Below are 111576 nucleotides of genomic sequence, written 5' to 3' on the forward strand. Positions count from 1 at the left end.
GATCGCCCAGCGCGCTCACCGTGACCAGCAGCCCCGCCAGCACGAGCCCGTACGCGTCCACGATCCACAACAGCTCGATGGAACTGGGCCGCAGGTCCTCGGAGATGGCCGGAAGCGCGACGTTGAGCACGGTCATGTCCATGACCACGAGCAGCACGGCGGCCGACAACACGGCCAGGCCGGCCCACCGCCGCTTCGCCGAGACCGGCGACGTGGTGATCGTCATGCTGGCCTCCGGGGCGCGGCGCCGTGCAGGAACATCTCGAGGAGCAGCCGGGGGGCGTCCCGGCGGGCGATGTCGCCGCGGCGCAGGCCGTCTCGCACGGCCACGAGCAGGCCGTAGACGGCGTCGCTGATCCAGCGGACGGGCAGTTGGGCGCTCAGCAGGCCCGCGCGCTGGGCGGCGGTGTAGAACGCGATCTCGCGTTCCTCCAGCTCCTCGACGCGGCGCGACAACTCGGGGTGGACGGCCAGTGCGTAGTCGGTGAGGCCGAAGCCGTATTCGTCGGCGACCTCGATCAGGCCGGTGAGCAGCGCGTTCAGCGCCTTCTCCAGCCTCGCCGCGTCCCCTGAGGCGCTCGCGGCGTCGAGGCCGGCGGCCAGCTGCACGCGCTCCCACTCGTCGTGGCCGCGGCGGGCCAGGGCCAGCATCAGCTCGTCGCGGCTGCTGAACTGCCGGTGCAGCGTGGCCCTGCTGATCCCGACCGCGTCGGCGAGCTGCGCCATGGAGGCGGACGGGTCCCTGTTGAGGTGCTGGATCGCCGCCCTCATGATCTGCTCTCGGCTCATCGCCACCTTGACACCGCCGTATCGTTTGAGACGAATCTGTCTCATATGATACATGGATGCCTCGTAGCGGGGAGGGCAGGAAAGCGCCACGCTTCCTGGCATGGCGATGAAGCCGCAGGTGGGGTTATGGTTCGTGCTGTGGTGACGGGTGACGCGCGCACGCGCATCCTGGACGCGGCAGAGGAGCTGTTCGCGGGCTCCGGTTACGAGGCCACTCCGACTGCGGTCATCGCCAGCCTCGCGAAAGTGCCCAAAGGGCTGATCTCCGACTACTTCCCGCGCAAGATCGACGTACTGGTCGCTCTCGTCAATGAGCGTACGCACATCGAGGAGGGTCGCGACGTCGACGCGGTCCCCGGCGACCCGGCGGGCACGCTGGCCAGGCTCGCACGGGGGCTGCCGCTGCGGGCCTCACCGGCGATGCGGCGCATCCTGTTCCGTGAGGCCGACACGCACGGCTCGGTCAAGGAACGGCTCAGCCGTCTCAACGGGGAGCTGATCAGGCGGGCCAGGTTCGCGCTGGAGTTGGCGCTGCCCGGGGCGCGGGGGGACGCGGCCAGGCTGGAGGTGGCGGCGGCCACGTTCGCCGCCATCCTGCTCTACCAGGAGAACCTCTGGCAGCTAACGGGCCACCAGATCGACCCCGAGGCCGTCGCGGAACTCATCGCCCACTCGCTCGTCTAGCAGCTCATCCAGCGCCGTACGCAGGTGCCGGAGCAGGCCCCACACGTCGTCGACGCGCTCGGGGCAGGCGACGATGCCGAAGTCGAGCATGCCGTCGTAGGAGAAGCAGGTGATGTTCAGGCCGCCGCTCATGTCGGTCAGGACGGACAGCGGGTAGTACGACAGCACCCTCCCGCCGCACAGGTACAGCGGGAACTGCGGTCCTGGCACGTTGCTGATGATCAGATTGATCGGCGGGAACGCCATGCCGGCCAGCCGGAAGATCGCCGGCGTGGCCAGGCTCGTGACCGGAGCGGGCAGCACCGAGCACAGCTCGCTCAGCCAGGTCGCGGGCGCGAGCGCGAAACGCCGCTTGGCCCGGCCCATGGTCGCGCCGACCGCCTGCAGGCGCTCGTGCGGGTCGGAGACATTGGTGGGCATGGGGGCGATCATGGCGGAGATCTGGTTGCCGACCAGGTCCTTGGCGTCGGCCGTACGGACCGCGACCGGGACGGCGACGATCAGCGGCGCCTCCGGCAACGCGTCGCGCTCGTGCAGCCACGAGCGGAGCGCCGACGTGCACAGGGTCATGACGACGTCGTTGACGCTCATGCTGTTGGAGGTGGCCACCTTCTTGACGTCCTTGAGCGACAGCGAGCCGAAGGACAGGTGGCGGCGGGCGCTGATGGGCCCGTTGAAGGGGGTGCGGGGAACGGCGAGGCTCGGCAGCTCGGGGCGGTTGGGCCGGTCGCGGGCGACCACTCGTGCGGCCTTGGCGATCAGCTTCGCGCCCGGCACGGTGGCTGCCAGCGGGATGGCGTCCAGGTCTCCGGCCGCTCTGACGACCGATCGCACGGCGCGGACGGGGTGGGTGGCGGTGCGCAGGGCGGCGCCGGCCAGCATGTCGATCAGCCCGGGCGCCTTCTGCCCGTGCCCATCGGCCGGCACCAGCCGGTCGCCGGCGGGGACGCCGCCGCATGACCCGCCGGCCCGGCCGTTGGCGTGGCCGTTGCCCGAGGCGTGATCGCGCTGGCCGGCGGCGGGGAGGGCGGCGCTGGGCGCGTGGCTGCCGTTCGCGCTGACCGGCTGGACCGTCGTGGGGAGCTTGCGGCGGGTGAGGTGGCCGTCCGGGGTGAGGTCGAGCAGGGTGGCCAGGGTCTCCGCGCCCGAGATGCCGTCGATGGCGGCGTGGTGCACCTTCGTGTAGATGGCCACCCGCCCGTCGGGCAACCCATTGATCAGATGCATCTCCCACAGCGGATGCGCCCGGTCGAGCCTGCGGGCGTGGATCTCCGCCACGGCGTCGGCCAGCTGCCAGTCGTTCCCCGGCTCGGGCAACGTCAGCTCGAACAGGTGGTTGCCGATGTCGAAGCCGGGATCGGGTGCCCAGTAGGGATGGTCCAGTCCCAACGGCACCTCGGCCAGCCGCAGGCTGAGCGCGGGGGACAAGTGGATCCGGTCGAGCAGCAACTCCGCGAGCGCGTCCCGGTTGAGCGACCCGTTCGCCGAGTCGAGTATCGCCAGCCCGGCCACGTGCGCGGCGGTGGTCGCCGTCTCGACATTGAGGAACTGAGCGTCGAGTGCGGTCAGCTGGCGCATCTGCTCTCCTTTTTCCGGCGTGTGTGCAGCATCACATGAGGGCATTTCCGAAAGGTTTCCGCGAGAGTCTTTCAGATGAATTCAGGTGCGCCGGACCGTGGTAAAGGAAATCGCCAGCTCAGCCGGGATCGGTGACAATTACCTATCCGAGGACAACGTGAATGGGGTGTTGCACGACGGCGTCGAAGTGATAGCCGAAGGGATGCCGGGGCGTGACCATGGGCTGCGTGGCGCCTGTCTCGTCGGTCGCCCTGGCCATGAGCACATACCGCCCCGTGTGGCGGGGAGCCCACGCGATGTGCCAGGGCAGCCAGGCTCCGACCAGGTGATGCCCGTGGTGCTCGGCCGCGCGCCAGCTGAACCCGCCGTCGAAGCTCACCTCGGCCCGCACGATCCTGCCCCGCCCCGACCAGGACCGGCCGTGCAGGATGTGCGGCCCGGTGATGGGCAGGACGGCATTCCAGGCGAGCTCGAAAGCGCTCTTCACAGGCTGCGTGGTGACATCCGCGTAAAAGACCGTGTTCCACGGAGTGAAGAGCTTGGCCGTGGAAACTTCGATGTCGCCCAACCATTTGATGGACGCTATTCCCACCCATCCCGGCACCACCAATCGCACCGGAAATCCGTGATCGGGAGGCAGCGGCTCGCCGTTCATCTCGTAGGCCACCAGCACGTCGTCCATGGCCTTGTCGATCGGCAGCGGCCTGCGTACGTGACCGTAGTCCTCGAACGGCGCGTCCAGCCCCGAGGGCAACACGTCCACGGCCTCGGGACGCACGCCGACCTGCTTGAGCAGGTATTTCAACGGCACCCCGCGCCACCGTGCGACTCCGATCGCCCCCAGGCCCCACTGCGTCCCCGGGGCGGGGTCGTGCTGTTGCGTGCCGTAGAAGCGCCGCCCGTTGCCCGCGCACTCGATCGCCAGGTCGTAGGTCCGGGACGGCATGGCCCGGAGTTCGTCGTAGCCGAACTCGCGCGGACTTCGGATGCCCGCGCCGTGCAGTCGCAGCCGCCAGGTCGTGACGTCGATGAGCGGCGTGGAGGTGTGGTTGCGCACGAAGAACCGGTCGGTCGGCGTGTGGTATCCCTGCCCCGACATGGCCTCCCACCGCATCTCGGCACTCGCGCCGTGCACCCGGAACAGGTGGTCGGGCAGCGGCTTCACGATCGTCGCAGTGGCTTGCTCCATCGATCTCACCTCGCAACAGCTATTCCCTACCTGGAAACCATTTAATCTCCTCTCGCTTGGCTTCGGCATCCCTCTTTGCCGACCCCGGACCCCCGCCCATCGCATGAGGAACGTTCCAAGCTCTCCTCGGGCCCTTCTACCCGGGCCCCCACCTGCAGAACCGGCCGGCGCCAGGCTTGCCGGCCCTCAGGGAACCGGGTCCGCGTCAAACAGGTCCAGCGGCTGACGGCACGATGAAGGCGCGGCGTTGAGACGGTCGAGCAACGACAGGGAGGCCGGGCGGCGTGGTCAGCGGCCCAGGAAGGCCTGGAGCCGGTCCAGGGGCCAGGTGTTGATCACGTCGTCCGTCGTCAACCACGCCCGCTGTGCGATCCCGATCCCGAACCGCTGGTTCGCCAAGTGGGGAATCGCGTGCGAGTCGCTGTCGATCGAGAACTTGACCCCGTGGTGCCTGGCCAGCCGCGCCAGATCCGACGGCAGGTCAGAGCGGTCGGGAAAGGAGTCGATCTCCATCGCGGTGCCCGTGCGGGCCGCCGCGCGGAAGACGGCCTCCCAGTCCGCGTCCACCGCCGCCCGCTTGCCGATCTTCCGCGTCGTCGGATGCCCGATGATGTCCACGTACGGGTTTTCGCAGGCGGCGATGAAACGGCGCGTCATCTCCTCCCGCGACATCCCGAAATGGGAGTGCACCGAGGCCACGCACACGTCGAACTCCCGCAGGATCTCCCCGGGCCAGTCCACCGAGCCGTCGGGCGCGATGTTGAGCTCGGTGCCGTGCAGCAGGCGCATGTCCGGGTATTTCCGCTGGAGCTCGGCCACCCGTCCCCGCTGCTCCAGCGCCTTGTCCAACGTCATCCGCTGCATCGCCAGGTCCGGCGCGTGGTCGGTGACCGCGTAGTAGGCGTAGCCGCGGGCGTGCCCGGCCGCCACCATGTCCTCCAGCGACGCGATCCCGTCCGTGAGATCGGTGTGCGTGTGCAGGTCGCCCTTGAGGTCGGGCAGCTCCACGAGCACGGGCAGCTCGCCCCGCAGCGCCGCCTTGACCTCGCCGCCGTCCTCCCGCATCGGCGGCGGCACGAACCGCATGCCGAGCGCGGCGTAGATGTCCTCCTCGGACTCGGCGGCGATCACCCGCTCGCCCTCGAACAATCCGTATTCCGAGAGCTTCCAGCCCTTCTTCACCGCCATCTCCCTGATGGCGACGTTGTGCTCCTTGGAGCCAGTGAAATATTGCATGGCCGCGCCCCACGACTCGGCCGGGACCACGCGCAGGTCCACCTGGATGCCGGACGTGGTGCGGATCGAGGTCTTCTTGTCGCCCGCCGCGATGACGTCGGCGACGTAAGGCTGGGCCCGGAACTCCTCCATGATCGACTCCGGTGCGACCGCGAGGATGTCGATGTCGCCGATCGTGTCCTTCATCCGCCGCAGCGATCCCGCGTACGCGATCCGCTCGGCCGGCAGCGAGGCCATCACCTGCTCGGCCAGCGACATGGCGACGCCGATGTGCACGCGGCGACCGGACTGCTCGAGCTGCTCGATGCCCTTGAGCAGATTGGCCAGGGTCTTGGGGCCGAGGCCTTTGACGCCGTCGAGGCGGCCAGAGGAGATGGCCTCGCGCAGCGCGTCGGTGGAGTCGACGCCGTAGTCCTCGAACAGCATGATCGCCGTCTTGGGGCCCAGGGTCGGCACCCGCGTCAGCCTGCGCACGCCGTCGGGGACGCGCGCCCGCAGGTCGTCGAGCTGCCGGAAGCTCCCGCGCTGCAGGAACTCCTCCATCTTCTTGGCGATCGCCTCGCCGACGCCGGGGACATTGCGCACGTCGACGACCAAGATGTCCTCAGGGAACCCGGCGATGGCCTTGGCCGCCTTCTGGTAGCTCCGCACCCGGAAGGCGTCGCCGCCGCAGAGCGCGAACAACTCCGCGTATTCCTGCAGCGCCGACGCCGCCTCCTCATTTGCCCGCATGCCCCAACCCTAGGGGCTCGGACCGACAATCCGGGATGGTCAGAACCGCACCTCACGCGGCCGGTACGGCTCGCCGAGGAAGGCCAGCTCCGCCTCCGACAACGCCACGTCCACGGCCGCCACCGCGTCGTCGACGTGCCGGTCCTTCGTGGCCCCGACGATCGGCGCCGTCACGGCCGGCTGGTGCAGCAGCCAGGCCAGCGCGACCTGAGCAGCGGGCAGCCCGCGCTCGGCCGCCACCTGCGCCACCCGGTCCAGGATCAGCTTGTCGTTCTCCGGGTCGTACAGGGCGTCGATGCGCTCGTCCGACCCCGTCCTGGTCGTGGTGGTGGCCGCCGAGCCTGCCCGGGCCAGCACGCCCCGCGCCAGCGGACTCCACGGGATCACACCCACGCCTTGGTCGAGGCAGAGCGGCAGCATCTCGCGCTCTTCCTCCCGATAAAGCAGGTTGTAGTGATTTTGCATGGCGACGAACCTCGTCCACCCGTTGCGCTCGGCCACCTGCTGCGCCTTGGCGAACTGCCAGGCCCACATGCTCGACGCGCCGAGGTAGCGGGCCTTGCCCGCCCTGACCACGTCATGCAGCGCCTCCATGGTCTCCTCGATGGGCGTCTCGTCGTCCCATCGGTGAATCTGATAAAGGTCCACGTAGTCGGTGCCCAGCCGGTCGAGCGAGGCGTCAATGGCGGCGAGGATGTGCTTGCGGGACAGGCCGCGGTCGTTGACGCCCCTGCTCATCGGGAAATAGACCTTGGTCGCCAGCACGTAATCCTCGCGCCTGGGGAAGGTTCCGCGCAGCACGTTGCCGGTCACGACCTCGCTCTCGCCACGGCTGTAGAAGTCGGCGGTGTCGAAGAACGTCACGCCCGCGTCGGCCGCCCTGCGCACGATCGGCTCGGCCTGGTCCTGCGGCAGCGCCCACTCCTGCCGGGCCGGATCGCCGTAGCTCATCATGCCCAGGCACACCCGCGAGACCTTCAAACCCGTGTCACCAAGTCGCATGTAATCCATGCCGCTCACCCTAGGCCGCCCACGCACTGGTCAACCGTCGTGCCGCTCCGTGGTCGGGCCTCACCGAAGCCGGTCGGTCGAGGACCGTCCAAGCAGCGCAGCGGGGACGCTCAGAGCGACGATCGAGGAGTGATGATCGTCACGCCTGGGACCGAGCCCATCGAGGCCAGTGCCTTGCCGACGTCGGCGAGCCCGATCGTGCGGGTGACGAGCTGGTCGGGATGCAGGATCCCGCCCCGGATCATCTCCAGCATCGGCGGGTACGCATGTGCAGCCATGCCATGGCTGCCCAGCAGCCGCAGCTCGTGGCCGATCACGCGGTCCATCGGCACCGGCGTCGCCCCGCCGGGCAACAGCCCCACCTGGACGTGCCGGCCCCGGCGGCGCAGGCTCTCGATAGAGGCGGCGCACGTCGCCGGACTGCCCAGCGCGTCGATGGACACGTGCGCCCCGCCCCGGGTCAGCTCCCTGACCTGGGCCGCCGCGTCTCCTCTCGACCCGTTGACGAAATGCGTGGCGCCCGCCAGCTCAGCCAGGTGCAGCGCGTCGCTGCTGATGTCGACGGCCACCACGCGGGCGCCGGCCGCCGTCGCGATCATCACCGCGGACAGTCCCACGCCGCCGCAGCCGTGCACCGCCACCCATTCGCCCGGGCGCACCTCGCCCACCTGGGACACGGCGCGGAACGCGGTGGCGAAGCGGCAGCCCAGCCCGGCCGCCGTGGCGAAGGCCATGTCCTCGGGGATCGCGATCAGGTTGACGTCGGCGTGGTCGACGGCGACGTACTCGGCGAAGGAGCCCCAGTGGGTGAAACCCGGCTGGGTCTGCCGCTCGCACACCTGCTGGTCGCCGGCGGCGCACGACGCGCACGTGCCGCAGGCGCAGATGAACGGCACGGTCACGCGCGCCCCCGCCCGCCACCCGCGCACGTCGGACCCGACGGCCTCGACCACGCCCGCGAACTCGTGCCCCGGCACGTGCGGCAGGGCCTTGATATCGGGATCGTGCCCCTGCCAGCCGTGCCAGTCGGAGCGGCACAGTCCCGTCGCCTCGACCCTGATCACCGCTCCGTGCGCGGCCGGGGCTGGGTCGGGCAGCTCACGTACATCTAGCTCGCCCCCGAAGATGTCAAACGCAACCGCTCGCATCTGAGCAGCCTAGCCTTAGAGTCGGCGCCCGAGGTCGCGCAAGGCCTGGTAATAGGGTGAACCACAACCCTCCTTTCGAAAACAGTATGGAAAAGCTCGGTCGCGTAGAGTAGTGCGCTGTGCTTACTGCGCCGCCAGCGGGACACCATTGAACATCGACCACATCCACCCGCGCAGCCGAGGCGGCACCGACCGGATCTCCAATCTGACCCTGGCCTGCGTGCCGTGCAACGAAGCGAAGTCAAATCGGCCGATCAAGGAGTTCCTGGCGGGCAAGCCGAAGCTGCTCGCCACCGTCCTGGCCCAGGCCAACGCTCCACTCCGGGGCGCTGCTGCGGTGCAGTCCACCCGCTGGGCGCTGTGGCGGGAACTCGATGCCCGCCTGCCCAAGCACGTGGCCTCTGGGGGCCGGACGAAGTGGAATCGCACGCGCAACCGCCTGCCCAAGACGCACGCTTTCGATGCCCTGGCCGTGGGCAAGCTCGATGCCATCACCGAAACGGTGTCCGCGGTGCTGGTCGCCAGATGTACAGGTCGCGGCACTCATACCCGCACCCGCACCGACAAGCACGGCTTTCCCCGCCTCCGCCTGCCCCGGCAGAAGAGGTACTTCGCCTACGCCACCGGTGACCTGGTAACGGCCGTCGTCCCCACTGGAAAGAAGCAAGGAACCCACACCGGTCGTGTTGCCGTCCGTGCCACCGGTAGTTTCAACATCACCACCGCCCACGGCATCGTCCAAGGCATCAGCCACCGACACGTCCGCCTGCTGCAACGGGCGGACGGATACGCCTACACCTTTAAGCAGGAATCATGCCGACCGTACGCCGTTGCCTCGCCTGAAGGCGGGATCTCCACGGCGGTCACCTGATCAGCTAAGAGTCAGTTGCCGCAGCTCGCGCAAGGCCTGGTGCGAAGGGGAGCCGGGTTCGGTGGTGTAGAGCACGAGACGGAGGTCGTCGCGGTCGGGCACCGGCATGACCTGGCAGATCATGTCGATCACGCCGACGAGCGGGTGGGTGATGCGCTTGCGCTGCTCCCTGCGGATCTCGACCTCGTGCCGGGACCACAACTCGGCGAACTCGGGGCTGAGCGCGAGCATCTCGGCCACCAGCGCCCGCAGCCTGCGGTCGTCCGGGTAGCGCCCCAGGGCGGCCCGCAGGTCGGCGACCGCGGCGCGGGCGAAGCGGCCCTTCTCCTCGTCGTTGAGGTAATCGGCGATGTCGGGGGACATGAAGACCCAGCGGATGACGTTCCTGTCCTCGGGCGGCTGGTTGTCGAGGTCGCGCATGATGATGTTGGCCATCGGGTTCCAGGCGAGGATGTCGTAGCGGGCGTTGAGGACGTAGGTGGGCACCTCCTCCAGGAACGCCAGCAGGTGCAGCACGCCGCCGGGCACGTCCTCCCTGATCGACGGCGCCTCCAAGGGCTGCCCGGCCAGGTCGAACAGGTAGGCGCGCTCGTCCTGGGTCAGCATCAGCGCCCTGGCCAGCGCGTTGAGGACCTGCCGCGACGGATGGGGGCCGCGGCCCTGCTCCAGCCGGATGTAGTAGTCGATCGACATGCCGGCCAGCTGCGCGATCTCCTGCCTGCGCAGGCCCGGCGTGCGGCGGCGCTCGCCGCTGGGCAGTCCCACGTCGGCGGGGCTGACGCGGGCACGCCTGCTGCGGAGGAACTCTGCGAGTTGGTCCCGGTTCATGCCTCCATCCTCGGCCATGACCGTGCGGTCGTGGGTGGTACTGCCGATCCCAGCTTCCGCAGGTCTCTCCCGCACCCGGGCTCGCCTGGGCGAACGTGGAGGCATGACGAAGATCGCTCTTATCACGGGTGCCAACAAGGGAATCGGCTACGAGATCGCGCGGCTGCTCGCCGAGCAGGGCGTCACCGCGATCGTGGGAGCGCGCGACGAGGAGCGCGGGCGGGCCGCGGGCGAGCGGCTCGGGCTGCCGTACGTGCGGGTCGACGTGACCGACGAGGACAGCGCGGCGGCCGCCGCGAAGTGGATCGAGCAGGAGTACGGCACGCTCGACATCCTGGTCAACAATGCCGGGATCAGCGGCGACCTCAACCAGGTCGTGCCCAGCACCGCCTCGGCGCAGGCGCTCAGGGACGTCTACGAGACGAACGTGTTCGGCGTGGTCACCGTGACGAACGCCATGCTGCCGCTGCTGCGCACCTCGGCGGCGGGCCGGATCGTGAACATGTCGAGCGAGCTCGGCTCACTGAGCATGGCCGCGGCCCCGGACAGCCCCTTCGCGGAGGCCACGTTCCTCGCGTACAACTCCTCCAAGAGCGCGCTCAACATGATCACGGTTCTCTATGCCCGGGAGCTCAAGGACACCGCGATCAAGGTGAACGCCGCCAACCCCGGCTACTGCGCCACCGACCTCAACGGCCACGCCGGTTTCCGTACGGCCGAGCAGGGCGCGGCGATCGCCGTGCGGCTCGCCACGCTGGGGGAGGACGGTCCGACGGGCGCGTACCTGCAGGATGACGGCGCGCTCCCCTGGTGAGGTGTCAAATCTGGCGAAGCGGACAGAAGGGGGTGATGGGACGAGATCTGGATAAAGAGCGATTCACTGAGGCGGAGTACGTCCGCTTCGGGGAACGCCTCCAGGAGCAGCTCGGCGTCTTGCGCGAGCTGCTCGATACCCCCGGCTTCGGCGCGGGCCCGGCCACGATCGGGGCCGAGCTGGAGCTGTTCCTCATCGACGAGCGCGGGCGGCCGTTGCCGCGCAACAGCCAGGTGCTGGAGGCGCTCGGCGACCCCCGCGTGGTGCTGGAACTGGGCCGCTACAACGTCGAGGTCAACCTGACCCCGACGCCGCTCGAGGGCCGGCCGTTCGAGGTGATGAGCGGCGAGGTCCAGGAGACGATGACGAAGGTGGACGGCGCGGTCGAGGGCGGCGGCGCGCTGCCCATCGGCATCCTGCCCACCCTCGGCACCGACGACTTCACCGTCAACGCCATGAGCGACCAGAACCGCTATCGCGCCTTGAGCAGGGGCATCCGGCGGCTGCGGCTGGAGCCGTTCCTGGTCAAGATCGACGAGCTGGAGCTGGCGGTGGAGGACGTGATCCTCGAGGCCGCCAACACCTCCTGGCAGGTGCACATCCGCACGCCGCCCGAGCGCTTCGCCCGGCTGTTCAACGCCGCCCAGCTCGCCATCGGGCCGGTGCTGGCCGCGTGCGGCAACTCGCCGTTCTTCCTGGGCAGGCAGTTGTGGGAGGAGACGCGGATCGCGCTGATGGAGGAGGCCGCCGACGACCGGGACGTGGAGCGGCGCGGGCGCAGGGACGGACGGGTCACGTTCGGCTCCGACTGGTTGCGCGAGGGCGCGCACGAGCTGTTCGAGCGGTATGTGCGCGACTACGAGCCGATCGTCCCCGACCTCCACGACGATGCCGGGCCGCACGAGGTGCCCGAGCTGCGGCTGCACCAGGGCACGATCTGGCAGTGGAACCGGCCCGTCTACGACCCGGCCGACGGTGGGCACCTGCGGATCGAGATGCGGGCGCTGCCGGCCGGGCCCTCGTGCGCGGACATGGCCGCCAACACGGCCTTCCTGCTGGGGCTGACGTTGTCGCAGGCCGAGCGGGACCTGACCGGTTACCGGTTCGCGGAGGCGTACCAGAACTTCTACCGGGCCGCCATGCACGGGCTGGACGCCAAGCTGTCCTGGCCGGGGGAGGACGGCGAGTTCGGCGCCGCCGACCTGGTGCTCACCCTGCTGCCCGAGGCGCGGGCGGGGCTGCTCGGAGCCGGGGTGACCCCGAGCGACGCCGACCGCGCGCTGGGCATCATCGAGCAGCGGACCCGGCTGCGCCGCACGGGGTCGGTGTGGCAGCGGGAGGCGCTGGCGCGCTTCCGCGGCGACCGGGAGCGACTCGTGCGGCGCTATCGCGAGCTGGCGTTGTCGGGACTTCCTGTGCATTTGTGGCGCTGACCCGCAACCATTGCCGTTCCCGTTCCGTCACACTAGGTAAAGAAACGGGAAAGGTGAGGGAGATATGGCGGAAACAGGGATGGCTCCCACCGAGAAGGCGCCGTACGTGCTGAACCGGGCGACGGGGGACCTGACCGAGGGGGCCGCCAAGCTCACGCAGGAGATCGGCGGCACCGGTGTCGAGGCCCTGCTGGCACAGGCCAACAGGACCGCGGCCCGCAGAGGAGCCGCCGGCGCGCTCGGTGCCATGCAGCCCAGGCCGGCCGAGTGGTACGCCTTCGACGCCAAGGACCAGGACACCGCCGACTGGTATCCCCAGGGCCTGACCTGCGGTGAGGAGTCCGGCTCCATCGGGGTGCCGGTGTTCGTGGCGAGCTGGTATTTCAAACCGGAGGCCGGCGAGCGGGGGGTCAGGGTGTCGTTCCTGAGCCCGCGCACGCTGAAGTATCAGCACGCGTTGCTGGTGACGGCCAAGCCGGACGGGACGTACGGGCCGATCGACATCCACGCGGGCGGCATCGCCATCGACGGCACCCTGCTCTACGTGGCCGACACGGTCAGGGGGCTGCGCGTCTTCGATCTGAACAATCTGCTCGACCTACGGACCGCGCAGAACGACCTGGGCGACGCCAAGCTGATCGGGCGGCACGGCGGCAAGTTCCACGCCTTCGGCTACCGGTACATCATTCCCCAGACGGACTTCTGGCGGGTCGGGCAGCGGGGGCCGCACTTCTCGTTCGTGTCGATCGACCGCAGCGGCGGGACGCCGCGGTTGATCACGGGGGAGTACCGGGAGGACGATCCGGGTGGCTGGGTGGCGCACTGGGACCTCGCCTTCTCCGGCGGCGAGCCCAGCGAGGCCTTCGTCATGGGGCACCCCAAGATCCAGGGGGCGATCTCGCACGGCGGGAAGTGGTACCTCAGCCAGGCGGCCAGCGCCACCACCAACGGCAAGCTGCTCGTCTACGCCGACCAGAAGCTGCAGACCAGGCCGTTCCCCATCGGGCCCGAGGACCTGACCGTGCAGGACGGCAAGGTGTGGAGCGTCACCGAGTTCAGGAACAAGCGGGTGATCTTCGGGGTCGGTCTCTGAGGTGCCGCCTCGGATCAGTCTTTGAGATGGCGGAGCAGGACCTCGCGGTAGCGGGTGTCGAAGTCGTCGTAACGGGCCCGAAGCTCCGTGCCAGGCCAGCCGGCCGGCAGCAGCTCCTCCGGGAGCAGCGGGTCGGCCAGCAGGTGGCGCAGCACCGCGGCCGACACCAGGAAACCCTCGGCCAGCCCGTCGGCGCGCTCCAGCTCCCGCTCCAGCCGGCGGGCCTCGGCCGCCCAGCCGTCGAGGTCCCACAGCAGGGGAGTGGGGTCGGGATGCGGGCGGCCGTCGATGCGCGTGCACTGCGCGGTGACGCTCTCCGGCCACGCGCGCACCAGGTTGGCGGGCCGCAGCCAGGTGCCCTCGCGTAGCTCGGCCAGGCGCAACGTGGTCATCGTGTGCCGGAACGCGGCCCGGTCGGCGGGCGCGCGCCGCTCCGCGGTGACGACGGCCACCTCCCAGGTGCCGTCCCACGGCCTGGTGTGCGGGTCGCGGCTCTCGTCCTGCCTGGCCTGGCGCTCGACGAGCCGCTCCGACAGCGTGTAGAAGCGGTCCTCCTGGATCAGGTCTCCCGCCGCCACCATGCGGGACAGCGCGACGCGTACGGTGCCCTCGGCGATGCCGAACAACGCCCCGATGCGCACCAGATGGCGGGCCGGCAGGCGCGGGGGATGGTGGCCCAGCAGCGCGCTCAGGACGGCCGACCGCGCACTCAAGGTTTTATTACGCTCTTCCATCGCATGTCGAGTATATGTAACACTCGCAGACATGGGGCGCTATCTCGTAGAACCTTTCGACCGCAGCGACCGCTACGCCACCGAGCGCTACCAAGGCGCGGCCGGGCGCAACTGGTGGGCCTGCGATCCCACGCTGCAGCTGCTCCTGCGGCGGCACCTGGGCGAGGGCTTCACCTGGGCCGAGCCGCACCTCCACCGGCTGGGCGCGCTCATGGGCGGGCTCGTGGCCGAGTGCGCCGAGGAGACCGACCGCCATCCGCCACGGCTGGAGAAGTACGACAAGTGGGGCAGAGACGTCAGCCAGGTCGTCATGCCGCCGTCGTTCCAGACCGCCCGGCAGGCGCTCATGGCGGACAACTTCACCGCGCCGTCGTTCGCCGAAGAGGCCCGGGCACACGGGGCGGATCCGGCGGCGCTCGCCGCGGCGTGGACGTACCTGCTCGACCAGGCCGACATCGGGATGGGCTGCGCGCTCGGCACGGGCGGCGACATGGTGGTGCAGCTGGCCGAGAAGCACGCGCCGCCGGACGTACGCGATCGGGTGCGGGAGATCTTCGCGAACGGCTTCTACTCCGGCGAGGCCGCTCAGATGTTCACCGAGCGGACGGGCGGTTCGGACCTGGCGGCTCTGGAGGCCGCGGCCGTGCCGTCGGGCGACGCCTGGCAGCTGACCGGCTTCAAATGGTTCGCCTCCAACGCCAACGGATCCGCGTTCGTGGTGCTCGCCCGGCTCCCCGATGGAGCCGTGGCGCCGTTCCTGGTGTTGTGGGAACGGCGGGACGGCACCCGCAACGGGGTGCGGATCAGGCGGCTCAAGGACAAACTCGGCACCCGCTCGGTCGCCTCGGCCGAGGTCGAGTTCGCCGACGCGGAGGCGTTCCTGCTGGCCGGGCAGGGCTCCGGGTCAGGGCTCGGGACCATGATGAAGCTCACCAACGCCTCCAGGCTCGGCGTGGCCATGATGGGTCTCGGCGTGGCCAGGCGCGCGCTGGTGGAGTCGATCTGCTACGCCCGCGCCCGCGAGGCGTTCGGCCGCCCGCTCATCGACCAGCCCCTCATGCGCCGCAAGCTCGCCGAGCTGATCGTCGAGGTCGAGGCCGCGCAGGCGCTCGTCTTCGACGGCCACGTCGGCCCCCGGCTGCGCCTGGCGCCCGCCCTGATCAAGCTGCGCGCGGCCCGGCTCGGCGTGACGGCCGCCAGCGACGCGATCGAGGTGCATGGCGGCAACGGCTACATCGAGCAGTGGCCGGTCGCCAGACTCCTGCGCGACGCCCAGGTCAACCCCATCTGGGAGGGCGGCGACAACATCCTGTGCCTGGACGTACGGCGGGCCATGGTGCGCGAGAACGCCCACGAGCCGTTCCTTGAGCGGCTGGAAGCGGCCGCCGACCAGGCCCCGCCCGGCTCCGGAGACCTGGTGCGGCAACGCATCGAGGACCTCCGCAAGGCGATCACCGCCTGGTCCTCGCTGGAGCTGTCGGCGGCCGAGGCCCGGCTGTATCCGCTGGCCCAGCTCATGGCGGACGTCTACGCCGCCGCCCTGCTGCTGGAACAGGCGGGCTGGGAGCAGCGCTCGGGCCACGGTGACCGCAAGGCCCTGGTCGCCCGCCTCTACGCCGACGCCCACCTCGCCGACCACGGCCCGCTGCGCGGGATCGACCGCCCGGCAGACGACCTGGAGCACTTCGACGATCTCGTCGCGGGGGCGGTGACGCTCTAGCCCCTCGCCACCATGGCCTCGAACCCCTGGACGATCGTGGACCACGTCGCGGTTCGCGGATCGATGACCTCGAAGTGGCCGACGTCCTCCAGTTCGAGCAGCTGACAGGGGTCCCCGGCCTGGTGCGCGGCCTCCGCGTACCGGCGGCTGAGCTCCGGCGGGACGCGATCGTCATCGGTGCCGTGAACGACGAGCGCCGCAGATCCGCTCGGCAGCCGGCGCATCGGGTCGGCCAGGTCATAGAGCTCAGGCCGCTGCTCAGGCGTGCCACCGACGAAGTCGAGCGCGGCCCCGTCTCCGATGCCCAGCCGCGCCGCCTCGGCCAGATCGCAGACGCCGCCGAGCGGCACGACCGCGGCGACCGGTCGCGTCCCGGCCGCCCACAACGCGAGCTGGCCGCCCGCCGAGTGCCCGAGCAGCACCACCGGCACGTCGCCGACCGGCCCGAGCTCGTCAAGGTGCCGGAGGGCGGCCGCGATGTCGTCGAGCGTCGCCGGCACGCCTCCGCCGGTGCCGACCCGCCGGTACTCCACGTTCCAGCTCGCCCACCCGCGCAAGGCGAGGTCGGCGCAGAGCGCCCGAGTTATCTCCCGCCCGAAGCGGGACCGCCAGAAGCCACCGTGGATCACCACCACAAGCCCGCGCGGCGCGGCATCGGGAGGCAGCCGCAGATCGGCTTCGTGGTCGGGAAGAGGCCCGTACCGGTGGGTCTCCACCGTGACGTCATACTCATCGGACCAGCTCGCGAGTTCGGCGAAGAATCGGTCGAGATCCATTGGAGTCCCCCTCGGGTCCTCAGCTTAGGGGCATGAAAGTGAAGGAGAGCTCCGCGAGGCCCACGGAGACGGCGTGCGCGGGCAGTACGCCGCGTCGGCCTCGGCTTCGGCCGCCTGCCAGCCGGGCGCCCAGTACCAGGCGTCGTCGGAGGGAAGGATGGCGGCCACTCGGCGGCCGTGATCGGTCAGGTAGGCGCTCGCGCCACGCTCGGATGCGGCACTGATGACCTCGGGCAGGTGGCCGTCGGCTTCGTTCAGCGGGACCTCGCCGTCAGCAGCGGAACGGGACGAAAGTCTGATCGTTGTCAATAACTGATCATGTCCACCTTCACGGCGACGCCCTAGGATGCGCGAGCAACACCAGTCCATTCCCTGGAGCACCCATGATCTTTTCACCACGCCCCCGACGCGTGTTAGCGGTGACGGCGGTCGCCGCCGTGGCTGTGACCGGCCCGTTCGCAGCCGCCGCAGCGGCCTCTACGGAGGACGCCTCTCGCGGCAATGCGGCGTACACGCTGACGATTCTGCATAACAACGATGGCGAGTCTAAGCTGCTCAACGCGCCAGGACAGCCGGACTTCGGCGGCGTGGCCCGTTTCGCGACCCTGGTCGACAAGCTCCGCGCCCAGGCGACCTCTGGCCGGTCGGCCAGAGGCGAGGCGCACGCACGGGGAGCGATCCTGCTGTCCTCCGGCGACAACTTCCTCGCCGGTCCGGAATTCACCGCAAGCCTGCGCAAGGGCGTGCCGTACTACGACTCGCTCGCGCTCAAGGCCATCGGCTACGACGCGATGGCGATCGGCAACCACGAGTTCGACTTCGGCCCGGACGTCTTGGCGGACTTCATCAAGGGCTTCGGTAAGAAGCCGCCGCCGTTCGTGTCGGCGAACCTGGACATGAGCGCTGAGCCGAAGCTCAACGCTCTGGTGAAGAACGGCACGATCGTCGCCAGCACGACGCTGCGCGAGGCCGGCCAGCGCATCGGCATCGTGGGGGCCACCACACCTGCCCTGCCCTCGATCTCCAGCCCCCGCAACGTCAAGGTGCTGCAGAACATCGCCGGACTGATCCAGGCGGAGGTGGACAATCTCACCCGGCGCGGCACTGACAAGGTCATTCTGATCAGCCACCTGCAGGGCCTGTCCGAGGACCGCGCCCTGGCTCCGTTGCTGAAGAACGTGGACGTGATGATCGCCGGTGGCGGCGACGAACTGCTCGCAGCCGACACCACCCCGCTGGTCCCCGGCGATGCGATCAGCACAGACCCGCAGACCGGCGAGAAACTGCGCTACCCGCTGTACGCCAAGGACAAGGCGGGCGCCAACGTCCCGATCGTGACGACCGCCGGAGACTACAAGTACGTTGGCCGCCTAGTAGTAAACTTCGACCGTCACGGCAAGGTGCTCGGCGTCGGCTCCGGTAGCGGCCCTGTGCGCGTATCCGGGGTGGCTCCCGACGCGGTCACGCCCGACCGTCACATCCAGCGCACGGTCGTCGAACCGGTCGGCGCTTTCGTGAACGCCATGGCGGCCAACGTCATCGGCCAATCCGCGGTCGCGCTGGAAGGCCGCCGGGACCCGGGCGTCCGGACCAAGGAGACCAATCTAGGTAACTTGCTGGCGGACGCGCTGCTGGCGACTGGGAAGAAGAATGCGGCCGGCTTCGGTGTCAAGCCGCCGGACGTCGCCCTCCAAAACGGCGGCGGAATCCGCAACAACAGCCTGATCCCGCCTGGTCCGATCAGCGAACTGACCACCTTCCAGATTGCCGCGTTCGGCAACTTCGTCTCGGTCGTACCGGACGTGCCTCGGAACCAGTTCAAGGAGATCCTGGAGAACGCGGTGTCCAAGATGCCCGCCGCGGACGGGCGGTTCGCGCAAGTGGCGGGCTTCACGTTCGTCTACGACCCAACCGGCACCGCCCAGGTCGTCGACAACGCCGGGACCGTGCTGACGCCTGGCACCCGCGTCCGCTCAGTCACCCTCAGCGACGGTACCGTGATCGTGCGAGACGGTGCGGTCGTCCCCGGCGCAGGCATCTCGGTGGCCACCAACGACTTCAGCGCCCGCGGCGGTGACCAGTATCCGTTCCGCGGCTTGCCGTTCACCACCGTCGGCGTCACCTACCAGCAGGCACTGGCCGACTTCATCACCACCGATCTCGGCAGACAGATCACGGCGAACGCCTACCCAGCGGCCGGCTCCGGCCGTATCACCACCTCATAGCCCATCCGGAGCAATCGGGCAGGGGACGGGGTCAACCCGTTCCCTGCTCACGCCACCGGACATGCGGCCCTGCGCCGGCCCGTCCCTATGGCCTCCATCGGTCGGCTCGCGCTGCGCTCGGATGACCAGGTGTGTTCATGGCTTGCATGCGACGCCCGCCAGGGAGACGGTCACGGAGACTGGCTTGTCCCGTCGGTCGGGTTCGGGGCGCCACTCCGCGGTCGGTACGAGACCGGGGTCGATCAAGTCCAGCCCGTCGAAGAAGCTCGCAAACTGTTCGGGGCTGCGCAGCTGGTAGGTGTTGTTCGCGTTCTGGTTGTAGATGCGCAGTGCCTCTACCAGCGGGGGATGGACGTTCGTGCCGTCGGTGAACGCGAGGTAACTCCCCGATGGGAGGGGGTCGAGGATGGCGTCGATGAGGCCTTTCGGATCTTCCTCATCGGTGACCTGACCGGCGATGCCGAGCATCATCACCGCCACCGGCCGGGTGAAGTCCAGGATCTCCTCCGCGCCCTGCAAGATCACGTCGGGCTGGCGGAAGTCCGCGTCCAGATAGGTGGTTGCACCCTGCTCCGTGCTGGTGAGCAGGGCGCGGGCGTGGACCAGCACGATCGGGTCGTTGTCGACGTAGACGACACGGGAATCCGGGGCGATCCGTTGCGCGACCTCATGGGTGTTGTTGGCTGTTGGCAACCCAGTACCGATGTCCAGGAACTGCCGGATGCCCGCCTCACCCGCAAGATAACTGACCGCGCGGATGAGAAACTGCCGCTGCAAGCGGGCCACCTCAGCGTAATCAGGGAACAAGGCCATCATCTTCGTGGCGGCTTCGCGATCGGCCGCGAAGTTGTCCTTGCCGCCGAGCAGGAAATCCCAGAGCCGCGCCGAATGCGGGATGGTGGTGTTGATGCGCGCCCATGCCGCTCGAGCGTCGGTGTGGTCGTCACTCATGAAGATCCTTCAGTCGGGGGACTCGACCGTCCCGCCTCGCTCCTGGGTCGCCAAATCCTGCCTCAGGCGCGCCTACCTACGCCAAGGCGTCGGCTCCGGCTGGGTGTACTGCATCGATCTTAACGGGTACACCGCCATCCCGAGTGCTTACTGGTGGCCCGGGAGGATCTCCGTAGGCGCGCAAACCAGCTGTTCTGGGGAGCTGACCGCCGAGGAGGAGTAGTTGCTCCGAGGCGCCACCGTCGTGAAGTAACAGCAACCAGCAACGTGCCGGGTACGAGAGGACCCGCGCCGACCACACCGGGCGCCACGTACCCGCAGTTCATGCTGACCGCCTCGAAGAAGGCCTCGGGCATCCCGCTATAGCTGATCTATACCGCGCCTCTCTACGCTCATGGCGATGAGGCAGCGAACCGGAACCGTCTTCATCGTCATCGCCGCGGCCCTGACCATGATCGGCGCGTTGATCCACATCTTTCCCCCGCACCTGACGGTGGTCACGGTGTTTCTCGGGCTGGCTGGGGCGCTCTGCTACACCGTCGGGGTTGCCCTGATCAGCGGCTTGCCGCGACAGGTTCTGGTCCGACCCGTGGCATCGATTGTCATAGTGGTCCTTGCCTGCGGGATGTGGGGCGCCCTCATGGGCCTCACGCCCGTGGCCGGCGGAACGGTCGCGCGGGCGGTGCTCGGGGAGAGACAAACCTGCACGGTGACTGAGGTCGACAGGGAGACCACCCGCGCACGGCGAGGCGTGACGAGGACCACCTACGTGCATACGGTCCGCTGCCCGGACGCACGCATCCATGAGATCCGGACGGGGGAGGAAGGATGGCATGACGAACGCTCCCCAGCCGAGGTCATCGCGGACTCGAAGGGGCTGATGTCAGCGACGTTCGTTGCGGGCTCCTACCAGTGGGCCGGGGTCGGGGTCTTCGCGGTGCTGGTTCTGGGCGTGTCCGTGCTTCCGCTCTTCGCCCGTCGCGTCGCGTCGCCGCCACCGTCGTCGTACGCGTGGAGCGCCAAGCTCACACCATGATCGGTCCGAACGCGGCTGAGGACGGGCCTTCCGGGGGCCCGTCCTCAGCGTTGACATCACCACCGGTCCCTACGCCCGGCACTGAACCGTTGGCGCCCTCCGGACGCCATCCCCGCCCTCAGAGACCAGTGCCCCATACGGTCACCCGCCAGAGCGCCTCGAAGAGGACACCGACGTTCATCTTGCTAGCGCCGGCCGTACGGTCGACGAAGGTGATCGGCACTTCCGCCACCGTGAATCCGTGACGTACGGCTCGCAGCGTGAGATCCACCTGGAAGCAGTAACCCCGCGACTCGACACCGCCGAGAAGGATCTTCTCGAGTGCGGCGGCCCGGTAGACGCGGTACCCGCCTGTGGCGTCGGCGACGGGAAGGCCGAGCGCCACCCGCACATAACGGTTCGCCAGCCGTGAGAGCAGTTCCCGTCGCCGCGGCCAGTTCGCCACGCGGCCGCCACGCACCCAGCGCGAGCCGATGACGAGGTCGGCGTGCTCGGCCGCGCCTAGTAAGGCGGGCAGCCGCTCAGGCGGATGCGAGCCGTCCGCGTCGATCTCCACCAGCAGGTCGAACCCTCGGGCCAGTCCCCAGCGGAAGCCCGCCAGGTACGCGGCGCCGAGCCCTTCCTTGCGTTCCCGGTGCAGGACGTGCACGCCGTCGAGTTCGGCGGCGAGCTTGTCGGCGATCAGGCCCGTCCCGTCGGGGCTGTTGTCATCGACGATGAGGATGTGGGCGGCGGGTGCGGCCGCGCGGATCCTGCCGACGATGCCGGGAAGGTTGTCGCGTTCGTTGTAGGTCGGCGTGATGATCAAGACGGTGCTCATGATTCTTCCCCTCAGCTCGCGTGCTGGTAGTCCGGCCAGGCGGTCGTCCACGGAGCCCGCGGACCTGAGCAGATCGTGATGGGCAGGCCCTGCTCCTCGTTCGCGACTCCGGTGCCGTGATCGATGACCCCGGCGGATTCACAGAGCGCGAACCGTTGCCGCAGTCGCTCGGGCGGCAATCCGAGGGCGACTACCGTCTGCGCCGTTTCCGGCGGCGGCCCTTGGTACCAGAGCTCGTTGTGGCCGCTGAAGACGGGAATGTCGGGTGCGAACCGGTCCAGTGCACCGGCCTCGCCATAGTTCGAGGTGAGGACGATCGTCCCCGGCGGCAGCGCCCGGTGCACCGCGGCCACCTGGGCGACGAAGCGCGGCCAGCCCACCGACTCCCTGGACACCTCGTTGGGCGAGTAACCGAGCGCCGGTAGCGGGAGCAGCGGCAGCGCCACGACGATCCCGATGATCGAGGAGCCGAGCAGTCCCCACCACACCATCCGGCGCCTGGAGACCCGGCTCTTCATCCACACGGTGGCGGGCACGCAGCCGGCCACGAAGGCGAAGATCAGGCTCCCCGCGACATAGTCCGCCCGTCCTCCTGACACGAGACCGAGCAGGATCGTCACCAGGGACGCGATCGCCAGCGGCCGGGTTTCCTGCCGCCGGCGCAGCCAGAGCCACCCGACGACGGCGATCACGAACGCTCCCATGCTGAGGAGCGCCACCAGCATGGGTACGAACATGATCCGATTCACGGGTTCGCTGAGCGTGGCGGCCATGGTGAGCTGAGGCCAGCCGTTGACGGCCTGGTAGAGAAGGTTCGGAGACGCGATGACGGCGGCGAGGAACGCCCCGGACCAGAACCATCTGTCGCGGAAGACGGCACGCGGCCCCTTCACCGCCAGGCCGACGGTGATGAGCAGGCCGGTGGCCAGCCCGGTGATCAGCAGGATGATGAGGTGTTTGTTGAACGTGGCGGCTCCCGCGATGGCGCCGGCCGCCACCCACCATCGCCCGTCGCCACGCAGCAGGGCACGCAGCACGAACAGGATGCAGGCCGTCCAGAACACGAAGTCGGCCGATTGGGTCAGCAGGGTGTGCCCGGCGAGCAGGGGGAACATCCCGGTGCCGAGGCCGGCGGCGGCGAGCGTCTGCGCGCTTGTGCGACCGCCGAGCTCGCGGGTGATCGCGGCGCCGATCAGGATCAGCAGTGCCGCGCACACCGCGGGGACGACCCGCAGCCCGACGAGGGTGTCCCCGAACAGCTCCGTGGACAGCCGCGCCAGGAGCGGGGTCAGGGGAGGCTGGTCGAAGTATCCCCAGGCGGGGGTCTGACCGAGCAGGCGGAAGTAGAGCTCGTCGCGGTGGTAGCCGTACCACGGGCTCAGCAGCAGCAGGATGACCACGACGACGCCCGCGATGGAACCGGTGGTCCGCCAGGCGAAGGCCGGGAGTGAGGGAGCGGTGGTCTGACGACGGGGGGCTTGAAGAAGCATGCCTCCACGGTTGCCGATGGGGCCCTGCCCGTCGTCTGGCCGGGAACAGAACCTGGAGTCAGACCCCAGGCATAGGCGGCGGCTCCCCCGGGCGGACCACGCCGTGGTCGAACGCGAAGACGACCGCGGCGGCCCGGTCGCGCACCCCCAGCTTCGTGAAGATCCGGCCGACGTGGGTCTTGATCGTGCCCTCGCCGACCACGAGATGACGGGCGATCTCGGCGTTCGTGAGCCCTCGGCCGATGAGCTTGAGCACGTCGAGCTCGCGAGAGGTGAGCTCGCCGAGCCGCCGGACCGCGTCGGGGTCGGTCACCGGATCCGTGCGATAACGTCGCAGGACCCGCCCGCAGACGGCGGGATCCAGCCAGCCGTCGCCTGCCGCCACCGCCCGGACGGCACGCTGGATGTCCTCGGCCGGAGCGTCCTTGAGGCAGAATCCCGACGCGCCGGCCCGCAGAGCCGCCGCGAGAACGCTGTCCTCACCGAACGTGGTCAGCACCAGGATGCGGGACGCCGGATCCGCGGCGAGGAGAGCACGAGTGGCCTCGACCCCGTCCATCCGCGGCATGCGGATGTCCATGACCACGGCGTCGGGCCGGACGCGCGCGACCTCCGCCAGCGCGGCCTGGCCGTCGGCCGCCTCGCCGACCACGTCGAATCCGTACGGCTGGCGCAGGATCGTGCGCAGCCCTGCCCTGGCGAGCTCCTGGTCGTCGACGAGCACCACCGAGATCATGCCGGCAGCTCCGCCCGCACGACCCACCGGTCGTCCTCAGGGCCGGCAGTGACGTGGCCGCCGACGACGCGCACCCTGTCGGCCATCGCGCGAAGTCCCATGCCGCCATTGTGCCGGGGCGGGCCGTCAGGCAAGGGATTGGTGACGGTGGCGCGCACGGCGCCTTCCTCCGATATGCGCAGCCGTACCTCGACGGAACACCGCGGAGCGTGGCGGCTCGCGTTGGCCAGCGCCTCTTGCACCAGCCGGTAGAGCACCATCCCGGTCGTCGGGCTCACGGCCGGCAGCTCACCGTCGACGCTCCACTCGAGTTCCAGACCCGCCGTCCGGTATTCCTCGAAGAGCTCGTGAAGCAGGGGAGCGGTGGGCTGGGGAGCGACCACGGCGGGATCGGAGCCTTCCTCGGCAAGGACGCTGACCACCTTGCGCAGCTCCGCCATGCTCTGCCGGGCGAGGCGCTCGGCCTCGGCGATCCCTGCCGCCGCTTCCTTCGGATCGTGCTCCAGCGCCAGCCGTGCACCCCCCAGATGCAGCACCGTCACGGCGAGCGTGTGCGCGACGATGTCGTGCAGATCGGCGGCGAGCCGCTGCCGCTCGGCCAGGGCGGCGGCAGCGGTGGCGGCGCTCTCCGCCCGGTGCAACCGCTCACCCACGCCGATGCGGTAACGCGCGGCCCAGCCGCTCCAGAAGACGAGGGTTACGGCGGCCAGCCAGTTGGGCCACCCGGGGTCGGGCGAGGTGAACGCCGCCGTGACCACCACGCAAAGCGAGGCGAGCCAGATGACGATGCCCGGCCAGAGCCGCAGGGTCAGCGCGACGAACGCGAGGTAGAGCACGAGAATGAACCAGCCGATGCTGTTGACCGCGAGCCCGGTGAGCGCTGCTATGGCCGCAGGAGCCAGGAGACCGGCCACCTCTGCGGGACGGCCCGGCCCCGCCCGCACGATGACGAGACAGACAGCGACCAGGGCGACCCCTCCGGCGAACGGCCAGACGCAGTCACAGCCACGCATGATCGTTTGCACCCACGACAACCCGACCAGCAGCATCAGCAGCCCGAGGCCGGCCGGTAACAGCCAGCGGGGAATCACCACCACCCGCCCATCGTAGGAACGGCCGGCTCCACGCACATCCACCCTGAGTGATACCCGCCATCCCCCCACGGTCAGAGACCGCACGTCAGTTCGCGGCGCGGCATCGACGCCCGCGGGCGATCGGTGCGGCTTGTCGCTGGCCCGAACCCCGGCCTCGGCGTACGCTCGGCACGTTTCCCCGAGGACCATCCGCACGTTCCCGGAGGAGGACCGACATGACCGTACGCGTGGAGCGCCAAGGTCCCGTCACCACCGTGGTGATCAGCAGGCCGGAGGCGCGCAACGCCGTCGATCGCAAGACCGCCGACGCGCTGGCGGAGGCGTTCAGGGACTTCGAGGACTCCGATGCCGACGTGGCGGTGCTGTGGGGTGAAGGGGGCACGTTCTGCGCTGGGGCCGACCTCAAGGCGCTCGACAACCATGTCGGCGAGGAGGGCGACGGGCCGATGGGGCCGACCAGGATGCGCCTGGGCAAGCCGGTCATCGCCGCGGTGGCCGGGCACGCGGTCGCGGGCGGGCTGGAGCTCGCGCTCTGGTGTGATCTGCGGGTGGCGGAGGAGGACGCGGTGTTCGGGGTGTTCTGCCGCCGGTGGGGCGTGCCGCTGATCGACGGTGGCACCGTGCGCCTGCCCAGGCTCATCGGGGCGTCCCGGGCCATGGACATGATCCTCACCGGGCGGCCGGTGGGCGGGCGGGAGGCGTACGAGATGGGGCTGGCCAACCGGCTCGTCCCCACCGGGACGGGCAGGCGGCACGCCGAGGAGCTGGCGCGCGAGATCGCCCGCTTCCCGCAGGCTTGCCTGCGCGGCGACCGGCTGTCGGTGCTGGAGCAGGACGGGCTCGGCGAGGAGGAGGCCATGCGGAACGAGCTGCGCCATGGCCTGGTTTCCCTGCCCGACGCCGCTGAGGGAGCGGCCCGCTTCGCCGCCGGCGCCGGACGCCACGGCGAGTTCGGCGCGATCTAGCGGTAGTCGCTCGACCGATGGGACCTGGTGAGAGGACCGGTCCATGGGTGTCCGGGTGGTCGCCGCCCGGTTCGGCAGGCCGGACTCGCCGCCGCTCCATGCTGGTGTCACCGTACGGTGACAAGGCGACTGATGTCGCCGAACGCTGACATCCTGGGTGCTATGTACGCGAGAACTCCGATGGAGCTTGGCGCGCTCATACGTGAGCGGCGCCGCGCGCTCGGCCGGACCCAGCAGGCAGTGGCTGACGAGGTCGGAGTGAGCCGTCAGTGGATCGTCCGGCTGGAGGCCGCCCATCGACCTGGATGAGGTCCTCGCAGCCGTACGGCGGGACCGCTGACCTGGAGGAGCGGAGCCCTGCTGAGCCTGCTACGTGCCGCCGGGCGCGGAGGACACGAAGAAATGAGAGGGGCGCCGCGTAGGGTGACCTTATGCCTGACATCAAGGTCGCCGGGCGTGAGGTCCGCATCACCAGCCCCGACAAGGTGGTCTTCTCCCAGGCCGGGCACACCAAGCTCGACCTGATCCGCTACTACGAGAGCGTCGGCGAGGCGGCGCTGCGCGGCGTGCACGGGCGGCCGATGGTGCTCAAGCGGTTCGTGCACGGGATCGAGCAGGAGGCGTTCTTCCAGAAGCGCGCCCCGGCCAAGCGGCCCGACTGGATCGAGGTGGCCGAGCTCAAATACCGGTCGGGGCTCAGTGCCGAGGAGGTCGTGTGCACCGACCTGGCGCAGCTGCTGTGGGTGGTCAACCTGGGGTGTGTCGACCTCAACCCGCATCCGGTGCGCTCCGACGATCTCGCCAGGCCCGATGAGCTGCGGATCGATCTCGATCCGGTGCCGGGCGTCGAGTGGGCCGACGTGTTGAAGACCGCGCAGGTCGCGCGGGAGGTGCTGGCCGATCACGGGTTGGTGGCCTGGCCCAAGACGTCCGGGTCGCGCGGGTTTCATGTGTACGCGCGGATCGAGCGGCGCTGGCCGTTCGCGAAGGTGCGCAAGGCGGCCGAGACGGTCGCGCGGGAGGTCGAGCGGCGGGCCCCTGACCTGGCCACGAGCCGGTGGTGGAAGGAAGAGCGGCACGGCGTGTTCGTGGACTTCAACCAAAACGCCTACGACCGGACCGTGGCCTCCGCCTATTCGGTGCGCGCCGTCCAGGACGCCCGCGTGTCCACGCCGCTGACCTGGGACGAGGTGCCCGGGTGCCAGCCGGAGCTCTTCACCATCGACACGGTGCCCCGGCGGCTCGCCGAGCTCGGCGACCCCTGGGAGGACATGGATCTGCACGCCGGGTCCCTGGACGGGCTGCTGGCACTCGCCGAGGAGCTCGGGCCCGCGCCCAAGCCGCCCAAGGGCAGCGGGCGCAGGCAGCAGACGATGCCCGTCATCGAGATCGCCCGGGCGGAGCACAAGGACGAGGCGATGGCGGGGTTCGAGCGATGGAAGGCCCGGCATCCCGAGGTGGCGGCCCAGCTGGAGCCCGCCGACGTGCTGGTGGACGGGATGCGGGGGCGCAGCAGCGTGTGGTATCGCATCCGGGTCAACCTGCAGCACGTGCCGGAGGGGGAGCGGCCGCCGCAGGAGCCGCTGGAGGTCGACTACGACCCGTGGGGTGGCGCCTCCGGCCCGCCCCGCGGCTGACGACAAGCCCGCCCCCGGGGCTGACGACGTGTGCGCCCCGGGCGGCCGAGGACGTGCGCGCCCGGGTGGCTGAACAGGGACCGGTCGGCGGTCAGCGGCCGGCGATCAGCGTCGCCAGGCGGGCGTACGCCGACGTCGTCGTGGTGCGGTCGTTCTCGTGGCGGTCAGCGGCACGGTAGAGGGCGTAGATGAGCTGCACCCCGGCCCACCGCAGCGGCTCCGGCTCCCACTGCCGCACCTGCCGCCCCACCCACGGCAGCGCCGTCAACTCCGTCTCCCGCCGCAGCACCAGGTCCCGGAGCGTCCGCCCGGCCAGGTTCGTCGTCGTGACGCCGCTGCCGACATAGCCGCCCGCCCAGCCGAGCCCGCTCGCGTGGTCCAGGTGCACGGTCGAGCACCAGTCGCGCGGCACCCCCAGCACCCCGCACCACGCGTGCTGGATGCGCGCGTCGGCCGCCGCGGGGAAGAGCCTGACCAGCATGCGCCACAGCAGCGCGACTGTCTGCCGCTGCGTGGCGCCCCGGTCGTCGGTACGCGAGCCGAACCGGTAGGGCACTCCGCGCCCGCCGATCGCGATCCGGTCGTCGGCCGTGCGCTGCGCGTAGATGTAGGCGTGCGCCTCGTCCCCCAGCAGCTCGTTTCCGGCCCAGCCGATGTGCTTCCACACCTCGGCGGGCAGCGGCTCGGTGACGATCATGGAGCTGTTCATCGGCAGCCACTGGCGGCGCTGGCCGGCCAGCCTCGCGGTGAAGCCCTCGGTGGCGCGGATGACGTAGTCCGCCGTGACCGCCCCGCGCGCGGTGACCGCCGACGCCTTGCCGCCCTGCCTGGGCAGGATCTCGGTCACGGGGGTGCTCTCGAAGATGTCGACGCCCAGCCCGGCCACCGCCCGCGCCAGGCCGACGGCCAGCTTGGCGGGCTGGATGCGGGCGCAGTGCGGCGAGTACGTGGCCTCCAGCGTCCCGGCCACCTGCACCCGCTCCCGCTGCTCGTCGCGGTCCATCAGCCGCAGGTCGTCCTCGCCGTACCCCCAGGTGCGCAGCTCGGCGAGCTCCTCGCGCAGGCGCCGCCGCTGAGCAGGATTCGTGGCCACGTGGATGAGGCCGCCCTTGTGGAGGTCGGCGTCGATGCCTTCCTCGCCGGCCACCGCGATGACCTCGTCGACCGCGCGGAACATCGCGTGCTGCAGGTCGATCATCGCCTGCCGCCCACGGGCCTTGGCGTGCCGCCGCCGCGAGCCGGCGAACTCGGCCGACAGCCAGCCGCCGTTGCGTCCCGACGCGCCGAACCCGGCGAACTCCTTCTCCAGGATCGCGATCCGCAGCCCGGGGTCGGCCTTCTTCAGGTAGTACGCCGTCCACAGCCCGGTGTAGCCGCCGCCGACGATGGCCACGTCGTAATCGCGCGGCCCGGGCAACGCGGGACGCCGCTCGGGCAGGCCGATCTGCCGGTACCAGTAGGACACGCCGCCGTTGGCGAACTCCTTGGCCAGCGGGATGTCTGTCATGTCAGTACGGCCTCCACATCGGGCGAGTCGGGCAGCAGGACGGAGTCGGTGACCCGCCACGTGAGCGTGACCTCGTCGCCGCCGCGGGCGTCGCTGAGGTGGCCGGCCTGCTCCCGCACCAGCGCCGCCGAGCCGTCGGCCAGCCGCAGCTCCAGCTTCCTGCTCGAGCCCAGGTAGATCTCGCCGGTGACGGTGGCCGGCAGGGCGTTCCATCCTGGATCGGGGGAGTGGCCGGCTTTGCGGACGGACAGTCGTTCAGGGCGCACGACCAGCGCCCCGGCCTTGGCGGCCAAGGTGCCGGGGGCCTGGAGCAGGTGCGCGCAGACGCCGATGCCGTCGGGCGTGACATCGCCGCGCAGGATCGTCGACTCGCCGAGGAAGCGGGCCACGAACAGGGTGGCGGGCCGCTCGTACAGCTCGTCGGCCGGGCCCACCTGCTCGATGCGTCCCCGGTTGAACACGGCGATGCGGTCCGAGAGCACCAGCGCCTCGTCCTGGTCATGGGTGACGTACACGAACGTCGTGCCGAGCTCCCCGTGAATGCGTTTGATCTCCAGCTGGAGCCAGTCGCGCAGCTTCTTGTCCAGCGCGCCCAGGGGCTCGTCCATGAGCAGCACCCGCGGGCTGTAGACGATGGCCCGGGCGACCGCCACGCGCTGCTGCTGGCCGCCGGACAACTCGCGCGGGTAGCGGTGGCCGTACTCGCCGAGGTGCACGGTCGCGAGGGCCGCGGCGACCAGCTCGGCGCGCCGGGCCTTGGGAACGTTGCGTTGCTTGAGCGGGTAGACGATGTTGTCGGCGACCGTCATGTGCGGGAACAGCGCGTAATGCTGGAAGACCATGCCCATGTCCCGCTTGTGCGCCGGGGTCGCGGCGATGGCGGTCCCGTCCACGGTCAGCTCGCCGGACGTCGGCCGGTCGAAGCCGGCGATGATGTTGAGCGTGGTCGTCTTGCCCGAGCCGCTCGGCCCCAGCAAGGTGATGAACTCGCCCGGCTCGATCGACAGCGAGACGTCGTCCACGGCGACGAAGTCACCGTAACGCTTGGTCAAGCCGGACAGCTCGATGCCGGCGCCGCGGGCGGCGAGATCGTTACTGGCGGGCACGGGACCTCCTGGCGACGAAGAACGTGGCGATCAGCACGAGGCTCGTGGTCATGACGATGATCATGGTGGCGGCCGCGGCGATGGTCGGGTCGGTCTCGCGGGTGACGCTCGCGTACATCTTGACCGGCAGTGTCTGCAGGTAGGGGCTCTGGATGAACAGCGAGACGACCACCTCATCGAAGCTCGTGACGAACGCGAACAGCGCGCCCGCGGCGACACCCGGCGCGACCAGCGGCAGCGTCACCGTGCGGAAGGCGGTCCAGCGGCCCGCGCCCAGGCTGGCCGCCGCGCTTTCCAGCCGCCGGTCGAAGCCGCGCAGCGACGCGCTCACCGGGATGATCACGAACGGCAGCGCCAGCACGGTGTGCGCCATGACGAAGCCCGCCAGCGACCCCACCAGCTGCAGCTTCAGGAACACCGCGTAGACCCCGACGGCCAGCACCACGCCGGGCACGATCATCGGGGCCAGCATCGAGCCCTGGACCAGCGCGAGCCCGCGCAGGCGCGCCCGGGTGAGGCCGAGCGCGGCCGCTGTGCCGAGCACCGTGGCCACCACCGTGACCAGCAGGCCCACCTGGATCGACGTCCACAGCGCGGACATCCAGGCCGGGTCGCCGAAGAAGTTCTCGTACCAGCGGGTCGAGTAGCCGTCGGGCGGGAACTTGAGCGACGCCTTCGAGGTGAAGCTGAGCGGCACCACGATCAGCGCGGGAGCCACCAGCCACGCGCCGACCAGCGCGCAGAACGCCCACAGCAGTCCGCGTCTCATCCCGTGACCCGCCTTCCGCCGCGGCGCAGCGTCACCGCCAGCAAGGCGATCATCGCCAGCGTGAGCCCGAGCAGGACCACGCCCATGGCGCCGCCGCGCCCCCACTTGAGCAGCCCGTTGACCTGTGTGAAGATCTGCTGTGAGAGCAGCGCGTCGGTGGGCGAGCCGAGCAGCGCGGGGGTGACGTAGAAGCCGAGTGCGCTGATGAAGACCGTCAGGCAGCCCGCTGACACCCCGGGGAGCGAGAGCGGCACGTAGACCGTGGCGAACGCCTTGACCGGGCGCGCGCCCAGGCTGCCGGCCGCGCTGAGCAGCCGCCGGTCGATCCCGCTCATCACCGCATAAAGCGGCAGCACCATGAACGGCATCAGCAGCTGCACCATCCCGATCACCACGCCCGTCTGGGTGCGGATCAGGCTGAAGGGCCCCAGCCCGGCCGCCCCCAGCAGGTCGTTGACCACGCCGGTGTCCTGCAGCAGGATCACCCACGCGAAGGTCCGCACCATCAGGCTGGTCCAGAACGGCACCAGCACCAGCAGCGTCAGCACGGCCCTGGCCCGCGGCCCGGCGACGGTCATCGCGTACGCGTACGGGTACGACAGCGCCAGCGCGATCACCGTCACCCACAACGCGGTGGTGAACGTGCGGCCGAGCACCCGCAGGTTCTGCGCCTCCCCGAAGAACCAGGTGAAGTTGCCCAGCCCGGGGGAGGGGTCGGTGAACGCGCTGATCACCATCGAGACCAGCGGATACAGGAAGAAGACGGCGAGCACGACCAGCGCGGGCAGGATCAGCAGCGCCGGTCGCCGCTCAGGAGCGGTCGTCCGGGTGCCGGCGGGCAGGGTGACCGCCTGCAGGGCGGAGGCCATCGGCGATCAACCGCCGAGCCAGGCGGACCACTTCTCGATCATCTGTTCCTGGTTCTCCGCCCACCAATTGGCGTCGATCTTGAGTGCCTTGGACGCCGCCTCGGGCCGGGTGGTCAGGAACGACTGGCCGAGCTCGTCCAGTTTCGGCTTGGCGTCGGTGTTGACCGGCGAGTACGAGGTCAGCTCCGTCAGCTTGGCCTGCTGCTGCGCGCCCAGGTAGTAGTTGATCAGCGCCATCGACGCCTTGGGGTTCTTGGCGTTCTTCGGCACGGTCAGCGAGTCCATGATCGGCATCCACTGGTCGAACGACACCGCGAACGGTGCGCCGTTCTTGACGCCCGCGTACGCCCGGCCGCTCCACACCATTGCCATGTCGACCTCGCCGGACTCCAGCAGTTGCTGCGACTCGGCGCCGGTCTTCCAGAAGACCAGGTTGGAGCGGACCGACTCCAGCTTCTTGACCGCCCGGTCCACGTCCAGCGGGTAGAGCTGGTCCGGCGCGACCCCGTCGGCGATCAGCGCGGCCTCGAACGGGCCGGGCGCCGAGTCGCCGGGGTTGCCGGAGATGCCGCGCTTGCCGGGGTACTTCGCCGTGTCGAAGAAGTCCTTCCAGCCCTTGGGCGGGTTCGCGCCGAACTTGTCCTTGTTGTAGACGAGCACCATGCCGTACTGCATCGCGGGCACGCTGCACTCGGTGGCCAGACCCTCCGGCACCTTGGACTTGTCGATGATCGTGTAGTCGAGCGGCTGGAGCAGCTTGCCGCACTGCGCCTGCGCCCAGATGGCGTCGGTGTCGATGACGTCCCAGGTGACGTTCGAGGAGTCGACCTGGGCCTTGATCTTGGCGTAGTCGGTCGGGCCGTCCTGGAGGATCTTCGCGCCGGACTCCTGCGCGAACGGGTCGACCGCGGCCTTCTGCTGGCCGTCCTGGTAGGCGCCCCCGTAGGAGACGAAGGTCATGTTGACGCCGTCGAGCGCGCCCTTCTTGACGGTGCCGGACGTGGCCGGCCCGGAGCCGAGGTCGATCGAGGCAGGCGCCGCCGAGCCGGCTCCGCAGGCCGTCGCGAGCAGGAGCGAAGCCGCGACACCGGCCATACCGGCCAGTCGGCCAGGGTGTGTGGGCATGGGTTACCCCCTTGGGGTTGCCGAATGGGGTTTCAGTTGGAGGTGGTGGGCGGGCTGACCACCCAAAGGATCTCGGCGGCCTCGTCACCTTCGTTGACGATGCGGTGGGGGATGGACGTGCGGTATTCGATGCTGTCGCCGGGCTCCAGCACATGCGGGGCGGCCGCGTCCGCGGGCCCGAGCCACAGCGTGATCCGGCCGCGGAGCACCAGGAGGACCTCCTGGGAGTCGCCGTGGGTGTAGGGGTCGGCCCCGGTGGACGAGCCGGGCTCGAACTCGCCGGCGTACATCTCGAGGTTCTGGAGCGGACGCTGGGAGATCAGGAACTTACGCGTGCCGGGGGCGGTCATGAGTTCCGGACGCTCGGCGCGGCGCACCACGCGGTGGCCGACCTCGTCCTCCTCGCTGAAGAGGTCCGCGACCGTGATCCCGAGCGCGGAGGCGATCCGTCGGAGCATCCCGATGCTGGCGCTGGTCTGCCCGCGCTCCAACTGGCTGATGAAGCTGGCGCTCGCCTTGGCCTGGGCCGCGAGCGCGCGCACGGTCATGCGGCGCATGGCGCGGTAGGCCCGGATGCGTGCACCCAAACGGGTGTTCTCCGACTCCGTCATCGAACCTCTCGATTGGCTGCACTGAACAAGTTGTTAAGTGGCAATGAAAGGACCGTACACAAGCCAGTGAAGACCCATCAAGGGGGCAAGGCGTAACGAGCGTGTAAAAGCGGCGTCAACCGCGGGTCGGGCGCTCGTAACCCTCGTCGCCGCCGTAGACGTGCCGGTCCGGGTCCATCTCAGGCTGGGTGGCCGGGCTCGTGGGGGAGGCGGTGTGCTCGGAGGCGAAGTCGTCCGAGGGCACCGGCGGGGGCGGGGCCAGATAGTCCTGCCAGGTGATCTCGCCCTTGGGTGTCGCGTCCGTGGTCAGGAGATCGGCGCGCATGGACGCGTACAGGCGGCCGGGGTAGCGGACCGGCAGGCAGGCGCGGCGCAGGTGCTGGGCACGCAGCCAGGTCCGGGTCAGCTCCGCGGTGTCGAGCACCTCTGGGCCGCCGTACTCGATCTCCGTGCCCTGCGGGCCGCCGGCGAGCAGGTCCGCGGCCCGTGCGGCGACCTCGCCCGTGTGGACCGGCTGCCAGGGCACGGTCGGGTCGACCGGCAGCACCGGCAGCGCGGAGAAGTCACGCAGCCGCTGGTGAAGCCACTGATGGAACGGGGTGGAGCGGAGGATCGTCCAGCCCAAGCCGCTCTCTTCGACCAGACGCTCGGCCTCCAGCTTGTACCGGAGATAGCCGACAGGCGCGCGGTCCGCGCCGACCATCGAGGTCAGCAGCACGTGCCCGACCCCGGCGTCGCGGGCGGCCATCATGAGCAGGCGAGTGCCCGGGATGTCCACGGCGCCGCGCCCCTTGCGGCCGCTCGTGGCCAGGTGCGCGATCGCCTCCATGCCGGCGACGGCCTCCGTGACGCCGTGGCCGGAGAACAGGTCGCCCCACATCCACTCGACGTTCCCGCGGCTCTCCCTCTTGGTACGGCTCAGCGCCCGCACCTGGTGACCCGCCTTGACCAGCGCGGGCACCAAGGCCCTGCCCAGCGTGCCCGTCGCTCCCGTGACCAAAATGCGCATGCCGCCCCTCTACCCTCGAATCCGCACCCTTGACATGGGTGCCGCGAAGTGGGGTAGGGCCGCTCGCATGGCTCGAATCGCATCGGAATCCCTGATCGAACGGCTCGCCGAGTGGGGCGTCGACACCGTCTTCGGCCTGCCGGGCGACGGCATCAACGGCATCATGGAGGGGCTGCGGCGCCATCGCGACCGGGTGCGCTTCGTCCTCGTCCACCACGAGGAGGCCGCGGCCTTCATGGCGACCGGCTACGCCAAGGCCACCGGGCGCATCGGGGTCTGCCTGGCCACCTCGGGGCCGGGCGGCATCCACCTGCTCAACGGACTCTACGACGCCAAGCTCGACCACGTGCCCGTGCTGGCGATCACCGGCATGCAGGAGACGTCCGTGCTCGGCACCGGCTACCAGCAGGAGGTCCACCTGGACAAGGTGTTCGCCGACGTCGCCGAGTACACCATGATGATCAGCAATCCCGCGCAGCTGCCGTCGCTGGTGGACCAGGCGGTCAGGACGGCGTACGCGCGGCGCGGGGTCTCCCATCTGACCCTGCCCAACGACATCCAGGTGGCCGGGGCGGACGCGGACCCGTACAAGCACGTCGCGCCGGTCAGGCTGCCGCAGACCACGCCCGTCTTCCTGCAGCCGTCCGGCATCCCCCGGCAGGAGGACGTCGAGTGGGCGGCCGAGGTGCTCAACCACGCCGAGCGGCCGGCCATGCTGGTCGGGCAGGGCGCGCTGCACGCCAGGCAGGAGGTGTTGGCCGTGGCTGAGGCGCTCGGCGCTCCGGTGGTCAAGACGCTGCCCGGCAAGGCCGTCATCCCGGACGACTCGCCGTACACGACCGGCGGGATCGGGCTGCTCGGCACCGGGCCGAGCGAGGAGCTGATGGACGACGCCGACGTGCTGCTCATGGTGGGCACGAACTTCCCGTATTCGAAGTTCCTGCCGGAGCCCGGCAAGGCGCGCGTGGTGCAGTTCGAGGCGGAGCCGGCCAGGGCGGGGGCACGGATCGCGACCGACGTGCCGGTCGTGTGCGACGCCAAGGAAGGGCTGGCGGCGCTGCTGCCGCTGCTGTCCCGCCGGGACGACACCGCTCATCTGGAGAAATATCAGCGCATGATGACCCAGTGGCGGGCCGACATGGACGCGCTGGAGAACCCCGAGCGTGACCCGATCGCGCCGCAGTATCCCGTCTCCGTCCTCGACGAGCTCGCCGCCGACGACGCCATCATGACGTGCGACAGCGGCACCGTCGCCACCTGGGCGGCCCGGCACTGGACGATCCGCGACGGGCGCGAGTTCTACCTGTCGGGGACGCTGGCCACGATGGCGAACGGGCTGCCGTACGCGATCGCGATGCAGCACGCCCACCCCGGCCGGCAGGTCATCGCGTACGTCGGCGACGGCGGCTTCTCGATGCTGATGGCCGAGTTCCTGACGGCGGTCCAGCAGCGGCTGCCGATCAAGGTGATCGTCAACAACAACAACTCGCTCGGCCAGATCCTGTGGGAGCAGATGGTGCTCGGCTACCCCGAGCACGGCGTGCGTTACGCCGAGCCGGAGGCCGATTTCTCGGCCTGGGCCCGGTCGTGCGGCGGGTTCGGGGCCAAGGTGACCAAGTCGGACGACGTGGCCCTGACGATCGGGCAGGCGCTCGCGCACGACGGCCCGGCGCTGGTGGACGTGGACGTCAACCCCAACGAGCCGCCCATGCCCGCCAAGGTCTCCTACGAGCAGGCCAGGAACTTCGCCCAGGCGTTCCTCAAGGGGCAGCCGCACCGGGCCGCCATCGCCACCACGTTGTTCAAGGACCGGATCCAGAAGCTGGGGGACTAGCCTTCGCGATGCCGGCCGCGGCGTTCAGCAGGGGATCGATGAGGCGGGGCAGCTCGCGGGCGCGCCGGGAGGCCACCACGATGCCCACCGCCGCCACGGGCCGCCCGTCCACCAGGATGGGGGCCGCGGCCGAGCACGAGCCGAGCGTCATCTCCTCGTACGTGAGCGCGTAGCCCTGGGCCCGGACCGCCGCCAGCTCTCTGGCCAGCCGGCCCGGCTCCGTGATCGTGTGCCGGGTGGGGCGCTCGAGCTTGCGGGCCAGGTAGGACTTGACGAACCAGTCCGGCTCGTACGCCAGCAGCGCCTTGCCCACGCCCGTCGGGTGCATCGGCAGCCGGCCGCCGGTCCTGGAGACGATGGGGACCGCGCGCCGGCCGTAGACCTTGTCCACGTACAGCACCTCGAGTCCGTCACGGACCGCCAGGTGCACGTTCTCGCCCGTGGTGACGAACAACTCCTGCAACCACGGATGCGCCAGGCCGAGCAGCCGGTCCGGGGCGAGCTGGCCCAGCTCCCACAGCCGCAGCCCCACCCGCAGCCGCCCATCGGGGTCGCGGCTGAGCGCCTGCCACTCCTCCAGCTCGGCCACCAGCCGGTGTGCCGTGCTCAGCGGCACCCCGCTGCGCCGGGCCAGGTCCGTCAGCGTGAGCTGCGGATGGGCGGCGTCGAACGCGCCGAGCAGGGCCAGCACCTTGGACGTCACGGTGCGGCCTGGCTCACGGGATCCGCCTGACATGCCCGTCATCATTCCACACAGTAATTCCACTCAGTGGAAGCAGGCGCTCGGCTTACCCCGCTCGAGGCAGGATGCTTCCCTCATGCGAACTCAGGTCGGGATCATCGGCGCGGGCCCCGCTGGCCTGCTGCTGTCTCATTTGCTCCACCTCCGCGGCATCTCCTCCGTGGTGCTGGAGAAGCGTAGCCGCGACTACGTCGAGCGGCGGGTGCGGGCCGGCGTGCTGGAGCAGGGCACGGTCGACACGCTCGTCGAGGCGGGCGTCGGGGAGCGCATGCTGCGCGAAGGGCTGCCGCACCACGGCATCGAGCTCAGGTACGGCGGCTCCGGTCACCGCATCCCGTTCGAGAAGCTCGTCCCCGGCAGGTCGATCACCGTGTACGGGCAGCAGGAGGTGGTCAAGGACCTCATCGCAGCCAGGCTGGCGGCGGGCGGCGACGTGCGGTTCGAGGTGGAGGACGTGGCCGTGCACGGGCTGGACTCCGAACCGTACGTGACCTTCGGTGGCGAGCGGCTCGACTGCGACGTGATCGCCGGCTGCGACGGCTTCCACGGCGTGACCCGGTCGTCCATCCCTGAGGGCGTTCTGAGCGTCTTCGAGCGCGAGTATCCCTTCGCCTGGCTCGGCATCCTGGCCAACGTCACGCCGTCGTCGGAGGAGCTGATCTACACGAGGACCGAGCGCGGCTTCGCGCTGCACAGTATGCGCTCACCCACCGTCAGCCGCTTCTACCTGCAGGTTCCCGCCGACACCCGGATCGAGGACTGGCCGGACGAGCGGATCTGGGACGAGCTGAAGGAGCGGCTGGAGAGCGTGCCCGGCTTCACGCTGACCACCGGGGAGATCACCGAGAAGGGCGTCACGCCGATGCGGTCCTTCGTGGTCGAACCCATGCAGTACGGGCGGCTCTACCTGGCCGGGGACGCCGCCCACATCGTGCCGCCCACCGGGGCGAAGGGGCTCAACCTGGCCGTGGCCGACGTGCGCGTGCTCACCGAGGCGCTGGCCGCGTACTTCTCGGAGGGCTCCACCGCGCTGCTGGACGGGTACTCGGAGGCGTGCCTGAAGCGGGTGTGGCGAGCGCAACACTTTTCGTGGTGGATGACGACGTTGCTGCACACGTTCGAGGACGACGACGCCTACGGGCGGCGGCTGCAGCTGTCGTATCTGGACTACGTCACCTCGTCGGAGGCGGCGGCCACGACGCTCGCGGAGAACTACGTGGGCCTGCCGTATGGCCGCTGACCTTGGGACATGCTTTAGGGTTGTTTGGTGTTCTTTGAGGAAGGTTGGGCGACTTCGCCCTTTCGGTGGTTGATGGGTGAGCTGGGCGACACCCAGCTCGCGCGGATGGGCAGCGAGCCTGGGCTGGTCGCGGCCGTGGACCAGCATGCCGCGGTGCTGCGTGATGCGATCCCGATGGATCGCGAGACCCTGGGCGATTACCTGCTCGGCTTCCTCGACGAGCTCCGCCACCGCGGCTGGGCCTTCACCGGCGAGCCCGATGCCGCGGCCCTGCGGCTGACGGCGGTCTGCTGGCTCGCCCGCGAGCTCGGCTTCCTGAACGACGAACTTCCCGCCTGACCGGCGGCCCACCTGCCCCGCCGACCGGCGAGCCACCCGCCCCGCTCGGCTCGGAGGGGGCCGAGTGGGCGGGTCGCCGTCCGGGCCGGCCGTGCGGCAGGTCCGACGCCGGGTCAGCCGGAAGGCACGTCCGCCGGCGGGTCACTCGGGAGGCATGTCCGAACGGGGCGGACCCGAGGACGGCGGCATGTCCGGGCGGGGCGGACCCGACGTCGGCGGCATGTCCGGCCGGGACGGAGCGCCCGGAGTGGTGCGGATAGGCGCCGTCTCCTCGGTCATCGCCGCGGCGTCCTGGCGCCCACGCTGGTACGCCTCCGCGTGCGCCTTGGCCTGCGGCGCCTCCTCCTCGATCCGGCCCAGCCAGCGCTCCCAGCGCTGCTGCATCGGCCGGACGAGCCCGCCGCCGACGCCGATGGCCGCGATGGCCCCTATGGTGGCGAGCACGGTGATCAGCACCGGAGTCGTGACCGTGGTGGCCACGCCGATCTGGTTGAGCGCCGCGATGATGCCCAGCGCCCAGATGAACACCGCCGCGGCGGTGGCGATCCAGCGGCCGTACGACAGCCCGCCGAGCGCCCCGTTCAGGATGTCCCTGACGCCCCTGGCGATGGCGCCGGCCACCACGATGATCACGATGGCGACGAGGGCCATGGGCAGCCAGGCCACCACGGCGGTCAGCAGCGCCGAGATCGGGTTCGGGCCGAAGACGCTGAACGCTATCTGCAGGGTGACCAGGATGATCGCGTAGAAGACGATCCTCGCCAGCAGACTGCTGGCGTCGTACTTGCTGCGCTCCAGCCAGCGGCGTACGCCACTGCGCTCCACCGCCCGCTCGAACCCCACCCGGTCCAGGATCTTGTTGACGATCTTCTCCAGGGCCTTGGCCACGATCCACCCGATGAAGAGAATCACCAGGAACGCGACCAGCCTGGGAACGAACGTCGCTATTTGCCGCCAGGCGTCTTGGATGCCCTGGCCTATGTTGATGTCCACGGTTTCCTCCTCCGAGGAGTCAATGCCACGGCGCTACCCGTACCGAAACGGTCTATGCACGCAGCGACACCAAAACTGCGCGTTCGGCTACATTTCGCCGAGGGTCGGCATGTGGGTGGCAAGGGACGAGTAAACGGTCGCTCGACGGCTTCGCTAGGGTGAGCGGTCGTGCATCGCAGCCGCGTCTACGCCCTTCTCATCGACACCCCCTCGCCCGAAGCCGACCAGGCCGCGGCCTTCTGGGCGGCCGCGCTCGGGGCCACCGCCCGTCCCCTCGAGGGCGAGGAACAGTTCATCTCGCTCCACCAGGCCATTCCCGGGCTGGTCACGGCCGTCCAGGCAGTCGGTGACGCGCCCCGCTTCCACCTCGACATCGAGACCGATGACGTGGAGGCCGAGACGGCGCGCCTGCTGGCGCTCGGCGCGACCCCGGTGTCGCAGTGGATGGAGTGCCGGACCCTGCGCGCTCCCGGCGGGCACCTGCTGTGCGTGCTGCCCGTGGAGAGCGACAGGGAGGTGTTCGATGCCGAGGCCAACACCTGGCCGTGACGCGGCGGGCTCTCAGGCGCCGCCCCTCGCCGCCTTCAGGTGCGCGGCGGCCGCCTGCTCCAGGTGGACGAGGTCGGAGGCGACAGTGGCGATGCCGAACACCGCCTCGTCGGCAGCGGTCCCGACATGGCCGTCGTTCCCGAGGCGTCCCGTGGGTGGTCTACCGCGTGCGGCACCCTTTGCGTAGGGCGGGGCGGGGAGGATCTCCCCTGAACAACAAGAAACCCCAGGCTCCGGGTGTGCGGTGAGCTGGCGTCTTTGAGTGGTGGACGATACTGGGATTGAACCAGTGACCTCTTCCGTGTCAGGGAAGCGCTCTCCCGCTGAGCTAATCGTCCGTATTGAGTTATCACTCAGAGCGGAAGACGGGATTCGAACCCGCGACCCTCACCTTGGCAAGGTGATGCTCTACCACTGAGCCACTTCCGCATGGCGTTGCACTGTACTTTAGCGGATCCTGGAGGGTCCGCCGGTCGCCGAGGTGGAGACGGGATTTGAACCCGTGTAGACGGCTTTGCAGGCCGCTGCCTCGCCTCTCGGCCACTCCACCAGGAGTCTCGCTCCGAGCGGAAGACGGGATTCGAACCCGCGACCCTCACCTTGGCAAGGTGATGCTCTACCACTGAGCCACTTCCGCGTGAACCCCCGGCGACGTGCGCCGGGCCACGGGAAAACCATATCGTCTCCGCGGAGTGCCCGTGCGCACGCGAAGGTGCGCACCGCGAAATTCAAGGGATCAGGCGGACGTCCTTCGTCATCACGAACATCACCCGATGGCCCAGCTGGATCTGGTGGTAGCGGATTTTGCCGGTGGTCGTGACGTGCTTGGACGGGTGGAACGCGCCAGTGGCGTAGTAGGAGCCGGTGATGGTGTCGCCCACCGCGTACGTCTGCCCGGGGGAGATCGTGTACTGGAGTGGGGTCAAGGGCTGGTACGACGAAGGGTCCCGCGTATAGGCAGACTTTTCGGGATATGCGCGGCCGTACACCTTGGTGTTGGGTTTCAACGGTGTGACCAGTTGGCCCTTGGCCGGGACAGCGGTGGGGCTCGCGGCCGGGTTGTGGAACCACGCCTTCTGGCCCAGGTACCAGATGGCCGTCCAATCGCCCCGCCGCTCGGCGACGGCGAAGCGCTGACCCGTCGAGGCGCGGGCGGAGTGGTCGTGCACGCTGTAGGAGCCGGGCTTGCCCCCGTGCTTGCCCACGTCGGTGACCAGCGGGGAGGTCTCGCTCGGCGCCGTGTGCAGCCAGACGGTGGCGGCGCCGTGCGGCGGGCAGTCCTGGTCGCTCATGGCAACGGCGAGGCCCTGGGCGTTTTTGGCGGCGAGGGCTTGGTCGCTCTTGGTGGCGAGGCAGCCGGTGAAGCGAGGGCGGTTGGTGTCGTACGACGGGCGGATCATGACGGAGTCGCCGCCCTTCACGGCCGTGAGCGGACTGCCCATCAGGTCGAAGTAGTGGGCCCAGTCCCAGTAAGGGCCGGGGTCGTTGTGCATGCCGGCGACGGACTTCGGGGTGGCGCCCGGGACGTTGTCGTGGCCCAGGATGTGGGCGCGATCGAGCGGGATGCCGTACTTGTCGGCCAGATAACGGACGAGCTTGGCGGACGCCCGGTACATCGCCTCCGTGTACCACGTCCCTCCCTTCGCCAGGTACCCCTCGTGTTCAATGCCGATGGAGCGGGTGTTGACGTCCCAGTTGCCCGCATGCCAGGCGATGTCCCTCGTCGCCACATGCTGGGCGACATGTCCGTCACGGGAGCGGATCGTGTAGTGCCAGCTCACGTACTTCGGGTCGCCGATCATGGCGGGGATGCCCTGGAAGGTGCCTTCCGTGTCGTGGATGACGATGTAGTCGACGGATCGGGGGCGCAGCAGGCGGTCGTGATTGCCGTAGTCCCTGTTGTTCTTCTTGCCGAAACGCTGGTAGGCGGCGGGCATCCAGGCGCAGGCGAGGGAGGCCGGGCACTCCGCCGTCGCGGGCCTTTCCACCGGCGGTTCCGCCTGCTCGGCAGACCAATCCTGGGACAGGGGAGCGCTGTTCATGGACGGCAGCCCGTCGCCGTCCGCACCGAGGCCGGGCTGCCCGTCGGCCCCGCCGACCGTCTGGGTGCCGACTGCCGCATGCGGGGCGTCGCCTGCCGCCGGCTGGGCATTGACGTCCGGCAGCTGTGGATGGCCTGCCGCCTGCTGGGCATTGACGTCCGGCAACGGAGGGTAGCCCGCCGCCGGCTGGGCGCCCTCGCCGGCACCGGAGGACTGGGCCTCCGTGCCGGTGTACGGAACGCGCAGGCCCGGTACGGGGTCCAGTCGCACCACGTGCCCGTCGTCGGTGCGGCGGTGCATTCCCTCCTGGATCACCGCGAACACCTCGTCGGCGAACTCCCGCGCCGCTGCCGGGTCCTCCGCTCCCGAGTATCGGGCGATCGCGTCGTACCAGTCGGCCGGGTCGGTGCTGGGGCGCTGCTGGTAGGAGGCGAGCAGGGCGGCGCCTGCGCGGATGTTCGCGGAAGGGTCGGTCCGCAGCCGGGCCGGCTCCACGCCGGCCAGCCGCCCCGCCTCGGGCAGAGTGGTCCGCGGCGTCGCCTGGATCGTCCGTGGCGTCGTCTGGATCGTCCGTGGCGCCGCATGGGCGGTCCGCAGCGCCGCGGCGGGAGGCGCTGCGGTGGCCTGGCCCCGGTGTGGCGGCATCGGCCGGGCCTCGTCTCCCCGGGCGTCTCCCAGCGCGTCGCCGATCACCGTAGAGCCGGTGGGGATCGCGTCCACGAGGTGCATCGGCCCGTAACCGCCGGCGGTGCTCGGCCACCCACCGTGCGTGTCCCACCGGGACCCCAGGTACGCGACCCCGAGCAGCACGCTCACCGGCACCCCGAATTCGCGGGCGGCGGCCACGAAATCGTGCTGCCGCCCCGAGGCGAGGTCCTCCCCGGGCGCGGTGAGCACACCGGCGGCAAGGATGGCGGCGAGCAAGATCTGCATGACATCTCCCCCGTGCAACGTACGATCTGACTACTCAGCGTAACTGTTCCCAGAAAGGGATGTGTCAGACGGGACAGGTGATACGGATGAGGTCGCTGTTCCATGCCGCGTGGCGGAGTTAAATCCTGCCCGATATCGGGCAGGATGTTGGCGTGTCTCGTTCCAGAGCCGTAGTGTCCTCCTCTGTGTCCACGGCACGACATCCGTACGAAGATCTCATCGCGCACCTCACCAGGACGAGCCCGCTGGGGCCTGGAGAGGCCGCCCGGGTGGTCGCAGACGTGCTGTCGTACTTCTTCGAGTCCGTCGAGGAGTACGTCCGCCGCCGCCACGGCGAGCTGAAGTCCCGCGGCCTCACCAACGACGAGATCTTCCCCAGGATCGCCGCCGAGTTACGCGGCCGCCGCGTGGCCGCCCCAGAGCTGTCGCTCCGGCAGCTTCGCAGAATCGTTTACGGATAAAGAGGAGGACCTCGATGTGCGGAATCGTGGCCTACGTAGGCCCCAAGGACGCAGCGCCCATCCTGCTGGAGGGCATGCAGCGGCTTGAGTACCGGGGCTACGATTCGGCGGGGATCGTAGTGTCCAACAAAGGGCTGAAGGTCCGCAAGTGCAAGGGCCGGGTGGCCGACCTGGCCAAGGTCGTGCCCACGCGGTTCAAGGGCGGCCTGGGCATCGGGCACACCCGATGGGCCACGCACGGCGTCCCCAGCGATGAGAACGCCCACCCGCACCTGTCGGCCGACCAGCGCATCGCGGTCGTGCACAACGGCATCATCGAAAACGCCGGCGAGCTGCGCGCCAAGCTGATCGCCGACGGTGTCGAGTTCGCCTCGGAGACCGACACCGAGGTGCTCGCCCACCTGATCGCTCACGCCGTCGACGAGAACGACTCCCTGGAGGAGGCGGTCAGGAAGACGCTCAAGAGCATCGTCGGCACCTACGGCATCGCGGTCATCGACGCCGAGCGGCCCGGCGAGGTGGTCGTGGCGCGCAACGGCAGCCCGATCGTGCTCGGCATCGGCGAGAAGGAGATGTTCGCCGCCTCCGACGTGTCCGCCCTGGTCCGCTACACCCGCCAGGTCGTGCACCTGGAGGACGGCGAGCTGGCCGTGCTCAAGGCCGACGGCTTCCACACCTTCGCCAGTGACGCCCGCGAGACGGCCAAGGAGCCGCTGACCGTCGACTGGGACGCCGGACACTACGACACCGGCGGCTACGAGCACTACCTGCTCAAGGAGATCTCCGAGCAGCCCGAGACGATCACCCGCACGATGAGCGGCCGCCTCGACGAGCGCTTCCACGTCGCGCACCTCGGCGGGCTCAACATGGACGCCCGTGAGACGCGCGGCTTCCGCCGCGTGAAGATCATCGGCTGCGGTTCCGCGTACTACTCGGGGCAGATCGGCGCGCAGCTCATCGAGGAGCTGGCGCGCATCCCGTCCGACGCCGAGCCGGCCAGCGAGTTCCGCTATCGCAACCCGGTCGTCGACCCCGACACGCTCTACGTCGCGATCAGCCAGTCGGGCGAGACCTACGACACGCTCGCCGCCGTGCAGGAGCTCAAGCGCAAGGGCGGCCGGGTCATCGGCATCGTCAACGCCGTGGGCAGCGCCATCGCCCGCGAGGTGGACGGCGGCATCTACCTGCACGCAGGGCCGGAGGTCTCCGTCGCCTCGACCAAGGCGTTCACCTCGACCGCGATCGCGTTCGCGCTGCTCGCGCTGCACCTGGGCCGGGTGCGCGACCTGTCGCCGGCCGACGGGCGGCGCATCGTGGAGGGCCTGCGCCGGCTGCCGGGGCAGATCGAGGAGATCCTCACCCAGGGCGACAAGATCGCCGAGCTGGCGCGCAAATACGCCGAGCACCCGAGCATGATGTTCGTCGGCCGCGTGCGCGGCTACCCGGTGGCCAGGGAGGGCGCGCAGAAGCTCAAGGAGATCTCGTACGTGCACGCCGAGGCCTACCCGGCCAGCGAGCTCAAGCACGGCCCGCTCGCGTTGATCGGCCCCGACATGCCGACGGTCGCGATCGTCCCCGACGACGAGCTGCTCGACAAGAACCTCACCACGCTCGGCGAGATCCGCACCCGCGGCGGCCGGGTGCTGATGGTGGGCCACCGCGAGCCCGAGCACAAGCTGGCCGACGACGTGATCGTGATCCCCAAGAACGAGATCGAGCTCGACCCGATCCTGCTGACAATCCCGCTCCAGCTGCTCGCCTACCACGCCGCGGTCGCGCTCGAACGCGATGTGGACAAGCCGCGCAATCTTGCAAAGAGCGTAACTGTCGAGTAATCGGCTCCAATTCAGCCGCAAACCTCGTTATTCCGCTGCGAACGACATAAATTCAGTGGTGTGCGGCCGTTCGACCAACACAGGCCCAATCCCGCACGCATGTACGACTACATGCTCGGCGGGTCGGCCAACTACGCGGTCGACCGGGAGGCCATCGAGCAGCTCGCGGAGCTGATCCCGGAGGCGGTCCCGCTGGCCCGCGCCAACCGGGCCTTCCTGCAGCGTGCCGTTCGGTACGTGGCCGCCGCCGGGGTACGCCAGTTCCTCGACCTGGGCAGCGGGCTGCCGACCCAGGGCAGCGCGCACGAGGTCGCACCCGAGGCCCGGGTCGTCTACGTCGACCACGACCCGGTGGTCGCCACGCACGCCAAGGCCCTGCTCGCGGAGCTCGCCGAAGCACGAGCTCCGCGAGCTCCGGGCAGGGCACTCGTGGTCGAGGCCGACCTGCTGGACCCCGACGACGTGCTGGCCCAGGCCGGGCGGTTCCTCGACCTGGCCGAGCCGGTCGGGGTGGTGCTGGTGTCGATCCTGCACTTCCTGCCCGACTCCGCGCAGCCGCAGCGGGCGGTGGCCGCGCTGCGCGAGCGGATGCCCCCCGGCAGCCATCTCGTGATCACCCACGCCACCACCCGAGGACGGCTGGAGGAGGAACGGCCGCAGGGCCCGGCGGCGAGTGGCGGCGATCGTACACCCGCTGAGATCCGCGCGTTCTTCGGCGATTTCGTGCTGGAGCCACCGGGGCTGGTGCAAGCCGTCGACTGGCGTCCTGACCGGCCCAAACTGGTGGGGGACTGGTCGTTGCCGTCGTCACTGATGGCGGGCGTGGCGAAAAAGGTAGCAGCGAAAAAGTAGCTGTTTGACCGAATTAATCCCGCTATTTCAGCATCTATCTTCGGCGCGATCTCAACACGTACGTGTGCATCTCTCTGTAATGGGTGAATAACTTAGGGTAAGGGGGGTCGGGCGAAGGAGAGGCACATGCGCCGTCGGCGGTTCTTCGCATGGGGGCTGGGCGTGGCCGCGATCGCGGCCGGCTGCGGGACCGGGCACGTCACCGGCGGCGGCGGGGCGGGCCGGCGGGCCGAGTTCTCGATCAACCCGGGCGGGCGCCGCTGGGACCGGGTCGGGCAGGCGTTCGCCGGCGCGGCCCGCACCTCCGGGTACGAGACCGGCACCGGGACGAGGGTCACCGTGACCGGCCTGCCCGCGCTGGCCGCCGCCGAGCTGAACAATGCCGAGACGCTGCTCGACACCGCCACGCCGCTGTCCAGGCTGGCCGGCGACGTGGAGGTCGTTGTCGTGCCCGCGAACTCCCGCTTCAAGGACTTCGCCGACTTCGGCGCCCACCTGCTGGCCTGGCCGGGTCAGACGCCGCTGGCGGGCGGGCCGGAGGGGGCGCCCGACCACCTGCTGTTCGGACTGATCGCCAAGGGGCTCGGCGCGGACACCAGGCAGGTCGACTACACCGGCTATCCCAGCAGCCAGGAGGCCATGATCGCGCTGCTGTCCGGCAAGGCCGCGGCCGCCGCCGGGCTGCTCCCGGACTGGCGTGGGAGCATCGGCCAGGGCCGGGTGCGGGCGCTGGCGGTCTCTTCCGCCGTCCGGGTGCCCGACTTCGACGTGCCGACGTTGCTGGAGTCCGGCGTACGCGTGGACTTCGCCGACTGGACGGCCGCTTTCGGGCCCGACGACATGCCGGAGGAGAGCCGCGCATCGGCCATTCGCATGTGCGAGGACGTCACCGCCTCGCCCGGCTGGCGGGCCGCCTGCCGGGCGGCCGGCTGGATCTCGATCCCGCTCAGCGGCGACGACTTCGCGCGATGGCTCGGCTCCGAGGTGGAGCGCACCCGCGCCGTCCTGCGGGACTTCGGCCTCGTGGACGCGACCAAAGCCACAACATGCTGGGGTAGTTGCGGGAACGGCCACTAGATGTAGGATCCTGATCGTCGCTGGTTCGCCTCCCTGGAGGCGAAGCAAAAGGGAACCCGGTGCGATTCCGGGGCTGCCCCGCAGCGGTGAGCGGGAACGACCGCCGTCATGAGCACTGGAGCGATCTGGGAAGCGACGGCCATTAGGAGCCTTTGAGCGCGCCCGCGAGCCCGAAGACCTGCCAGTGGCGTGCAGTGTCCATGGCCTCGAGGGAGGGCCGCGGAGCGACGGGGACCCGCCGTGCTCTCGCGCTGCCCTCACGGGGATGAGCTCGCGAGGAGAGAGCACGTGACGCAGGTCATTGAGATCGACCGCCGGCTGGCCATCGAGGAGGCCGCGGCCCGGGTGATCACCGACCCGGCCAACTCCAGGGTCGCCGCCCGGCTGCTGGCCGAGGAGATCGCCGACGAGGCGGCCGGGCACGGGGTGCGGACGTTCTCCGAGTCCATCGCCGCCACCCACACGGCCGGGCTGATCCAGGACGGGCTGGCCGCGTTCGTCGCCACGCACGCCGCCGAGCTGGACGCGCTGATCTCGGAGGAGGCCGACGGCCGGTTCGAGTACTTCGGCCTGCGCACCGTCTACGACCGCTACCTGCTGCGCCACCCCGAGACGCGGGCCGTGCTCGAGCGGCCGCAACACTTCTTCCTGCGCGTGGCCTGCGGGCTGTCGGAGACGGTGGGGGAGGCCGCCGAGCTCTATGCCCTGATGTCCACGCTGTCCTACCTGCCCAGCTCGCCCACATTGTTCAACTCCGGCGCCCGACGGCCGCAGCTGTCGTCGTGCTTCCTGCTCGACTCGCCGCGCGACGAGCTGGAGTCGATCTACGACCGGTACGGCCAGGTGGCGCGGCTGTCGAAGTACGCCGGCGGCATCGGCATCTCCTGGACCCGGGTGCGCTCGCGCGGCTCCCTGATCCGAGGCACGAACGGCCACTCCAACGGCATCGTCCCGTGGCTGCGTACCCTCGACTCCTCGGTCGCGGCGGTCAACCAGGGCGGCCGGCGCAAGGGCGCGGCCTGCGTCTACCTGGAGACCTGGCATGCCGACATCGAGGAGTTCCTGGAGCTGCGCGACAACACGGGCGAGGACGCGCGCCGCACCCACAACCTCAACCTGGCCAACTGGGTGCCCGACGAGTTCATGCGCCGGGTGGAGGCCGATGAGGTCTGGTCGTTGTTCGACCCGAAGGAGGTACCCGACCTCACGGACCTGTACGGGGAGGCGTTCACGGCCGCGTACCGGGCGTACGAGGCCGCCGGGCGCCATGTCCGGCAGATCCCCGCCCGCACCCTGTACGGCCGCATGATGCGCACCCTCGCCCAGACCGGCAACGGCTGGATGACGTTCAAGGACGCTGCCAACCGCACCTCCAACCAGACCGCCCGTCCCGAGAACGTCATCCACCTGTCGAACCTGTGCACCGAGATCCTCGAGGTCACCAGCGACGGCGAGACCGCCGTGTGCAACCTCGGCTCGATCAACCTGGCGGCCCACCTGACCGCCGGGGGCATGGACTGGGAGCGGCTGCGCCGCACCGTCCGCACCGCGGTGCGCTTCCTCGACCGCACTATCGACCTGGGCTTCTACCCGACGCCCGAGGCAGAGGCGGCCAACAAGCGGTGGCGGCCGATCGGCCTCGGCGTGATGGGCCTGGCCGATGTCTACTTCACCCTGCGGCTGCCGTTCGACTCCCCGCAGGCCCTCGCCCTGTCCACGCGGATCGCCGAGGAGATCGCGCTGGCCTCGTACGACACCTCGGCCGACCTGGCCGCCGAGCGCGGCAGGCACCCGTCGTACGCCGACACCCGGGCGGCCGGGGGAGTCCTGCACCCGGACCACTACGTGGCGAGCACGCCGCCCTGGGACGCCCTGCGTCAGAAGATCGCGATCAACGGTCTCCGCAACTCCCTCATGATCGCCATCGCGCCGACCGCCACGATCGCCTCCATCGCCGGCTGCTACGAGTGCATCGAGCCGCAGGTGTCCAACGTGTTCAAGCGCGAGACCCTGTCAGGGGAGTTCCTCCAGGTCAACCGCTACCTGGTGGCCGACCTGCAGGCACGCGGGCTGTGGACGCAGCAGCTGCGCGACGCGATCAAGCGCGCCGACGGCTCGATCCAGGACGTCCCCGGCATCCCCGACGACCTGAAGCCGCTCTACCGGACCGCCTGGGAGCTGCCGCAGAAGGCGCTGATCGACCTGGCGGCGGCGCGGCAGCCGTACATCGACCAGTCGCAGTCGCTCAACCTCTTCATGGCCAGCCCGACCATCGGCAAGCTCTCCTCGATGTACGCCTACGCCTGGAAAACGGGCCTGAAGACCACCTATTACCTGCGCTCGCGCCCTGCGACCCGCATCGCCCAGACCACGGTGGCCGCCTCCGCTCCGGAGGCCGTGGCAGAGGCCGTCGCGTGCTCACTGGAGAACCCAGAGGTCTGCGAAGCCTGCCAGTGACCCGGTGACCACTTCACCGAAGAACGCGGCCACCGATGCGCTCGTCACGGCGCGCACCCCGTGAAGAAATGTTTTGAGGAGAAAACGTTGCTGCTCGACCCCGGCATGGACCTCACCCTCCGCCCCATGCGCTATCCGGACTTCTACGAGCGCTACCGCGCCGCCATCCGGAACACGTGGACGGTGGAGGAGGTGGACCTGCACTCCGATCTCGCCGACCTGACGAAGATGACGCCGCAGGAGCGGCACCTCATCAACCGCCTGGTCGCCTTCTTCGCCACCGGCGACTCCATCGTGGCCAACAACTTGGTGCTCAACCTCTACCAGCACGTCAACGCCCCCGAGGCCCGCCTCTATCTCAGCAGGCAACTGTTCGAGGAGGCCGTCCACGTGCAGTTTTACCTGACCCTGCTCGACACCTACCTCCCCGACCTCGACGAGCGGGTGAAGGCGTTCGCCGCCATCGAGCACATCCCGGCGATCCGCGACAAGGCGGAATTCTGCTTCAAGTGGATCGACTCCATCAATGGCCTGGAGCGCCTGGAAACCGCTGCCGAGCGCCGCCGATTCCTCCTCAACCTCATCTGCTTCGCCGCCTGCATCGAGGGCCTGTTCTTCTACGGCGCCTTCGCCTACGTGTACTGGTTCCGCTCCCGAGGCCTCCTCGGGGGCCTGGCCACCGGCACGAACTGGGTGTTCAGGGACGAGTCCATGCACATGGAGTTCGCCTTCAGCGTGGTGGACACGGTCCGGGCCGAGGAGCCGTCGTTGTTCGACGACGAGCTGGGCAAGCAGGTCACCGCCATGCTGGAGGAGGCCGTGGCGGCCGAGCTGGCCTTCGCCGAGGACCTGTGCGGCGATGGCATGGCCGGCATGAGCGTGGACCAGATGCGCCAATACCTGGAGTACGTCGCCGACCAGCGCCTGGCCAGGCTGGGCCTGCCCCGCCACTACGGCTCCGCCAACCCCTTCGCCTTCATGGAGCTGCAGGACGTCCAGGAGCTGGCCAACTTCTTCGAACGGCGTGTCTCCGCTTACCAAGTGGCGGTTGAGGGCAATGTGACCTTTGACGAGACGTTTTAAGACAAAGGGGGCATCAGCGTGCAGTCTCCGTCGGACTGGCCCATTCTCGTAATCTCGGTGATCGGGGCGATCATCCTGGTCGAGGCGGTCCGCCGGACGCTGAACAGGATCGGGCGCAAATTCGCGCTCGCCCGGCATCTGGTGGAGCACTGCACGTGGCCCGCGTTCACGGTGGCCGCCGTCCTGGCGTTCAATCTGGTGTTCGGCCCCGGCATCTTCGGCGACTCGCCGTCCGAGCGGAGCCTCGCCGGCACGGTCGAGCGGGTGCTCGGCCTCGTCTCGATCGCGGCGATCACCTGGCTGATCGTGCAGGCCACGTACGCGCTGACGGACGTCATCCTCGATCGGCTGGTGCAGGTCGAGGGCGAGCGCAACCGCCGGGCGCGGCGGATCATGACCCAGATCGCGCTGGTCCGCCGGGTCGCCGGCGCGATCATCATCGTGGTCGCGGTCGGCGCGATGCTCTTCTCCTTCCCACAGGTGCGGGCCCTCGGAGCCGGCCTGCTCGCCTCGGCCGGCATCGCGGGCGCCATCGTCGGCATCGCCGCCCAGCCCACCATCGGCAACATGCTCGCCGGGCTCCAACTCGCCTTCAGCGACGCGCTCCGCCTCGACGACGTCGTCGTGGTCGAGGACGAATGGGGCAGAGTCGAGGAGCTCACCCTCACGTACGTCGTGCTGCGCCTGTGGGACGAGCGCCGGCTCGTCCTGCCGGTCAGCTATTTCACCCAGACCCCGTTCGAGAACTGGACCCGGCACGGCAGCCGCGTCCTCGCCGTCGTGTTCCTGCGCGTGGACTGGTCGGTGCCGGTGAAAAAACTCCGCGAGGCCCTGTACGAGTTCCTGCAGGGCAACCCGCTGTGGGACCAGAAGGACTGGACGCTCCAGGTCACCGATGTGCTGCCCAACGGACTGGTCGAGCTCCGCGCCCTCATGAGCGCCGCCGACTCGCCGTCCTCCTGGGATCTCAAGTGCGACGTACGGGAATTCCTCGTCGACTACGTCAGGGACAACTTCCCGGAATCCCTGCCCCGCTTCCGCGTCGAAACCCCGGAGAGCAGGGTCGGCTTGCCTTGGGAACACGCGGAGAAATAAATAGGTGGCCCGCGCGCCGATCATCGGTTTACCGTGGTAACCGTCCACCCGAGAAGAGCAAGCAGCGAAAGGCGGCGAAAAATGCGCGACCTGAGCACTGTCCGGCCGCTCGCGGCCTGCCCCGAGCCGCCGCCGCGCAGGTTTTCCGGATAGTCCCCGAGGACTACCAGGAAAGCCGTCTCGACCATATCCGAGGCGGCTCTTTTCATGCACGACATCACATATCCGAGTGTGGGGTAGCTTGGTCGCCCGCCTGCCTTGGGAGCAGGAGCATCGCAGGTTCGAATCCTGCCACTCGGACGACGGCCCTGAAAGAAAAGGGCCGCGGGCCACGGCCTGGCCGACGGGAATGGCGCCCCCCGGCCGGACCACGCCCTCGCCCCGGGCGCGGCCCACGCCAGCCAAGCCCGGGGCCCAGCCGCTGCCTGCACGGGAATGCACGCCACCTGTGGCACGCCTTGCGCAAGCATGAGAAGTGGGGGTGGTGCGTGCACTAGCGTCCCCTTATGGCTACTTTCGCCAGGCTGACCGGACGGGCGGTGGCGGGCGCCGGAGTGCTGGCGCTGTCGCCGGTCCTGGGGCTGGCCACGCTGGCCGGGATGGCGATGGTGGGCGCGGAGCCGACGGCGTTCGCGGTGACGGGCCTGGCGGTGTTCGCGTCGGTGTTCTTTCTGGGCCTGCTGCTGTGCGTGCCGAGGCCGAGGGTGGCGTGGGGGCGATGGTTACGCGCGGCGGTGATCCTCGGGGTGGAGGCGACGGTGGTGTGGCACGTCAGTGTGGCCACCTTGCGCCCGGCTCCGTCTCACGCTCCGCCGGCGCCGGTGGCCGGGCAGCGCGAGTGGCGGCTGCCGACGGGCTCGGTGCTGGCGTACGTGCGGCTCGCGCCGAAGCGGGTCACCCGGCCCGACCCCGTGGTGTTCCTGCACGGCGGCCCAGGCGTGGCCGATCTGGCGGCGTCCTCGGCGTTCTTCGGGAAGCTGGCGGCGGACGGCTATCAGGTGTACGTCTATGACCAGCTCGGGGCCGGGCGCTCGGCGCGGCTGCGGGACCCTCGGGGGTACGGGCTGACGCGCGACGTGGCGGATCTGGAGGCCATCCGCCAGGCGGTGGGCGTCAAGCGGCTGAACCTGATCGCCCAGGATTACGGCGCCCAGCTCGCGGCCGCCTACCTGACCGCGCACCCGGACCGCGTCGCGAGGGCGGTGCTCTCCTCCCCGGCCGGACTTTTCCCGGCAGGACCGTCCCGGGGCGCATCCGCCTGGGAGCCCCAAGGGCGGGAGGCGGACGGGAAGGTCGAGGTGGCGGCGGTGTTCGGACGCGACGGGACACCGGACCCGCGCCTGCTCGCCGTCTCTACGCTGTTGCGGGTGGACCCGCGGGCGGCGCACGCGTTTGCGGGTGACCGGGAGTTGGACGCCTACCTCGACCTCGTCCGCGAGGGAGCCCCGCACCCCTGCCCCGCCGCCGCAACCGGTTCTGGCGGGTACGTCGGCCTGACCGGGCGGGCCGCGCCGGGGTCGCTCCGGCCGAGCCTGGCGATGGTGACGGTGCCCGTGCTGATCGTCAAGGGCCAGTGCGATGAGCAGAGCTGGGCGTCGGCCATGGACTACCGGCGGGCGCTGCCCTCGGCCAGGCTGGCCTACCTCGGCGGCGGCACGTACCAGAGCGAGGCGTATCTCGGGCTGCTGCGGGCGTTTCTGTCCGGCCGTGCGGTGCCCGCCTACGAGGGCCAAGGCCCGCCCCCTGGTTACCGAGGCCCCGCCTGACCAAGTCCCCACTCATCCGCTTCTTGGCGGCCGGCGGCGTGGCATGCACGCCGAAGCCGCCGCTCGCCTGCAGGCCGGGGCTGGTCGACGGTGCCGTCCCTAGGCGCCATAGTACGAGAGTGTTGATGTTCACCCCCCGGCACCGCCGGACTACCGCCTGCCTCACCGTCGCTACCGCCGCGGCGCTGCTCGTCCCCGGCACCGCCCACGCCGGCACCGACCCCACCGCCACGGTCTTCTACCCCAACCCGGTCCAGACCCTCGGCAACCAGTTACTGGCCGACGACAAGGACCGCGACAGCGCGGCCTTCGCCCTCGCCTACCGCACCGTCACTCTCGCCGACCTGGACGGCTCCGGAACCCTCACCGGGCGTTACGTCCGGGTCAAGAGCGAGACCGGCAAGCCGGCGAGGGGCACCTTCTCCTTCCACCGCGACACCGACCAGTTCGAGCAGGTGATGGGGTACTACTGGGTCACCACCGCCCAGCACTACCTGCAGTCGCTCGGCTTCGGCTCCCGACTGCGCCCGGTCAACCAGCGCCAGATCGAGTTGCGGATCAACCAGTATGGTCCCGACAACTCCTTCTTCCGCGAGGACAAGGCCAACATCACCCTCGGTAAGGGAGGGGTGGACGACGCGGAGGACGCCGAGGTGATCGTCCACGAGTACGGTCACTCGGTGCAGGACGGTCAGGTGCCTGGCTTCGGCACCACGCTGGAGTCCGGCGCGATCGGCGAGGGCTTCAGCGACTACCTCGCCGTCGCCGTGACGAGCTGGAAGACCGGCGTGCCCGCCAACGCGCCGGAGGCCTGCGTCGCCGACTGGGATGCGGTCTCCTACACCTCCACCACCCCACACTGCCTGCGCCGCCTCGACGGTACCAAGCGCTACCCGGAGGACGCGGTGGGCGAGGTCCACCGCGACGGTGAGATCTGGTCGGCGGCCCTGTACGACATCCGCGCCCGCCTGGGTGACAGTCTAGGCAGCACGATCATCATCGATGCCCAGTTCGACTTCGCCAAGGACACCACGTTCCGTGCCGCCGCTGAGGCGACGATGGCCACGGCGCAACGCCACGGCGGCGCCGCCGCCACCGCAGTCCGCGAAGCCTTCGCATCCCGAGGCCTTCTCTGACCGAACAGCACTCCGCCGGAGCAGGCGTGCCTCGCGGGCGCTACCGCGCCCGCGAGGCACGCCGTCAACAAGCCCACTTGTTCACCTGGCGGCCCTTGCTCCGGTAGTTACCGCTCTGTGCTGCATCCGACGACGGCAAGCACGGCAATCCGCGACACGGTCGGCTTGGCGGCCTCGCCCTGAGCGGCTCTAGCCGGAGCCGAGCGAGCCGACCGTCACACGCCACTCGCGCAGCTCGCGATCCTTGGTGACCTGCAGCTGTGTGTAGGGGTCCTGGTCGACGAGCGCCTGCGCCGCGGTCTCGTCCTCCGCCTGCAGGACGATCATGCCGGCCGTCAGGTCCGTGTAAGGGCCGGCCGCGACGAGGCTGCCCTGCTCCAGGAGCTTGTTCAGGTGTGCGAGATGGTCCTCGCGGCGCTCCGCTCTCAGTGGGGTGTCGTTGTAGCCGTAGGTCAGGACGAACAGTGCCATGCCGAGATGCTCCTTTTCCGCTGTTTCTACTGTTGGACGACCGGGACCGTTTGACGTTGCCCGTCGAGGCCTCCCAGCCCGTACACCCGTCGTGCATTGCCGGCGAAGACGTCGCGTTGGCCGGCGGGCGGGAGGTGGGCCAGCGCGTCCTTCCACGTGCCGACCAACTGCGGCATGGTGGTCCAGATCTTCTCGACCGGGAAGTTGGTGCCGAACATGGCCCGGTCGGTGCCGAACCAGCCGATCACCTGGTCGGCGACCATGGAGATGAGATCGGGATCCACGCGGTGGACGAAGGTGCCCTGCCCGGTGAGCTTGACGACGATGTTCGGCCGCTCGGCCAGCGCGGCCATCCCGGCCCGCCACGGCTCGAGCCACTCGTGGCCGATGAGCATGCCCGCGTGCACGAGGACGAAGGTGACGTCCGGGAAGGCGGCCGCCAAGTCGACCGCATCCGGCATCTGTTCGGGAAAGACCTGCAGTTCGAACAGCCAGCCGAGGTCGGCGAGCGCGCCGACGTTCTTGCGGAAGACCGGATCCTTCATACGGTCGGGCGCCGTGGCGAACCGGAACTCCGGGCGCTCGTGCCAGTGCAGCTGCTGCCGGATCCCCCGGATCAGCGGGGTGAGCGCAGCCTGCCGTCGCATGATCTCCGGAGCGGCCTCGTCGAACATGTCGGCCGACCCGATGACGGCCATCGGCCAGCCCGTCTCCTGATGAACCTCGCGGAGCCATCGCACCTCGTCCACGACCCGGTCGAGCGGCCAGTTCGTCTGCACGTAGACCGACTCGCTGATGCCCGAGGCCGTGGCGTCGGCGATGTACTCGTCGATGAGGTAATCCCGCCTGATCGGCTCGTACGGCCCGAAGATCCGCGGCACCATCGGGCCGGACAGCCACGGCAGGTCCCCGGCCCGCCAGATGTGATGGTGCGAGTCGACGATGTCGCCCGAGTAGCGGGTCGTCTCCGACATGACGATCACTCCCTGACCAAGGTCTGTACCTGCTCGTACGCCGTACGCAGGTCGCGTACGCCGGCAAGTGCGTCCACACTGCCGAGCACGGCCGACATGCCGCGGGTGACCGGCCGGTACGCCGGGTCGCAGGCGAGCGGCGACCACCACAGCAACCGGTGGCTCAGCAGCGACAACCGCCGCACTGCCGCCTGCATGGGCCCGCAGTCGCCGCGTTCCAGGCCGTCCGAGAGCACGATCACGAGGGCGCCGCGCGCCACGGTGACATAGCGGGCGTTGCCGAGGAACTCCTGGAGCGAGGCGCCGATCCGCGTCCCGCCCTCGGCGTCCAGGACGACGTCGCTCAGCGAGCCCACGGCCGCATCGACGTCCCGGGCGCGCAGCGGCCCGGTGACGCGGGTCAGCCGGGTGCCGAAGGTGAACACCTCGGCGCGTTCGAGGCGTCCGACCACGGCGTGGGCGAAGCGGAGGTAGTCGGAGCTGTGCTGCTTCATCGACCCGGACACGTCGATGAGCAGCAGCACGCGGCGCTGCCGCCGCGGACGGGTCCGCCGCCGCAACGTCAGGATCTCGCCGTGGCCGCGCCAGGACTCACGGCAGATCCTGGCGACGTCGATCCACGGCCCTCGCCGGGCGGGCCGGCGGCGGCGTGACCGGACCGTCGGCACCGCGCTGGGCAGCTCCCGCCGCAGCAGCGAGAGCACTGCCCGGTCGTCCTCGCTCGCCGGGCCGAACACCGGGCGTCTGTCGCGCTCCGAGGAGCCGGCCTTGAGGCCCGCCTCCCCGCCGAACGTTGCCGTGAAGGGAGCTTCGTCCCCCTCTCCACCCGGCGCGGGGGTCTCGTCGTCGGGGGACTCCTGATCGCGGACGGGCCGTGCCGTGACCTCCCCGAACCAGCGCTCGAACGTGGGGGAGTAGACCTCCAGGTCCTCGCTGGAGGTGGTGAGCGTGGCCGCCCCGATCCAGTAGAGGTGCGTGGCGTCGCGCGGGCCGGCGGCCTCGATCGCCTGAAGGAAGATCCGCTGTCGGGGCACCGGCACGCGCAGGCCCTGATCGTGCAGGTCCCGCAGGAACCCGTGCACATGATCGCCGATGCGGGCGACGAGGGACCGCTCAGTCACGGAACACCTCCGCGGCATGGCGGCCGACGAGGGCCAGGTCCTCCTCGTGCTTGACGAGCAGCCCCGCGGACCGGCGCATCGCCTCCAGCCAGCTCGAGCCCTCGCGGGCCAGCGCCTGCACGCCGCGGGCCCAGGAGACCGACTCCGCGATGCCGGGGCGCTTCAGCAGAGCCAGTCCGCGGATGCGATGCACGGCGGTCACGAGACGGGCCGCGCTCCTCTCGTCCAGACCCGGCGCCTGCGCCCGGATGATCGCTCGCTCCCGTTCGGCGTCGGGGAAGGGGATCCAGTGGTAAAGGCACCGGCGCTTGAGCGCGTCGTGCAGTTCGCGGGTCCGGTTCGAGGTGAGGATGACGAACGGAGCGCTCGCCGCCCTGATGGTGCCGATCTCCGGGATGGTGATCTGGAAGTCGCCGAGGAACTCCAGGAGAAACGCCTCGAACTCGCTGTCCGCACGATCGATCTCGTCGATCAGCAGCACCGCCCCGGATGCCGCCCGCAGCGACCGCAGCAGCGGGCGCTGCAGCAGGAACTCCTCGCGGTACAGGTCGCCGACGCCGCGCCCCTCCACCTCGGCGGCCCGCAGGGACAGCAGCTGCTTCGGGTAGTCCCACTCGTACAGGGCCTGGGAGGCGTCCAGCCCCTCGTAGCACTGCAGCCGGATCAGCTCGCGGTCGAGGACCCGGGCCAGGACGTTCGCGACCTCGGTTTTGCCGACCCCCGGCTCACCCTCCAGCAGCAGCGGCAGCCCGAGCACGCCGGCCAGGTGGACGGCGGTGAGCAAGCCCTCGTCGGCGAGGTAGCCCTCCGCGGCCAGCCGCCGATCCAGCACGTCCTGATCAGCCGGCACGGCCGGCCCGCAGCTCGTCGAGTCCGCGCAGCACCTTCTCCGGAGTGAACGGCATGCTCGTCAGCCGTACGCCGACCGCGTCGTACACGGCGTTGGCGATCGCGGGGATCGGCGCGTTCGCCGTCATCTCACCGATTCCCTTCGCGCCGAACGGCCCGTTGTCAGCGGGCCGTTCGAGGAACACGCTGGTTTGCGCCGGGATGTCAGCCGGCCCCGGCATCAGGTATTCGGTGAAATCGACAGGGCCGTGCTCGCGGGAGCCCGGATAGTACGGCTCGGTCGACTCGAACAGCGCGTGCGACAGGCCCATCCAGGCGCCGCCCTCCACCTGCTGCGTCGCGATGGCCGGGTTGAGCGCCCGGCCGATCTCGTAGGTGTTGTAGAGCCGCAGCACCTCGATCACGCCGGTCTCATCGTCGACCTCGACCTCGGCCACCGTGCACGCGTGCGCCTGGCAGGAGTCCGGGTCCATCTCGCCGGTCTCCGGCACCGGGGTGCTCGGCTCCTTGAGGAAGATGCCCCGGCCGGAGATGGTCCGGCCCTGCCGGAAATGCGCGGCGAGCGCGACCTCGCTGATGTTGATCTTCTTTTCCGACGATCCCTTGAGGCGGATGAAGCCCGTGCCGTCGGTCTCCAGATCCTCCGCGTCGACCTCCAGCTCGTCGGCGGCGACCTGGAGCATGACGTCCCTGGCCTCGCGCGCCGCCATGATCACGGCGTTGCCGACCCGGTGGGTGCCGCGGCTGGCGAACGTCCCCATGCAGTGCGGGCCGGTGTCGGTGTCGGCGGTGTCGACGATGATGTTCTCGATCGGGATGCCGAGCGTCTCCGCCGCGCATTGGGCGACGACCGTCCGCAGCCCCTGGCCGAGATCCACCGAGGAGAGCGTGACGACGAATCCGCCCATCGTGGTGGCGTGGACGAGTGCCTGCGACGGGTCGCCGCCGAGGTTCATCCCGGTCGGGTAGTTGACCGCCGCGTATCCGCGCCCATGACGTAACGCCATCGCTCAGCCCTCCGATCGCTCGGTCGACGACATCGCCCGGTACTCCGGCGGAAGGTCGTGCCCCACCAGGTCAGCGGCGCTCTGGATCACCTCGACCAGCGCCGTGCCGGACGCGATCTTGCGATGCGCTTTCATGTCGCCGTCCCGGTAGGCGTTCTTGAGCCGAAGCTGCAGCGGGTCCATGTTCAGCTCCCGGGCGATGCGGTCCATGTGCGACTCCAGTGCGAAGTCGCCGATCGTGACGCCGAACCCGCGCATGGCGCTGGACGGCGTCCGGTTCGTGTAGACGCAGTAGGCGTCGACGTGGACGTTCGGGATCGTGTACGGGCCGGGCATGTGCGCCGCCGCCTTGGTGGTGCCGTACGGGCTGTGCCGGGAGTACGCGCCCGCGTCCACGTAGAGCGTGATCTTGCGGGCGACGATCCGGCCGTCGTCCATGACGCCGTCCTTGATATAGATGCGCTCGGCCGCACGCGGGGATGACACCTGCATCTCCTCGGCGCGGCTGTAGACGTACTTGGCGGGCCGGCCGGTGAGCGTGGCGGCGATGCAGGCGAGCGGCTCGACGATGACGTCGACCTTGCCGCCGAATCCGCCCCCGACGGTGCCCCCGACGACGCGCAGGCTGGTGGGCGGGACGCCGAGGATGAGCGCGGTGTTGTCGAGGGTGAAGAAGGCGGCCTGGGTGTTGCTGTGGATCCGCAGCCGGCCGTCGCCCTGGGGGACGACGATGCAGCCGGTCGGCTCGGTCGGCGCGTGTTCGATCGGCGAGGAGCCGTAGACGCCCTCGATGATGCGGTCCGCCTCCGCGAAGCCCCGCTCGACGTCGCCGAAGCGGACCCGGCGGCAATGATGTCCCTCGTACACGAAGTGGTTGGTGCCCGCCTGCTTGATGATCGGGGCGCCGTCGGCCAGCGCCTCCTCGACGTCGAGAACGGCGGGCAGGTCGGTGTAGTCGACCACGACCCGGGCCGCGCCCTCGCGGGCGGCGTCCTCGGTCTCGGCGACCACGGCGACGATCGGCTCGCCGCGATAGAGGACCCGATCCTCGGCCAGTACCGGCTCGTCATCGGGCCCCACGCCGATCAGGCGCAGCACGACGTACCAGTTGCCCGGCACGTCCTCGTGGGTGATGACGCGCAGCACGCCCGGCACCGCGAGGGCGCCGGAGACGTCGACCCGGTTGATGAGGGCGTGGTGCCGCGTGGACCGGTGGATCTTGACGTGCGTCATCTCCGGCAGCGTCATGTCCTCGAAGAAGACCGTGCGGCCGGTGACGTGACCGCGGGCGTCCGAGCGCTGGACCGCGGAGCCGATGACGTCGAAGTCGCCCGCACGCTCGCCCTTGAAGTACGCGACGTCGATCGGGGTGAGGCGTGCCATCAGACCTCGGCCTCCGCGGGCTCGAGCCGGGCGCCGCGGCGGCGCTCGGCGGCGGTGAGGACGGCGGAGATGATCGGCTCGTATCCGGTGCAGCGGCAGACGTTGCCGCAGATCGCCTCGGTGACCTCCTGACGGGTCGGATCCGGCTTCCGGTTGAGCAGCGCCGTGGCGGACATGATCATCCCGGGGGTGCAGAACCCGCACTGCGTCGCGAAGAGGTCGACGAACGCCTGCTGGACGTCGCTGAGCCGGTCTCCGTCGGCCAAGCCCTCGATCGTCTCCACGGCAGAACCGTCGACCGTCACGACGGGGATCAGACACGAGACCACAGGCCGGCCATCCAGCAGCACCGTGCAGCTGCCGCAGCCCCCTTGCGCGCAGCCGCGCTTGGCCCCCATCAGCCCGAACGTCTCGCGCAGGGCGGTCAGCAACGTCGTCGATGGCCGGGCGATCAGCTCCCGCTCGGCGCCGTTCAGCTTGAGCGTGACGATTGTCGAGGGCATACGACTCCCTTTCATGCCCCGAGCAGGGCGCGACGCAGGTGGACGGGGTAGACCCGAGCGCGGTACCAGGCGGAGGCGTAGGCGTCGTCGAACGGCTCGATGACGTCCGCTTCGGCCGCCCGGGCGATGACCTCGGCGTTCAGCGGCGCGCCCAGCAGAACGCGCTCGGCGCCGACCGCGCGCACCAGGCGGCGCGCGAGGCCGCCGAGCACGAGACGCACGTCGCCGACCAGGCCATCCTCGATCGTGATCCGGGCCGCCACCGTGACGATGGATCCTGAGTTGAGACGCCGCCGAGTCGCCTTGTAAAACCGGAACGCATCCTTCGCCGGAGCGGTGAACCGGACACGGGTCACCAGCTCGCCCGCCCGCGGGCCGTCGGTGACGAGCCGCTCCAGCGGCTCGCGGCGCGCGCCGTCGGCGCCGAGCACGTCCAGCTCCGCGTCCAGGGCCAGCAGAGCCGCCGCCAGGTCGCCGTACGGCTGCGGCACGAAAAGGTTGCCGGCCACGGTGGCGAGGCTGCGGACCGGCGGGGAGGCGATCGAGCGGACACAGCCGGACAGGTAGCTCAACCGGGCGTCGTCCTCGATGTCCGCGAGCGTGGTGGCCGCCCCTAGGGCCACGGTGGCGCCGTCGACGTCGATGCCGGACAGCCCCGCCCTGCGCAGGCTGACCAGCCGCAGGTCGCCGCCGGCTTGATCGTTCAGCCGGGCCATCAGATGGGTGCCGCCGCCGAGGGGCAGGGCCCCCGCCTGAAGCGCCGCATGAGCCGCCTCGGCGCTCTCCGGCATCTGAACCGATATCAGCATGCGCACTCCCATTATCGATATCGATAATTGGAGCATAGGTGGCATGATCTAAGAGTCAAGGGCGCTCTGGGCCCTCAACGTCACAGGAGGCTTGTTGTCGGAGAACCTCGTCCCGCGCTCCGCGCGGCCGACGCTGAGCCAGCAGATCCGCGACGGTCTGCTGCAGCGGATCGTCTCCGGCGAGCTCGGCGAGGGGGACCGGCTGATCGAGACGAAGATCGCCATCGAGTTCGGAACCAGCCAGGCCCCGGTCCGGGAGGCGCTTCGGCAGCTCGAGGGCCTCGGCCTCATCGAGGGCCAGCCTCGTCACGGCAGCCGGGTGCTTCCCTTCGCCGAGCAGACGATCCGCGAGGCGTACATCGTACGGGCGGCACTGGAGGAGACGGCGACGCGGCTCGCCATGCTGGCCGGAACCCTCCCCTTCGACCGGCTGGGGGAGGAGGTCGAGGAGATGTACCGCTGCGCCCGGGACAACGACGTGCACGGCATCGGCCTTGCCAGCGCACGGTTTCACCGGCACGTCGTCCAGGCCGGCGGCAACGGGCTGCTGACCCGCGCCTGGGAGGCGCTGCAGATCGAGGCGCGCACGGCCATCGCCCTGATGGTCACCAGGCCGGAGCTCGAGCGGGTCGCCGATGAGCACCGCGAGCTCCTGGACGTCATGCGCGCCGGTGACGTCGAGATGGCCTGCCGTCACGCCCGCGACCACCAGTGGGCCTACGCCGACACGCCGCACGACCCGTACGGAACGCCGAAACATGAGGACTGGAACGTGTGACGGCAGACCCGCATCACGTGCTGAATCGTCGTGCGGGCCCGTCGCGTTCCGGGCTCAGGAGTCCGCGGTGAGCCGCTGCGCCTGCGCACGGCCGACCGCGGCCGCCCGGTGGAGAAAGTCGGCGATCAGGGCCAGCTCCGCGTCGTCGTAGCGGTCGAGCGCCTCGGCGAACGCCCTGCCCGGGATCTCCCAGGCCGAGCCGATCCGCGCGCGGGCTTCGGGGGCGAGGGCGACCAGGGCCCGCCTGCGGTCGTCGGGGTCGGCCTCCCGCACGACGAGGCCTGCTTTGTCCAGCCGGTCGACCAGGCGGGTGGCCGCGCTGGGGGTGAGGCCGGTGAGGCGGGCGATCTCGCCACTGCTCACGGGGCCCGACTCCAGGTCGAGCAGCGCCACGCACTGCAGGTCGGTGGGGTGGATGCCGAGCCGGTCGGCCATGGCCTGGTTGAACAGCGTGTAAGCCGCGTAATGGCGCTGGCTCTCATCGGCGATGCGCTTCAACGTCTCGGCTCGGTTTGACACAGGCCGCTCCATGCTCCTAATAATTTGCATCATGCAAACTTTGCGTAGATCAAAGTTTGCGCCACGCCTTCATCCTAGCTGGAGACTCGCATGCTCGTCGGCGCGTCTCGCCTGCTACGGCCTGGTGTGGCTCCTGCCGAGCACACCGCAGACCCTCCACTCGAAGGGATATCAACAGAAATGACCACTCTTGTCACCGGCGCCCGCGGTGCCGTCGCCAGCGCGCTCATCGGCCTCCTGCGCGAGCAGGGGCGGCCCGTCCGCCCGGCCTCCAAGGCCCCCGCCGACCCGTCGGTCGTCAAGTGCGACTTGAGCGACCCGTCCACCTTCACCGCCGCCCTCGCGGGCGTGACGTCGGTGTTCCTGTACGCCGAACCCTCGCACGCCGGCGAATTCGCCGAAACGGCCGCCGCGGCCGGAGTCGAGCACATCGTCCTGTTGTCCTCATCGGCCGTGCTCACGCCCGATCCCGACGCCGGCCCGCTGGCCAAGTCCCACATCGACGCGGAACGCGCCGTGGCCGCCTCGGCGGTGCGGAGCACGTCGCTACGGCCCGGCACCTTCTGCGGTAACGCGATGGCATGGTCGTGGCCCGTCAAATCCGGGACGCCGATCAGCCTGCCGTACCCGGACGCGCACATCGATGCCGTCCACGAGGCCGACGTCGCCGCGGTGGCCGCCGCCGTGCTCGCCGACCCCGCGCTCGGCGGCCGGCCGTACACGCTGACCGGGCCGCAGTCGCTCACGTTCACCGACCAGATCGGCATCCTGTCCCGCGTCACCGGGCGTGACATCTCCGTCAAGCACGTCACCCGGCAGGAGTGGAAGGCCGAGATGGCCCAGTACATCGACGGGCCCGTCGCCGACGCCCTCCTGGACTACTGGCAGAGCTGCGACGGCCGCCCGGCCGAGCTCACCACGGTCGTCGAAGAGCTGACCGGGCGTCCCGCGCGCACCTTCGCCTCATGGGCCGAGCAACACCGAGCCGCCTTCCTGGACTGACCCGTTGGTGGCTAGCCGGTCACCACGTGCATGTACCACTGCCGTGACCGGTCGCTGTCGCAGTCGTACTGGACGAGACCGACGTTGTTCCAGGTGCTGGTGCCGCCGGCGACGGTGACGCATTTACCGGTCAGCCGGTTGATCAGGATGACCTCGCTACCAGCGGTGGCGCCGGTCGGCGCGGACAGGGCGGTCAGGCTCAGGGCGAGAGTGGCCACCGCTCATACGCGTCTAGTCACCGTCGCCGACGGCCTGCGTCGCCCGGGGACGGCGGGCTAGGTAGACCACCGCGGGCGGCAGGTTGCGCCAGACGGTCGTGCTCGTCACGACCTCCTCGAACTCTGTCCGCAGGCCGCCGAGGAGCCGCCTCGCCGGGGCGGCCCAGCGCGTCCAGTTGTAGGCGAACTGCGTGTAGACCCCAGCGGGGGACAGAACGCGGGCCACCGACTCGATCAGAGGGGGCTGCCCGGCGTAGGCGACCCACGGCAGGCCGCTGACCACGACGTCCACCGGCCCGACGCCGAGCCTGGCGAGCAGGCCGGGCAGGTGTGCGGCGTCCTCGCACACCACCTCGACCGACGGGTACGCCCGCGCGATCTCCGCCGCGAACCGGTCGTTGAGCTCGACCACGATGTGCCTGCCGCAACCGCCCAGCCGTCGCTGGATGGCAGAGGTGAAGGCGCCCGTCCCCGCGCCGAGCTCGACCACCACCGGCTCGCCGCGCTCCGGGACGCCCACCACCATTTGCGCCGCCAGCCGCGCCGAGCTCGGCAGCACCGAAGCCGTGCGCAGCGGCGACCTGACGAATTCCCGCAGGAATCGACCGCTGCCGGCGCCGTGGCGCTCCTGATCGATTGTCACAGTCCTGCTCCCCGAGCTCGCTCCGCCATCCTGCTCGAATCCTGGCGTACGTGCGGCGGTGCGATATTGCACGCACGTGGCTCAGAGGTGAACACAAGCGATCTTGCGCAGGCTCCCGGCGTGGCAGCGGCCGGTCAGGGAGGTTGGCAGCGGGGGCACCAGACGGTTGTACGGCCCGCGATACGGCGGCTGGACAAGGGCGTGCCGCAGCGCGGGCAGGGGCCATCGGGCTCGTCGCGGATCCCGGTGAGCCAGGTGTCACGCGCGGGCACGCATTCGGCCTTGATCGCCTCCCGCAGGACCCGGCGCATCGCCTCGTACAACGCGGCGTGTCCGCCTTCGTCCAGATCTCCCACGGCGCGCAGCGGATTGATCCGGGCATGCCAGCAAATTTCGTCGGCGAGCAGGTTGCCCAGGCCGGCGATGAACGTCTGGTCGGTCAGCACCGACTTGAGCCGTCCCCGGCGACCCGACAGCAGCTCGTCGAAGCGCTCGCGTGACACCTCGCGCGCGTCCGGGCCGAGCTCGCCGAGCACCCGCTCGACCTGAGTCTCATCGCCGGCAAGGCGGATGCCCTGGAGTTTCCGCATGTCACGAAAGCGCAGCTCACCGTCGTCGAACTGCCAGACGACACGGTCATGCCGGTGCAATGGCTCGCCGGGCGGATGCCAGGACAGTGAGCCGGTCATGCCGAAGTGCAGCATCAGCACCGGCCCGCCGGCCGGGGCGATCAGCCACTTGCCGTGCCGTCGCGGCCGCTCGAACCGGTGTCCCCGCAGCGCGCCCGCCAGTTGCCGCGCGCCGATGCCGCGAAGGACCCCCGGGTCGCGCACGCGCACGCCCCTGATCGGCTCGCCGGTGTGCTCGGACAGCACCCTGCGGAAGCCCTCCACGTCAGGAAGTTCCGGCATGAGGAAAGCCCTGCCCACGCAGCCCCGTCCCATCCCTGAGCCCGCTGTGTGTCTACCGCGCCGAAGGCCCCGCCGGTCACCTGCGCCGCCGCCGAGGTGGGGTTGAGGCAGGTGTGGAGCCTCACTCGTGGGGCAACGGGTGGGCATGGCTGGAATAACACTGCGCAGCAGCGCATTCAGCGATCATGCGATGATCCCACGCGAACACTCTCACGAGGCCGGCGACGTCTCCCCCGCGTTGGAGTGGGCCGGCGTGCCGGATGAGGCGGCTGAGCTGGCGCTGCTGTGCGAGGATCCCGACGCCCCCGGCGGCACCTTCACCCACTGGCTGGTCGCCGGCATCCCGCCGGACGCCTCCGGTCTGGAAGCAGGCGACGAGCTGAAGGCCTTCACCGTCGGTCGTAACGACTTCGGCACGCAGGGATACGGTGGGCCGCATCCGCCGCCGGGCGATGCTCCGCATCGCTACTTCTTCCGCCTCTATGCCATGCCCGCGCCGACCGGCCTGGCCGACGGCTTCTCCGCCGCGGAGTTCCGGCGCGCTACCAAGGGTAACGTGCTCGCCTCGGGCACGCTGGTCGGCACGTACGGACGATAGGCCGGGCTCACCGTTTCCTAGGGCGCGCCACTCTGGCGGATCACGAGCTGGTTGCTGACGTCCACCACGCCCGGCGTGTCCCAGGCGTCATCGCCGGCCGCGCGCTTGGCCAGCCAGGTGCTCACGTCACCACCCAGAATGACGACCCGCTGCTTGACGTCCACCCGGATGTCGGCGTCCTTGGTGTGCGGGTTGTCCCGTAGTCGATCGACCAGCTGAGACTTGATCTCGCGGTCGGTCGGCACGGCCGGGTGCTGGTCCCGCCAGCCGTAGTAGTAGCGGTCCGGCGGGTAGCTCCAGGCCGGGAGCGGGGACGGGGACATGATGTGCCTCCATGATCTCGACCGATGTCACCAGTCCGCTACCCCTGCCGAGGCCGGGCTATCACCCCAGGTCAGGCGGCCCCGCCACGGTTCGATGTTGACTGCTGCGGCCGGCGGGCAGGGTGGCCTCATGGGCTTCCTCGCGACCAAGGACTTCCGCCGGATCCCACCTGAGGTGATCACGCATGTTCGCTGACCGCACGGATGCCGGACGCCGTCTGGCGGCACGCCTGCAGCACCTGCGCGGGCAGGACGTCGTGGTGCTCGGCCTGCCGCGCGGCGGGGTGGCGGTGGCGTTCGAGGTGGCCCGGGAGCTCGGGGCGCCGCTGGATGTCATCCTGGTCCGCAAGCTGGGCGTCCCGATCCAGCCCGAGCTGGGGTTCGGGGCGATCGGCGAAGACGGCGTACGCGTCATCAACCCCGCGATCGTGGATGCCGCCCGCCTGACCGCCGGCGACATGGAAGAGGTGGAGGAGCACGAACGCGAGGTGCTCGGCCGCCGGGCGGAGCAGGTCCGCGCCGGACGGCCGAAGCTGCCCCTGACCGGCCGGACCGCGCTCATCGTCGACGACGGGATCGCCACCGGATCCACCGCCCGCGCCGCATGCCAGGTCGCCCGCGCCCAGGGGGCCTCCCGCGTCGTCCTGGCCGTGCCGGTGTGCCCGCCCGAGGCGGCTGAGCAGTTGCGCGCCGACGCCGACGAGGTGATCTGCACGGAGACACCCGGCGATCTCGGCGGCATCAGCCAGTGGTACCACGACTTCCGCCAGGTCGACGACGAGGAGGTCGCCGACCTCCTGCGCAGCGCCGGCTAGAGGTCGTGCCATTGCCGGACCGCGTCCAGGTGCTCCTGGCGGCCGATGGCCACGAGATTGGAGCGGTAGAGGCCGATCGTGCCGGGGGCGTCGAGGTCGGCTCGGGCGCACGAACGCAGGACGTTGTCCAGCTCGTCCACCAGCAAGACCCAGCGATAGTGGGCGAAGACGAGGTCGAGCAGTGCGCCCGCGTCGCCGCCGCAGTTGGCCTGGAGCTCGGGATGCAGCTCGAACAGCAGCGTCGGCGCCGAGGCCAGGGTCTGAGCCGCACCTTGGAGCACGAAGCCCTCGTACCCCTCGACGTCGATCTTGATGACGTCGGGCTGCCCGAGGCCGCTGCCGTCGAGGTAAGCGTCGATCGACGTCATGGGTACGGTGACGGCACCGGCAGGCGTCCCCACATTCGCCACGGCGGCCGAGTGTTTGCCGGACTGCTCGCCTGACAGGTGGAGGGTCAACTCGCCGGGTGCGGACCCGACGGCCATCTCTTCTACGGTCACGCGGCCCGCCAGCTCGTTGCCCTCGACGTTGCGCCGCAGGTAGGCGACGTTCTCCGGCACCGGCTCGAAAGCGATCAACCGTCCGTCCGTCGGCAACCGCACAGCGCCCGTACACGCGTAGACGCCGATGTTCGCTCCGACGTCGACGATCGAACGGCTCACCGAAGCCAGCCGCTCGAAGACGCGGACCTCGAACTCCTCGTAATAGCCTGCCGAGATCGACGGCATGATCGTCGCGTCCCACGCCGGACCGGTCAGCACGACGCCTCGGTAGTGCACCTTCACATCTCGATCGCCGGCCGCGACGCCTACCCGGAACACCATGTGGTAAATCCGGTTGACCAGCGGGAACCGCCGGATGCTCCGGCCCCCTAGCACGGTGCGGGTCAGCCGGCTCCTGTTCGCCGACCTCGCCGCGCGCATCATTCCGATAGCGATGGTGTGCCGCAGTCGCTTCAGAGAAGGGGGCATGCTGAAGAAATTTATCAAGCCGATGAGCCATATGTCGGTATATCCGCAACCCCAACAGGTCGATGGCCGCCCATCCCGGGCCGGCTTCAGTCCGGCGCCAGTGGCAGGCGCAGGACGAAGTTGGCCCCCCGCGGCGAGTCCTCCACGGTCAGCATGCCTTGATGCGTCTGCGCGATGGCCCGCGAGATGGCGAGGCCGAGACCACTGCCGTGCGGATCGCGCCGGCGCCCTTCGGTCAGGCGGACGAAGGGCGTGAAGATCCGCTCGCGGTCGGCCGGCGGGATGCCGGCGCCGTCGTCGAGCACACTGACCGTCGCGTGCCCGTCCGCGCGCACCACGCTCACCTCGACACCGGTCAGAGCGTGACGCTGGGCGTTCACGAGCAGGTTCACCAGCACCTCGGCGATCTGGACGGGGTTGCCGAACACCGCCACGTTCTCGTCGGCGTGGATGCGAATCGGCACCTTTCCGCCCTGTCGTGCGACCTCCTCGCGTGCCAACGCGGTGAGATCCACCCGCTGGGGCGTGTGCGACGAGGTGCGCACGCGGGTCAGCGCCAGCATCTCATCGATGATCAACTGGCAGCGCTCCAGCGTGACCAGCGCATCGTCTATCGCCGTACGCGGGTCCACGTCGGAATACAGCTGAGCCTCTTCCAACTGGGTACGCAGTCCGGTCAGCGGGGTGCGCAACTCGTGAGACACCATCGAGGCGAAGTGACGCTGATGGTCGACCGCCTCCTGCAGCCGCGACAGCGTCTCGTTGGCGGTGCGGGCCAGCAGCGCGATCGCGTCCTGCCCGGACGGCTGCGGCACGCGCATGCTCAAGTCGGTCACGGTGACCTGGGCGATCCGCCTGCTTATCGCCTCCACCGGGCGCAACGCCTGCCGGACCAGAATCCAGGCCACGCCCGCGAACAACCCGCTGGCCAGCAGGACGGCGGCGCCGAGGAGAAGCTCCAAGGTGTGCGTGGCCAGGATCGCGGGTTGCGCGCGACCGGCGTACACGATGTGGGATTCGCCGCCCCACAGCAGTTGCTCCTCTTGCGGCGAGGGCCTGACGGCCGTGAACATCACGCACTGCGTGGCGGAACATTCCGTGCGATGCTGGATGCGATCATCGGATGAGGGCCAATATTTGCTCAGTGCCGGCCGGCCGGCAACTGCTCTGCTGGCCGACTCGACCTCGCCGGATGAGTTGACCAGCTGGATCAGGTTGACGTCCGAGGCGGTGACCGGGGGCGGGGGCCGTGCCTCGTTCATCGCTCCGATCCAGTCGACCGCCGCCCGCTCGGTGTCTTCGAAGACACGCTGCTCCACATCGACGCGGATCGCGAAATCCGCGACGATTCCCACGGCACTGAGAGCCAGCAGCGACAAGAGCCCTGTTGCCAAGGTCAGCGTCGCCTGGACAGAAAGGCGACGGTGAAACGACACTTTGCGACCTTTCCGGTGTCTGCCGGCCTCGGAGAAGGCGCCAGACACGTTCAGCTCTCGATGTTCCCGCCTTTCCTGCTGTCGGCGTATCCATCCGGCACCTGGCACCTGACGTCCGCTGAGAGGCGCCAGATCCCGCGCCACCTCACGTTGTCCTGTCCGTGGTGCCTATGAAAGGCAATCTTGCAGCTCACGGCTATCATTTCCCTCGCCGGTCGCGGAAGACGACCCTGCCTACGGTCAAAGTTCTTTGGCCGTCCTTTGGTCAGGTCCGCTCAGGCGCTCTGCCGGACGCGGCGCAGGAGGCGGGCGATCAGCGCCGGCATGGCGAGCACGGCCGCGAGGATGCCGAGGGCCGCGGTGCCGGCGAGCGTCCATTCGAACGTGCTCGGAATGGCCTGGTCGCCGACCGCGCTCAGATCCTGGATGGCGATGCCGGTCCCCAGGACACACAGCAGGCCCGAGCACAGCACCAGCGGGATCAATCCGCGGCGGCGGCGGGTGAAACGCGAACACCGCCCCGGGCGCCATGATGGCCACGAAGAGCAGGACGATGAACAGCGATCCCTCCCACGAGACCCCCCTGCGACTCCGACCGCCACTGTCGCCAGGCGCATCAGCACCCGGGCCAGCACGCCTGCGGCCACTCCGACGACGATCGCGCTCGCGAGCCCCGCACCCAACCTGACCAGCACTCTTGCCCGCCCTTTACTGTCTTTCTTCACCGCTCTGATCGGAACGCTCAGGCGAGAGCCAGGTACGCCGAGAAGTCCGAAAGCGGTTCTACCGCCCGCACGCTGACGATGTCCATGGCAAAGCTTCACAACGCGATCCATCGCGGAGATCCGCGAACGGGCCGCTGACCGTCACGGCAGCCGGGCGGCGGTGAGCAGGGCGGTCATGTGCCGGGTGCCGCGCCGTCACCGATCCGCCACGCGCAAGTCACGGCCGGCCGTCATGATCTCGGCATGTTCGCGTCACGCTTAGCACAGGTAGCCCGCCGTACCGCGGGAATCGCCGCGGCCGCCGTACTCGTGATCACGGCCGCCACCACCACGGCGAACGCCGCCTCGGACGTGCCCGATCGTCGCATCAGGGTCGCGACCTTCAACATTCACCACGCCCAGGGCGTGGACGACAAGCTGAACCTGGAGCGCGTCGCCGATGTGATCCGCACCGGCGAGGCCGACGTCGTGGGCCTGCAGGAGGTCGACCGGCACTGGTCGGAGCGGAGCGAGTTCGCCGACCAGGCGTCCTGGCTGGCCGAGCGGCTGCACATGCACGTGGTCTACGGCGCCAACCTCGACCTCGACCCGGCCACCCCCGGCGCGCCGCGCCGCCAGTACGGCACCGCGATCCTGTCCCGCTACCCCATCCTCGACTCGGACAACACCCTGCTGCCGCGTTACGAGGGCCACGAGCAGCGTGGCCTGCTGCGGGCCCTGGTTCAGGTGCGCGGGGTGCGCGTGCAGGTGTTCAACACCCACCTGCAGCACAACAACGCCAACGAGCGCCTGGAGCAGGTGCGCGCCATCCAGCCCCTGGTCGGCGCGCGCGAGGAACCGGTGGTGCTCACCGGGGACCTCAACGCCCGCCCCGACGCGCCGGAGATCCGCGCCCTGTCCGACACCCTGTCCGACACCTGGCCGCAGGCGGGCGCGGGTGAGGGCTACACCTACCCGGTGGCGGGCCCGAACGCGCGCATCGACTACGTGTTCACGTCGGCCGATGTCCGGGTCGAATCGGCCGCCGTCGTCGCGAGCGATGCCTCGGACCACCTGCCGCTGTTCGTCGACCTGCTGGTCGGCCGCCGTGGCTGATGCCCTCCGGCGTCGCGGATTCCTCTCCGGCATCGGTACGGCCGCGGGACTGGCGGCCCTCAGCCAGGTGCCGCTCGAGGGCACCGCGCTCGCGGCGCCACGCCTGCGCGGCGAGGAGTAGCCGTTCAAGCTCGGCATCGCCTCGGGCGACCCGACGCCGGGTGGCGTGGTGTGGTGGACCCGCCTGGTGCCTGATCCGTTCAGCCCCGACGGCGGCATGGCGAGCCGTGCGGTGCCGGTGGACTGGCAACCGGCAGTGGATGAGAGCCTGCGGAATGTCGTCAAGCGGGGCCCGCACATCAAGTTCTTCGACGGCGACCGCCGCGGCTACGTCACCTGCCGGCTTGACGAGCACGAATGGCGCCCCGACCTGCGCATGGTGCCCACCGTCAGCCGGGCGGACGCCACCGCCACGACCTTCGCCTCGTTCGTCGTGGAGGACCGCCGCCCGGGAGCCGTCAGCGTTTAGCCGTGGTCCGGAGCCCGGTGACGGGCTCCGGGACCATCACTTGCTCCGGTAGAAGCGCACGTAGTCGAACTCGGCGTTGACGGCCGGCTGCGCGCCTCCATGGGCGACCAGGCCGATCCGCGGCGCGGTGTCCTTCGGGAACGTCCACACCCCGGCCCACGTCCACGTCTTGCCGTCGCGGCTGGAGCCGGCGCGGAACTCGTGCTCGCCGTTCGCCGGGTCGACGTGGTGCGCGAGCCTGAGCCACGTGGTCTTCGCGGGCGGGCCGGCGATGTTGCCGCCGTACGACAGGCGGCCGGCGAACGGGAGCTCCCTGCCGTACTCCACCTGGCGGGTGTTCCAGATGGCCACCTGGCACAGGCGGGCGAAGTCGTCGTCGGAGGCGTACGCGACCAGGCCGGCCTGCTGGTAGTTACGCACCGTGTCCTCGCCCAGGTCGAGGGTCACCTTGGTCTCGACGACGTAGTCGCCCTCGGGCGGGGTGCGGAGCAGCACGCCGGCGGTGTTGGCCGTGCCGACCAGGTCAGATCCCTGGACCGGCCAGCGGAGCACGCCGTTGGTGACGCGCGCGGAGGTGTCCTCGCGGACCCACTGCCAGCCCTTGCCGTCCTCGCTGTCGAACTCGTCGGCGTCGAGCAGCGTGCCGGGGCGAGGGACCGCCGCCGGGCGGGTGACCGGGGTGAAGAGCCGCGCCACGCTGACGTTGTCGAAGTCGGCCTGGCCCTCGGCGACCAGCCCGAACGTGCCGGACAGCGGGACGGGGGAGTGGAGGCGCACGGTGGCGCGCGGGTCGCCGAGCCGATCGGCCGAGCCGACCTGAGCGCTGATCGTCCGGCCCTTGACCGTGACGGCCAGATTGCGCCAGGTCGCCGCGCCACCCGGCAGGGCGGCCGTGCGCCGGGCCCCGCCTGCGGTCACGAGCAGCTCGTCGCCGGACACCAGCACGGTCGCCCCGCCGATGCGCAGGCCTCCCGACCGGCCGGTCAGCCGGACGTCCGTCTCGGCACGCAGGTCGCCGCCGACGCCTCGGCGGGCGATCAGCGTTGCCGCCTTGGCGTTTCCGGCGCCATGCCGGGCAAATCCATCGTGTACGGTCCAGCCGTCCGAGCCACGCCATCCCGACAGATCACCCGTGAAACGCTCGTCCACGGTCCCGCGCGTGACCGGCGCTTCTCCCGACCGCTCCGATGGCCCGGCGCCCGCCCGCACCACCGGCCAGTCGCCGATCCAGTCCAGCCGGTCCAGCAGCATGGGCCGCTCGTTGATCCCGTAGGGCTCGTCCAGGAACGGATCCGCCCGGTCGATCGCGTGGTACAACATCCAGTCCTGCCCGGACAGGTCCGTCAGCTGCGAGTGATGGCCGGTCCCGATCCAGCGGTTGCCGTTCTGATCCAGGACGGGGGTGCCGCCGGCGCGGGAGGCGAGCAGCGGCTGCCCGTCGCGATCGACGAACGGCCCGCGCGGGCTGGTGGCTCGCCCGGCCAGGACCGAATATCCGGTCGTGGGCCCGGCGCAGCAGTTCGCGGACGAGGCCAGCAGGTAGTAGAACCCGTCACGCCGTACGACGTACGCGCCCTCGAACTTGTTGTCGATGGCCACTTGGGTCGGCTGCCCCACGGTCCGCAGCCCGTCAGGGGTGAGCTCCGTAACCCACAATCCCCCGAAAAATCCGCCGAAGTAGAGATATTTTCGCCCATCCACATCCGTGAACTGCGCCGGGTCGATCGTGTTCCAGTACGAGTCTCCGGCCGGCCGCGGCGGCACCACGGGAGCGGCCTGATGCGTCCATGGCCCGGTCGGCGACGGCGCCGTGGCGACCCCGATCGAGAAGTCCCACGGATGCGGGGTGCTCGCGGTGTTGGTGACGGTGAAGTACATGACGTACCGCCCGTCGAGATACCGGACCTCCGGCGCCCACAGCAGGCTGCCGGGTGCGGCGTACGGCGGCAGGTTGTCCTCCCCGAACGCGTCACCCACGTACGTCCACTCCACGAGATCGCTGGAGCGGGCGATGGGCAGCCGGTGGTGCCTGCCCTCCCCTTCTCGCAGCGGATCGGAGGTTCCGTAGGAGTACCAGTAGCCGTCGAGCCCGCGGATGACCGCCGGATCGGCGAAGGTGTCGGCGAAGCCGGCCGACACGGGGTTGGCGTAGGAGGATGGACCGGACAGTAAGGACAGGACCAGCGAGGCAACCGCTGCGATGCGCATGTATCAGCCCTTCAGCCCACTACGGGAGATGCCTTCGATGACGTAGCGCTGCGTCAGCGCGAACAGGATCAGCACCGGCACGCTGGCGAGCACGGCCCCCGCCATGATCACCGGGTAGTCGATCGTGTAAGCGCCCTGCAGGATGGACAGCCCGGGCGGCAAGGTGAAGTAGTCCGGGCTGAAGATCACGAAAATCGGCCAGATGAAGTCGTTCCAGTTGCTCAGGAAGCTCAGCACCGCGAGCGTGGCCAGGGCCGGCTTGGACAGCGGCAGCGTGATCCGCAGGAAGATGTGCCAGTGGTTGGCCCCTTCCATGAGCGCCGCCTCGTCCAGCTCCCGCGGCAACCCCAGGAAGAACTGCCGCAGGAAGAACACCCCGAACGCCCCCGCCGCCCCCGGCACGATCAACGCGGTCAGGCTGTCGAGCCACCCCAGCGCGTCCACGATGAGGAACGCCGGAATGAGAAAGACGAACCCCGGCACCAGCAACGTCCCCACGATGACGCCGAACATCATCCGCTTGCCCCGGAACTCCAGCCGGGCCAGCGCGTACGCGGCCAGCGACGACACGACCAGCACGAGCAGCATCTGCCCGGTCGCGGCGATGAGGCTGTTGGCGAACCACCGCAGCACCGGCGTCTGCGTCGTGCCCTCGAACAGGGTGCCGTACGCCCGGGCGGTCGGCTCGGCCGGCCAGACCGTGGGCGGGACGCGGGTGGCCTCGGTCTGGCTCTTCAGCGAGGTGCCGAGCGCCCACAGCAGCGGCGCCACGAACACCACGGCCAGCGCGACCAGGACGGTGTACCGCCTCATGATCGCCCCCTGAACAGCCGGAAGTTGATCACGCTGACGACGATCAGGGCGAGCGTGAGCACGTAGCTCATGGCCGAGGCGCTGCCCATCTTGTACTGGCCGAGGCCCTGGTCGAGGATGTAAACGATCGCGGTCCTGGTCTCGCCGCCTGGCGCGCCCTGGGTGAGCAGGTACGACTGGCCGAACATGTTCGCCGAGGCCAGGATGGTCGTGGTGATCACGAACAACATGACCGGCCGCAGCCCGGGCAGCGTCACGTGCCGGAACTCGGCCCACCGGCCGGCCCCGTCCACCTTGGCGGCGTCGTACAGGTCGCGCGGGATGTCCTGCATGCCCGCCAGATAGATCACGCCGTTGAACCCCAGCGTCCACCACACGGTGACGCCGACCAGCGCCACCCATCCCCACGGCAGCGACGTCGTCCACGCGATGTCGGTGCCGAGCAGCCAGTCGACGAGTCCGAGGTTCGGGTCGAGCAGCAGCCGCCACATCAGGCAGACGACGGCGACCCCCAGCACGTACGGCGCGAAGAACAGCCCGCGAAAGAACGTCCTGCCCCGGAAAGACCGGTTGAGCAGCAGCGCGATCCCGAGCGGCAGCACCACCAGGAACGGCACACTGAGCAGCGTGAACAAGCCGGTGGCCCGCATCGACATCCAGAAATCGGCGTAGACGGCCGAGGCGGGATCGAAGAGCGCGGTGTAGTTGTCCAGCCCCACGAACGGCCTGCCCTCGAGCAGGAAGTCCCAGTCGTGCAGGCTCACCCACACGCCGTAGATCGCGGGCGCCAGCACGAACACGCAGAACAACACCAGATACGGGGCCATGAACAAATACGGAGTGGCCCACCCCGACCAGGCGACGGGCGTCGCCGCCCTGGCCGTGGAGGCCTTCGCGGTGAGCGTGGCCATCAGGCGCCGTACTTCTTCCGGTTCTGCTCGAGGATCTTGTCCGCTTTGGCGGACGCTTCGGTGAGCGCGTCCTTCGGGCTCTTCTTCAGCAGGATCGCCGCGTTGATGGCCTGGTCCACGACGGCGGAGGCGTCGCCGATGCCGGCCACGGACGGCAGGAAGTACAGGTTGTCGATCTGGGAGCCGATGGCCGCCTGCTCCGTGAGCGCCTGGAACTCGGCGCCGTCGCGGATGGACTTGCGCGCCGGCACCTGCCCCGCTTTGGCCCATTCGATGGAGTGTCCGCTGATCCAGTTGATGAAGACCTTGGCCGCGGTCAGCTTGTTCTGATCGGATGTGCGCTGCTTGAAGACCACGAACTGGTGGGAGCCCGCCCAGGCGGCGGGCTTCGTGCCGATCTGGGGGAGTGGCGCCACGCCCCACTCCAGGTCCTTGACCGCGCGCAGCGTGTTGATGGACCAGATGCCGTTCCAGTTGAAGGCGTTCTTGCCGTTCTGGAGGGCGATGAGGTCGGCGTCCTGTCCCACGTTCTTGGGGCTGTAGCCCTTGTTGACCAGCTCGACCAGCCAGGTCAGCGCCTGCACACCGGGCTCCTCGGCGAAGCGGGAGACGCTGGCGTCGTCGGCGAACAACTGCCCGCCGTGCTGGTAGAGCAGGCTGCCGAACTGCATGCTGCTGGTGAACGGGAACGGCGTCGCCCAGTGCCCCTGGATGCCGGCCTTCTTCAGGGCTTCGAGCTCGGCCAGGTATTCCTCGCCGGTCTTGGGCGGGTTGTCGGGGTCGAGCCCGGCCTTGGACAGGACGGTCTTGTTGTAGAACATGCCGAGCGGGTGCACGTCGAGCGGAATGGAGTAGCGAGCGCCCTTGTAGACGCCGGCCTGCCAGACCGGCGGGGAGAAGTCGGCCTCGGTCAGGGCGAGTGCCGTGGCCACGTCGTCGAGGGGCAGCACCACCTGGCGGGCGGCGTTGGTGGCGACGCTGTCCACGTGCATGATGCCGAGGTCGGGGCCCTGGCCGGCGGCCACCGCCGCGGGGACCTTCGCGTAGTAGTCCGCCCACTGGTAGACGTTCATGGTCACTTTGATGGTGGGGTGGGCGGCGTTGAACTGCTCGATCAGCCGCTTCATGAACGGGCCGTCGCCGCCGGTGAAGCCGTTCCAGAACGAGAGGGAGACCGCCGGGCCCGTGTACGTCGTCGGGGCCGCCGTCGTCGCCGGCTGCTGAGCGGCCTGTCTCGGCCCGCCGCCCCCGCCGCAACCGGTGAGAACGAGGGCTCCGAGGCCGAGGCCGAGCGCACGTCGCCGGGTGAGGTTGTCCAGGGACATCTGCATCACACTCCTGACCCATATGGTGATGCCTCGTTCTACATCGTTGTATCTAACGTTGTAAACAGCGCCGCCGGGGTTCGTTACAGCGTTGTAAACCGGGCCCGTCCACTGCCCGCGCGCATGCCGGACACCGCCGTGAGCAGCCCATCGGGGGCGGGGACGTGCCGCCAGGGGGCACGAGACACCAGGCGGTGGCTAGGGCGCGGTGGTTTCGCGGGCGAGGAGGCGGTGGGGGGCGCAGAGCTCCTGGGGCGGTGGCCCGGAGGTGCCGGCCAGGCGCGTGGCGAGGAGATCGACGGCGGATTCGGCGATGTGGGTCTTGTCCGGCGCGATCGTCGACAGGCTGGGAGTGGAGAAGCGGCCGTCCTCGATGTCGTCGAACCCGATCAGCGCCACGTCCTGCGGCACCCGCACCCCTCTGGACAGCAGCGTGCGCAGCGCGCCCAGCGCCAGCGTGTCGTTGAAGCAGAAGACCGCGTCGGGCGGCGAACCCGACTCGAGCAGCCGCACCATCGCGGCCGCCCCGTCCGAGCGGTGGAAGTCGCGCACGTACGCCACCGCGTGCGCCGTCAGCGAGGAGTCGGCCAGCGCGCTCTGGAACCCGCGCAACCGCTGCTTGGCCGTCATGGCCGAAGCAGAGCGCTGGGCCCCGATGGCGGCGATGCGGCGGCGGCCGAGCTCGATCAGGTGTGTCGTGGCCAGCCGCGCCGCCGCGATGTTGTCCACCGCGATGTGGTCGAGCCGCGAGCGGCCGACCCGCTCGCCGAGCAGGACCATCGGTGTGTGGTCCGTCCTGGCCGCCAGATCGGCGCGGGTGAGCGCGAGCGGGCTGAACAGCAGGCCGTCGATGAGCTGGGCCCTGATGCCGGACACCACCAGCAGCTCCTTGGCCCGCTCGCCCTGGGTCTGGTCGATGAGCACGGTCCACCCGTGCCGGTCGGCCGCCTCGATCACCCGGGTGGCGAGCTCGGCGAAGTAGGGGATGGACAGGTCGGGGACGGCCAGCGCGATCACGCCCGATCGGCCCTGGCGCAGGTTGCGCGCCGACAAGTTGGGCCGGTAGGCCAGCTCGGCGATCGCCGCCTCGACCTTGGTGCGGGTGTCGTGGCTGACGTGCGGATAGCCGTTCACGACGTTGGAGACGGTTTTGACGGACACTCCGGCGTGCTCGGCGACGTCCTTCAGCCGTGGCCGCATGATCCCCCCTCTCCAGCTCGGAAAGCACTCTACAGCCAGATTTCCAACGATAGAACAATGGCCATTTACAACGTTGCATACGACGTTGTAGAAGTGGTGGGACCCGCACGCGTGAGGAGCCGCCCTGTGAAGAACGCACGACTGACCCTCGATCCGGCCTTCGAGATCGCTCCCGTGAACCGGCGGCTGTTCGGCTCATTCGTGGAGCACATGGGCCGCTGCGTCTACACCGGGATCTTCGAGCCGGGACACCCGCGCGCCGACGAGCACGGCTTCCGCACCGACGTCCTGGAGCTGACCCGCGAAATGGGCGTCAGCGTGGTGCGTTACCCGGGCGGCAACTTCGTCTCCGGCTACCGCTGGGAGGACGGCGTCGGCCCCGACCGGCCCACCCGGCTCGACCTGGCCTGGCGGCAGATCGAGACGAACCGGTTCGGGCTCAACGAGTTCATGACCTGGACCAGGAGGGCCGGGGTCGAGCCGATGATGGCCGTCAACCTCGGCACCAGGGGCATCCAGGAGGCGTGCGACCTGCTGGAGTACGCCAACCACGCGTCCGGCACGCACTGGTCGGACCTGCGCGTCAAGCACGGCGTCGCGGAGCCGTACGGGATCAAGCTCTGGTGTCTGGGCAACGAGATGGACGGGCCCTGGCAGATCGGGCACAAGACCGCGGAGGAGTACGGCCGGCTGGCCAACGAGACCGCCAGGGCCATGCGCCTGGTGGACCCGGGGGTCGAGCTGGTGTTGTGCGGCAGTTCCAACAGCCAGATGCCGACGTTCGGGGCGTGGGAGGCGACCGTGCTGGAGCACGCCTACGACGCGGTCGACTACCTCTCGCTGCACGCCTACTACGAGGAGAACGGCGACCTCGACAGCTTCCTCGCGGCGGCGGTCGACATGGACCGCTTCATCTCGTCGGTGGTCGCGACCGCCGACCACGTCCGGGCCAAGCTGCGCAGGAACAAGTCGATCAAGTTGTCGTTCGACGAGTGGAACGTCTGGAACCAGTCCCGCTTCGAAGGACGTGAGCAGGGCGACTTCGACGAGGCGCCCGAGCTCATCGAGGACACCTTCACGGCCGCCGACGCCGTGGTGGTCGGTGACTTCCTCATCACGCTGCTGCGCCACGCCGACCGGGTGAGCGTGGCCTGCCAGGCGCAGCTGGCCAACATCATCGCGCCGATCCGCACCTCACCAGGAGGTCCGGCCTGGCGGCAGACGATCTTCCACCCGTTCGCGCTGACCGCCCGCCACGCGCGCGGCACCGTGCTGCGGGTGGAGCCGCGCTCGCCCCTGCTGGACACCTCCAGGTATGGCGAAGCGGCGCAGCTGTCCAGCGTCGCCACCCTCGACGAGGAAGGCGTGACGGTGATCGCGGTCAACCGAAGCGCCCACGAGGAGCTCGACCTGACCGCCGATCTGCGCTCCGCCGGTCCGCTCCGGGTGGCGGAGACGCACCTGCTGGCGGCCGGCGCCGACCCGCATGCGACCGAGGTGGCCGTCGTGCCCCTGGCCAACGCACGGCTCGACGGGGGAGAGCTGCGTGCCGTGCTCCCGGCCGCGTCCTGGAGCCTGATCCGTCTCACCTTCCCCAAGGACTGAGATGCCGGCGCCGGACCACTGCAAGCCGAGGTCAATTCCCGCGCAAGGAGCCCTGCTTAGCGTCGGGGTGTGTCCAAACGACTGGTTCTTCTCGGCGGCGCCACCCTCACGGCGGTCGCAAGCCTGACGCTCGCCTCCGTCAATCCCGCCTCCGCTGCTTCGGGCGCTCCTGCCGCGGCCGGGGCGCCCGCGCCCGGCAAGGTGGCGAACAAGCTGTTGCGCGCCTGGCTGGCCGCGGACCGCACGGCTGCCGCCAAGGTGGCCACCCCTGCGGCGGTGAACACGATCTTCACCTACGCCTATCGCGCCCCCGACCGTTTCGGCGGCTGCTCCGGCAACGTGTGCCGGTTCGTCCACACCAGCGTGCGGGTGCCCGGTGGGCTCGACGGCATCGCGATGGTCGTGACCGGCTCGAAGGTCACCAAGGTCTACCTGTCGCGGCACGTCGTCACGCCGTCCAAGGTGGCCGCGCACCTGCTCGCCGCCTGGAAGCGGGGCGAGCGGTACAGCGGGCTCGAGGTCGGCAGCGTGGGGGCGGTGAAGACGCTGTTCAAGGTGAAGTACGACCCGCACGGCGTCACCCACTACTTCCAGGGCTGCAGCAAGGAGCCGAAGGGCCACTCGTGCGCCTACTCCTACGACGGCGGTGCGATGGTGATGCACGTGCGCGGCTCCAAGACCACCGGCTACGAGGTCGGCTCGATCACCTACATCGCTGACTGACGGCCGGCACAACCCGCCCTTGCCCGCGGAGGGGGAGGCGCTGGCACGCCTAGCGGCTCTTGTGGAGGAAGGCGGTCAGGCGGTCCCACGGCCACGTGTTGATCACGTCCTCCGCGGTGAGCCAGCCGCGCTGGGCCGTCCCGATGCCGTAGCGCATGTTGGCCAAGTGGCCGACCGCATGAGAGTCGCTGTCGACGGCGAACTTCACGCCGTACCCATGCGCCTGCCGGATCAGGTCGGCGGCCAGGTCCAGGCGGTCGGGGAAGGCGTTGATCTCCAGCGCGGTGCCGGAGCGCGCGCAGGCCTGGAAGACCTGATCCCAGTCCACCTCGATCGGCGGGCGGCGGCCGATCAGGCGGGCGCTGGGATGGCCGATGATGTGGACGTGCGGGTTCCGCGCGGCGCGTACCAGCCGCCGGGTCATCTTGGCCCGCGGCAGGTCGAAGTGGGAGTGCACCGAGGCCACGCACACGTCGAACCCGGCCAGCACGTCGGACGGCCAGTCCACCTGGCCGTCGGGGCCGATGTTGAGCTCGACGCCGTGCAGCAGCCGCAGCCCGGACGTGCCCTCGAGCGCGCGCAGCCGCTCGCGTTGCGCGAGGGCCTTGTCCAGGGTCATGCGCTGCATGTACAGGTCGGGCCCGTGGTCGGTGACGGCGTAGTAAGCGTACCCGCGTTCGGCCGCGGCGGCGACCATGTCCTCGAGCGAGGCGTGGCCGTCGGTGAGGTCGGTGTGGGTGTGCAGGTCGCCGCGCAGGTCGTCCTCGGTGACCAGCTCGGGCAGGTCTCCGGCCAGCGCGGCCTCGATCTCGCCGGTGTCCTCGCGCAGGGTCGGCGGGATCCACGGCAGGCCGAGCCGCTGGTAGACCTCCTCCTCGGTGCGGGAGACGATCTTCTCGTCGGTGACGGCGTCGAACAGGCCGTACTCCGACAGCTTGAGCTTGTGGTGCTGGGCGATCTCGCGGGTGCGGATGTTGTGCGCCTTGGCGCCGGTAAAGTACTGCACGGCGGCGCCCCACGCGTCCGGCGGCACGACGCGGAGGTCCACCTGCAGCCCCTGGTCCGTGCGGAGCGAGGTCTTCTTGTCGCCGCGCACGATGACCTCGGTCACGCACGGTAGCCCGGCAAAGGCGTCCATCAGCACCTTCGGCCGGTTGGACGTGGCCAGGACGTCGATGTCGCCGATGGTGTCCTTCATGCGGCGCAGCGACCCGGCGTAGCCGCAGCGCCGGCAGCCCCCTACGTCCTGCAGCGCCGCCACGATGTCCTCGGCCAGCGGCATGGCCACGCCGATGTGGACCCGCCGGCCCGCGTCCCGCAGCAGGGCGATGCCGTGCAGCAGGTTCTCCTCGGTCTTGGCGCCGAATCCCGGCAGGTCCCGCAGGGCGCCCGCGGCGATCGCGGACTCCAGGCTTTCCGGGGAATCCACCCCCAGGCTCTGGTGCAGCACCATCGCCCGCTTGGGGCCGAGCGCGGGGATATGAGTGAGTGCGCGGACCCCGGCGGGAATGCGGGTGCGCAGCTCCTCGAGCTTCGGCATGGTGCCGGAGCGCAGGTATTCGGCCACCTTGGCGGCGATCGACTCGCCTACGTTAGGGATCCGCCGCAGCGCGCCGGCGTCGTAGCCGGCGATGTCGTCCGGATAGGCGCCCACGGACCGGGCTGCCTTCTGGTAAACGCGGACCTTGAAATCCTCATGGCCGGTGATGGCGAGCAGATCAGCGTACTCCTCCAGCACGGCGGCCACGTCGTCGTTGGTGCGTGCCATCTCGCATCATCCCCCACACACCCCCTATCCCGAAAACGCGCCGGCTATCCGACTGAGCCGTCAGCCGTCCTCCTCCACCCGCACCGTGCCCGCGGTCCCGTCGATCGTGATCAGCTGACCCGTCTTGATCTCGTGTGTGGCGTTGCGGACGCAGATGACCGCGGGGATGCCGTACTCCCTGGCCACGGTGGGACCGTGTGCCACCGGCGAGCCCGTCTCGGTCACCAGTCCCGCCGTCGTCATGAACAACGGGGTCCAGCCAGGATCCGTCGTGGGAGCCACGAGGATCTCGCCCGGCTCGATGTGCGCGCCGGCCGGGTCGCGGATCACCCGCGCCCTGCCGGTCGCCCTGCCGGCGGCCCCTGCCATCCCGGTCAGCACCCCCTCTTCCACGGGCCCCTGCGGGGCGAGCGCCTCCACGTCGGTCCCGTCCGACAGGAGGGCTCCCGGGACGGTGTGGCGCCGCAGCTCCCGCTCGTACTCGGCGCGGCGCGCCGCGACCAGGTCCCGATGATCGGCTCCCTCGTGTACGGCGGCGCGGGCCTCGAAGAGGTCGAGGAACATGATGTCGCCGGCGCGCTCCAGCAGGCCGCGCGCGGCCAGGTCGGTTCCGATGAGCAGGAGTTGCCGCCGCGCGGCCTGGATCGCCGGCAGCCAGGCGAACTTCGCGATCTCCCGGAGCCCGGTGAGCTTGCGCGAGCGGCGCATCAGGAACGTCGCGAGCCGCCCGCGTACCGGTCGCGTGCGCCGCGCTCGCCGCGACAGCGTGTCGATCATCTGCTCCGCCTTCTGGGCGGCCTGCTCGAACCGCCGGTCGGGCGCCTGTTCGGGGTCGTCCACCCGAAGGTAGTTGGCGATCGTGGCGAAGAGGGGAGCGGGGTTCTCCTCCCAGCGGGGCATGCCGACGTCGATCTCGGCGGCCGCGCGTATGCCGTACCTGTCGAGAAAACCGGCCATCCCGATGTCGGGGAGGTCCCCCGCGTGATACCTCGCGGCGAGTTCCGCCGGCGGGGTGCCGAGGAACAGGTCGCGGTGGTCCCGCGCGTGAACCGCGATCCTCCAGAGGGCGAGGTCCATCTCCGTGGTCACGTTGTACGGCATCCCGCCGAGGACGACGTCCAGCTCGTCGTCGGCGGCGACGCCGTCGAGCAGCCCTGAGGGCGCCGTGCCGGCGATCATCCCGGCTATCAGCGGCCACACCAGCCGCATCATGCCGCGACCCATGACCGGCTTGTGGGAGTCCTCGATCACCCAGCGGAGCCGCTCGGCCGACGTGGCCGGCTCGGCCGGCGGCGTGATCTGGCGCCTGATCTCCGCCACGGCGCGATAGGCCCTGGCCCGGGCCGTGTCCGGACGCGCCAGGCTCCTGACGATGCCGGCGATCGCGCGGGGCGCCAGCCGTGCCGTCATCTTCACGGCATTGCCGAGATGGAACGGCAGGCCGGGCCGCGGGGCGAACCGCGGATCGTCCAGCATGCGCTCCACGGCGCCCTGTACCCGCGGGCCGTACACCTGGAGAGAAGTCCCCAGCCGCCTGCGCATCGACGTGTTGCGCATGAAGTCGGTCAGATCGAAGTAGAGCCGCCCGCCGATGGGGACCAGCCGAGGCAGCGGATCGCGCGGATCGATGGAGGCGCCCATCTCCGTGAACCACATGCCCGACCCCGTCTTGAGCAGCGACACCCCCATCGGCGTGGTCGGCCTGAGCATCCCTTGGATGTGGCCGAACTCGAGGTAGAGCCGCGTGTCGCCGGTGTCAGGCGGGGCCGGGAACAGGGTGGTGATCGGCCGGGACTGCAGCAGCCACAGCGTGCCGTCCGCATCGATCGCCCACTCGATGTCCTGCGGCGAGCCGAAGTGCTCTTGCAACCGCCGCCCGGCGTCCCGCAGCTCGTCGAGTTGCTCCTCGCCGACGCATCCGTCTCCGTTCGGCACGGCCGGCGCCTGGTGACCGAAGACGTAGTGGTCGGGGACGACCGTGCCCTCCACGATGGCGGTGCCCAGCCCAGGGGCGGCGTCGACGACCATCTCGGTGCGGCAGCCGCTGATCGGGTTGGCGGTGAACAGCACACCCGCGACCACGGGGTCGATCATGCGCTGGACCACCACGGCCATGGAGGCGTCCGCGACGCCCGCCGTGGCGCGGTAGGCCACAGCCCGTTCGGTGTACAGGGAGTCCCAGCACCTGCGGACCGCATCGATGAGCGCATCGGCGCCTTCGACGTTGAGATAGGTGTCCTGCTGGCCGGCGAAGCTGGCGTCCGGCAGGTCCTCGGCGGTGGCGCTGGAACGCACGGCCACGCGCCCGCCGCCGAGCCGCGCGTAGGCGGCGATCAGCTCACTCTCCGGGAGGTCTCTGGAGGTGTAGGACTCGACGGTCAGGCAGAAGCCGTCCGGAACCCGCTCACCCGCCTTGATCATCTCGCCGAGCCCGGCGGCCTTGCCACCCACGAGATCGATCATGGAAGAGTCGATCTCAGATAGATGGATGAGTTTCATCCCGTATCCTCCTCGCGGCCTCTGCGTAGATCTCCAGTGAGCGGAGGACGACCTCCCGCTCCTCCTCCGTGAAGTGATTCCAGAGCGCCATCTGCACGTCGACCCGGATCTCCAAGCTCCTGCGCAGCAGCGCTGCCCCCTTCTCGCTCTGGCGAACCCTGCGCACCCGGCGGTCCGCCTCGTCCTCGTGCCGCTCGGCCAGCCCGCGCCGGACGAGCGAGTCAACGAGGCGGCTGGTCCACGAGACCGAACGCCCGATCAGGGCGGCAAGCTCCTTGACGGTCGGTGCGGTGTCCCGGTCGAGCACCTGAAGCACGACGCGATCCAGCACCCGCAGGTCGTCCAGGTCGTCGCCCTCGTACATCCGCGTCAGCGACGGCAGCAGGTCGCGCTGCATCGAGGTGGTCACCTCGATCAGGCGTTGCCGGAAATTCATGTGCTCACCCACACTAGTTGCTACCTAGCAACTAAATTAGCCCACCGGCAGGCTTCCAGGACCGTCCACCCTTGCGCTTTTTTCAGGGATATTTGGAGCTTCGGCGGACCGCAGGCTGCAGGGAGCTCTGCGTCATCGCGGCTGAGCGGCCGCGATGACGCCCTTCACGGCCTGGTCGACCCGTGCGGCGGCCTGTTCCGGATCCGGCTGACCGGAGTCGAGCCAGGCGATCACGGCCTCGATCGTCAACGTGGGGATCAGACGGGAGGCCCACTCCAGCCAAGGACCCGCGGGGACGCGTCTGGCCAGGTTGCTCCGGGCGATCTCGGCCGAGGCCGTCGTGATCGAGTCGATCAGCTCGCGGAACTCCGGCTCCCGCGCCGCGTGATGGAACAGCAGCCGGAAGGCGTCCGGATCGGCTGCGGCGGCACGCAGCAGCGACGGAATCGAGGTCTCGTCGAAGTCGTCCTCGCCCACGGTCTCGACCAGCCGCTGGCACGCGCGATCCAGCACGGCGCGGTAAAGGTCGGCCTTCGAGTCGAAGTGCCGATACAGCAGCGCCCGCGTCAGGCTCGCCTCCCTGGCGACGTCGTCAAGGCTCGTGGCGGCATAACCGGAGCGGGCGAAGGCGTGCGTGGCCGCATCGAGAATCTGCTCCCGCCGCTCTGTCCTGCGCAGCCGGCGCACCGGTGTCTGCCCGCTGGTCGTCGTCATGTCGTCCTCTCTTGTGGAATCCATAGTCTATAAGTAGCTTTGTATACATGAAAGACTACAAAATCACGTCTACTAAGGAGTGCGGCATGACGACTGCTTTCCAGCTGCCCTTCGAACAGCCGGGACCGTTGCAGCCGGCACCACTCCTGCGCCGGCTGCAGGAACAAGGGCCGATCCACCCCATCCGCACCGCCGTCGGTGATCCGGCCTGGCTGGTCACCGGATACGAGCAGGTGCAGGCACTGCTGGACGACGACCGCCTCGGCCGCTCCCACCGCACGCCCGAAACGGCGTCCCGTACGGGCAAGTCGGCTCTCTTCGGCGGTCCGCAGGGCGGCTTCGACACCGAACAGGCCGATCACCGGCGGATGCGTGCGTTGCTGCAGCCGCACTTCTCTCCCAAGCGGATGCGGGCACTGCGCCCCCGGGTGGAGGCCCTGACCAGCGCGCTCCTGGATGAGCTGGCAGCCCAGGAGCCGCCCGCCGACCTGCACGGGGCGCTGGCGGTGCCGCTGCCGATCGCGGTGATCTGTGAGCTGCTCGGGGTCCCGTACGACGACCGGGCGCAGTTTCGCACGTGGACCCAGGCCGCGGCCGACGTCACCGATCAGGCGCGCTCCGAGCAGGGGCTGGCCGAGCTCTTCGGTTATGGCCAGCGGTTGGTGGCACGCAGGCGGCGCGAAGGCCGGATCAACGACGGCGAAACGGATGTGATCAGCCGCCTGGCCATGACCGAAGGGGTGAGCGACGACGAGGCGGCCATGATGGGCATGTTCCTCCTGTTCGCCGGCCACGAGACCACGGTCGTCGCGATCGGCATGGGTGTGCTGTGGCTCCTCGCCAACCCTGACCAGTGGCAGGCGCTCATAGCCGACCCGTCCGGGATCGACGTGGCCGTGGAGGAGATTCTGCGGGCCCCAAGGCTGGGCGGCGGTGGCATTCCCCGCTACGCCCGCACGAGCATGGAAATCGCGGGTGTGCGCATTCACGAGGGAGACCTGGTGCTGCTGGACACCGGCGCGGCCAACCACGACGCCAGGGTCTACACCGAGCCTTACCGGTTCGACATCGCTCGCCGGGAGGCCGGTCATCTCAGCTTCGGCCACGGCGCCCGATATTGCATCGGCGCCCCGCTGGCGCGGCTGGAGCTGGGCGTCGTGTTCTCCCAGCTCATCGCCCGCTTCCCCACGCTGAGCCTGGCCGTAGGCGTGGAGGAGGTGCAGGTCGACCCGCGGTTGCTCACCGCCGGGCTGACCGCACTTCCGGTGAGCTGGTGAGCGCCGTGACACCGGCACGCATGAGCCGCCCGTGAACGCGTGAAATCCGCGGATTCAGACGTTGATCAGCCAAATCCCCGGCTGAATCGAGTAAGGATCCTTCTACGAATGGTGATGGCATCTGGGCGGCTTCGCGGGGAGGCTGCGAGCTTCGTGGCAGTCCACAATCCAGGGACCTTCATCGTTCCCGGCGACACCCGGCCCAGCGCTCTCGTGGTGAACGGTTCGATCGACTTCGGCGACAGCTCGCCCTTCGGGATCGTACGAGTGCTGAACAACGGCTACGTCAAGATCGGCGACCTGGGCGGTGCAGAGGTCTCCTCAGTGGACCAGAACGGAGCTGCCGCCCTCACCCAGATCACGTCGGATGCCGGCCGCGACACGACCCCGAGGATCGAGCTGTCGGTGAGCCAGCCGGAGGATTCCGTCGGCCCCGTCCAGGTGATCGACTTCGACGCCGTCTTAGACCAATTCCGCGAGCGCAGCACCGGCCTGGCCGCGTGCCCGAACGACGTCACCCTGCTGGACGGAAACGAAATTCCCTTCCCCGACCAAGACGCCATTCCATCGGGCAGCACTGTCAAGATCCGCTTGACGCCGGGGGCTCAGAATGTGCTGAACATCAACTCGGCGACCCTCAACCACATTTCCACGCTCACGTTCCTGAATTCGCCGTCCGCCGACAGTCCGTTGCTGATCAACGTCGACACGAGCGACGTCGCTGATGAATTCACCTGGGTAGCGCCCAACATGGCGGCCATCGGCTTCGAGCAGGCGCGCTACATCCTGTGGAATTTCCCGACCGCCGACTCAATTACTCGCTCGCCCAGCGGCGCCGCGGTCGAGGGCACCATCTACGCTCCCGATGCCGACTTCCACGACGAGGGCACCTCCAACATCGAGGGCAACATCATCGTCAGTTCCCTTACCCAAAACCCGAACGGCGCCGAATACCACGACGCCTCCTTCGCCGGCGACCTGACCCCATGTACCGACCCGGCGGATCCCGAAGATGATCCGACAGACCCTAACGATCCGACCGATCCCGATGATCCGGCGGATCCCGATGATCCCACCGATCCTGACGATCCGGCGGATCCCGATGATGCGACGGACACACCGACGGTCGCTGAAACCCCCGATACCGACGACGGTGGCCGCGACGGAGACGCCGACACCGACACCGACGCCGGCGGAGCGCCGCAGGGGCACAAGCACGAGAAGCATGAGACGTACGAGGACGAGCACGAGAAGCAAAAAGAGAAGCAGGAGCAGAAGCACGCGTACAAGCTCGACAACCACGACAAGCACGCGTACAAGCACGCTAAGCACCCGCACAAGCACCGCAAGCATCCGCACCGGCACGAGAAGCCCACGCTTCACCGGTTAGCATGATCACCATGCCGTCTCCATCACGTCTCGAAGAAGCGCAACGTCTCCTTGGGCAGATGGATCCCAGGCGAGAATCAGGTGCCTGAACGGCAGCTCCCCCGGAAGGAGAACTTCATGATCGACACTGACGTGCCGCACTCCGCTCGCATCTGGAACTACTGGCTGGGTGGCAAGGACAACTACGAGGTCGACCGGATCGCGGGGGAGGAGTACAAGAAGATCTTCCCCGAGGTCGTCGAGCTCGCCCGGGCGTCCAGGGCTTTCCTTGCCCGGACCGTCACTTACCTGACCGAGGAAGCGGGCATCAGGCAGTTCCTGGACATCGGCACCGGCTTGCCGACGGTGGACAACACCCACGAGATCGCCCAGCGCATCGCCCCCGAGTCGCGGATCGTCTATGTCGACAACGACCCCCTGGTGCTGGTCCACGCCCGTGCCCTGCTGGTCGGCGCGCCGGAGGGCGCCACCGACTACATCGACGCGGACGTGCGCGACACCGAGACCATCTTGACGACCGCCGCGAAGACGCTGGACTTCGGCAAGCCCGTGGCGCTCAACCTCAGCGGCATCATGGGCCACATCGCCGACCTGGACGAGGCTTTGTCGATCGTCGCCCGGCTGATGGGCGCCTTGACGCCGGGCAGCTATCTGGCACTGAACGACGGCACGAACGTCCACAGCGCCGCGGGGGTGGAGGCCCAGGAGCAGTACAACGACAGCGGCGCCGTGGCCTACATTCAGCGCACTCCCGCGGAGATCGCACGCTTCTTCGACGGCTTGGAGCTGGTCGAGCCGGGCGTGGTGACGGTCAACCACTGGCGCTCGGACGGCCGCGAGCTCGACGCCTACGGCGGGGTCGGCCGGAAGATGTGAGCACTGTGCGGGTGCCGGGAATGACCTTCATCCGGCGGGCCGGCGCGTGGCCATGCGCGGTTCAGGCCCGCCGGACGGCCGTCACGGTGTCCAGGCTGGATCGCGGCCGATCATGCCGAGCAGGCGGTCGAACTGCGGGGCGTCGTCCGCCACGGCCACCGGCGGACCGAAGGCGCCGCGTTGCCTGCCCATCTCCACCATCTGCTCGGTGAAGTCCATAGCCTGTGAGAGCGCCGCCGGGTCCGGCTCGTACTCCTGCCCCGTGGCCCTGGCCAGGTCCCAGGCGTGCACCACCATGTCGACGAGGTACATCTGGGCCAGCGCGGTCATCGGCAGGCCCATGGCGGGGCTGGTGCCCTCCCACGCCTCGGGCCGCGACCAGGTGCTCAGCATGCGCTCCGCGCGCTCGGGGAAGTCGCCCGCGTAAGGCCCCTGCTCGATGCTCGGCCCTTTGCGACCCAGCGACTCGAACATCTCCGCCACCCACTCGAGGTGGTTGATCAGGTCCTTGACGTCGAACTTGGCGCAGGGCGTCGAGAGCCCGAACTGCTCCTGACGCACCGCGCGCACCACTCCCGTGGTCCGTTCGGCGGCGCGCGTCATCAGCGGCATCATGTCTTCCATGGCAGCCATCGTGTCCCGCCAGCCCTCGGGGCGGCTTGTAAAAACGCGACAGCGCGGCTGGGTCAACCCATATGCGGGGCTCCGGGCCTTCGATTACGTCCGGCAGGCGCCATCGCCCGAGGTTTCGGCGTATGTGGAGCACTTCTGGGTTGTCACGTGGAGCGACCTCGCCGAGCCATACGAACAGCGCATCGTCTCGCACCCCACCGTGAACCTGACCATCACCGAGGACTTCCACCAAATCGCGGGAGTGATCAAGGGAGGGTTCTCCTACACGATGCGGGGCAGCGGCCGCGCGCTCGGCACGCGTTTCCGCCCCGGCGGCTTCCGGCCGTTCCTCGGCGGCCCGGTGTCCGAGCTGACCGGCCGCTTCACGGAAATCGGCGAGATGTACGGCGCGGCGGGCGCGACCCTGGTCGAGCAGGTCGTGGCCGAACCCGACGCCAGGGCCGCCATCGCGCACGTCGAGACGTTCCTGCTGAGTCTCGGGCCGGAGCAGGATCCGCTGACGGACGAGGCCGCGGCACTCGTGGCGATGGCGGAGAACGACGTGTCCATGACCAGGGTCGATGAGCTGGCCGCCCGATCGGGGCGGTCGGTGCGCTCGCTGCAGCGGCTGTTCCGGGAGTATGTCGGCATCGGCCCCAAGTGGGTGATCCGCCGCTTCCGGCTGCACGAGGCCGCGGAGCGGGTCTACCAGGGCCTCGACCTCGCCACGCTGGCCGCCGAGCTCGGCTACACCGACCAGGCTCACTTGACGCGCGACTTCACCGCCGCGGTCGGCATGCCACCCGCGGCCTACGCCCGGCTCAGAGATCAGGCCTGAACCCCACGTCCACTGATCACGGCGACCTGGTGCCTCCACGCGGCGAAGAGCGTCACCGTGGAGTCGATCGTCTTACGGTGAGTGGTTAAGCTGCGTCACGGTGAGATCGCGAGCGGGCGACTGCGAGGTGACGGGGTGGCGGGAGAGGCGGCGCGGCTGCTGGTGCGGTTCGGCCGCCGGTACGCCGCCGCCGTGCGCCTGGCGACGCTCGTCCCCATCGGCGCGATCGCCCTGTTCCGCGCCCCGCCCGAGCATGTGACGGCCACCGCGGTGGCCGTCGGCGTCGCGGCGGCCTGGACCTGCGGATATGCGTGGTGGCTGCGGGCGGGCCAGGGGACCGCGCCGGTCGCCCTCGACGTGGTCGTCCTGCTGGGTCTGTGCGCGAGCATCTTCTGGACCGACGCCGTCGAGGACCGCAACACCGGGTGGCTGCGGCTGCTGATCACCTTCGCCTGCGTGACGTGCCAGTGGCACACCCCGCCGCTCGCGGGCGGCGTGGCGGCGGTGGCGGCAGGAGGCGGTGCGGTGGCCCTCCTCACCGCGGCGGGGGCGGTGCAGGTGGACAGCACCCTGGTCACAGGGGTGATGTGGGCGATACCGGCCGCCGCGCTGTCCAGAGCGGCCTGGGTGCTGGTCCACCGCGCCGCGCAACGGGCCGACCGGATGGGGGCCGAGGCCGCGCGGGCACATGCCGAGTCGCTGGTGGCCGCGGCCGTCCGTGCCGAGGAGCGTGAGCTCGCCAACGCGTTGCACGACACCGCGGCGACGACCCTGCTGATGGTCGGCATCGGGCAGGTGCGGTCGGACGCGGACTGGCTGGCGCCGCAGGCACGCCGCGATCTGGACAGGCTGCGCTCCGACGACGGGCGCGCGCCCCGGCACGCCGACCTCGTCGACCTGTTACGGGCCGACCTCGACGCCGTGCAGCTGACCGTGGAGTTCGACGCCCCGGCGCGGCTGCGGCTTCCGTTCGAGGTCGCCAGGGCGATCGCCGACGCGGCGCGGGAGTCCCTCACCAACGTGCGCCGCCACGCGGGCACGACCCGGGCGACGGTTCGGCTGCGCGGGGACGCCCGGTCGCTGCGGCTCGACATCGCCGACCAAGGCAAGGGATTCTCGCCGGAAGACGTATCGGCCACCCGGCGCGGCCTGCGCGAGTCCGTGCGCGGCAGGATGAGCCGCCTCGGCGGCACGGCTACGATCACGTCGGCCGAGGGCCAGGGCACCCTCGTACGGCTGGAGTGGAGCGCCGCCGATGACTGACGTCGTGGAGGAACGGACGCGGGCGCAGCTGCGGCACGGGCTGCGGATCGCGACGCTGCTCGTCGCCGCGGCGACCGTGTTCGTGCTCGGCCTAGCCAACATGCTGCCCCGCCTGGACGTCTATGAGTCGGCGCCGGCGCAGCTGGCCGCCTTCGCCGCGCTGGGGTCCGTGATCGTCGGCGAGGCGGTGCTCCTCGTCCGGGGGCGGGCATGGGGCCGGCTGCGCGGGCCCGCCATCGCCGTGGTGCTCGCCGCGTCCGCGCTGTCGTACGCGACCCTGCCGGATGGGCGCACCTCGAGCGGCACGGACTGGATCTTCGGTGCCGCCAACTGGGTGGGCGTCGTCGTGCTGCTGGACCGTCCGCTGCGGTCCGCGGCGGCGTTCCTGATCACCCACGAGCTCACTGCCCTGCTGCACCTGCTCCTGTTCGACGACCCCAGCCGACCGGCGCTGGCCCGGTTCGCCACGGGCTCGGTGAGCGTGGTCGGCTTCCCGCTGTGCATGGCCGTGGTGGCGGCCGTCCTGCGCCGCCTCAGCGCGGCCGCCGCGACCTCCCGCAGGGAGATCGAGCGGGTACGCGTCGCCGAGGCCGTCGCGGCGGAGTCCCACCGCCGCAGGCGGCAGCGCTTCGCCGAACTGTCCGTGGCCACCGTTCCGCTGCTCGAAGGACTCGCCGACGGCTTGCTGCGCCCGGAGGACCCGGAGGTTCAGCGGCGCTGCGCCATCGAGGCGGCCAGGATGCGGCGGCTGTTCGCCGAGTCCGACACCGTCGAGAACCCGCTGCTCCACGAGCTGCGTCACTGCGCCGACGTGGCCGACCGCAAGGGCGTCGTGGTGGAACTGGACGCGCGCGGCCGGTGGCCCGCACCGCCCGTGGCCGTACGGCGCGATCTCACCGAGGCGGTGCTCACCGTGCTCGCCACCGCCGCCTCACGGGCACGGGTCACCGTCGTGGGTGGCGCGGACCTGGTGTCGGTCAGTGTCGTCGCGGACTGCGGCGAGGTGGACGTGCCGAGCCCGGCGACACCGGGCGTACGGGTCGAGGCGTTGACCAACGACGACACCGTCTGGATGGAGGTCACATGGCAGCCGACGCTGCAGCGGACGAATTGATCACTGCGGTGATCGTGGATGATCATGCGGCCATCGCCGCCGGCGTCCGCTCCTGGTGCTCCGAAGCCGTGCCGCCGATCCATCTCATCGACGCGGGGGACCGGCTCGGCGATGTCTGGACCGGACCGGGCGCCGCCGCCGACGTGGTGATCTTCGACTTGGAGCTGGTGCCGCGCAGACCGGACTTCGGCGAGCTTCGCAGGCTGGTCGACAACGGCAGGCGTGTGATCGTGTATTCGCAGCACACCGACGATGCGATCGCGATCAAATGCGTCGATCTCGGCGCGCTCGCCTACCTGACCAAGCGCGAGGGACCCGACCATCTCGTACCGGCCATCCGGGCTGTTGCGCGGGGCGAGCCCTACACCGCGCCGTCGCTGTCCGGCGCGCTCATCGCCGACGACGCCCCCGGCCGGCCGCGGCTGTCCCAGCGCGAGACCGAGGTGCTGCGGGCGTGGTTCGTGTCCTCGTCGAAGGACCTGGTCGCCGCGAAGCTCAACATCACCGTCAAGACCGTTGACACCTATATCGCGCGTGTACGGGTGAAGTACGCCAATGTGGGGCGGGCGGCCCGTACCAAGAGCGAGCTCGTCGGGCGTGCCCTTGACGACGGACTCATCACGCTCGCTGAGCTCAACGAGGCGGCGTCCCCGTTGTAGGGCGTTCACCGGACACCGGCGGGCCCTTCGTCTTCGTAGAGTGGCGATCAGTCGCGGTCAAGCCGCGCGCGTGCCCGCCAGGACGGGGTGGCGGGCGATGACACCTCGGCGCAGCTCCGCGGCGGTTCACAGGGCAGGGAGATGCCTTTGCCGCGCAGGAGAACAAGGGGAGCGCTCCCGATGGACCTGGACATCAAGATTCTCGGCCCGTGGCAGGTGCTCGCCGGCGGGGAGCCGCTGCGGCTGACCGGGCAGCGGCGGATCGGGGTGCTGGCCAGGCTCGCGATCAGCGCCGGGCAGCCGGTCACCGCGAAACAACTCATCACTGACGTGTGGGCGGAGAGCTGGGCGGCGACGGCCGACAAGCAGCTCCATATCGTGGTGTCGAAACTCCGGGAACTGCTCGCGCCCCACGCGGGCAGCGAGATCATCGAGACCGTTCCCGGTGGATATGTCCTCACCCTGCCCCGCGACAACATCGACGCCCTCCTGTTCACCCGCCTGGTCCGGCGGGCACGTGCCGCCACGACACACGAGGGCACGGCCGCCGCGGACAGCCTGTTCCGGCAGGCCCTCGCCCTGTGGCGGGGCACGGCGCTGGCCGAGGTGAGCGCGCCGTGGGCCCAGATCGAGTCCGCCCGGCTGGAAGAGGAACGCCTGGCGGCCTTCGAGGACCACGTCGACCTGCGCCTGGCCACGGGCGGTCACCACACGGCGGTGCCCGACCTCGTGCCCCACGTCGAGGCCAATCCCTTGCGGGAGCGTCCACGTGCTCAGCTCATGCTGGCGCTGTATCGGGCGGCCCGTCCGTCGGAAGCGCTCGAGGTCTATCAGGAGGCCCGGCGCGTCGCCGTCGCCGAACTGGGCATAGAGCCGGGTGCCGAGCTGCAGAGGCTGCATCGAGCCGTGCTGGCCGGCGATCCCGTGCTCGACCTGGCCACGCCCGCGCAGCAGACCGTGCTCGGAGATCCGATCATCCCGGCCGAACTGCCCGCCGACACGCAGGTGTTCACCGCCCGCACCGACGAGGTCGCCTGGCTGCGCGAGGTGCTCACCCGACCGGCCCCGGGGGTGCCCGCCGTGGCCGCCATCGACGGTCCCGGCGGCATCGGCAAGTCCGCGCTGGCCGTCCATGCCGCACACGGCATCGCCGACCGGTTCACCGACGGAGTCGTCTACGTCAACCTGCAGGGGGCCACCACGGGGCTCACGCCGCTCTCCTCGCTCGAGGCGCTGCGGCGGCTGCTGCGCTCGCTGGGGCTCGACGGCACCGCCGTACCAGCGGAGCCGGACGAGGCCGCGGCTCGTTATCGCTCGCTCACCGCGGCGTGCAACCTGCTCGTCATTCTCGACAACGCGCTCAACGCCGCACAGGTGCGCCCGTTGATCCCGACCGGAGCGGACTGCGCCGTCGTCATCACCAGCCGCGATTTCCTCGGCACCCTGGAGAACGCGCACCATCTGCACCTCGCCGGGCTTGCCGACGCCGACGCCGTCACCCTGCTGGCGCGCACCGCGGGACCGGCACGTGTCCAGGCCGAGCCGGGGCCGGCAGGCCAGATCGCCCGGCTCTGCGGTGGACTGCCCCTCGCCGTTCGCATCGTGGGCGCCCGGCTGGCCTCCCGTCCCGGCTGGACCCTGGCCTGCCTTGCCGAGCGGCTGGCCGACGCCACCCGCCGCCTCGACCTGCTCCAGTACGGCGACCTGGCCGTACGCGCCGGCATCGCGGTCAGCCACCAGCACCTGAGGGAGGAACCCACCGGCCGGGACGCGGCGCGCCTGCTGTCGCTGCTCGGCCTGCTCGACGCGTCCACCCACACACCGGCGGCCGCCGCCGCGCTCGCCGGCTGGCCGGAACACCGGGCGGAGGCGGCCCTGGCCCGCCTCCGCAACGCCGGCCTCCTCGAATCGGCAGGCCCCCGCCGCTACCGGCTCCTCGACCTCATCCGCCTGTACGCACGCGAACAGGCCGGCCACGAGATCCCCGGGCCCGACCGCGCCGCCGCCGTCCACCGCGCTCTCCACCATTGCCTGGGGACCGCCATCACCGCCGCTACCTGCCACCACCCCGCGAGTCGGGATCTTCCTGGCATCAAGGCGGACCGGCCGAGAGTCCCTCATGCTCCTGTGGGACGCGCGTCTGCTCACGCGTGCGGAGGTGGCCGAGGCGGATCATGAACATGCTCGGAATGCGCCGCCCATGACGTTTGGCGACGACGTCGACGCCTGGCAGAGTGATCCTGCCCGGGCCTGACCGTCACCGCCCATCCGAAGGCCCCGCGCACGAGGAGCACGCATGACCACCGCACTCCCGGTCACCCTGGACGACGTCCACGACGCCGCCGCCCGGCTCAAGGGCGTCGCCCACCGCACGCCCGTCCTGCGCTCCCGCACGCTGGACGCCCTGGCCGGGGCGGAGGTCTTCGTCAAGTGCGAGAATTTCCAGCGCATCGGCGCGTTCAAGTTCCGTGGCGCTTACAACGCCGTCTCCCGGCTCTCACCCGAGCAGCTGGCCAGGGGCATCGCCGCCTACTCCTCGGGCAACCACGCCCAGGCCGTCGCCCTGGCCGCCCGCGAGCTGGGCAGCACCGCGGTGATCGTCATGCCCGAGGACACGCCCCGCTCCAAGGTGGAGGCCACCGCCGCGTACGGCGCCGAGATCGTCACTTATGACCGCTACACCGGCGACCGGGTGGCCATCGGCGAGGCGCTGGCCGCCGAGCGCGGGCTGGCGCTGATCCCTCCCTACGAGCATCCGCATGTCATCGCCGGGCAAGGCACCGCCGCGCTGGAGCTCCTCGAGGAGGTCGGCGAGCTGGACGCGCTGCTGGTGCCCATCGGCGGCGGGGGCCTGATCGCGGGCAGCGCCACGGCGGCCAAGGGCCTGCACCCCGGCATCCGGGTGATCGGCGTCGAGCCGGAGGCGGGCGACGACACCAAGCGGTCGCTGAGCGCGGGCCGGCGGGTGTCGGTCCCCGTCCCGCGGACGATCGCCGACGGCCAGGCGGCGGAGATCCCGGGCGAGCTGACGTTCTCGATCAACAGGCATCTGGTCGACGAGATCGTGCTGGTCTCCGATGACGAGATCCGGGAGGCGATGCGGCTGGCGTTCGAGCGCATGAAGATCGTCATCGAGCCGAGCGGCGCCACCCCGCTGGCCGCACTGCTGGCCGGCCGCCTGGACCGCGTGCCGCCCAGGATCGGCCTGATCGTCTCCGGCGGCAACATCGACGTCCGCCGCTTCGCCGAGCTGTGCGCGGGCCTGCCTCAGGGATAGAGGCGCCGGTCGTCGTGCCGTCACTGCGCGAGCGAGGCGATCGGCATGGTCACGATCATGGTGAGGCCGCCTCCCGGGGTTTCGTCACTCGGTCATCGGTCAGGACCGCCGGATCGCGGCGACGTCGAACTCCAGTGTTACCTTCTGGCTGACCAGGACCCCGGTGGCGGCGTTCCAGTTCACGCCCCAGTCCATGCGGTTGATCGTGACGCTGCCCTGGAAGCCGACCCGGAAGGCGCCCCGCGGATCGTTCGCGGCGCGGGTCAGCTCGAAGTCCACGGTGACGGGCTTGGTCACGCCGCGAATGGTCAGGTCACCGGTGACCTTGAAGGCGGTGCCATCGACCTGCCTCACCTGTGTCGAGGTGAAGGTGATGGCCGGGTGGTCGTCCGTGTCCAGGAACGTGCTGCGCAGCTGGTCGTCGCGCTGCCGGTTGCGGGTCTGGAGGCTCTTCGCCTGGATCGTGAGCCGGGCGCTCGACTTCGACGGGTCGTCGCCGTCCAGGCGCGCGCTGCCCTCGAACTCCTCGAACTGCCCGCGCACCCTCGTGGCCATCGTGTGCCTGGCGACGAACCCGATCCGCGTGTGGGCGGTGTCGAGGAGGTAGTCCCCGGTCAGCTCGCCGAGCTCGGTCGTGGTCGTCATGCGTCGCGCACCGGCCCCGGCGCCGAGCCCGCCAGCGGAGTGGCGTCGAGGTATCTGACCTCATACACGCGCTCGGCGAACTTCCAGCCGTCCGAGGTGCGCTGGTAGCGGTCGTGGTAAATGGCGTAATTCAGGTTGGAGCGTCCGTCGTGCATACGTCCGAACTCCGCGGTGTAGGCACGGCCGACTGCCGTGTCGCCCTCAAGCCGGATCGTGCCCAGGTGCACGGTTTGCACAAAGAACTCCCAGAGACCCTGCAGCCGCTCGATCGCGGCGCGGATCTCCTCCCGGCTGACGAACTCGACGTTGATGTGGGGCATCCGCCACGCGCCGTCCTGGGTGAACAGCGACGCGAAGCGGTCGTAGTCGCGCATCATTCCCGCGTCGGTGAACTCGCCGCGTAGCGCCTCGATCTCGACGCGGTCCACGATGATCTGTATGTCGCTCATGGGATTTGATCTGTCTCCTTGTCACATCAAAGGGATCAGAGGGGTCACCCATACGACACCTAGCGACGGAGGAACGTGACCGATGACCGAGTCCGACTGGCTGACGGAGGGCTTCGAGAAGAACCGGACCCGCCTGAGGGCGGTGGCCTACCGGATGCTCGGCTCGTTCGCCGAGGCCGACGACGCCGTCCAGGAAGCCTGGCTGCGCGCCAGCCGGTCAGACACCGGCGCCGCCGACAACGTCGGCGCCTGGCTGACCACCATCGTCGCCCGAGTGTGCCTGAACGTGCTGCGCTCGCGCAGAACGCGGCGTGAGGAGCCCATGGGCGTGCACGTGCCCGACCCGGTCATCAGCCGTCTGGACGGGACGAACCCGGAGGAGGAGGCGCTGCTGGCCGACTCGGTCGGGCTCGCGCTGCTCGTGGTGCTCGAAACACTGACCCCCGCCGAGCGGCTGGCGTTCGTCCTGCATGACATGTTCGACCTGCCCTTCGACGAGATCGCCCCCATGGTGGGCCGTTCTCCGGCCACGGCGAGGCAGCTCGCCAGCAGGGCCCGGCGCCGGGTGCGAGGAGCCGACCTCCACACTCCCGACCCGGATGTCGCCCGTCAGCGGGAAGTGGTCGACGCCTTCTACGCCGCGGCGCGTGGCGGCGACCTCGACGCGCTCGTCGCGGTCCTCGACCCGGATGTCGTGCTGAGGTCCGACGGGGGGACGGCGCGTCCAGATGCTTCCGTGGTGGTCCACGGTGCGGCGGGCGTCGCCCGTCAAGTGCTCAGGTTCCACCAGCCCTCCGCAGTGGCGCGGCCGGCACTGGTGAACGGGGCCGTGGGGGTGGTCCTGACCATGGGCGGGCAGCCGTTCGCGGTCATCGGGTTCACCGTCTCGCGCGGCAAGATCGTGGGAATCGACGCGGTCGCCGACTCCGAGCGCCTCCTCCGGCTCGACCTGGCCGTCCTTGATGACTGACGGCGCCGGCTCACCCCCAGCTGATGCGCTCCTCCAGCAGCGCCTGCTGGGCCGGGTTGGCGGTCAGCTCCAGCGCCCGCGCGTCGGCCTGCCGCGCCTCCTGCCGCCGTCCCAGATCCCGCAGCAGCTCGGCCAGCGTGGCGTGGAACAGCGGGTAGTGCGCCAGCGCCCGGCCGAGCTCCTTCAGCTCGGCCAGGGCCGCCTCCGCCCCCTTGGCGTAGCGCAGCGCGATCGCCCGGTGGAGCCGGGCGACAGGCGACGGGGTGAGATACAGCAGCATGTCGTACAGCATCACGATTTGCGGCCAGTCGGTGTCGGCGAAGCTGCCGGCCTCGGCATGACAGGCCACGATCGCCGCCTGCACCTGGTAAGGCCCCGGCCGGTGGTACGTGCGCGCGGTCCGGGTCAGCAGCGCGGTCGCCTCCTCGATGGCCTGCCGATCCCACAACGAGCGGTCCTGGTCGGCCAGCAGCACCAGGCGGCCCGCGGCGTCGAAGCGGGCCGCCCCGCGCGCCCGGTGCAGCCGGATCAAGGCCAGCAGCCCGGCCGCCTCCGGCTCCTTCGGCATCAGGTTCGCCAGCAGGGCGGCCAGCCATTCGGCGTCCTCGACCAGGTCGCGAGCATGCGCCCGCTCGCCCGTGCTGGACAGGTAGCCCTCGTTGAACAGCAGGTAGATGACGGCCAGCACCTCGCTCAGCCGTTCCGGCAGATCCTCCTCGGCCGGCACCCGGTACGGGATCCCGGCCTCGCCGATCTTCCGCTTGGCCCGCGTGATGCGCTGCGCCACCGTGGTCTCGGGAATCACGAACGCCGCCGCGATCTGGGCGGTGCTCAGCCCGCACACCACCCGCAACGTCAGCGCGATCTGCGCGGTGCGGGACAGCGCGGGGTGGCAGCAGGTGAAGACCAGCCGCAGCCGGTCGTCAGGGACGGCGGGCTCCGGCCAGGTGAGCTGGGTGAGCTTGGCCCGGTAGTTCGTCTCGCGGCGCAGCACGTCCAGGCCGCGCCGCCGGGCCACGGTGAACAGCCAGGCGTCGGGCCGCTCCGGCACGCCCTCGATCGGCCAGCGCCGCAGCGCCGTTTCGACCGCGTCCTGCACCAGGTCCTCGGCGGCGGAGAAATCGCCCAGCAGCGACACCAAGGACGCGGCCAGCCGGCCCGCATGCTCACGCACCACGCGGGCCAGCACCTCGGCGCTCGCCCGCTCGTTCACGTGCTCGTTCACGTGCTCACTCACTGGGCCGGACGGATCTCCACGATGGGGCAGGCGGGCCACGAGCGGGCCAGCTTCAGCGCCTCGTCCAGGTCGGCCACCTCGACCTCGGCGAACCCGCTGACCACCTCCTTGCCCTCCACGAACGGCCCGTCGGTGACGACCGGCTCACCCTCGCCCAGCCGCACCGTGGTCGCGGTGTGGACCGGATGCAGGTGCGTATGATGCGTGATCTTGTCGGCGTTCTCGGCGAACCAGCGGCCCACCGCCTCATACGCCGCCTCCCGCTCCAGCTCGCCCATCGCCTCGAGCTCCTTGGCGAACTTCTCGGTCTCGACGAACATCAGCACGTATTTCACTGAGCGACCTCCCTGCCGTCAGCTTGCCGGGAGCGCGGCGTACAGGTCCACACCGTTGCCGTCCGGATCGGCCACCGTGGCGTACCGCATGCCCCAGAACGCGTCGAACGGCTCCTTGATGCCCCGGTACCCCGCCTCGACCAGCTCAGCGTACGTGGCGTCCACCCCGGCGGGGGAGTCGAACTCGAAGCACAGCAGCGTGCGCGGCCCACCCTGCGGCGCGGTCCAGCCGGGCAGGAACGGGGTGCGAAACGGCTCGGTGTCGAGCATGACGTGCAGCCCGCCGGGCAGATCGCAGCCGGCGTGCTCGGACGTGTGCGGGTCGAGCTTGAACTCCAGCCCGAGACGTGCGTAGAAGGCGATCGAGGCGTCCATGTCGGAGACCACGATGTCAATGGTGTTGAGTGTCGGCTTCATGATGTCGCTCCCTTTCCCGGGCCGGCGTCGGCCCCTTCACCAGTAAGACGATCGGCGACTCGGCCGATACGACACCCGCCAGGCAGTCCGTCAAAGGCGATCCGTGCCGCGACGGGCCGGATCTCGGCGGGCCCGTCACCCGGCTGGACTTCCCACGTGGTGTTCGTGATCGCCATCACACACACCCATGACTCTCATGAGCCCCATGAGCGGCGTGTCCGTGCGCCGCGTGGTCCTCGTGTTCGGCGGGTTCATGAACCATGTGCTCGTCATGGACCGGCTCATCGGACTCTGGTCGCCAGGGCTGAGTGAGCCGTCGGCTGCGCAGGGATTGGGCCTGGCACGTGTTGCCCATCGCCCTGCCGCCGACGGGGCAACAAATCGCGACAAATGGACATAGGCATACAAATGCCCAGGTTTCTCTTTACGTCGCGTGTGGCAGGCTCGACTGATTCAGCCTTGCGTTTTGGCGACTCCCCTCGTAGATCGGATAGGGCCACCACCATGCTGATGCGTCGAACAGGAGCGGTGCTCGCCGCCGCGGCCATGGCGATCGGCCTGGCCGCATGTGGTGACGCGAAGGCGTACTCCAGCGTCGAGCAGAAGATCAGAGAGGCCGGAGTCGTCACCATCGGCACCAAGTGGGACCAGCCGAACCTGAGTCTGAAGCAGGGGCACGGCGATCCCCAGGGCTTCGACATCGACGTCGCCAAGTACATCGTGAAAGAGCTGGCCGGCGGCCGGGACGTCACGATCACCTGGCGAGAGTCGCGACAGGCGAACCGTGAGGCGCTGCTCCACAACGGCACGGTGGACATGGTCGTCGCGTCGTACTCCATCACCGCGGCGCGCAAGAACTACGTGACCTTCGCCGGGCCGTACGTCATCGCTCACCAGGACACCTTGGTGCGGGCCGACGCCGCCCAGATCGTCATGGCGACCGACCTCAAGGACCGGCGCATCTGCCAGGTGCCGGGCTCCAACTCCTACAAGCGGATCACCGAGCCGCCCCCGGACGGCCGGCTCGGCCTGCGCGCCTCGCTGGTCGGCGCGGACTCCTACGCGGAGTGCCTGCAGAAGCTCAGCAGCGGTGAGCTCGACGCGGTGACGACCGATGACATGATCCTGGCCGGCTTGGCCAGCCACAACCCGCGCCAGTACAAGCTGCTGAAGAATCCGTTCACGGACGAGAGGTACGCCGTCGGGCTGAAGAAGGGCGACACGGCCACGTGTGAGGCGGTCAACCGGGCGGTCGCCAAGATGTGGCAGGACGGCACGGCCTCACGGCTGCTGCAGAAGTGGTTCGGGAACACCGGTCTCAACCTCCCCACGACGCCACCGGCGGCCGAGAAGTGCAGCTGATCCGGGCGAGCGCCGGCCCGCCCGCACGGCGGCCTCAGGACTAGGGGCGGGGAGCGCCGGCGCCCCGCATCTCCTCTTCGATGTCGCGGGCGGTCAGGGTCAGGGCGCTGACCAGACCCGGGAGGCCGTCTCGCGAGAAGCGGCTGGTGGGCATCGACACCGATACGGCTGCCTGAGCACGGCCGTCCTCACCGCGCACGGCCCGGCCGATGGCGGTGACGCCCGATTCGGTCTTGCCGGCGTTGATGGCGAAGCCTCGCTCGCGGACGGTGCGCAGCTCGCGACGCAGCGCCGCCAGATTGGGCCGCCGGTCCAGGCGGTCGGCCCACTTCGCCTCGCTGTAGAGCGCGTCGAGCCGCTCGGGCGGCAGGTCGGCGAGCATGACTTTGCCGCCCGAGGCCAGATGCGCGGGGAAGACCATGCCCTCGCGGTTGCCGACCCGCAGCGCCTGGGTGCATTCGACCGACGCGATGAACCGTACGTGGTCACCGGACAGGATCTGCAGGTTCGCACTCTCCCGGACCCGCTCGACCAGGCCGGCCAGGTGCGGCACGGCGACCGAGCGCAGCAGGGCCGTACGCGACTGCGAGCTCCCGCCCAGCGACAGGACCGGCCCGGCCGCGTATCGGTGGTCTTCGCGGCGGACCGCGAAGTCCCGGTAAACGAGCATGGCCAGCAGCCGGTGCGCGGTGGAGGGCGCCACCCCGAGGCGCCGCGCGGCCTCGCCCACGCCGAACGGCCCCTCGACCTGCAGCATGACCGCCAGCTGGAGCGCGTGGTCGACACTTCGCACGGAGTAGTTGGGGGGATTCTTCATAGCAGAATCTCCTGTTCTTTTCTGGCCCCTACGATACAAGCTGGAAACCCGGCGGGCGGGTGGATATCCGCTTGTCACGCCGCAGGTTGAAGGAGCAGGAGCAGACATGACCGAGACCGCGAACTCCCCTGTTCGCCTCGCTGTGGTCGACTCGCCGGATCAGCCGACGCCGTCGGCGGCGCTGGCGGAGTTGTACAGCGGCTTCGAGAAGGAGCTGCTGGTACCGCTGTGGACGGAGATCGGCGACCTGATGCCGCTGCACCCACGCTCCAAGGCGGTCCCGCATCTGTGGCGGTGGGAGAGCCTGGTGGCTCTGGCGGACCGGGCCGGGCATCTCGTGCCGGTCGGCCGGGGCGGGGAGCGGCGGGCGATCGCCCTGGCGAACCCGGCGCTCGGCGGCCGGCCGTTCGCGACTCCGACGCTGTGGGCGGCGATCCAGTATCTGATGCCGGGTGAGGACGCTCCGGAGCACCGGCACACCCAGCACGCCTTCCGCTTCGTCGTCGAGGGCGAGGGGGTGTGGACCGTGGTCGGCCGTGATCCCGTGCCGATGCGCCGGGGTGACTTCCTGCCCCAGGCCGGATGGAACTGGCACGCCCACCACAACGCGGCCGACCGGCCGATGGCGTGGATCGACGGCCTGGACATTCCCTTCCAGTACGTCACGGAGTCGCAGTTCTTCGAGTTCGGCCGTGACCGGATCAGCGCCGAAGAACGCACCACCCCCGAACGCTCTCGATCCGAGCGGCTGTGGGGCCACCCCGGCCTGCGCCCGGTTTCGTCCCTCGGCGCGCAGCCCGGCAGCCCGCTGCTGGCCTATCGGTGGGCCGACACCGACCGCGCGCTGACGGACCAGCTCGAGCTGGAGGCCGAGGGCCACGCCGGTACGCTCGAGCCCGGTCACGCGGCGGTGCGTTACATCAACCCCACCACCGGAGGCGATGTGCTGCCGACCATCCGGGTCGAGATGCACCGGATCCGCAGGGGCGCCGAGACCGCTCCCCGCCGGGAGACCGGCTCCTCGGTGTACCAGGTCTTCGACGGCAGCGGGCGGGTCACGGTCGGCGATCAGTCCTGGTCGGTCACCCGGGGTGATCTGTTCGTCGTCCCGTCCTGGGTGCCGTTCTCGGCGAAGTCCGAGGCCTCGGCGTCCGACTCCGACTCCGCCGCCCTCGATCTCTTCAGGTTCAGCGATGGGCCGATTTTCGAGACGCTGCACTTGAACCGCGCCCACGTAGAAGGAATCAACGCATGAAGCTCGCCACCATCCGTACTGCCGACGGCGCCACCCGGGCCGTGCGCGTCGAGGGGGAGACCCTGGTCGACCTCGGCCTCGCCGACCTCGGTGAGCTGCTGGCCCGGCCGGACTGGGCGGAACACGCCGCGCGGACGGAGGGCCCGGCGGCCGAATCCGCGGGCTACGCGCCCGTCGTGCCCCGCCCTGGCAAGATCATCTGTGTCGGGCTGAACTACCGCAACCACATCCTCGAAATGGGCCGGGAGCTCCCGCAGTACCCGACGTTGTTCGCGAAGTATCCCGAGGCGCTCGTCGGGGCGTACGACGAGATCAGGCTCCCGCCGGAGTCCGAGGAGGTGGACTGGGAGGCCGAGCTCGCGATCGTCATCGGCAGGACCGTGCGGCGCGCCGGCGAGGCCGAAGCCGCCGCGGCCATCGCGGGGTTCGCCGTTCTCAACGACGTCACGATGCGTGACTGGCAGTATCGCTCCCCGATGTGGCTGCAGGGCAAGACCTGGGAAGGCAGCACACCGTTCGGTCCCTACCTGGTCACCCCCGACGAGCTGGACGGCGGCAGCCGTCCCTCCCTCACCCTGACCGGCTCCGTCGACGGTGAGGTGGTGCAGCAGGCCGACACCTCCGACCTCGTGTTCGACCCCGTCGCCCTGGTGCGGTACATCTCGACGATCCTCACGCTCAGCCCCGGCGACGTCATCGCCTCCGGCACCCCGGGCGGGGTGGGCCACGCACGCAAGCCCGCCCGCTACCTCGCCGACGGGAGTGTCCTGGCCACCGAGATCACCGGGCTCGGCCGGTCCGAGGTCAAGGCCGTCGCCGAGCCGGTCGCGTGATGGCCGCCGACCGGAGCCGCGCCGACAGCCTGCGATGGGTGGCGCAGGGCACCGCGATCTTCTTCGGCGCCCTGGCCGCCCTGCCGGACGACCTGCTGGAGGGGCCGACGGCGCTCGACGGCTGGAGCGGCAGGCATCTGCTGGCCCACGTCGCCGCCAACGCCGACGCGCTGGTCAACCTGGCGCACTGGGCCCGCACCGGTGAGGAGCGGCCGATGTACTCCTCCCCGGCGCAGCGTGACGCCGACATCGAGGCAGGCGCGAGGCGGCCGGCCGCCGAGCTGCGCGCCTGGGCCGCACAGGCCGCCGAGACCCTCGACGCGCGGCTCGCCGAGCTGGACGAACAGCAGTGGGACCACGAGGTCCGCACCGCCCAGGGCCGCACCGTCCCCGCCGAAGAGGTGCCCTGGATGCGTGCGCGCGAGGTCATGGTGCACGCCGTGGACCTTGGCGCCGGGGTGGAGTTCGACGATCTTCCGGACGATTTCCTCGCCGCCTTGATCGACGACATCGCCGCCAAGCGGTCCGGCGCCGACGGGCCCGCGCTCGCCCTCACCGCCACCGACCACGGTGGCACGTGGGCGGTCTCCGGCGCCGGCGACCCCACTCCGGTCACCGGCACCCTCGGCGGCCTCGCCGCCTACCTGTCCGGCCGCCGCTCGGACGGCGTCACCGGCACGGGGGGCGGGCCGGCGCCCGAGCTTCCGCGGTGGCTCTAGCTGGACGTCGCAAAAGCTATACAAATCGGACTCTGGGGGATAATCTTGGCATGCCTCAGCCGGGGGAGCTGAGGCCCAAAACTTTTCCCAAGGCCCGGCCGGTCCTACACGGGGACGGACAGGGTGACGGTGAGACCCGAGGACACGCTGCCCGTCACCGTACCGAGCTGGCTCGTGTGCCCGTCGCTGAAGATGTTGTCGCTCTCCAGGGACACCTCGCTCAGCGTGCGCACGCTCTCGCTGTAGCCCTCGCTCGCGTACACCGCCTCACACGTGTCCTTGGGCAGCGCCACCTGGGACGTTGCGATCTTGTTGTCGGCGGTCGTCGCCTTGGCCAGGCTCGGATAGACCTCGAAGTGGAGGTGCGGCCACCGGCCCGGGTAACAGGCCGGGAAGACGCTCGTGAAGGTCACCTTTCCGCTGCTGTCGGTCTCCTGGACCCCGCGCAGGTAGTTCTCGTTGGTGACGGCCTCGGAGTACATGGAGTAGTTGCCGTCGCGGTCGCAGTGCCACAGATAGACCGCGGCCCCTGACAGTGCCGAGCAGTTGGCCGAGGTGTCCTGGATGGTCAGGTCGATGGTCAGGGGAACGCCCTGCGCGGTGCCTGACGCCGAGCCGAAGCTGGCGCGGATGTCGCTGCGGACGATGCCGCTCTGGCTGAGGATGTTCGGGCCGTTCGATCCGTCGCTCGGGTACGGGCCGGCGGTCTCTTCCGGGATCTCGGCGCAGCTCCCACTCGTCGCCGCCGCACTCCCCGAGCCGGTGGATGTGGACGCCGCCGTCGACGGGGCGCTGGTCGAGTCGCTGCCGCAGCCGACCAGGGTAGCCAGGCCCGCGCCGGCGAACAAGCCCAGGATCCGCCGGCGTTCCAGCAGCGTCGACACGTCGAACTGCAGCCCTCTGTCGAAGATGTCGTCGTGGTGGTGGTGCACTGTTCACTCCATGCTGAGCACACGCGCCGCTGCAGGCCGGCTCGGAGCGGGGACGGCGGCGCGTTGGGGGGTCCTCATTTAAGCAGCCAGCACCTAGATTGTCCGACAAGTCCCCACCATAATTTTCGGCCATAATCAATGAGCCATCGATCGGTTGAGGGGCACGGCATGGGTGACGAGGGCAGGCGGTTCGCAGGAGTCGACACCAGCACACCCAACCTCGCCCGCATGCACGACTACTTCGTCGGTGGGAAGGACAACTTCGCCGCCGACCGGGAGGCGGCCGAGGCGGTGCTGGCCATCGCCCCGGAGGTCCGGGTGATGGCGCTGGAGCATCAGACGTTCCACGTACGGGTGATCCGCTTTCTCGCCGAGCAGGGCATCACCCAGTTCGTCAACCTCGGCTCAGGGCTGCCCACCGAGCACAACACGCACCAGCTGGCCCGCTCGCTCGCCCCTGACGCCCGCGTCGTCTACGTCGCCAACGATCCGGTGGTGCTGACCCATGGCCGGGCGATCCTCGCCAGGGAGCCCGGGATCGTCGTCGTCGAGGGCGACGTCATGCATCCTGCCGATCTGCTCGCCGACCCCCTTCTCCAGCAGACGATCGACCTCGATCAGCCGGTGGCGGTGTTGCTGTTCGCCGTCCTGCAGTACATCCCGGACGGCAGCGATCCCTTCCGGCGCGTGGCCGAATTGCGTGACGCGCTGCCGGCCGGCAGCCACGTCGTCATCACGCACGTCGTCTTCGACGCGCGCCCGGAGATCGCGGAGCCGCTCGTCGATCTCTACAAGAAGATGCTGGGCGATGCGGACGGCGGGGCCCGCACCAAGGAGCAGGTGGCGCCCTTCTTCGACGGCTTCCAGCTGGTCGAGCCCGGGTTGGTCTACGTCCGGGACTGGCGGCCCGATACCCCGTTCCTGCCGGAGAGGTCGGAGAAGGCCTGGGGGTGGTCGTGGGAGTCGGCCGGAAGCCCTAGGCGGCCCTTCGGCGGTTTCCTCGGTGGGCTAGGCCCGCGAAGCCGTGCCACGGAGTGGCACGGACGCGTGCTCTCCTCCTCCGCCGGCCCTTCCATTCTCTTGTAACCCCCAGTCCACCCCGTGGTCTGTGGATCGACAGGTCCGGGTCCAGCCGAGGGAGTCCCTCCATGTCCGATATCGCCGCCCCCTCTCCGCCCACGCCGGCTCCCGCGAGTGACAAGCGCACGGTGTCGCGGGTCGTCGCCGCGAGCCTGATCGGCACCGTGGTCGAGTACTACGACTTCGCGGTGTACGGCACCGCCGCCGCCCTGGTCCTGGGCCCGGCGTTCTTCCCGTCGGGCAGCCCCACGGTCCAGACCCTCGCCGCCTTCCTCACCTTCGCCGGGGCGTTCCTGGCGCGGCCTTTCGGGGTGGTGCTGTTCGGGACCATCGGCGATCGGCTGGGGCGCAAGCGGGCGCTGGTCCTGTCACTGCTGCTGATGGGAACGGCCACGGTGGGGGTCGGACTGCTCCCGACGTACGAGAGCGCCGGAATGCTCGCCCCCGTCCTGCTGGTGGCCCTGCGCCTGCTCCAGGGCGTGAGCATGGGCGGCGAGTGGGGCGGCGCCGTCCTGCTGGCCGCCGAGCACGCGCCGCCGGCCCGCCGGGCGATGTTCGCCTCCATCCCGCAGGCCGGGCCGCCCCTGGGCTTCCTGCTGTCCAGCGCGGTGATCCTGCCCACGCTGGCCATCGCCGGGCGTGACGGCTTCGCCGCCGGGGCGTGGCGGATTCCGTTCCTGTTCAGCGCGGCGCTCATCATCATCGGCCTGTGGGTGCGCAGCCAGGTGACCGAGTCCCCGGTGTTCACCTCCGCACCCCGTCGTACGGCCTCCCGCTTCCCGCTCGGCACGCTGGTCAAGGAACACCCCCGCCGGCTGCTGCTGGGCATCGGCGCGGCGATCGGCGGCTCGTCGGTCTACTACCTCACCACCGTCTACAGCCTGCAGTACGGGCCGAAGGCGCTCGGCCTCTCGCAGGGCGCGGTGCTCACCGCCGCGAGCATCGCCGCCACGGCCGGAGCCCTGGCGACCGTTCCGGTGGCGCGACTGGCCGACAAGGTCGGCAGGCGTCCCGTGATGCTGGCGGGCCTCGTCGGCTGCGTGCTCTGGGCGCTGCCCATGTTCGGCTCGCTGCAGACCGGCAACGGCCTGGTGATCACGGGAGCGTTCACGCTGGGGCTGGTGCTGTTCACGCTGAGCTTCGCGCCGATCGCCGCCTTCCTGCCCGAGCTCTTCCCCGCGCGGCTGCGGTACACCGGCGCGTCGGCGGCCTTCATCCTCGCCAACACGCTCGGCGGCGGCTTCGCCCCGGTCGTCGCCACCTGGCTGAACACCCACTGGGCGTCACCCCTGGTGCTCGGCGCCTATGCGGGGGCGCTGTGCCTGCTCAGCCTCCTCTGCGTGCTCGCGCTGCCGGAGACCCGCGACCACGCATTCGCCGCCTGACCACTGCTCCCTGCTCATCACGCCCGGGACCTGCCGATATGGCCGATCCCGGGCGTTTACATCGCCGAAACTGTCCCTTAAAGTGGACTCGCGTCCATCATGGTGGTCGCTTGAAGGAACCCCAGGAGACCTCCATGGCTACGTCCCACCGCGATCCAGGCGCCGACCTGGAATTCGCCGACCCGGACCAGCGGCAGCCCACGGCCGTCGACAAGGCGCTCGTCCTGCTGAAGTCGCTCGCCGACCACGACCGCGAGATCGGGGTCAGCGAGCTGGCGCGGCGCACCGGGCTGACCAAGTCCACAGCCTTCCGCCTGCTCGGCATCCTCCACCGCAACGACCTCGTCGAGCGCGTCGGCAGCGACTACCGGCTGGGCACGCGGTTGTTCGACATGGGCGCCCGGGTCTACGGCCCGACCTCGCTGGTGTTGCGGGAGCGCCTGCTGCCGTATCTCGCCGACCTGTACGAGCTGACCCACGAGACGGTGCACTTGGCCGTGCTCCATGACACCGGGATCGTGTACATCAACAAGATCCACGGCCATCGGCCGGCGCGATGCCCCTCCCAGATCGGCGCCCGCCTGCCGGCCTACTGCACCGGGGTCGGCAAGGCGCTGCTCGCCTTCGATCACGACGCCGCCGAGGCGGCCATCGCGGAGGGACTGGCGCCGCGCACCGGCTCCACGCTCACCGACCCCGCCCATTTCCGCGCTGAGCTGCGGCGGATCAGGGTGGACGGGGTCGCCTACGACCGGCAGGAAGCCGTCCCGGGTCTCGTCTGCGTCGCCGTGCCGATCATGAACGGGGCGGGCAGGCCGGTGGCCGCGTTGTCGGTGGCAGGTGCTCACCATCGGTTCGATCCCGCACGCTTCGCCCCGGCCCTGCGCCGGGTCGCGTACGAGGCGTCACGGGCGCTCGTCGCGGCCCAGCGGCAGGCGGCGAGCGGCTGAACCCCGGCGCGCGGCGGACGGCGAGCGGCTGAACCCCGGCACG

The 111576-nt window shown here is 69.9% G+C and carries 110 protein-coding genes, 5 tRNA genes and 1 riboswitch (1 of these 116 running past the window's edge); of the genes, 52 read left to right on the forward strand and 63 right to left on the reverse strand.

The window, feature by feature from the left end; translation table 11 throughout:
* Window positions 1-226: the 5' end (the start) of an MFS transporter gene (locus OHA25_RS30335; RefSeq protein ID WP_327590847.1), read on the reverse strand. It extends 1328 nt beyond the left edge of the window; only the first 226 of its 1554 coding nucleotides appear in the window; the start codon lies at window positions 224-226; its stop codon lies beyond the left edge, outside the window.
* The gene (locus OHA25_RS30340) at window positions 223-789 is read right to left on the reverse strand and encodes a TetR/AcrR family transcriptional regulator (protein ID WP_327590848.1); all 567 of its coding nucleotides are present in this window, start codon (window positions 787-789) and stop codon (window positions 223-225) included. The genes OHA25_RS30335 and OHA25_RS30340 overlap by 4 nt, the downstream gene beginning before the upstream one ends.
* A gap of 138 nt (window positions 790-927) precedes the next feature.
* Between OHA25_RS30340 and OHA25_RS30345 the strand changes: the two genes are divergently transcribed.
* Entirely contained in the window at window positions 928-1473 is a 546-nt protein-coding gene (locus OHA25_RS30345) for a TetR/AcrR family transcriptional regulator (RefSeq protein ID WP_327590849.1), read from the forward strand.
* Here OHA25_RS30345 and OHA25_RS30350 read toward each other — a convergent pair.
* The 5 genes from OHA25_RS30350 to OHA25_RS30370 all read right to left on the reverse strand — a co-directional run bounded on the left by OHA25_RS30350 (window position 1411) and on the right by OHA25_RS30370 (window position 8367).
* Window positions 1411-3051, reverse strand: a complete 1641-nt coding sequence (locus tag OHA25_RS30350; RefSeq protein WP_327590850.1) for a WS/DGAT/MGAT family O-acyltransferase — start codon at window positions 3049-3051, stop codon at window positions 1411-1413. The genes OHA25_RS30345 and OHA25_RS30350 overlap by 63 nt on opposite strands.
* 142 nt (window positions 3052-3193) lie before the next feature.
* On the reverse strand, window positions 3194-4240 hold the full coding sequence (locus OHA25_RS30355) for a sulfite oxidase (protein WP_327590851.1): 1047 nt from the start codon (window positions 4238-4240) through the stop codon (window positions 3194-3196).
* 288 nt (window positions 4241-4528) lie between these two features.
* A complete protein-coding gene (gene polX, locus OHA25_RS30360) occupies window positions 4529-6208 on the reverse strand; it encodes a DNA polymerase/3'-5' exonuclease PolX (protein WP_327590852.1) in 1680 nt (559 codons plus the stop codon).
* Between the two features lie 39 nt (window positions 6209-6247).
* Entirely contained in the window at window positions 6248-7219 is a 972-nt protein-coding gene (locus tag OHA25_RS30365; protein ID WP_327590853.1) for an aldo/keto reductase, read from the reverse strand.
* A gap of 110 nt (window positions 7220-7329) precedes the next feature.
* Window positions 7330-8367, reverse strand: coding sequence for a zinc-dependent alcohol dehydrogenase family protein (locus OHA25_RS30370; RefSeq protein WP_327590854.1), 1038 nt, complete (start codon window positions 8365-8367; stop codon window positions 7330-7332).
* 112 nt (window positions 8368-8479) lie between these two features.
* On the opposite strand from OHA25_RS30370, the gene OHA25_RS30375 reads away from it, so the two are divergent.
* A complete protein-coding gene (locus tag OHA25_RS30375; RefSeq protein WP_327590855.1) occupies window positions 8480-9238 on the forward strand; it encodes an HNH endonuclease in 759 nt (252 codons plus the stop codon).
* On the opposite strand, the gene OHA25_RS30380 is transcribed toward OHA25_RS30375, so the two are convergent.
* Window positions 9239-10066, reverse strand: coding sequence for a helix-turn-helix transcriptional regulator (locus OHA25_RS30380; RefSeq protein ID WP_327590856.1), 828 nt, complete (start codon window positions 10064-10066; stop codon window positions 9239-9241).
* 103 nt (window positions 10067-10169) lie between these two features.
* Here OHA25_RS30380 and OHA25_RS30385 point away from each other — a divergent pair, with 103 nt between their 5' ends.
* The 3 genes from OHA25_RS30385 to OHA25_RS30395 all read left to right on the forward strand — a co-directional run bounded on the left by OHA25_RS30385 (window position 10170) and on the right by OHA25_RS30395 (window position 13406).
* Window positions 10170-10880 (forward strand): SDR family oxidoreductase, encoded by a 711-nt coding sequence (locus OHA25_RS30385; protein ID WP_327590857.1) that lies wholly within the window; start codon window positions 10170-10172, stop codon window positions 10878-10880.
* A gap of 35 nt (window positions 10881-10915) precedes the next feature.
* Entirely contained in the window at window positions 10916-12313 is a 1398-nt protein-coding gene (locus OHA25_RS30390; protein WP_327590858.1) for a glutamate--cysteine ligase, read from the forward strand.
* A 64-nt stretch (window positions 12314-12377) separates the two neighbouring features.
* Window positions 12378-13406 carry a hypothetical protein gene (locus OHA25_RS30395; protein WP_327590859.1) on the forward strand — a complete coding sequence of 343 codons (1029 nt, stop codon included), beginning with the start codon at window positions 12378-12380 and terminating at the stop codon, window positions 13404-13406.
* Between the two features lie 14 nt (window positions 13407-13420).
* Here OHA25_RS30395 and OHA25_RS30400 read toward each other — a convergent pair whose 3' ends face one another.
* Window positions 13421-14119 (reverse strand): PaaX family transcriptional regulator C-terminal domain-containing protein, encoded by a 699-nt coding sequence (locus tag OHA25_RS30400; protein ID WP_327590860.1) that lies wholly within the window; start codon window positions 14117-14119, stop codon window positions 13421-13423.
* 52 nt (window positions 14120-14171) lie between these two features.
* On the opposite strand from OHA25_RS30400, the gene OHA25_RS30405 reads away from it, so the two are divergent.
* Window positions 14172-15860, forward strand: coding sequence for an acyl-CoA dehydrogenase family protein (locus tag OHA25_RS30405; protein ID WP_327590861.1), 1689 nt, complete (start codon window positions 14172-14174; stop codon window positions 15858-15860).
* Here OHA25_RS30405 and OHA25_RS30410 read toward each other — a convergent pair.
* On the reverse strand, window positions 15857-16636 hold the full coding sequence (locus tag OHA25_RS30410) for an alpha/beta hydrolase family protein (RefSeq protein ID WP_327590862.1): 780 nt from the start codon (window positions 16634-16636) through the stop codon (window positions 15857-15859). The genes OHA25_RS30405 and OHA25_RS30410 overlap by 4 nt on opposite strands.
* A gap of 24 nt (window positions 16637-16660) precedes the next feature.
* The gene (locus OHA25_RS30415) at window positions 16661-16945 is read right to left on the reverse strand and encodes a hypothetical protein (protein ID WP_327590863.1); all 285 of its coding nucleotides are present in this window, start codon (window positions 16943-16945) and stop codon (window positions 16661-16663) included.
* Between the two features lie 74 nt (window positions 16946-17019).
* Here OHA25_RS30415 and OHA25_RS30420 point away from each other — a divergent pair, with 74 nt between their 5' ends.
* Window positions 17020-18861 carry a bifunctional metallophosphatase/5'-nucleotidase gene (locus OHA25_RS30420; RefSeq protein WP_327590864.1) on the forward strand — a complete coding sequence of 614 codons (1842 nt, stop codon included), beginning with the start codon at window positions 17020-17022 and terminating at the stop codon, window positions 18859-18861.
* 135 nt (window positions 18862-18996) lie between these two features.
* Here the strand turns inward: OHA25_RS30420 and OHA25_RS30425 are convergent, their stop codons facing one another.
* Complete coding sequence (locus OHA25_RS30425) at window positions 18997-19812, reverse strand: SAM-dependent methyltransferase (protein WP_327590865.1); 816 nt, start codon at window positions 19810-19812, stop codon at window positions 18997-18999.
* A 400-nt stretch (window positions 19813-20212) separates the two neighbouring features.
* On the opposite strand from OHA25_RS30425, the gene OHA25_RS30430 reads away from it, so the two are divergent.
* Window positions 20213-20848 (forward strand): hypothetical protein, encoded by a 636-nt coding sequence (locus OHA25_RS30430; protein ID WP_327590866.1) that lies wholly within the window; start codon window positions 20213-20215, stop codon window positions 20846-20848.
* 118 nt (window positions 20849-20966) lie between these two features.
* On the opposite strand, the gene OHA25_RS30435 is transcribed toward OHA25_RS30430, so the two are convergent.
* The 4 genes from OHA25_RS30435 to OHA25_RS30450 are packed head-to-tail and all read right to left on the reverse strand — an operon-like array spanning window position 20967 to window position 24991.
* Entirely contained in the window at window positions 20967-21668 is a 702-nt protein-coding gene (locus tag OHA25_RS30435; protein ID WP_327590867.1) for a polyprenol monophosphomannose synthase, read from the reverse strand.
* Window positions 21669-21679: 11 nt separating this feature from the next.
* Complete coding sequence (locus OHA25_RS30440) at window positions 21680-23158, reverse strand: ArnT family glycosyltransferase (RefSeq protein ID WP_327590868.1); 1479 nt, start codon at window positions 23156-23158, stop codon at window positions 21680-21682.
* Between the two features lie 58 nt (window positions 23159-23216).
* Entirely contained in the window at window positions 23217-23894 is a 678-nt protein-coding gene (locus OHA25_RS30445; protein WP_327590869.1) for a response regulator transcription factor, read from the reverse strand.
* A complete protein-coding gene (locus OHA25_RS30450; protein ID WP_327590870.1) occupies window positions 23891-24991 on the reverse strand; it encodes a sensor histidine kinase in 1101 nt (366 codons plus the stop codon). The genes OHA25_RS30445 and OHA25_RS30450 overlap by 4 nt, the downstream gene beginning before the upstream one ends.
* A 212-nt stretch (window positions 24992-25203) precedes the next feature.
* On the opposite strand from OHA25_RS30450, the gene OHA25_RS30455 reads away from it, so the two are divergent.
* The 3 genes from OHA25_RS30455 (at window position 25204) to ligD (ending at window position 27590) form a co-directional block, all read left to right on the forward strand.
* On the forward strand, window positions 25204-25953 hold the full coding sequence (locus tag OHA25_RS30455) for a crotonase/enoyl-CoA hydratase family protein (protein ID WP_327590871.1): 750 nt from the start codon (window positions 25204-25206) through the stop codon (window positions 25951-25953).
* Window positions 25954-26133: 180 nt separating this feature from the next.
* Entirely contained in the window at window positions 26134-26262 is a 129-nt protein-coding gene (locus tag OHA25_RS61525) for a helix-turn-helix transcriptional regulator (RefSeq protein ID WP_442942212.1), read from the forward strand.
* Between the two features lie 122 nt (window positions 26263-26384).
* Window positions 26385-27590, forward strand: coding sequence for a non-homologous end-joining DNA ligase (ligD, locus tag OHA25_RS30460; RefSeq protein WP_327590872.1), 1206 nt, complete (start codon window positions 26385-26387; stop codon window positions 27588-27590).
* A gap of 91 nt (window positions 27591-27681) precedes the next feature.
* Here ligD and OHA25_RS30465 read toward each other — a convergent pair whose 3' ends face one another.
* The 7 genes from OHA25_RS30465 to OHA25_RS30495 all read right to left on the reverse strand — a co-directional run bounded on the left by OHA25_RS30465 (window position 27682) and on the right by OHA25_RS30495 (window position 34586).
* Complete coding sequence (locus OHA25_RS30465) at window positions 27682-29097, reverse strand: NAD(P)/FAD-dependent oxidoreductase (protein ID WP_327590873.1); 1416 nt, start codon at window positions 29095-29097, stop codon at window positions 27682-27684.
* The gene (locus tag OHA25_RS30470; protein WP_327590874.1) at window positions 29094-30203 is read right to left on the reverse strand and encodes an ABC transporter ATP-binding protein; all 1110 of its coding nucleotides are present in this window, start codon (window positions 30201-30203) and stop codon (window positions 29094-29096) included. The genes OHA25_RS30465 and OHA25_RS30470 overlap by 4 nt, the downstream gene beginning before the upstream one ends.
* On the reverse strand, window positions 30190-30972 hold the full coding sequence (locus OHA25_RS30475) for an ABC transporter permease (protein WP_327590875.1): 783 nt from the start codon (window positions 30970-30972) through the stop codon (window positions 30190-30192). Before OHA25_RS30475 ends, OHA25_RS30470 begins: the two co-directional genes overlap by 14 nt.
* Window positions 30969-31841 carry an ABC transporter permease gene (locus OHA25_RS30480; RefSeq protein WP_327590876.1) on the reverse strand — a complete coding sequence of 291 codons (873 nt, stop codon included), beginning with the start codon at window positions 31839-31841 and terminating at the stop codon, window positions 30969-30971. Before OHA25_RS30480 ends, OHA25_RS30475 begins: the two co-directional genes overlap by 4 nt.
* Before the next feature lie 6 nt (window positions 31842-31847).
* Window positions 31848-32966, reverse strand: a complete 1119-nt coding sequence (locus OHA25_RS30485) for an ABC transporter substrate-binding protein (RefSeq protein ID WP_327590877.1) — start codon at window positions 32964-32966, stop codon at window positions 31848-31850.
* Between the two features lie 32 nt (window positions 32967-32998).
* Window positions 32999-33577 (reverse strand): helix-turn-helix domain-containing protein, encoded by a 579-nt coding sequence (locus OHA25_RS30490; protein ID WP_327590878.1) that lies wholly within the window; start codon window positions 33575-33577, stop codon window positions 32999-33001.
* 115 nt (window positions 33578-33692) lie between these two features.
* Complete coding sequence (locus OHA25_RS30495; RefSeq protein WP_327590879.1) at window positions 33693-34586, reverse strand: SDR family oxidoreductase; 894 nt, start codon at window positions 34584-34586, stop codon at window positions 33693-33695.
* 67 nt (window positions 34587-34653) lie between these two features.
* Here OHA25_RS30495 and OHA25_RS30500 point away from each other — a divergent pair, with 67 nt between their 5' ends.
* Window positions 34654-36420: a thiamine pyrophosphate-dependent enzyme gene (locus OHA25_RS30500; protein WP_327590880.1), complete on the forward strand. Its 1767-nt coding sequence runs from the start codon at window positions 34654-34656 to the stop codon at window positions 36418-36420.
* Here OHA25_RS30500 and OHA25_RS30505 read toward each other — a convergent pair.
* Window positions 36389-37156 carry an IclR family transcriptional regulator gene (locus OHA25_RS30505; protein WP_327590881.1) on the reverse strand — a complete coding sequence of 256 codons (768 nt, stop codon included), beginning with the start codon at window positions 37154-37156 and terminating at the stop codon, window positions 36389-36391. The two genes, OHA25_RS30500 and OHA25_RS30505, sit on opposite strands and share 32 nt — an antisense overlap.
* A gap of 82 nt (window positions 37157-37238) precedes the next feature.
* On the opposite strand from OHA25_RS30505, the gene pobA reads away from it, so the two are divergent.
* Both pobA and OHA25_RS30515 read left to right on the forward strand, forming a co-directional pair.
* Window positions 37239-38402, forward strand: a complete 1164-nt coding sequence (gene pobA, locus OHA25_RS30510) for a 4-hydroxybenzoate 3-monooxygenase (RefSeq protein ID WP_327590882.1) — start codon at window positions 37239-37241, stop codon at window positions 38400-38402.
* Window positions 38403-38474: 72 nt separating this feature from the next.
* Window positions 38475-38741 (forward strand): DUF6401 family natural product biosynthesis protein, encoded by a 267-nt coding sequence (locus OHA25_RS30515; protein ID WP_305921952.1) that lies wholly within the window; start codon window positions 38475-38477, stop codon window positions 38739-38741.
* A gap of 141 nt (window positions 38742-38882) precedes the next feature.
* Here the strand turns inward: OHA25_RS30515 and OHA25_RS30520 are convergent, their stop codons facing one another.
* The gene (locus tag OHA25_RS30520) at window positions 38883-39728 is read right to left on the reverse strand and encodes a mechanosensitive ion channel family protein (protein ID WP_442942213.1); all 846 of its coding nucleotides are present in this window, start codon (window positions 39726-39728) and stop codon (window positions 38883-38885) included.
* Window positions 39729-39902: 174 nt separating this feature from the next.
* Here OHA25_RS30520 and OHA25_RS30525 point away from each other — a divergent pair, with 174 nt between their 5' ends.
* On the forward strand, window positions 39903-40283 hold the full coding sequence (locus OHA25_RS30525; protein WP_327590884.1) for a VOC family protein: 381 nt from the start codon (window positions 39903-39905) through the stop codon (window positions 40281-40283).
* 263 nt (window positions 40284-40546) lie between these two features.
* Here the strand turns inward: OHA25_RS30525 and OHA25_RS30530 are convergent.
* The 5 genes from OHA25_RS30530 to OHA25_RS30550 form a co-directional block, all read right to left on the reverse strand.
* A tRNA-Val gene (locus OHA25_RS30530) sits at window positions 40547-40621 on the reverse strand.
* A 19-nt stretch (window positions 40622-40640) separates the two neighbouring features.
* Window positions 40641-40712: transfer RNA gene (locus tag OHA25_RS30535), tRNA-Gly, on the reverse strand.
* Between the two features lie 50 nt (window positions 40713-40762).
* Window positions 40763-40833, reverse strand: a tRNA-Cys gene (locus OHA25_RS30540).
* Between the two features lie 15 nt (window positions 40834-40848).
* Window positions 40849-40920 (reverse strand) — tRNA-Gly (locus OHA25_RS30545).
* A 91-nt stretch (window positions 40921-41011) separates the two neighbouring features.
* A complete protein-coding gene (locus OHA25_RS30550; RefSeq protein ID WP_327590885.1) occupies window positions 41012-43258 on the reverse strand; it encodes an N-acetylmuramoyl-L-alanine amidase in 2247 nt (748 codons plus the stop codon).
* Between the two features lie 185 nt (window positions 43259-43443).
* Between OHA25_RS30550 and OHA25_RS30555 the strand changes: the two genes are divergently transcribed.
* From OHA25_RS30555 to OHA25_RS30600, 10 genes are all read left to right on the forward strand, one after another.
* Complete coding sequence (locus tag OHA25_RS30555; protein WP_305921957.1) at window positions 43444-43719, forward strand: hypothetical protein; 276 nt, start codon at window positions 43444-43446, stop codon at window positions 43717-43719.
* A 14-nt stretch (window positions 43720-43733) separates the two neighbouring features.
* Complete coding sequence (gene glmS / locus OHA25_RS30560; protein ID WP_327590886.1) at window positions 43734-45554, forward strand: glutamine--fructose-6-phosphate transaminase (isomerizing); 1821 nt, start codon at window positions 43734-43736, stop codon at window positions 45552-45554.
* A 60-nt stretch (window positions 45555-45614) separates the two neighbouring features.
* Complete coding sequence (locus OHA25_RS30565) at window positions 45615-46406, forward strand: SAM-dependent methyltransferase (RefSeq protein ID WP_327590887.1); 792 nt, start codon at window positions 45615-45617, stop codon at window positions 46404-46406.
* A gap of 126 nt (window positions 46407-46532) precedes the next feature.
* Window positions 46533-47483 carry a tripartite tricarboxylate transporter substrate-binding protein gene (locus OHA25_RS30570; protein WP_327590888.1) on the forward strand — a complete coding sequence of 317 codons (951 nt, stop codon included), beginning with the start codon at window positions 46533-46535 and terminating at the stop codon, window positions 47481-47483.
* Between the two features lie 4 nt (window positions 47484-47487).
* Window positions 47488-47683, forward strand: a riboswitch (cobalamin riboswitch).
* Between the two features lie 88 nt (window positions 47684-47771).
* Window positions 47772-49940: a ribonucleoside-diphosphate reductase subunit alpha gene (locus OHA25_RS30575; RefSeq protein WP_327590889.1), complete on the forward strand. Its 2169-nt coding sequence runs from the start codon at window positions 47772-47774 to the stop codon at window positions 49938-49940.
* Between the two features lie 87 nt (window positions 49941-50027).
* Window positions 50028-51023, forward strand: coding sequence for a ribonucleotide-diphosphate reductase subunit beta (locus tag OHA25_RS30580; RefSeq protein ID WP_327590890.1), 996 nt, complete (start codon window positions 50028-50030; stop codon window positions 51021-51023).
* Between the two features lie 57 nt (window positions 51024-51080).
* On the forward strand, window positions 51081-52118 hold the full coding sequence (locus tag OHA25_RS30585) for a mechanosensitive ion channel family protein (protein WP_327590891.1): 1038 nt from the start codon (window positions 51081-51083) through the stop codon (window positions 52116-52118).
* A gap of 225 nt (window positions 52119-52343) precedes the next feature.
* Window positions 52344-52418 (forward strand) — tRNA-Pro (locus OHA25_RS30590).
* A gap of 206 nt (window positions 52419-52624) precedes the next feature.
* Window positions 52625-53884, forward strand: coding sequence for an alpha/beta fold hydrolase (locus OHA25_RS30595; protein WP_327590892.1), 1260 nt, complete (start codon window positions 52625-52627; stop codon window positions 53882-53884).
* Between the two features lie 125 nt (window positions 53885-54009).
* Window positions 54010-55020, forward strand: a complete 1011-nt coding sequence (locus OHA25_RS30600) for a M36 family metallopeptidase (RefSeq protein WP_327591065.1) — start codon at window positions 54010-54012, stop codon at window positions 55018-55020.
* 189 nt (window positions 55021-55209) lie between these two features.
* On the opposite strand, the gene OHA25_RS30605 is transcribed toward OHA25_RS30600, so the two are convergent.
* Genes OHA25_RS30605 through OHA25_RS30640 form a run of 8 tightly spaced genes read right to left on the reverse strand, consistent with a single transcriptional unit; the run spans window position 55210 to window position 62137 of the window.
* Complete coding sequence (locus OHA25_RS30605; RefSeq protein ID WP_305921965.1) at window positions 55210-55491, reverse strand: YciI family protein; 282 nt, start codon at window positions 55489-55491, stop codon at window positions 55210-55212.
* 26 nt (window positions 55492-55517) lie between these two features.
* On the reverse strand, window positions 55518-56465 hold the full coding sequence (locus OHA25_RS30610) for an amidohydrolase family protein (RefSeq protein ID WP_327590893.1): 948 nt from the start codon (window positions 56463-56465) through the stop codon (window positions 55518-55520).
* 5 nt (window positions 56466-56470) lie between these two features.
* A complete protein-coding gene (locus tag OHA25_RS30615; protein ID WP_327590894.1) occupies window positions 56471-57586 on the reverse strand; it encodes a vWA domain-containing protein in 1116 nt (371 codons plus the stop codon).
* Window positions 57579-58436 (reverse strand): AAA family ATPase, encoded by an 858-nt coding sequence (locus OHA25_RS30620; RefSeq protein WP_327590895.1) that lies wholly within the window; start codon window positions 58434-58436, stop codon window positions 57579-57581. The genes OHA25_RS30615 and OHA25_RS30620 overlap by 8 nt, the downstream gene beginning before the upstream one ends.
* Window positions 58426-59442: a xanthine dehydrogenase family protein molybdopterin-binding subunit gene (locus tag OHA25_RS30625; protein ID WP_327590896.1), complete on the reverse strand. Its 1017-nt coding sequence runs from the start codon at window positions 59440-59442 to the stop codon at window positions 58426-58428. Before OHA25_RS30625 ends, OHA25_RS30620 begins: the two co-directional genes overlap by 11 nt.
* Before the next feature lie 3 nt (window positions 59443-59445).
* Window positions 59446-60825, reverse strand: a complete 1380-nt coding sequence (locus OHA25_RS30630) for a xanthine dehydrogenase family protein molybdopterin-binding subunit (RefSeq protein ID WP_327590897.1) — start codon at window positions 60823-60825, stop codon at window positions 59446-59448.
* Window positions 60825-61328: a (2Fe-2S)-binding protein gene (locus OHA25_RS30635; protein ID WP_327590898.1), complete on the reverse strand. Its 504-nt coding sequence runs from the start codon at window positions 61326-61328 to the stop codon at window positions 60825-60827. Before OHA25_RS30635 ends, OHA25_RS30630 begins: the two co-directional genes overlap by 1 nt.
* A gap of 11 nt (window positions 61329-61339) precedes the next feature.
* A complete protein-coding gene (locus OHA25_RS30640; protein WP_327590899.1) occupies window positions 61340-62137 on the reverse strand; it encodes an FAD binding domain-containing protein in 798 nt (265 codons plus the stop codon).
* A gap of 94 nt (window positions 62138-62231) precedes the next feature.
* Between OHA25_RS30640 and OHA25_RS30645 the strand changes: the two genes are divergently transcribed.
* Entirely contained in the window at window positions 62232-62915 is a 684-nt protein-coding gene (locus tag OHA25_RS30645) for a GntR family transcriptional regulator (protein ID WP_327590900.1), read from the forward strand.
* A 54-nt stretch (window positions 62916-62969) separates the two neighbouring features.
* Here OHA25_RS30645 and OHA25_RS30650 read toward each other — a convergent pair whose 3' ends face one another.
* A complete protein-coding gene (locus tag OHA25_RS30650) occupies window positions 62970-63434 on the reverse strand; it encodes a MarR family winged helix-turn-helix transcriptional regulator (RefSeq protein WP_327590901.1) in 465 nt (154 codons plus the stop codon).
* Between the two features lie 180 nt (window positions 63435-63614).
* Between OHA25_RS30650 and OHA25_RS30655 the strand changes: the two genes are divergently transcribed.
* Window positions 63615-64436, forward strand: a complete 822-nt coding sequence (locus tag OHA25_RS30655; protein ID WP_327590902.1) for an NAD(P)H-binding protein — start codon at window positions 63615-63617, stop codon at window positions 64434-64436.
* Window positions 64437-64447: 11 nt separating this feature from the next.
* On the opposite strand, the gene OHA25_RS30660 is transcribed toward OHA25_RS30655, so the two are convergent.
* The 3 genes from OHA25_RS30660 to OHA25_RS30670 all read right to left on the reverse strand — a co-directional run bounded on the left by OHA25_RS30660 (window position 64448) and on the right by OHA25_RS30670 (window position 66208).
* The gene (locus OHA25_RS30660) at window positions 64448-64654 is read right to left on the reverse strand and encodes an RICIN domain-containing protein (RefSeq protein ID WP_327590903.1); all 207 of its coding nucleotides are present in this window, start codon (window positions 64652-64654) and stop codon (window positions 64448-64450) included.
* Between the two features lie 13 nt (window positions 64655-64667).
* Window positions 64668-65297, reverse strand: coding sequence for a class I SAM-dependent methyltransferase (locus tag OHA25_RS30665; protein WP_327590904.1), 630 nt, complete (start codon window positions 65295-65297; stop codon window positions 64668-64670).
* A 134-nt stretch (window positions 65298-65431) separates the two neighbouring features.
* On the reverse strand, window positions 65432-66208 hold the full coding sequence (locus tag OHA25_RS30670; RefSeq protein ID WP_327590905.1) for an Fpg/Nei family DNA glycosylase: 777 nt from the start codon (window positions 66206-66208) through the stop codon (window positions 65432-65434).
* A 190-nt stretch (window positions 66209-66398) separates the two neighbouring features.
* On the opposite strand from OHA25_RS30670, the gene OHA25_RS30675 reads away from it, so the two are divergent.
* Window positions 66399-66806 (forward strand): YbhB/YbcL family Raf kinase inhibitor-like protein, encoded by a 408-nt coding sequence (locus tag OHA25_RS30675; protein ID WP_327590906.1) that lies wholly within the window; start codon window positions 66399-66401, stop codon window positions 66804-66806.
* Between the two features lie 17 nt (window positions 66807-66823).
* On the opposite strand, the gene OHA25_RS30680 is transcribed toward OHA25_RS30675, so the two are convergent.
* Window positions 66824-67129 (reverse strand): BON domain-containing protein, encoded by a 306-nt coding sequence (locus tag OHA25_RS30680; protein WP_305921978.1) that lies wholly within the window; start codon window positions 67127-67129, stop codon window positions 66824-66826.
* 185 nt (window positions 67130-67314) lie between these two features.
* On the opposite strand from OHA25_RS30680, the gene OHA25_RS30685 reads away from it, so the two are divergent.
* Window positions 67315-67944 (forward strand): phosphoribosyltransferase, encoded by a 630-nt coding sequence (locus OHA25_RS30685; protein ID WP_327580432.1) that lies wholly within the window; start codon window positions 67315-67317, stop codon window positions 67942-67944.
* On the opposite strand, the gene OHA25_RS30690 is transcribed toward OHA25_RS30685, so the two are convergent.
* The 3 genes from OHA25_RS30690 to OHA25_RS30700 all read right to left on the reverse strand — a co-directional run bounded on the left by OHA25_RS30690 (window position 67941) and on the right by OHA25_RS30700 (window position 70824).
* A complete protein-coding gene (locus OHA25_RS30690; RefSeq protein ID WP_327580433.1) occupies window positions 67941-68915 on the reverse strand; it encodes an FkbM family methyltransferase in 975 nt (324 codons plus the stop codon). The two genes, OHA25_RS30685 and OHA25_RS30690, sit on opposite strands and share 4 nt — an antisense overlap.
* An 86-nt stretch (window positions 68916-69001) precedes the next feature.
* Window positions 69002-70351, reverse strand: a complete 1350-nt coding sequence (locus tag OHA25_RS30695) for a sensor histidine kinase (protein WP_327580434.1) — start codon at window positions 70349-70351, stop codon at window positions 69002-69004.
* 275 nt (window positions 70352-70626) lie between these two features.
* A complete protein-coding gene (locus OHA25_RS30700) occupies window positions 70627-70824 on the reverse strand; it encodes a hypothetical protein (protein WP_327580435.1) in 198 nt (65 codons plus the stop codon).
* Window positions 70825-71319: 495 nt separating this feature from the next.
* Between OHA25_RS30700 and OHA25_RS30705 the strand changes: the two genes are divergently transcribed.
* Genes OHA25_RS30705 through OHA25_RS30715 form a run of 3 tightly spaced genes read left to right on the forward strand, consistent with a single transcriptional unit; the run spans window position 71320 to window position 72640 of the window.
* Complete coding sequence (locus OHA25_RS30705) at window positions 71320-72171, forward strand: endonuclease/exonuclease/phosphatase family protein (protein ID WP_327580436.1); 852 nt, start codon at window positions 71320-71322, stop codon at window positions 72169-72171.
* Entirely contained in the window at window positions 72164-72292 is a 129-nt protein-coding gene (locus tag OHA25_RS30710) for a twin-arginine translocation signal domain-containing protein (protein ID WP_327580437.1), read from the forward strand. The genes OHA25_RS30705 and OHA25_RS30710 overlap by 8 nt, the downstream gene beginning before the upstream one ends.
* A gap of 15 nt (window positions 72293-72307) precedes the next feature.
* Entirely contained in the window at window positions 72308-72640 is a 333-nt protein-coding gene (locus OHA25_RS30715; RefSeq protein WP_442942214.1) for a PhoD-like phosphatase N-terminal domain-containing protein, read from the forward strand.
* A 36-nt stretch (window positions 72641-72676) separates the two neighbouring features.
* Here the strand turns inward: OHA25_RS30715 and OHA25_RS30720 are convergent, their stop codons facing one another.
* From OHA25_RS30720 to OHA25_RS30740, 5 genes are all read right to left on the reverse strand, one after another.
* On the reverse strand, window positions 72677-74848 hold the full coding sequence (locus OHA25_RS30720; protein ID WP_327580439.1) for a family 43 glycosylhydrolase: 2172 nt from the start codon (window positions 74846-74848) through the stop codon (window positions 72677-72679).
* A gap of 3 nt (window positions 74849-74851) precedes the next feature.
* Complete coding sequence (locus OHA25_RS30725) at window positions 74852-75661, reverse strand: carbohydrate ABC transporter permease (RefSeq protein ID WP_327580440.1); 810 nt, start codon at window positions 75659-75661, stop codon at window positions 74852-74854.
* Window positions 75658-76572: a carbohydrate ABC transporter permease gene (locus OHA25_RS30730; protein ID WP_327580441.1), complete on the reverse strand. Its 915-nt coding sequence runs from the start codon at window positions 76570-76572 to the stop codon at window positions 75658-75660. The genes OHA25_RS30725 and OHA25_RS30730 overlap by 4 nt, the downstream gene beginning before the upstream one ends.
* Window positions 76572-77903, reverse strand: coding sequence for an ABC transporter substrate-binding protein (locus tag OHA25_RS30735; protein ID WP_327580442.1), 1332 nt, complete (start codon window positions 77901-77903; stop codon window positions 76572-76574). Before OHA25_RS30735 ends, OHA25_RS30730 begins: the two co-directional genes overlap by 1 nt.
* Window positions 77904-78095: 192 nt before the next feature.
* Complete coding sequence (locus tag OHA25_RS30740; RefSeq protein WP_327580443.1) at window positions 78096-79097, reverse strand: LacI family DNA-binding transcriptional regulator; 1002 nt, start codon at window positions 79095-79097, stop codon at window positions 78096-78098.
* A 126-nt stretch (window positions 79098-79223) separates the two neighbouring features.
* On the opposite strand from OHA25_RS30740, the gene arfA reads away from it, so the two are divergent.
* Together arfA and OHA25_RS30750 are read left to right on the forward strand one after the other, a co-directional pair.
* Window positions 79224-80702 carry an arabinosylfuranosidase ArfA gene (arfA, locus tag OHA25_RS30745; protein WP_327580444.1) on the forward strand — a complete coding sequence of 493 codons (1479 nt, stop codon included), beginning with the start codon at window positions 79224-79226 and terminating at the stop codon, window positions 80700-80702.
* Window positions 80703-80771: 69 nt separating this feature from the next.
* Window positions 80772-81425, forward strand: a complete 654-nt coding sequence (locus OHA25_RS30750) for a hypothetical protein (protein ID WP_327580445.1) — start codon at window positions 80772-80774, stop codon at window positions 81423-81425.
* Window positions 81426-81474: 49 nt separating this feature from the next.
* Here the strand turns inward: OHA25_RS30750 and polX (OHA25_RS30755) are convergent, their stop codons facing one another.
* The 4 genes from polX (OHA25_RS30755) to OHA25_RS30770 form a co-directional block, all read right to left on the reverse strand.
* Complete coding sequence (gene polX / locus OHA25_RS30755; RefSeq protein ID WP_327580446.1) at window positions 81475-83193, reverse strand: DNA polymerase/3'-5' exonuclease PolX; 1719 nt, start codon at window positions 83191-83193, stop codon at window positions 81475-81477.
* Between the two features lie 60 nt (window positions 83194-83253).
* Window positions 83254-85692, reverse strand: a complete 2439-nt coding sequence (locus OHA25_RS30760) for a PEP/pyruvate-binding domain-containing protein (RefSeq protein ID WP_327580447.1) — start codon at window positions 85690-85692, stop codon at window positions 83254-83256.
* Window positions 85670-86128, reverse strand: coding sequence for a MarR family winged helix-turn-helix transcriptional regulator (locus tag OHA25_RS30765; protein WP_327580448.1), 459 nt, complete (start codon window positions 86126-86128; stop codon window positions 85670-85672). Before OHA25_RS30765 ends, OHA25_RS30760 begins: the two co-directional genes overlap by 23 nt.
* A 132-nt stretch (window positions 86129-86260) precedes the next feature.
* A complete protein-coding gene (locus tag OHA25_RS30770) occupies window positions 86261-86842 on the reverse strand; it encodes a TetR/AcrR family transcriptional regulator (protein WP_327580449.1) in 582 nt (193 codons plus the stop codon).
* 86 nt (window positions 86843-86928) lie between these two features.
* Here OHA25_RS30770 and OHA25_RS30775 point away from each other — a divergent pair, with 86 nt between their 5' ends.
* From OHA25_RS30775 to OHA25_RS30785, 3 genes are all read left to right on the forward strand, one after another.
* Window positions 86929-88119: a cytochrome P450 gene (locus tag OHA25_RS30775; protein WP_327580450.1), complete on the forward strand. Its 1191-nt coding sequence runs from the start codon at window positions 86929-86931 to the stop codon at window positions 88117-88119.
* Between the two features lie 108 nt (window positions 88120-88227).
* On the forward strand, window positions 88228-89514 hold the full coding sequence (locus OHA25_RS30780) for a choice-of-anchor A family protein (RefSeq protein WP_327580451.1): 1287 nt from the start codon (window positions 88228-88230) through the stop codon (window positions 89512-89514).
* 111 nt (window positions 89515-89625) lie between these two features.
* Window positions 89626-90384, forward strand: coding sequence for an SAM-dependent methyltransferase (locus OHA25_RS30785; protein ID WP_327580452.1), 759 nt, complete (start codon window positions 89626-89628; stop codon window positions 90382-90384).
* An 81-nt stretch (window positions 90385-90465) separates the two neighbouring features.
* On the opposite strand, the gene OHA25_RS30790 is transcribed toward OHA25_RS30785, so the two are convergent.
* Window positions 90466-91008, reverse strand: a complete 543-nt coding sequence (locus OHA25_RS30790) for a TIGR03086 family metal-binding protein (protein ID WP_327580453.1) — start codon at window positions 91006-91008, stop codon at window positions 90466-90468.
* Here OHA25_RS30790 and OHA25_RS30795 point away from each other — a divergent pair.
* The 6 genes from OHA25_RS30795 to OHA25_RS30820 all read left to right on the forward strand — a co-directional run bounded on the left by OHA25_RS30795 (window position 91007) and on the right by OHA25_RS30820 (window position 98147).
* Window positions 91007-91834: a helix-turn-helix domain-containing protein gene (locus OHA25_RS30795; protein ID WP_327580454.1), complete on the forward strand. Its 828-nt coding sequence runs from the start codon at window positions 91007-91009 to the stop codon at window positions 91832-91834. The genes OHA25_RS30790 and OHA25_RS30795 overlap by 2 nt on opposite strands.
* Window positions 91835-91969: 135 nt before the next feature.
* Entirely contained in the window at window positions 91970-93097 is a 1128-nt protein-coding gene (locus OHA25_RS30800) for a sensor histidine kinase (protein WP_327580455.1), read from the forward strand.
* Window positions 93090-94211: a hypothetical protein gene (locus OHA25_RS30805; protein WP_327580456.1), complete on the forward strand. Its 1122-nt coding sequence runs from the start codon at window positions 93090-93092 to the stop codon at window positions 94209-94211. The genes OHA25_RS30800 and OHA25_RS30805 overlap by 8 nt, the downstream gene beginning before the upstream one ends.
* The gene (locus tag OHA25_RS30810; protein ID WP_327580457.1) at window positions 94181-94870 is read left to right on the forward strand and encodes a response regulator transcription factor; all 690 of its coding nucleotides are present in this window, start codon (window positions 94181-94183) and stop codon (window positions 94868-94870) included. The genes OHA25_RS30805 and OHA25_RS30810 overlap by 31 nt, the downstream gene beginning before the upstream one ends.
* A gap of 180 nt (window positions 94871-95050) precedes the next feature.
* Complete coding sequence (locus OHA25_RS30815) at window positions 95051-97048, forward strand: AfsR/SARP family transcriptional regulator (RefSeq protein WP_327580458.1); 1998 nt, start codon at window positions 95051-95053, stop codon at window positions 97046-97048.
* 118 nt (window positions 97049-97166) lie between these two features.
* The gene (locus OHA25_RS30820; protein WP_327580459.1) at window positions 97167-98147 is read left to right on the forward strand and encodes a threo-3-hydroxy-L-aspartate ammonia-lyase; all 981 of its coding nucleotides are present in this window, start codon (window positions 97167-97169) and stop codon (window positions 98145-98147) included.
* Between the two features lie 99 nt (window positions 98148-98246).
* On the opposite strand, the gene OHA25_RS30825 is transcribed toward OHA25_RS30820, so the two are convergent.
* Together OHA25_RS30825 and OHA25_RS30830 are read right to left on the reverse strand one after the other, a co-directional pair.
* Window positions 98247-98792 (reverse strand): YceI family protein, encoded by a 546-nt coding sequence (locus tag OHA25_RS30825; protein ID WP_327580460.1) that lies wholly within the window; start codon window positions 98790-98792, stop codon window positions 98247-98249.
* Entirely contained in the window at window positions 98789-99241 is a 453-nt protein-coding gene (locus OHA25_RS30830; RefSeq protein WP_327580461.1) for a nuclear transport factor 2 family protein, read from the reverse strand. Before OHA25_RS30830 ends, OHA25_RS30825 begins: the two co-directional genes overlap by 4 nt.
* A gap of 82 nt (window positions 99242-99323) precedes the next feature.
* Here OHA25_RS30830 and sigJ point away from each other — a divergent pair, with 82 nt between their 5' ends.
* A complete protein-coding gene (gene sigJ, locus OHA25_RS30835; RefSeq protein WP_327580462.1) occupies window positions 99324-100211 on the forward strand; it encodes an RNA polymerase sigma factor SigJ in 888 nt (295 codons plus the stop codon).
* A 10-nt stretch (window positions 100212-100221) separates the two neighbouring features.
* Here sigJ and OHA25_RS30840 read toward each other — a convergent pair whose 3' ends face one another.
* The 3 genes from OHA25_RS30840 to OHA25_RS30850 are packed head-to-tail and all read right to left on the reverse strand — an operon-like array spanning window position 100222 to window position 102200.
* Complete coding sequence (locus OHA25_RS30840) at window positions 100222-101436, reverse strand: RNA polymerase sigma factor (RefSeq protein WP_327580463.1); 1215 nt, start codon at window positions 101434-101436, stop codon at window positions 100222-100224.
* A gap of 8 nt (window positions 101437-101444) precedes the next feature.
* The gene (locus tag OHA25_RS30845) at window positions 101445-101783 is read right to left on the reverse strand and encodes a YciI family protein (RefSeq protein ID WP_305923461.1); all 339 of its coding nucleotides are present in this window, start codon (window positions 101781-101783) and stop codon (window positions 101445-101447) included.
* An 18-nt stretch (window positions 101784-101801) separates the two neighbouring features.
* The gene (locus OHA25_RS30850) at window positions 101802-102200 is read right to left on the reverse strand and encodes a VOC family protein (RefSeq protein ID WP_305923462.1); all 399 of its coding nucleotides are present in this window, start codon (window positions 102198-102200) and stop codon (window positions 101802-101804) included.
* Between the two features lie 205 nt (window positions 102201-102405).
* On the opposite strand from OHA25_RS30850, the gene OHA25_RS30855 reads away from it, so the two are divergent.
* Window positions 102406-102600 (forward strand): hypothetical protein, encoded by a 195-nt coding sequence (locus tag OHA25_RS30855; protein WP_327580464.1) that lies wholly within the window; start codon window positions 102406-102408, stop codon window positions 102598-102600.
* 110 nt (window positions 102601-102710) lie between these two features.
* Entirely contained in the window at window positions 102711-103562 is an 852-nt protein-coding gene (locus OHA25_RS30860; RefSeq protein WP_327580465.1) for a glutamate ABC transporter substrate-binding protein, read from the forward strand.
* A 40-nt stretch (window positions 103563-103602) separates the two neighbouring features.
* Here the strand turns inward: OHA25_RS30860 and OHA25_RS30865 are convergent, their stop codons facing one another.
* Window positions 103603-104379 carry an IclR family transcriptional regulator gene (locus tag OHA25_RS30865; protein ID WP_327580466.1) on the reverse strand — a complete coding sequence of 259 codons (777 nt, stop codon included), beginning with the start codon at window positions 104377-104379 and terminating at the stop codon, window positions 103603-103605.
* Between the two features lie 106 nt (window positions 104380-104485).
* Here OHA25_RS30865 and OHA25_RS30870 point away from each other — a divergent pair, with 106 nt between their 5' ends.
* From OHA25_RS30870 to OHA25_RS30880, 3 genes are read left to right on the forward strand one after another with little or no spacing between them, the layout of a single operon-like run.
* Window positions 104486-105634: a cupin domain-containing protein gene (locus tag OHA25_RS30870; RefSeq protein ID WP_327580467.1), complete on the forward strand. Its 1149-nt coding sequence runs from the start codon at window positions 104486-104488 to the stop codon at window positions 105632-105634.
* Complete coding sequence (locus OHA25_RS30875; RefSeq protein ID WP_327580468.1) at window positions 105631-106467, forward strand: fumarylacetoacetate hydrolase family protein; 837 nt, start codon at window positions 105631-105633, stop codon at window positions 106465-106467. The genes OHA25_RS30870 and OHA25_RS30875 overlap by 4 nt, the downstream gene beginning before the upstream one ends.
* Complete coding sequence (locus OHA25_RS30880; RefSeq protein WP_327580469.1) at window positions 106467-107186, forward strand: maleylpyruvate isomerase family mycothiol-dependent enzyme; 720 nt, start codon at window positions 106467-106469, stop codon at window positions 107184-107186. The genes OHA25_RS30875 and OHA25_RS30880 overlap by 1 nt, the downstream gene beginning before the upstream one ends.
* Window positions 107187-107290: 104 nt before the next feature.
* Here OHA25_RS30880 and OHA25_RS30885 read toward each other — a convergent pair whose 3' ends face one another.
* Complete coding sequence (locus tag OHA25_RS30885) at window positions 107291-108118, reverse strand: intradiol ring-cleavage dioxygenase (RefSeq protein ID WP_327580470.1); 828 nt, start codon at window positions 108116-108118, stop codon at window positions 107291-107293.
* 168 nt (window positions 108119-108286) lie between these two features.
* On the opposite strand from OHA25_RS30885, the gene OHA25_RS30890 reads away from it, so the two are divergent.
* The 3 genes from OHA25_RS30890 (at window position 108287) to OHA25_RS30900 (ending at window position 111533) form a co-directional block, all read left to right on the forward strand.
* Window positions 108287-109204: an SAM-dependent methyltransferase gene (locus OHA25_RS30890; protein ID WP_327580471.1), complete on the forward strand. Its 918-nt coding sequence runs from the start codon at window positions 108287-108289 to the stop codon at window positions 109202-109204.
* Window positions 109205-109266: 62 nt separating this feature from the next.
* Window positions 109267-110583, forward strand: coding sequence for an MFS transporter (locus OHA25_RS30895; RefSeq protein ID WP_327580472.1), 1317 nt, complete (start codon window positions 109267-109269; stop codon window positions 110581-110583).
* A 134-nt stretch (window positions 110584-110717) separates the two neighbouring features.
* Window positions 110718-111533 carry an IclR family transcriptional regulator gene (locus OHA25_RS30900; RefSeq protein WP_327580473.1) on the forward strand — a complete coding sequence of 272 codons (816 nt, stop codon included), beginning with the start codon at window positions 110718-110720 and terminating at the stop codon, window positions 111531-111533.
* The last annotated feature ends 43 nt before the right edge of the window (window positions 111534-111576 follow it).

The organism is Nonomuraea sp. NBC_00507 (assembly GCF_036013525.1).
In the GTDB taxonomy this organism is placed as follows: Bacteria; Actinomycetota; Actinomycetes; order Streptosporangiales; family Streptosporangiaceae; genus Nonomuraea.

Bases quoted from the DNA above. Each gene is read 5' to 3' on its own strand.
- OHA25_RS30340 (WP_327590848.1), bottom strand. From the start codon at position 789: ATGAGCCGAGAGCAGATCATGAGGGCGGCGATCCAGCACCTCAACAGG.
- OHA25_RS30350 (WP_327590850.1), bottom strand. From the start codon at position 3,051: ATGCGCCAGCTGACCGCACTCGACGCTCAGTTCCTCAATGTCGAGACG.
- OHA25_RS30355 (WP_327590851.1), bottom strand. From the start codon at position 4,240: ATGGAGCAAGCCACTGCGACGATCGTGAAGCCGCTGCCCGACCACCTG.
- polX (WP_327590852.1), bottom strand. From the start codon at position 6,208: ATGCGGGCAAATGAGGAGGCGGCGTCGGCGCTGCAGGAATACGCGGAG.
- OHA25_RS30365 (WP_327590853.1), bottom strand. From the start codon at position 7,219: ATGGATTACATGCGACTTGGTGACACGGGTTTGAAGGTCTCGCGGGTG.
- OHA25_RS30370 (WP_327590854.1), bottom strand. From the start codon at position 8,367: ATGCGAGCGGTTGCGTTTGACATCTTCGGGGGCGAGCTAGATGTACGT.
- OHA25_RS30380 (WP_327590856.1), bottom strand. From the start codon at position 10,066: ATGAACCGGGACCAACTCGCAGAGTTCCTCCGCAGCAGGCGTGCCCGC.
- OHA25_RS30385 (WP_327590857.1), top strand. From the start codon at position 10,170: ATGACGAAGATCGCTCTTATCACGGGTGCCAACAAGGGAATCGGCTAC.
- OHA25_RS30390 (WP_327590858.1), top strand. From the start codon at position 10,916: ATGGGACGAGATCTGGATAAAGAGCGATTCACTGAGGCGGAGTACGTC.
- OHA25_RS30395 (WP_327590859.1), top strand. From the start codon at position 12,378: ATGGCGGAAACAGGGATGGCTCCCACCGAGAAGGCGCCGTACGTGCTG.
- OHA25_RS30405 (WP_327590861.1), top strand. From the start codon at position 14,172: ATGGGGCGCTATCTCGTAGAACCTTTCGACCGCAGCGACCGCTACGCC.
- OHA25_RS30410 (WP_327590862.1), bottom strand. From the start codon at position 16,636: ATGGATCTCGACCGATTCTTCGCCGAACTCGCGAGCTGGTCCGATGAG.
- OHA25_RS30420 (WP_327590864.1), top strand. From the start codon at position 17,020: ATGATCTTTTCACCACGCCCCCGACGCGTGTTAGCGGTGACGGCGGTC.
- OHA25_RS30425 (WP_327590865.1), bottom strand. From the start codon at position 19,812: ATGAGTGACGACCACACCGACGCTCGAGCGGCATGGGCGCGCATCAAC.
- OHA25_RS30430 (WP_327590866.1), top strand. From the start codon at position 20,213: ATGAGGCAGCGAACCGGAACCGTCTTCATCGTCATCGCCGCGGCCCTG.
- OHA25_RS30435 (WP_327590867.1), bottom strand. From the start codon at position 21,668: ATGAGCACCGTCTTGATCATCACGCCGACCTACAACGAACGCGACAAC.
- OHA25_RS30440 (WP_327590868.1), bottom strand. From the start codon at position 23,158: ATGCTTCTTCAAGCCCCCCGTCGTCAGACCACCGCTCCCTCACTCCCG.
- OHA25_RS30445 (WP_327590869.1), bottom strand. From the start codon at position 23,894: ATGATCTCGGTGGTGCTCGTCGACGACCAGGAGCTCGCCAGGGCAGGG.
- OHA25_RS30455 (WP_327590871.1), top strand. From the start codon at position 25,204: ATGACCGTACGCGTGGAGCGCCAAGGTCCCGTCACCACCGTGGTGATC.
- OHA25_RS61525 (WP_442942212.1), top strand. From the start codon at position 26,134: ATGGAGCTTGGCGCGCTCATACGTGAGCGGCGCCGCGCGCTCGGCCGG.
- ligD (WP_327590872.1), top strand. From the start codon at position 26,385: ATGCCTGACATCAAGGTCGCCGGGCGTGAGGTCCGCATCACCAGCCCC.
- OHA25_RS30465 (WP_327590873.1), bottom strand. From the start codon at position 29,097: ATGACAGACATCCCGCTGGCCAAGGAGTTCGCCAACGGCGGCGTGTCC.
- OHA25_RS30475 (WP_327590875.1), bottom strand. From the start codon at position 30,972: ATGAGACGCGGACTGCTGTGGGCGTTCTGCGCGCTGGTCGGCGCGTGG.
- OHA25_RS30480 (WP_327590876.1), bottom strand. From the start codon at position 31,841: ATGGCCTCCGCCCTGCAGGCGGTCACCCTGCCCGCCGGCACCCGGACG.
- OHA25_RS30485 (WP_327590877.1), bottom strand. From the start codon at position 32,966: ATGCCCACACACCCTGGCCGACTGGCCGGTATGGCCGGTGTCGCGGCT.
- OHA25_RS30490 (WP_327590878.1), bottom strand. From the start codon at position 33,577: ATGACGGAGTCGGAGAACACCCGTTTGGGTGCACGCATCCGGGCCTAC.
- OHA25_RS30495 (WP_327590879.1), bottom strand. From the start codon at position 34,586: ATGCGCATTTTGGTCACGGGAGCGACGGGCACGCTGGGCAGGGCCTTG.
- OHA25_RS30500 (WP_327590880.1), top strand. From the start codon at position 34,654: ATGGCTCGAATCGCATCGGAATCCCTGATCGAACGGCTCGCCGAGTGG.
- OHA25_RS30505 (WP_327590881.1), bottom strand. From the start codon at position 37,156: ATGTCAGGCGGATCCCGTGAGCCAGGCCGCACCGTGACGTCCAAGGTG.
- pobA (WP_327590882.1), top strand. From the start codon at position 37,239: ATGCGAACTCAGGTCGGGATCATCGGCGCGGGCCCCGCTGGCCTGCTG.
- OHA25_RS30515 (WP_305921952.1), top strand. From the start codon at position 38,475: ATGGGTGAGCTGGGCGACACCCAGCTCGCGCGGATGGGCAGCGAGCCT.
- OHA25_RS30550 (WP_327590885.1), bottom strand. From the start codon at position 43,258: ATGCAGATCTTGCTCGCCGCCATCCTTGCCGCCGGTGTGCTCACCGCG.
- glmS (WP_327590886.1), top strand. From the start codon at position 43,734: ATGTGCGGAATCGTGGCCTACGTAGGCCCCAAGGACGCAGCGCCCATC.
- OHA25_RS30570 (WP_327590888.1), top strand. From the start codon at position 46,533: ATGCGCCGTCGGCGGTTCTTCGCATGGGGGCTGGGCGTGGCCGCGATC.
- OHA25_RS30595 (WP_327590892.1), top strand. From the start codon at position 52,625: ATGGCTACTTTCGCCAGGCTGACCGGACGGGCGGTGGCGGGCGCCGGA.
- OHA25_RS30600 (WP_327591065.1), top strand. From the start codon at position 54,010: ATGTTCACCCCCCGGCACCGCCGGACTACCGCCTGCCTCACCGTCGCT.
- OHA25_RS30605 (WP_305921965.1), bottom strand. From the start codon at position 55,491: ATGGCACTGTTCGTCCTGACCTACGGCTACAACGACACCCCACTGAGA.
- OHA25_RS30610 (WP_327590893.1), bottom strand. From the start codon at position 56,465: ATGTCGGAGACGACCCGCTACTCGGGCGACATCGTCGACTCGCACCAT.
- OHA25_RS30625 (WP_327590896.1), bottom strand. From the start codon at position 59,442: ATGGCGTTACGTCATGGGCGCGGATACGCGGCGGTCAACTACCCGACC.
- OHA25_RS30630 (WP_327590897.1), bottom strand. From the start codon at position 60,825: ATGGCACGCCTCACCCCGATCGACGTCGCGTACTTCAAGGGCGAGCGT.
- OHA25_RS30635 (WP_327590898.1), bottom strand. From the start codon at position 61,328: ATGCCCTCGACAATCGTCACGCTCAAGCTGAACGGCGCCGAGCGGGAG.
- OHA25_RS30640 (WP_327590899.1), bottom strand. From the start codon at position 62,137: ATGCTGATATCGGTTCAGATGCCGGAGAGCGCCGAGGCGGCTCATGCG.
- OHA25_RS30655 (WP_327590902.1), top strand. From the start codon at position 63,615: ATGACCACTCTTGTCACCGGCGCCCGCGGTGCCGTCGCCAGCGCGCTC.
- OHA25_RS30670 (WP_327590905.1), bottom strand. From the start codon at position 66,208: ATGCCGGAACTTCCTGACGTGGAGGGCTTCCGCAGGGTGCTGTCCGAG.
- OHA25_RS30675 (WP_327590906.1), top strand. From the start codon at position 66,399: ATGATCCCACGCGAACACTCTCACGAGGCCGGCGACGTCTCCCCCGCG.
- OHA25_RS30680 (WP_305921978.1), bottom strand. From the start codon at position 67,129: ATGTCCCCGTCCCCGCTCCCGGCCTGGAGCTACCCGCCGGACCGCTAC.
- OHA25_RS30685 (WP_327580432.1), top strand. From the start codon at position 67,315: ATGTTCGCTGACCGCACGGATGCCGGACGCCGTCTGGCGGCACGCCTG.
- OHA25_RS30690 (WP_327580433.1), bottom strand. From the start codon at position 68,915: ATGCCCCCTTCTCTGAAGCGACTGCGGCACACCATCGCTATCGGAATG.
- OHA25_RS30705 (WP_327580436.1), top strand. From the start codon at position 71,320: ATGTTCGCGTCACGCTTAGCACAGGTAGCCCGCCGTACCGCGGGAATC.
- OHA25_RS30720 (WP_327580439.1), bottom strand. From the start codon at position 74,848: ATGCGCATCGCAGCGGTTGCCTCGCTGGTCCTGTCCTTACTGTCCGGT.
- OHA25_RS30725 (WP_327580440.1), bottom strand. From the start codon at position 75,661: ATGAGGCGGTACACCGTCCTGGTCGCGCTGGCCGTGGTGTTCGTGGCG.
- OHA25_RS30730 (WP_327580441.1), bottom strand. From the start codon at position 76,572: ATGGCCACGCTCACCGCGAAGGCCTCCACGGCCAGGGCGGCGACGCCC.
- OHA25_RS30735 (WP_327580442.1), bottom strand. From the start codon at position 77,903: ATGCAGATGTCCCTGGACAACCTCACCCGGCGACGTGCGCTCGGCCTC.
- OHA25_RS30740 (WP_327580443.1), bottom strand. From the start codon at position 79,097: ATGCGGCCACGGCTGAAGGACGTCGCCGAGCACGCCGGAGTGTCCGTC.
- polX (WP_327580446.1), bottom strand. From the start codon at position 83,193: ATGGCACGCACCAACGACGACGTGGCCGCCGTGCTGGAGGAGTACGCT.
- OHA25_RS30760 (WP_327580447.1), bottom strand. From the start codon at position 85,692: ATGAAACTCATCCATCTATCTGAGATCGACTCTTCCATGATCGATCTC.
- OHA25_RS30765 (WP_327580448.1), bottom strand. From the start codon at position 86,128: ATGAATTTCCGGCAACGCCTGATCGAGGTGACCACCTCGATGCAGCGC.
- OHA25_RS30770 (WP_327580449.1), bottom strand. From the start codon at position 86,842: ATGACGACGACCAGCGGGCAGACACCGGTGCGCCGGCTGCGCAGGACA.
- OHA25_RS30775 (WP_327580450.1), top strand. From the start codon at position 86,929: ATGACGACTGCTTTCCAGCTGCCCTTCGAACAGCCGGGACCGTTGCAG.
- OHA25_RS30780 (WP_327580451.1), top strand. From the start codon at position 88,228: ATGGTGATGGCATCTGGGCGGCTTCGCGGGGAGGCTGCGAGCTTCGTG.
- OHA25_RS30785 (WP_327580452.1), top strand. From the start codon at position 89,626: ATGATCGACACTGACGTGCCGCACTCCGCTCGCATCTGGAACTACTGG.
- OHA25_RS30795 (WP_327580454.1), top strand. From the start codon at position 91,007: ATGGCAGCCATCGTGTCCCGCCAGCCCTCGGGGCGGCTTGTAAAAACG.
- OHA25_RS30790 (WP_327580453.1), bottom strand. From the start codon at position 91,008: ATGGAAGACATGATGCCGCTGATGACGCGCGCCGCCGAACGGACCACG.
- OHA25_RS30805 (WP_327580456.1), top strand. From the start codon at position 93,090: ATGACTGACGTCGTGGAGGAACGGACGCGGGCGCAGCTGCGGCACGGG.
- OHA25_RS30810 (WP_327580457.1), top strand. From the start codon at position 94,181: ATGGCAGCCGACGCTGCAGCGGACGAATTGATCACTGCGGTGATCGTG.
- OHA25_RS30815 (WP_327580458.1), top strand. From the start codon at position 95,051: ATGGACCTGGACATCAAGATTCTCGGCCCGTGGCAGGTGCTCGCCGGC.
- OHA25_RS30820 (WP_327580459.1), top strand. From the start codon at position 97,167: ATGACCACCGCACTCCCGGTCACCCTGGACGACGTCCACGACGCCGCC.
- OHA25_RS30825 (WP_327580460.1), bottom strand. From the start codon at position 98,792: ATGACGACCACGACCGAGCTCGGCGAGCTGACCGGGGACTACCTCCTC.
- OHA25_RS30830 (WP_327580461.1), bottom strand. From the start codon at position 99,241: ATGAGCGACATACAGATCATCGTGGACCGCGTCGAGATCGAGGCGCTA.
- sigJ (WP_327580462.1), top strand. From the start codon at position 99,324: ATGACCGAGTCCGACTGGCTGACGGAGGGCTTCGAGAAGAACCGGACC.
- OHA25_RS30850 (WP_305923462.1), bottom strand. From the start codon at position 102,200: ATGAAGCCGACACTCAACACCATTGACATCGTGGTCTCCGACATGGAC.
- OHA25_RS30855 (WP_327580464.1), top strand. From the start codon at position 102,406: ATGAGCGGCGTGTCCGTGCGCCGCGTGGTCCTCGTGTTCGGCGGGTTC.
- OHA25_RS30860 (WP_327580465.1), top strand. From the start codon at position 102,711: ATGCGTCGAACAGGAGCGGTGCTCGCCGCCGCGGCCATGGCGATCGGC.
- OHA25_RS30865 (WP_327580466.1), bottom strand. From the start codon at position 104,379: ATGAAGAATCCCCCCAACTACTCCGTGCGAAGTGTCGACCACGCGCTC.
- OHA25_RS30870 (WP_327580467.1), top strand. From the start codon at position 104,486: ATGACCGAGACCGCGAACTCCCCTGTTCGCCTCGCTGTGGTCGACTCG.
- OHA25_RS30875 (WP_327580468.1), top strand. From the start codon at position 105,631: ATGAAGCTCGCCACCATCCGTACTGCCGACGGCGCCACCCGGGCCGTG.
- OHA25_RS30880 (WP_327580469.1), top strand. From the start codon at position 106,467: ATGGCCGCCGACCGGAGCCGCGCCGACAGCCTGCGATGGGTGGCGCAG.
- OHA25_RS30890 (WP_327580471.1), top strand. From the start codon at position 108,287: ATGGGTGACGAGGGCAGGCGGTTCGCAGGAGTCGACACCAGCACACCC.
- OHA25_RS30895 (WP_327580472.1), top strand. From the start codon at position 109,267: ATGTCCGATATCGCCGCCCCCTCTCCGCCCACGCCGGCTCCCGCGAGT.
- OHA25_RS30900 (WP_327580473.1), top strand. From the start codon at position 110,718: ATGGCTACGTCCCACCGCGATCCAGGCGCCGACCTGGAATTCGCCGAC.